At 40.4% G+C, this 115,343-nt stretch carries 123 protein-coding genes and 1 riboswitch (1 of these 124 only partly in view); of the genes, 45 read left to right on the top strand and 78 right to left on the bottom strand.

The window, feature by feature from the left end; genetic code table 11:
• The 4 genes from CW745_RS13495 to glnG all read left to right on the top strand — a co-directional run.
• On the top strand, positions 1-237 hold the 3' end of the coding sequence (locus tag CW745_RS13495) for a glutamine synthetase III (protein WP_101109216.1). It extends 1,935 nt beyond the left edge of the window; only the last 237 of its 2,172 coding nucleotides appear in the window; its start codon lies off the left edge, out of view; it ends in the stop codon at positions 235-237.
• A gap of 255 nt (positions 238-492) precedes the next feature.
• Positions 493-1,035 carry a DUF4124 domain-containing protein gene (locus CW745_RS13490; RefSeq protein ID WP_101109215.1) on the top strand — a complete coding sequence of 181 codons (543 nt, stop codon included), beginning with the start codon at positions 493-495 and terminating at the stop codon, positions 1,033-1,035.
• A gap of 7 nt (positions 1,036-1,042) precedes the next feature.
• A complete protein-coding gene (glnL, locus tag CW745_RS13485) occupies positions 1,043-2,113 on the top strand; it encodes a nitrogen regulation protein NR(II) (protein ID WP_101109214.1) in 1,071 nt (356 codons plus the stop codon).
• Positions 2,114-2,125: 12 nt separating this feature from the next.
• Complete coding sequence (glnG, locus tag CW745_RS13480; protein WP_101109213.1) at positions 2,126-3,529, top strand: nitrogen regulation protein NR(I); 1,404 nt, start codon at positions 2,126-2,128, stop codon at positions 3,527-3,529.
• Positions 3,530-3,563: 34 nt separating this feature from the next.
• Here glnG and CW745_RS13475 read toward each other — a convergent pair whose 3' ends face one another.
• The 4 genes from CW745_RS13475 to recG form a co-directional block, all read right to left on the bottom strand.
• Positions 3,564-4,775 carry a Bcr/CflA family multidrug efflux MFS transporter gene (locus CW745_RS13475; RefSeq protein ID WP_101109212.1) on the bottom strand — a complete coding sequence of 404 codons (1,212 nt, stop codon included), beginning with the start codon at positions 4,773-4,775 and terminating at the stop codon, positions 3,564-3,566.
• A 771-nt stretch (positions 4,776-5,546) separates the two neighbouring features.
• Entirely contained in the window at positions 5,547-6,581 is a 1,035-nt protein-coding gene (locus CW745_RS13470; RefSeq protein WP_101109211.1) for a CNNM domain-containing protein, read from the bottom strand.
• 55 nt (positions 6,582-6,636) lie between these two features.
• Positions 6,637-7,977, bottom strand: a complete 1,341-nt coding sequence (locus CW745_RS13465) for an AsmA family protein (protein ID WP_101109210.1) — start codon at positions 7,975-7,977, stop codon at positions 6,637-6,639.
• Complete coding sequence (gene recG, locus CW745_RS13460; protein ID WP_101109209.1) at positions 7,964-10,036, bottom strand: ATP-dependent DNA helicase RecG; 2,073 nt, start codon at positions 10,034-10,036, stop codon at positions 7,964-7,966. Before recG ends, CW745_RS13465 begins: the two co-directional genes overlap by 14 nt.
• Before the next feature lie 499 nt (positions 10,037-10,535).
• Here recG and CW745_RS13455 point away from each other — a divergent pair, with 499 nt between their 5' ends.
• From CW745_RS13455 to miaE, 3 genes are all read left to right on the top strand, one after another.
• Positions 10,536-11,525, top strand: a complete 990-nt coding sequence (locus CW745_RS13455; RefSeq protein WP_101109208.1) for an Imm49 family immunity protein — start codon at positions 10,536-10,538, stop codon at positions 11,523-11,525.
• A gap of 391 nt (positions 11,526-11,916) precedes the next feature.
• Entirely contained in the window at positions 11,917-12,777 is an 861-nt protein-coding gene (locus CW745_RS13450) for a phospholipase A (RefSeq protein WP_101109207.1), read from the top strand.
• Between the two features lie 81 nt (positions 12,778-12,858).
• The gene (miaE, locus tag CW745_RS13445; RefSeq protein ID WP_101109206.1) at positions 12,859-13,632 is read left to right on the top strand and encodes a tRNA isopentenyl-2-thiomethyl-A-37 hydroxylase MiaE; all 774 of its coding nucleotides are present in this window, start codon (positions 12,859-12,861) and stop codon (positions 13,630-13,632) included.
• A 71-nt stretch (positions 13,633-13,703) separates the two neighbouring features.
• Here miaE and CW745_RS13440 read toward each other — a convergent pair whose 3' ends face one another.
• The 4 genes from CW745_RS13440 to CW745_RS13425 form a co-directional block, all read right to left on the bottom strand.
• Positions 13,704-14,324, bottom strand: a complete 621-nt coding sequence (locus tag CW745_RS13440; protein WP_202973199.1) for a LysE family translocator — start codon at positions 14,322-14,324, stop codon at positions 13,704-13,706.
• A 170-nt stretch (positions 14,325-14,494) separates the two neighbouring features.
• Complete coding sequence (locus CW745_RS13435) at positions 14,495-15,568, bottom strand: acyltransferase family protein (protein WP_101109204.1); 1,074 nt, start codon at positions 15,566-15,568, stop codon at positions 14,495-14,497.
• Between the two features lie 165 nt (positions 15,569-15,733).
• Positions 15,734-17,515, bottom strand: coding sequence for a flotillin domain-containing protein (locus CW745_RS13430; protein ID WP_101109203.1), 1,782 nt, complete (start codon positions 17,513-17,515; stop codon positions 15,734-15,736).
• A gap of 61 nt (positions 17,516-17,576) precedes the next feature.
• The gene (locus CW745_RS13425) at positions 17,577-18,197 is read right to left on the bottom strand and encodes an OB-fold-containig protein (protein ID WP_101109202.1); all 621 of its coding nucleotides are present in this window, start codon (positions 18,195-18,197) and stop codon (positions 17,577-17,579) included.
• Between the two features lie 197 nt (positions 18,198-18,394).
• Between CW745_RS13425 and CW745_RS13420 the strand changes: the two genes are divergently transcribed.
• Positions 18,395-19,108, top strand: coding sequence for an ion transporter (locus CW745_RS13420; protein ID WP_101109248.1), 714 nt, complete (start codon positions 18,395-18,397; stop codon positions 19,106-19,108).
• A 54-nt stretch (positions 19,109-19,162) separates the two neighbouring features.
• Here the strand turns inward: CW745_RS13420 and CW745_RS13415 are convergent, their stop codons facing one another.
• On the bottom strand, positions 19,163-19,864 hold the full coding sequence (locus CW745_RS13415; RefSeq protein ID WP_101109201.1) for a hypothetical protein: 702 nt from the start codon (positions 19,862-19,864) through the stop codon (positions 19,163-19,165).
• A 213-nt stretch (positions 19,865-20,077) separates the two neighbouring features.
• Between CW745_RS13415 and CW745_RS13410 the strand changes: the two genes are divergently transcribed.
• Together CW745_RS13410 and CW745_RS13405 are read left to right on the top strand one after the other, a co-directional pair.
• Positions 20,078-21,004 carry an AraC family transcriptional regulator gene (locus CW745_RS13410; RefSeq protein WP_101109200.1) on the top strand — a complete coding sequence of 309 codons (927 nt, stop codon included), beginning with the start codon at positions 20,078-20,080 and terminating at the stop codon, positions 21,002-21,004.
• A 53-nt stretch (positions 21,005-21,057) separates the two neighbouring features.
• Positions 21,058-22,464 (top strand): MATE family efflux transporter, encoded by a 1,407-nt coding sequence (locus CW745_RS13405; RefSeq protein ID WP_101109199.1) that lies wholly within the window; start codon positions 21,058-21,060, stop codon positions 22,462-22,464.
• Here the strand turns inward: CW745_RS13405 and CW745_RS13400 are convergent.
• From CW745_RS13400 to CW745_RS13385, 4 genes are all read right to left on the bottom strand, one after another.
• Complete coding sequence (locus CW745_RS13400; protein WP_101109198.1) at positions 22,461-23,828, bottom strand: DUF3482 domain-containing protein; 1,368 nt, start codon at positions 23,826-23,828, stop codon at positions 22,461-22,463. The genes CW745_RS13405 and CW745_RS13400 overlap by 4 nt on opposite strands.
• Positions 23,821-25,278, bottom strand: coding sequence for a DUF2868 domain-containing protein (locus CW745_RS13395; protein ID WP_101109197.1), 1,458 nt, complete (start codon positions 25,276-25,278; stop codon positions 23,821-23,823). Before CW745_RS13395 ends, CW745_RS13400 begins: the two co-directional genes overlap by 8 nt.
• Before the next feature lie 9 nt (positions 25,279-25,287).
• Positions 25,288-25,980: a tRNA (guanosine(18)-2'-O)-methyltransferase TrmH gene (gene trmH / locus CW745_RS13390; RefSeq protein WP_101109196.1), complete on the bottom strand. Its 693-nt coding sequence runs from the start codon at positions 25,978-25,980 to the stop codon at positions 25,288-25,290.
• A gap of 94 nt (positions 25,981-26,074) precedes the next feature.
• The gene (locus CW745_RS13385) at positions 26,075-26,668 is read right to left on the bottom strand and encodes a superinfection exclusion B family protein (protein ID WP_101109195.1); all 594 of its coding nucleotides are present in this window, start codon (positions 26,666-26,668) and stop codon (positions 26,075-26,077) included.
• A gap of 83 nt (positions 26,669-26,751) precedes the next feature.
• Between CW745_RS13385 and oxyR the strand changes: the two genes are divergently transcribed.
• Positions 26,752-27,657 carry a DNA-binding transcriptional regulator OxyR gene (gene oxyR, locus CW745_RS13380; RefSeq protein WP_101109194.1) on the top strand — a complete coding sequence of 302 codons (906 nt, stop codon included), beginning with the start codon at positions 26,752-26,754 and terminating at the stop codon, positions 27,655-27,657.
• Positions 27,658-27,729: 72 nt separating this feature from the next.
• Here oxyR and rplQ read toward each other — a convergent pair whose 3' ends face one another.
• The 28 genes from rplQ to rpsJ all read right to left on the bottom strand — a co-directional run bounded on the left by rplQ (position 27,730) and on the right by rpsJ (position 41,300).
• Complete coding sequence (rplQ, locus tag CW745_RS13375) at positions 27,730-28,110, bottom strand: 50S ribosomal protein L17 (protein ID WP_101109193.1); 381 nt, start codon at positions 28,108-28,110, stop codon at positions 27,730-27,732.
• Between the two features lie 39 nt (positions 28,111-28,149).
• Positions 28,150-29,136 (bottom strand): DNA-directed RNA polymerase subunit alpha, encoded by a 987-nt coding sequence (gene rpoA / locus CW745_RS13370; RefSeq protein ID WP_101109192.1) that lies wholly within the window; start codon positions 29,134-29,136, stop codon positions 28,150-28,152.
• A 25-nt stretch (positions 29,137-29,161) separates the two neighbouring features.
• Positions 29,162-29,782 carry a 30S ribosomal protein S4 gene (gene rpsD, locus CW745_RS13365; protein WP_101109191.1) on the bottom strand — a complete coding sequence of 207 codons (621 nt, stop codon included), beginning with the start codon at positions 29,780-29,782 and terminating at the stop codon, positions 29,162-29,164.
• 33 nt (positions 29,783-29,815) lie between these two features.
• Positions 29,816-30,205 (bottom strand): 30S ribosomal protein S11, encoded by a 390-nt coding sequence (gene rpsK / locus CW745_RS13360; RefSeq protein WP_019613697.1) that lies wholly within the window; start codon positions 30,203-30,205, stop codon positions 29,816-29,818.
• A gap of 12 nt (positions 30,206-30,217) precedes the next feature.
• On the bottom strand, positions 30,218-30,574 hold the full coding sequence (rpsM, locus tag CW745_RS13355; RefSeq protein ID WP_101109190.1) for a 30S ribosomal protein S13: 357 nt from the start codon (positions 30,572-30,574) through the stop codon (positions 30,218-30,220).
• 127 nt (positions 30,575-30,701) lie between these two features.
• Positions 30,702-30,815 carry a 50S ribosomal protein L36 gene (rpmJ, locus tag CW745_RS13350; protein ID WP_005417265.1) on the bottom strand — a complete coding sequence of 38 codons (114 nt, stop codon included), beginning with the start codon at positions 30,813-30,815 and terminating at the stop codon, positions 30,702-30,704.
• 39 nt (positions 30,816-30,854) lie between these two features.
• A complete protein-coding gene (gene secY, locus CW745_RS13345; protein ID WP_101109189.1) occupies positions 30,855-32,183 on the bottom strand; it encodes a preprotein translocase subunit SecY in 1,329 nt (442 codons plus the stop codon).
• A 5-nt stretch (positions 32,184-32,188) separates the two neighbouring features.
• The gene (gene rplO / locus CW745_RS13340; protein WP_101109188.1) at positions 32,189-32,623 is read right to left on the bottom strand and encodes a 50S ribosomal protein L15; all 435 of its coding nucleotides are present in this window, start codon (positions 32,621-32,623) and stop codon (positions 32,189-32,191) included.
• 2 nt (positions 32,624-32,625) lie between these two features.
• Positions 32,626-32,808, bottom strand: a complete 183-nt coding sequence (gene rpmD / locus CW745_RS13335; RefSeq protein ID WP_101109187.1) for a 50S ribosomal protein L30 — start codon at positions 32,806-32,808, stop codon at positions 32,626-32,628.
• A gap of 6 nt (positions 32,809-32,814) precedes the next feature.
• A complete protein-coding gene (gene rpsE / locus CW745_RS13330) occupies positions 32,815-33,315 on the bottom strand; it encodes a 30S ribosomal protein S5 (protein WP_101109186.1) in 501 nt (166 codons plus the stop codon).
• 11 nt (positions 33,316-33,326) lie between these two features.
• Positions 33,327-33,677: a 50S ribosomal protein L18 gene (gene rplR / locus CW745_RS13325; RefSeq protein WP_101109185.1), complete on the bottom strand. Its 351-nt coding sequence runs from the start codon at positions 33,675-33,677 to the stop codon at positions 33,327-33,329.
• A 9-nt stretch (positions 33,678-33,686) separates the two neighbouring features.
• Positions 33,687-34,220: a 50S ribosomal protein L6 gene (gene rplF / locus CW745_RS13320; RefSeq protein ID WP_101109184.1), complete on the bottom strand. Its 534-nt coding sequence runs from the start codon at positions 34,218-34,220 to the stop codon at positions 33,687-33,689.
• Between the two features lie 10 nt (positions 34,221-34,230).
• A complete protein-coding gene (rpsH, locus tag CW745_RS13315) occupies positions 34,231-34,623 on the bottom strand; it encodes a 30S ribosomal protein S8 (protein WP_101109183.1) in 393 nt (130 codons plus the stop codon).
• 26 nt (positions 34,624-34,649) lie between these two features.
• Positions 34,650-34,955, bottom strand: a complete 306-nt coding sequence (gene rpsN, locus CW745_RS13310; protein WP_101109182.1) for a 30S ribosomal protein S14 — start codon at positions 34,953-34,955, stop codon at positions 34,650-34,652.
• A gap of 10 nt (positions 34,956-34,965) precedes the next feature.
• Positions 34,966-35,505 carry a 50S ribosomal protein L5 gene (rplE, locus tag CW745_RS13305; protein ID WP_101109181.1) on the bottom strand — a complete coding sequence of 180 codons (540 nt, stop codon included), beginning with the start codon at positions 35,503-35,505 and terminating at the stop codon, positions 34,966-34,968.
• 12 nt (positions 35,506-35,517) lie between these two features.
• Complete coding sequence (gene rplX / locus CW745_RS13300) at positions 35,518-35,832, bottom strand: 50S ribosomal protein L24 (RefSeq protein WP_101109180.1); 315 nt, start codon at positions 35,830-35,832, stop codon at positions 35,518-35,520.
• Between the two features lie 9 nt (positions 35,833-35,841).
• Positions 35,842-36,210: a 50S ribosomal protein L14 gene (gene rplN / locus CW745_RS13295; protein WP_101109179.1), complete on the bottom strand. Its 369-nt coding sequence runs from the start codon at positions 36,208-36,210 to the stop codon at positions 35,842-35,844.
• 178 nt (positions 36,211-36,388) lie between these two features.
• Entirely contained in the window at positions 36,389-36,640 is a 252-nt protein-coding gene (gene rpsQ / locus CW745_RS13290) for a 30S ribosomal protein S17 (protein WP_101109178.1), read from the bottom strand.
• Entirely contained in the window at positions 36,640-36,831 is a 192-nt protein-coding gene (gene rpmC, locus CW745_RS13285) for a 50S ribosomal protein L29 (RefSeq protein WP_101109177.1), read from the bottom strand. Before rpmC ends, rpsQ begins: the two co-directional genes overlap by 1 nt.
• Positions 36,831-37,241, bottom strand: a complete 411-nt coding sequence (rplP, locus tag CW745_RS13280; RefSeq protein ID WP_022940334.1) for a 50S ribosomal protein L16 — start codon at positions 37,239-37,241, stop codon at positions 36,831-36,833. The genes rpmC and rplP overlap by 1 nt, the downstream gene beginning before the upstream one ends.
• A gap of 12 nt (positions 37,242-37,253) precedes the next feature.
• On the bottom strand, positions 37,254-37,940 hold the full coding sequence (gene rpsC / locus CW745_RS13275) for a 30S ribosomal protein S3 (protein ID WP_101109176.1): 687 nt from the start codon (positions 37,938-37,940) through the stop codon (positions 37,254-37,256).
• A 3-nt stretch (positions 37,941-37,943) separates the two neighbouring features.
• The gene (gene rplV / locus CW745_RS13270) at positions 37,944-38,279 is read right to left on the bottom strand and encodes a 50S ribosomal protein L22 (protein ID WP_101109175.1); all 336 of its coding nucleotides are present in this window, start codon (positions 38,277-38,279) and stop codon (positions 37,944-37,946) included.
• Positions 38,280-38,287: 8 nt separating this feature from the next.
• Positions 38,288-38,563, bottom strand: a complete 276-nt coding sequence (gene rpsS, locus CW745_RS13265; RefSeq protein ID WP_101080515.1) for a 30S ribosomal protein S19 — start codon at positions 38,561-38,563, stop codon at positions 38,288-38,290.
• A 14-nt stretch (positions 38,564-38,577) separates the two neighbouring features.
• Complete coding sequence (gene rplB / locus CW745_RS13260; protein ID WP_101109174.1) at positions 38,578-39,405, bottom strand: 50S ribosomal protein L2; 828 nt, start codon at positions 39,403-39,405, stop codon at positions 38,578-38,580.
• A gap of 12 nt (positions 39,406-39,417) precedes the next feature.
• Positions 39,418-39,717, bottom strand: coding sequence for a 50S ribosomal protein L23 (gene rplW / locus CW745_RS13255; RefSeq protein WP_101109173.1), 300 nt, complete (start codon positions 39,715-39,717; stop codon positions 39,418-39,420).
• Positions 39,714-40,319 carry a 50S ribosomal protein L4 gene (gene rplD / locus CW745_RS13250; RefSeq protein WP_101109172.1) on the bottom strand — a complete coding sequence of 202 codons (606 nt, stop codon included), beginning with the start codon at positions 40,317-40,319 and terminating at the stop codon, positions 39,714-39,716. The genes rplW and rplD overlap by 4 nt, the downstream gene beginning before the upstream one ends.
• A gap of 14 nt (positions 40,320-40,333) precedes the next feature.
• A complete protein-coding gene (rplC, locus tag CW745_RS13245) occupies positions 40,334-40,972 on the bottom strand; it encodes a 50S ribosomal protein L3 (RefSeq protein ID WP_101109171.1) in 639 nt (212 codons plus the stop codon).
• Positions 40,973-40,988: 16 nt separating this feature from the next.
• Positions 40,989-41,300: a 30S ribosomal protein S10 gene (gene rpsJ, locus CW745_RS13240; RefSeq protein ID WP_011771756.1), complete on the bottom strand. Its 312-nt coding sequence runs from the start codon at positions 41,298-41,300 to the stop codon at positions 40,989-40,991.
• 296 nt (positions 41,301-41,596) lie between these two features.
• Between rpsJ and CW745_RS13235 the strand changes: the two genes are divergently transcribed.
• The 3 genes from CW745_RS13235 to CW745_RS16690 all read left to right on the top strand — a co-directional run bounded on the left by CW745_RS13235 (position 41,597) and on the right by CW745_RS16690 (position 44,487).
• Complete coding sequence (locus CW745_RS13235) at positions 41,597-43,528, top strand: GNAT family N-acetyltransferase (RefSeq protein WP_101109170.1); 1,932 nt, start codon at positions 41,597-41,599, stop codon at positions 43,526-43,528.
• 9 nt (positions 43,529-43,537) lie between these two features.
• Positions 43,538-44,230, top strand: coding sequence for a pseudouridine synthase (locus CW745_RS13230; protein ID WP_101109169.1), 693 nt, complete (start codon positions 43,538-43,540; stop codon positions 44,228-44,230).
• 98 nt (positions 44,231-44,328) lie between these two features.
• The gene (locus CW745_RS16690; RefSeq protein ID WP_193755607.1) at positions 44,329-44,487 is read left to right on the top strand and encodes a hypothetical protein; all 159 of its coding nucleotides are present in this window, start codon (positions 44,329-44,331) and stop codon (positions 44,485-44,487) included.
• 224 nt (positions 44,488-44,711) lie between these two features.
• Here the strand turns inward: CW745_RS16690 and CW745_RS13225 are convergent, their stop codons facing one another.
• Together CW745_RS13225 and CW745_RS13220 are read right to left on the bottom strand one after the other, a co-directional pair.
• Complete coding sequence (locus CW745_RS13225; RefSeq protein ID WP_101109168.1) at positions 44,712-45,062, bottom strand: periplasmic thioredoxin of cytochrome c-type biogenesis; 351 nt, start codon at positions 45,060-45,062, stop codon at positions 44,712-44,714.
• A 37-nt stretch (positions 45,063-45,099) separates the two neighbouring features.
• Positions 45,100-47,271, bottom strand: coding sequence for an alpha/beta fold hydrolase (locus tag CW745_RS13220; protein WP_101109167.1), 2,172 nt, complete (start codon positions 47,269-47,271; stop codon positions 45,100-45,102).
• 177 nt (positions 47,272-47,448) lie between these two features.
• On the opposite strand from CW745_RS13220, the gene CW745_RS13215 reads away from it, so the two are divergent.
• Complete coding sequence (locus CW745_RS13215) at positions 47,449-48,633, top strand: SAM-dependent methyltransferase (RefSeq protein WP_101109166.1); 1,185 nt, start codon at positions 47,449-47,451, stop codon at positions 48,631-48,633.
• A gap of 258 nt (positions 48,634-48,891) precedes the next feature.
• Here the strand turns inward: CW745_RS13215 and traF are convergent, their stop codons facing one another.
• A complete protein-coding gene (traF, locus tag CW745_RS13210) occupies positions 48,892-50,391 on the bottom strand; it encodes a conjugal transfer protein TraF (RefSeq protein WP_101109165.1) in 1,500 nt (499 codons plus the stop codon).
• Positions 50,392-50,548: 157 nt separating this feature from the next.
• Positions 50,549-51,163 carry a flavin reductase family protein gene (locus tag CW745_RS13205; protein ID WP_101109164.1) on the bottom strand — a complete coding sequence of 205 codons (615 nt, stop codon included), beginning with the start codon at positions 51,161-51,163 and terminating at the stop codon, positions 50,549-50,551.
• A gap of 169 nt (positions 51,164-51,332) precedes the next feature.
• On the opposite strand from CW745_RS13205, the gene CW745_RS13200 reads away from it, so the two are divergent.
• Positions 51,333-51,617, top strand: coding sequence for a Fis family transcriptional regulator (locus CW745_RS13200; RefSeq protein WP_101109163.1), 285 nt, complete (start codon positions 51,333-51,335; stop codon positions 51,615-51,617).
• Positions 51,618-51,703: 86 nt separating this feature from the next.
• Positions 51,704-53,077, top strand: coding sequence for an MATE family efflux transporter (locus tag CW745_RS13195; protein ID WP_101109162.1), 1,374 nt, complete (start codon positions 51,704-51,706; stop codon positions 53,075-53,077).
• A 37-nt stretch (positions 53,078-53,114) separates the two neighbouring features.
• Here the strand turns inward: CW745_RS13195 and CW745_RS13190 are convergent, their stop codons facing one another.
• On the bottom strand, positions 53,115-55,430 hold the full coding sequence (locus CW745_RS13190) for an FdhF/YdeP family oxidoreductase (RefSeq protein ID WP_101109161.1): 2,316 nt from the start codon (positions 55,428-55,430) through the stop codon (positions 53,115-53,117).
• A gap of 2 nt (positions 55,431-55,432) precedes the next feature.
• Positions 55,433-56,383, bottom strand: a complete 951-nt coding sequence (fdhD, locus tag CW745_RS13185) for a formate dehydrogenase accessory sulfurtransferase FdhD (RefSeq protein ID WP_101109160.1) — start codon at positions 56,381-56,383, stop codon at positions 55,433-55,435.
• Positions 56,384-56,912: 529 nt separating this feature from the next.
• Between fdhD and CW745_RS13180 the strand changes: the two genes are divergently transcribed.
• Complete coding sequence (locus CW745_RS13180) at positions 56,913-57,617, top strand: metal-dependent hydrolase (RefSeq protein WP_101109159.1); 705 nt, start codon at positions 56,913-56,915, stop codon at positions 57,615-57,617.
• Positions 57,618-57,675: 58 nt separating this feature from the next.
• Here CW745_RS13180 and CW745_RS13175 read toward each other — a convergent pair whose 3' ends face one another.
• Positions 57,676-58,179 (bottom strand): outer membrane beta-barrel protein, encoded by a 504-nt coding sequence (locus tag CW745_RS13175; RefSeq protein WP_101109158.1) that lies wholly within the window; start codon positions 58,177-58,179, stop codon positions 57,676-57,678.
• An 81-nt stretch (positions 58,180-58,260) separates the two neighbouring features.
• A complete protein-coding gene (locus CW745_RS13170; RefSeq protein WP_101109157.1) occupies positions 58,261-59,361 on the bottom strand; it encodes an alkene reductase in 1,101 nt (366 codons plus the stop codon).
• Between the two features lie 112 nt (positions 59,362-59,473).
• Here CW745_RS13170 and CW745_RS13165 point away from each other — a divergent pair, with 112 nt between their 5' ends.
• Complete coding sequence (locus CW745_RS13165) at positions 59,474-60,394, top strand: LysR family transcriptional regulator (RefSeq protein WP_101109156.1); 921 nt, start codon at positions 59,474-59,476, stop codon at positions 60,392-60,394.
• A 599-nt stretch (positions 60,395-60,993) separates the two neighbouring features.
• Positions 60,994-62,376 (top strand): SPFH domain-containing protein, encoded by a 1,383-nt coding sequence (locus CW745_RS13155; protein ID WP_101109154.1) that lies wholly within the window; start codon positions 60,994-60,996, stop codon positions 62,374-62,376.
• Between the two features lie 93 nt (positions 62,377-62,469).
• Here the strand turns inward: CW745_RS13155 and CW745_RS13150 are convergent, their stop codons facing one another.
• The 3 genes from CW745_RS13150 to CW745_RS13140 form a co-directional block, all read right to left on the bottom strand.
• Positions 62,470-63,333: a YicC/YloC family endoribonuclease gene (locus CW745_RS13150; protein WP_101109153.1), complete on the bottom strand. Its 864-nt coding sequence runs from the start codon at positions 63,331-63,333 to the stop codon at positions 62,470-62,472.
• Between the two features lie 297 nt (positions 63,334-63,630).
• Positions 63,631-64,461 carry an HDOD domain-containing protein gene (locus tag CW745_RS13145; RefSeq protein ID WP_101109152.1) on the bottom strand — a complete coding sequence of 277 codons (831 nt, stop codon included), beginning with the start codon at positions 64,459-64,461 and terminating at the stop codon, positions 63,631-63,633.
• Positions 64,462-64,717: 256 nt separating this feature from the next.
• Positions 64,718-67,060 carry a fatty acid cis/trans isomerase gene (locus CW745_RS13140; RefSeq protein WP_101109151.1) on the bottom strand — a complete coding sequence of 781 codons (2,343 nt, stop codon included), beginning with the start codon at positions 67,058-67,060 and terminating at the stop codon, positions 64,718-64,720.
• Between the two features lie 63 nt (positions 67,061-67,123).
• Between CW745_RS13140 and CW745_RS13135 the strand changes: the two genes are divergently transcribed.
• From CW745_RS13135 to dapB, 3 genes are read left to right on the top strand one after another with little or no spacing between them, the layout of a single operon-like run.
• Complete coding sequence (locus CW745_RS13135) at positions 67,124-67,339, top strand: DUF1289 domain-containing protein (protein WP_101109150.1); 216 nt, start codon at positions 67,124-67,126, stop codon at positions 67,337-67,339.
• A gap of 1 nt (position 67,340) precedes the next feature.
• Positions 67,341-67,679: a DUF2956 domain-containing protein gene (locus CW745_RS13130; RefSeq protein ID WP_101109149.1), complete on the top strand. Its 339-nt coding sequence runs from the start codon at positions 67,341-67,343 to the stop codon at positions 67,677-67,679.
• Positions 67,680-67,690: 11 nt separating this feature from the next.
• Entirely contained in the window at positions 67,691-68,422 is a 732-nt protein-coding gene (gene dapB / locus CW745_RS13125) for a 4-hydroxy-tetrahydrodipicolinate reductase (protein ID WP_101109148.1), read from the top strand.
• A gap of 47 nt (positions 68,423-68,469) precedes the next feature.
• Here the strand turns inward: dapB and CW745_RS13120 are convergent, their stop codons facing one another.
• The 8 genes from CW745_RS13120 to CW745_RS13085 all read right to left on the bottom strand — a co-directional run bounded on the left by CW745_RS13120 (position 68,470) and on the right by CW745_RS13085 (position 75,478).
• Positions 68,470-70,089: a methyl-accepting chemotaxis protein gene (locus CW745_RS13120; protein ID WP_101109147.1), complete on the bottom strand. Its 1,620-nt coding sequence runs from the start codon at positions 70,087-70,089 to the stop codon at positions 68,470-68,472.
• A 97-nt stretch (positions 70,090-70,186) separates the two neighbouring features.
• A complete protein-coding gene (locus CW745_RS13115; RefSeq protein WP_101109146.1) occupies positions 70,187-71,383 on the bottom strand; it encodes a hypothetical protein in 1,197 nt (398 codons plus the stop codon).
• Between the two features lie 17 nt (positions 71,384-71,400).
• Complete coding sequence (locus tag CW745_RS13110) at positions 71,401-72,306, bottom strand: cyanophycin synthetase (RefSeq protein WP_101109145.1); 906 nt, start codon at positions 72,304-72,306, stop codon at positions 71,401-71,403.
• A gap of 33 nt (positions 72,307-72,339) precedes the next feature.
• A complete protein-coding gene (locus CW745_RS13105) occupies positions 72,340-73,170 on the bottom strand; it encodes a hypothetical protein (RefSeq protein WP_101109144.1) in 831 nt (276 codons plus the stop codon).
• Positions 73,171-73,671 (bottom strand): hypothetical protein, encoded by a 501-nt coding sequence (locus tag CW745_RS13100; RefSeq protein WP_101109143.1) that lies wholly within the window; start codon positions 73,669-73,671, stop codon positions 73,171-73,173.
• Between the two features lie 2 nt (positions 73,672-73,673).
• Entirely contained in the window at positions 73,674-74,138 is a 465-nt protein-coding gene (locus CW745_RS13095; protein WP_202973198.1) for a YHS domain-containing (seleno)protein, read from the bottom strand.
• A gap of 193 nt (positions 74,139-74,331) precedes the next feature.
• Positions 74,332-74,880 (bottom strand): TetR/AcrR family transcriptional regulator, encoded by a 549-nt coding sequence (locus CW745_RS13090; RefSeq protein ID WP_101109142.1) that lies wholly within the window; start codon positions 74,878-74,880, stop codon positions 74,332-74,334.
• A gap of 76 nt (positions 74,881-74,956) precedes the next feature.
• Positions 74,957-75,478: a GNAT family N-acetyltransferase gene (locus tag CW745_RS13085; protein ID WP_101109141.1), complete on the bottom strand. Its 522-nt coding sequence runs from the start codon at positions 75,476-75,478 to the stop codon at positions 74,957-74,959.
• 58 nt (positions 75,479-75,536) lie between these two features.
• Between CW745_RS13085 and CW745_RS13080 the strand changes: the two genes are divergently transcribed.
• From CW745_RS13080 to CW745_RS13065, 4 genes are all read left to right on the top strand, one after another.
• Entirely contained in the window at positions 75,537-75,752 is a 216-nt protein-coding gene (locus tag CW745_RS13080; RefSeq protein ID WP_101109140.1) for a DUF3820 family protein, read from the top strand.
• Between the two features lie 95 nt (positions 75,753-75,847).
• Positions 75,848-76,546, top strand: coding sequence for a hypothetical protein (locus CW745_RS13075; protein ID WP_101109139.1), 699 nt, complete (start codon positions 75,848-75,850; stop codon positions 76,544-76,546).
• An 84-nt stretch (positions 76,547-76,630) separates the two neighbouring features.
• Positions 76,631-77,476, top strand: coding sequence for an ion transporter (locus tag CW745_RS13070; protein ID WP_101109138.1), 846 nt, complete (start codon positions 76,631-76,633; stop codon positions 77,474-77,476).
• A 116-nt stretch (positions 77,477-77,592) separates the two neighbouring features.
• Complete coding sequence (locus CW745_RS13065; protein ID WP_101109137.1) at positions 77,593-78,936, top strand: helix-turn-helix domain-containing protein; 1,344 nt, start codon at positions 77,593-77,595, stop codon at positions 78,934-78,936.
• Here the strand turns inward: CW745_RS13065 and CW745_RS13060 are convergent.
• The 5 genes from CW745_RS13060 to opgC all read right to left on the bottom strand — a co-directional run bounded on the left by CW745_RS13060 (position 78,933) and on the right by opgC (position 83,121).
• Positions 78,933-80,153, bottom strand: a complete 1,221-nt coding sequence (locus CW745_RS13060; RefSeq protein WP_101109136.1) for a hypothetical protein — start codon at positions 80,151-80,153, stop codon at positions 78,933-78,935. The genes CW745_RS13065 and CW745_RS13060 overlap by 4 nt on opposite strands.
• Entirely contained in the window at positions 80,150-81,013 is an 864-nt protein-coding gene (locus CW745_RS13055) for an ABC transporter ATP-binding protein (protein WP_101109135.1), read from the bottom strand. Before CW745_RS13055 ends, CW745_RS13060 begins: the two co-directional genes overlap by 4 nt.
• 6 nt (positions 81,014-81,019) lie before the next feature.
• Positions 81,020-81,391: a GntR family transcriptional regulator gene (locus CW745_RS13050; RefSeq protein WP_101109134.1), complete on the bottom strand. Its 372-nt coding sequence runs from the start codon at positions 81,389-81,391 to the stop codon at positions 81,020-81,022.
• A gap of 156 nt (positions 81,392-81,547) precedes the next feature.
• The gene (locus tag CW745_RS13045) at positions 81,548-81,994 is read right to left on the bottom strand and encodes a DUF2141 domain-containing protein (RefSeq protein WP_101109133.1); all 447 of its coding nucleotides are present in this window, start codon (positions 81,992-81,994) and stop codon (positions 81,548-81,550) included.
• A complete protein-coding gene (opgC, locus tag CW745_RS13040; protein ID WP_101109132.1) occupies positions 81,991-83,121 on the bottom strand; it encodes an OpgC domain-containing protein in 1,131 nt (376 codons plus the stop codon). The genes CW745_RS13045 and opgC overlap by 4 nt, the downstream gene beginning before the upstream one ends.
• A 191-nt stretch (positions 83,122-83,312) precedes the next feature.
• Between opgC and CW745_RS13035 the strand changes: the two genes are divergently transcribed.
• From CW745_RS13035 to CW745_RS13010, 6 genes are all read left to right on the top strand, one after another.
• Complete coding sequence (locus tag CW745_RS13035; RefSeq protein ID WP_153069765.1) at positions 83,313-84,077, top strand: NUDIX domain-containing protein; 765 nt, start codon at positions 83,313-83,315, stop codon at positions 84,075-84,077.
• 19 nt (positions 84,078-84,096) lie between these two features.
• Positions 84,097-84,657, top strand: coding sequence for a dienelactone hydrolase family protein (locus tag CW745_RS13030; RefSeq protein WP_101109130.1), 561 nt, complete (start codon positions 84,097-84,099; stop codon positions 84,655-84,657).
• Between the two features lie 31 nt (positions 84,658-84,688).
• A complete protein-coding gene (locus CW745_RS13025) occupies positions 84,689-85,375 on the top strand; it encodes an SDR family oxidoreductase (protein WP_101109129.1) in 687 nt (228 codons plus the stop codon).
• A 97-nt stretch (positions 85,376-85,472) separates the two neighbouring features.
• Positions 85,473-85,539, top strand: a riboswitch (Fluoride riboswitch).
• Between the two features lie 104 nt (positions 85,540-85,643).
• Positions 85,644-86,336 carry an iron-sulfur cluster assembly scaffold protein gene (locus CW745_RS13020; protein WP_101109128.1) on the top strand — a complete coding sequence of 231 codons (693 nt, stop codon included), beginning with the start codon at positions 85,644-85,646 and terminating at the stop codon, positions 86,334-86,336.
• Positions 86,337-86,352: 16 nt separating this feature from the next.
• A complete protein-coding gene (locus CW745_RS13015; RefSeq protein WP_101109127.1) occupies positions 86,353-87,324 on the top strand; it encodes a GGGtGRT protein in 972 nt (323 codons plus the stop codon).
• 84 nt (positions 87,325-87,408) lie between these two features.
• On the top strand, positions 87,409-87,915 hold the full coding sequence (locus tag CW745_RS13010) for a GNAT family N-acetyltransferase (RefSeq protein ID WP_101109126.1): 507 nt from the start codon (positions 87,409-87,411) through the stop codon (positions 87,913-87,915).
• 43 nt (positions 87,916-87,958) lie between these two features.
• Here the strand turns inward: CW745_RS13010 and CW745_RS13005 are convergent, their stop codons facing one another.
• The gene (locus CW745_RS13005) at positions 87,959-88,939 is read right to left on the bottom strand and encodes a rhodanese-related sulfurtransferase (RefSeq protein ID WP_101109125.1); all 981 of its coding nucleotides are present in this window, start codon (positions 88,937-88,939) and stop codon (positions 87,959-87,961) included.
• A gap of 730 nt (positions 88,940-89,669) precedes the next feature.
• Positions 89,670-90,593: a LysR family transcriptional regulator gene (locus CW745_RS13000; protein ID WP_101109124.1), complete on the bottom strand. Its 924-nt coding sequence runs from the start codon at positions 90,591-90,593 to the stop codon at positions 89,670-89,672.
• Between the two features lie 125 nt (positions 90,594-90,718).
• On the opposite strand from CW745_RS13000, the gene CW745_RS12995 reads away from it, so the two are divergent.
• A complete protein-coding gene (locus tag CW745_RS12995; RefSeq protein WP_101109123.1) occupies positions 90,719-91,342 on the top strand; it encodes a glutathione S-transferase in 624 nt (207 codons plus the stop codon).
• 24 nt (positions 91,343-91,366) lie between these two features.
• On the opposite strand, the gene CW745_RS12990 is transcribed toward CW745_RS12995, so the two are convergent.
• The 5 genes from CW745_RS12990 to CW745_RS12970 all read right to left on the bottom strand — a co-directional run bounded on the left by CW745_RS12990 (position 91,367) and on the right by CW745_RS12970 (position 95,394).
• Entirely contained in the window at positions 91,367-91,930 is a 564-nt protein-coding gene (locus CW745_RS12990) for a Sua5/YciO/YrdC/YwlC family protein (protein WP_343226084.1), read from the bottom strand.
• Positions 91,931-92,013: 83 nt separating this feature from the next.
• Positions 92,014-92,571, bottom strand: a complete 558-nt coding sequence (locus tag CW745_RS12985) for a type I DNA topoisomerase (RefSeq protein WP_101109121.1) — start codon at positions 92,569-92,571, stop codon at positions 92,014-92,016.
• A 1-nt stretch (position 92,572) separates the two neighbouring features.
• Positions 92,573-93,046, bottom strand: coding sequence for a DUF494 domain-containing protein (locus CW745_RS12980; protein WP_101109120.1), 474 nt, complete (start codon positions 93,044-93,046; stop codon positions 92,573-92,575).
• Between the two features lie 99 nt (positions 93,047-93,145).
• Positions 93,146-94,282, bottom strand: coding sequence for a DNA-processing protein DprA (gene dprA, locus CW745_RS12975; protein ID WP_238596820.1), 1,137 nt, complete (start codon positions 94,280-94,282; stop codon positions 93,146-93,148).
• Between the two features lie 29 nt (positions 94,283-94,311).
• Positions 94,312-95,394, bottom strand: coding sequence for a LysM domain-containing protein (locus CW745_RS12970; RefSeq protein ID WP_101109119.1), 1,083 nt, complete (start codon positions 95,392-95,394; stop codon positions 94,312-94,314).
• A 143-nt stretch (positions 95,395-95,537) separates the two neighbouring features.
• Here CW745_RS12970 and def point away from each other — a divergent pair, with 143 nt between their 5' ends.
• The 5 genes from def to CW745_RS12945 all read left to right on the top strand — a co-directional run bounded on the left by def (position 95,538) and on the right by CW745_RS12945 (position 101,268).
• Entirely contained in the window at positions 95,538-96,050 is a 513-nt protein-coding gene (def, locus tag CW745_RS12965) for a peptide deformylase (RefSeq protein WP_101109245.1), read from the top strand.
• A gap of 32 nt (positions 96,051-96,082) precedes the next feature.
• A complete protein-coding gene (fmt, locus tag CW745_RS12960; RefSeq protein ID WP_101109118.1) occupies positions 96,083-97,045 on the top strand; it encodes a methionyl-tRNA formyltransferase in 963 nt (320 codons plus the stop codon).
• Complete coding sequence (gene rsmB / locus CW745_RS12955; RefSeq protein WP_101109117.1) at positions 97,042-98,346, top strand: 16S rRNA (cytosine(967)-C(5))-methyltransferase RsmB; 1,305 nt, start codon at positions 97,042-97,044, stop codon at positions 98,344-98,346. The genes fmt and rsmB overlap by 4 nt, the downstream gene beginning before the upstream one ends.
• Positions 98,347-98,432: 86 nt before the next feature.
• Positions 98,433-99,809, top strand: coding sequence for a Trk system potassium transporter TrkA (trkA, locus tag CW745_RS12950; RefSeq protein ID WP_101109116.1), 1,377 nt, complete (start codon positions 98,433-98,435; stop codon positions 99,807-99,809).
• A 13-nt stretch (positions 99,810-99,822) separates the two neighbouring features.
• Positions 99,823-101,268 carry a TrkH family potassium uptake protein gene (locus CW745_RS12945; protein WP_101109115.1) on the top strand — a complete coding sequence of 482 codons (1,446 nt, stop codon included), beginning with the start codon at positions 99,823-99,825 and terminating at the stop codon, positions 101,266-101,268.
• Here the strand turns inward: CW745_RS12945 and CW745_RS12940 are convergent.
• Genes CW745_RS12940 through CW745_RS12930 form a run of 3 tightly spaced genes read right to left on the bottom strand, consistent with a single transcriptional unit; the run spans position 101,265 to position 103,334 of the window.
• Positions 101,265-101,753 (bottom strand): hypothetical protein, encoded by a 489-nt coding sequence (locus tag CW745_RS12940; RefSeq protein WP_101109114.1) that lies wholly within the window; start codon positions 101,751-101,753, stop codon positions 101,265-101,267. The genes CW745_RS12945 and CW745_RS12940 overlap by 4 nt on opposite strands.
• A 13-nt stretch (positions 101,754-101,766) precedes the next feature.
• On the bottom strand, positions 101,767-103,083 hold the full coding sequence (gene rmuC, locus CW745_RS12935; RefSeq protein ID WP_101109113.1) for a DNA recombination protein RmuC: 1,317 nt from the start codon (positions 103,081-103,083) through the stop codon (positions 101,767-101,769).
• Entirely contained in the window at positions 103,080-103,334 is a 255-nt protein-coding gene (locus CW745_RS12930) for a hypothetical protein (RefSeq protein ID WP_101109112.1), read from the bottom strand. Before CW745_RS12930 ends, rmuC begins: the two co-directional genes overlap by 4 nt.
• A 237-nt stretch (positions 103,335-103,571) precedes the next feature.
• On the opposite strand from CW745_RS12930, the gene glmS reads away from it, so the two are divergent.
• From glmS to CW745_RS12915, 3 genes are all read left to right on the top strand, one after another.
• On the top strand, positions 103,572-105,407 hold the full coding sequence (gene glmS / locus CW745_RS12925) for a glutamine--fructose-6-phosphate transaminase (isomerizing) (protein ID WP_101109111.1): 1,836 nt from the start codon (positions 103,572-103,574) through the stop codon (positions 105,405-105,407).
• A 168-nt stretch (positions 105,408-105,575) separates the two neighbouring features.
• Complete coding sequence (locus CW745_RS12920) at positions 105,576-106,895, top strand: GGDEF domain-containing protein (RefSeq protein ID WP_101109110.1); 1,320 nt, start codon at positions 105,576-105,578, stop codon at positions 106,893-106,895.
• Between the two features lie 542 nt (positions 106,896-107,437).
• Entirely contained in the window at positions 107,438-108,091 is a 654-nt protein-coding gene (locus CW745_RS12915) for a hypothetical protein (protein ID WP_101109109.1), read from the top strand.
• A 108-nt stretch (positions 108,092-108,199) separates the two neighbouring features.
• Here the strand turns inward: CW745_RS12915 and CW745_RS12910 are convergent, their stop codons facing one another.
• Positions 108,200-109,807, bottom strand: a complete 1,608-nt coding sequence (locus tag CW745_RS12910) for a methyl-accepting chemotaxis protein (protein ID WP_202973197.1) — start codon at positions 109,805-109,807, stop codon at positions 108,200-108,202.
• A 218-nt stretch (positions 109,808-110,025) separates the two neighbouring features.
• On the opposite strand from CW745_RS12910, the gene CW745_RS12905 reads away from it, so the two are divergent.
• Complete coding sequence (locus tag CW745_RS12905; protein ID WP_101109107.1) at positions 110,026-110,928, top strand: HDOD domain-containing protein; 903 nt, start codon at positions 110,026-110,028, stop codon at positions 110,926-110,928.
• On the opposite strand, the gene CW745_RS12900 is transcribed toward CW745_RS12905, so the two are convergent.
• Positions 110,894-111,571, bottom strand: a complete 678-nt coding sequence (locus tag CW745_RS12900) for an HAD family phosphatase (protein ID WP_101109106.1) — start codon at positions 111,569-111,571, stop codon at positions 110,894-110,896. The genes CW745_RS12905 and CW745_RS12900 overlap by 35 nt on opposite strands.
• A 235-nt stretch (positions 111,572-111,806) precedes the next feature.
• Here CW745_RS12900 and CW745_RS12895 point away from each other — a divergent pair, with 235 nt between their 5' ends.
• Positions 111,807-113,936 carry a protein-disulfide reductase DsbD domain-containing protein gene (locus tag CW745_RS12895; RefSeq protein WP_238596819.1) on the top strand — a complete coding sequence of 710 codons (2,130 nt, stop codon included), beginning with the start codon at positions 111,807-111,809 and terminating at the stop codon, positions 113,934-113,936.
• Between the two features lie 4 nt (positions 113,937-113,940).
• Positions 113,941-114,471: a protein disulfide oxidoreductase gene (locus CW745_RS12890; RefSeq protein WP_101109104.1), complete on the top strand. Its 531-nt coding sequence runs from the start codon at positions 113,941-113,943 to the stop codon at positions 114,469-114,471.
• Here the strand turns inward: CW745_RS12890 and CW745_RS12885 are convergent.
• Positions 114,457-115,296: a transporter substrate-binding domain-containing protein gene (locus tag CW745_RS12885; protein ID WP_101109103.1), complete on the bottom strand. Its 840-nt coding sequence runs from the start codon at positions 115,294-115,296 to the stop codon at positions 114,457-114,459. The genes CW745_RS12890 and CW745_RS12885 overlap by 15 nt on opposite strands.
• Positions 115,297-115,343: the final 47 nt, after the last annotated feature.

Below are 115,343 nucleotides of genomic sequence, written 5' to 3'. Positions count from 1 at the left end.
ACAGTACCAGCTGAACTAGCTGAACATATCAATGGCTTAATGGCAGCAGTGACAAAACTTGACGCTGAAATCGTTAAACATGACTTCGCTGATGCTGAAGCGCATATGCGTCATAGCGCAGATGTACTTTGTCCATTAATGGCTGAAGCACGTGATCACGCAGATGCTCTTGAGTTACTAGTAGCTGATGAATTATGGCCACTACCTAAATACCAAGAAATGTTATTTATTAAATAATTATTGTTAATGGTATTTCAGCAAGAGGTGAGCAACGTCTCGCCTCTTGCTTCTTACAACTCCCTGAAAAAGAAACAAAATTAGAAAGAAACACCTATAAATATAAAAAATAAGTCAACACCCTTTAGATGAATAATCATTATACCCGTTAGGATTAACATTTTTTGCAACGCTTGGTTTACATTAAGATTCTTTTATTGCCTTAACTAAATTCATGGCTCACAATTAAATCTCTTCTGTTTAAGGTTTAAAATTATGAAATTATCTGCATTATTTTTTTCAGCACTACTCTACTCACTCTCACCACTAGTAAGTGCAGCTGATACCAAGATTTATCATTGGGTTGATGAAAATGGAAAAATACATTTTTCTGATACCGCAGTGCCAGGCACTGAACAGATCGATGTGAAAAATAACAACTTATTATCCTCAGGCAAACAAGCGAGCGATGAGCCTGATGCTATTGCAAATGAACTTTCATTAGATGATGAAGACACACCAGTAGTAAATTATCAGGCAACCATTATCTCACCCGAAGATGATAAACCACTGCGCAGCAATGACGGTACTATCGACATACACGTTTCAACTGAGCCTGAAAAAGAAAACACCCATAAATTGCAATTATACCTTGATGGCAAAAAACTCGGATCACCACAAATCTCGCCGACTATTAGAGCAAAAAATATCGACCGTGGTACACACCAAGTACAAGTAGAAATGCTTGATAAGAATGGTAAAGTAGTTGCGAAAACACAAGTTGTTACAGTCCACTTACAGCGCGCAACGGTAAGATAATAGGCAGATGTTAAATACGCTTCCTGAAGGCTTTCCACTTGCTATTATTGAAGAGGCAAATACAGGCTTTGTTATTATTGATGAGTCGCTAAAACTTAGCTACGCCAACCCTGCCAGTGAGCTATTATTATCGCAAAGCTTTCAACGCCTTTATCAACAAACATTACAACAACTTGCCAACCATTATCATTTTAACCCGCAAAGTATTAAAAACGTCTTTAAAGATAAAGGGGCCTTTAATGAAAATGAGGTAACTCTTCTGGTCGACTCGCAACCTCTATTGATTAGCTTGAGTGCTACCTACCTCAGCTTTAACAATAATGCGTACGTCATTATCGAATTGCGCTGTATCGAACAACAGCGAAAATTAAGCCAAGTACATTATCAAGAGCACCAACAAAAGGCAGCACAGGATTTAGTCCGAGGGCTTGCCCATGAAATAAAAAACCCTCTCGGCGGGTTACGTGGAGCAGCTCAATTATTAGAAAGTGAGTTACCTTCGCCGGAGCTTAAAGAGTTTACACAAATTATTATTGACCAAGCTGACCGACTAAGTGCCTTGGTGAATCGTTTATTAGGCCCACAAAAAATGGGCGAACGAAAAATGGATAACATCCATTCAGTACTCGAAAAAGTGCGAAAATTAGTACGCCTAAACCTGCCTGATTTCATCGAAATAAAAGTCGATTATGATCCAAGTATTCCAGACTTTGAGATGCAATCAGACCAACTCCAACAAGCATTTTTAAATATCGTTCAAAATGCCGTGCAAGCACTCAGTCCAGAGATGAAACAAAACTCAAAAATCACATTACGCACGCGCACGGCACACCAAGTTACCATTAATGGATTACCGCAACGATTAGCGGTAGAAATAAAAATTATTGATAACGGTAATGGCATTCCAAACCACCTCAGAGATACCCTTTTCTACCCAATGGTCACCGGAAAAACTGACGGTACAGGGCTTGGATTATCTATTGCACAAGAATTAATAAAACAACACCATGGTCGTATTGAGTGCCACAGTATTTCAGGGCACACGGAATTCTCTATCTACCTACCGATGCAACTATAATTAGGAACAAAAATGAATGCTACTGCTTGGATCGTCGATGACGATCATGCTATCCGTTGGGTATTGGAACGCACCTTAAAAAGCAATGATATAAACCATGCTAGCTTTCCAGATGGTGAATGCCTTTGGAAACAGTTACAGATAGAGCAGCCAGAAGTGATTATTTCTGATGTGCGTATGCCCGGCATTGATGGATTAGAACTGATGGAGCAGATCCACCAGCGTTTTCCAAATATTCCGATCATCATCATGACAGCTCATAGCGACTTAGACAGCGCAGTGAATGCCTACCAAAGTGGCGCATTTGAATATTTACCAAAACCCTTTGATATTCATGAAGCAACAGAGCTTATTCAACGTGCAATAAATCACAGCTTAGAGCTTAAGCAAAGCAAGAAACCAACAGAACAACTGCTCTCAACACCAGAAATCATCGGTGAAGCCCCGGCAATGCAAGAGGTTTTTCGTGTTATTGGCCGACTATCTCGGTCTAGCATGAGCGTCTTAATTAACGGTCAATCAGGAACAGGTAAAGAGCTTGTCGCACAAGCCTTGCATAAACATAGCCCGCGTAAAGACAATACCTTTATTGCCCTTAACATGGCGGCAATCCCTCGCGAATTAATTGAAGCAGAATTGTTCGGCCATGAAAAAGGCGCCTTTACCGGTGCGGCCGCAAATCGACAAGGTCGCTTTGAACAAGCGGATGGTGGCACACTATTTTTAGATGAGATTGGTGATATGCCATTAGACGTACAAACCCGTTTATTACGTGTTTTAGCTGATGGTAAATTTTATCGTGTCGGCGGACATCAAGGCATAAAAGTGGATGTGCGTATTATTGCAGCCACCCACCAAGACTTAGAGAAAAAAGTACAATCAGGTGATTTTCGAGAAGATCTTTTCCATCGCTTAAATGTTATTCGCTTACAAATTCCCGCACTCAAAGAGCGCCGTGAAGATATCAGCCTATTAGCTCAATATTTTCTACATAACATCGCTGCAGAACTCAAGGTCGAAGCAAAACAATTAACTGAAGAAACTAAGCAATACCTCAGTCAACTACCATGGCCAGGTAATGTTCGTCAGCTGGAAAACAGTTGTCGTTGGCTAACAGTCATGGCCAGCGGTCAAGAAGTACATATCAATGACCTCCCGCCAGAGTTAAGTTCGCAAGAAACACAAAATATCGATAGCGAAACGCCACTATGGCAAAAAAACCTCGAGCTATGGGCCTCTACTGAATTAAAGCGTGGCGAAAAAGAAATATTAAGTAATGCTCTGCCTGAATTTGAAAAAATAATGCTAAAAACCGCATTAAAATTTACCGATGGTAAAAAACAGGAAGCAGCCAAACTACTCGGTTGGGGAAGGAACACGCTAACCCGTAAACTCAAAGAGTTTGGCATGTCTTAATTAATGTTAGCGTTAACCTAACGTTAGCATTTACTCAGACAATAGAGGCATTACTTTCCAATTTTGGCGTGCTTCTTAACAACAAACAGGTAAATGCTAAACTTGCACAACAACAGATAACCCCTACCATTGGCCAGCTCGATTTAGCCGGTAAGAAAGAGATAACCGCGGCAGCGACACCAGCTAGACCAAAACGTAATGTACCCGACAACGAAGAGGCAGTGCCTGCAATACTAGGGTAATCACTTAACAATATTGCCATTGAGTTACTACCCACTGTTGAGATAGCGCTGACATAAAGCATTATCGGTAACACCACACCCCATAAGCCGAAATTAAAAACTTGTCCAAGCAATAACAAGGTTGCACCAACTAATTGAATGGTTAAGCCTAGTTTCAGCATCCATTGCGAACCTTTAGCGCGAACCAGCCTCCCATTCAGTACAGTCATAACCATCATAGAAACAACATTCAAACCAAAAAGATAACCAACATGTTGAATATCAACACCATGTATCTCAACAAAAATAAATGAGCCCGCTGTTAAAAAAGCAAACATACCAGCAAAGGAAAGTGCACCCGTTAAAATTAATAACATCGCATTACGGCTTACGACCAAAGAGCGATAATTACGTAATACCGAACGCACTCTGAAGGGTTGACGCTTCTCCACTGCTAGGGTTTCAGGGATCTTAAAAGTGATTGCGACAATAACCAGTAATGCAATTAATGCAATGACCCAGAAAATCGAACGCCAACCAAACCAAACTGCCATATAACCGCCTAACAAAGGGGCAATCAATGGTGCAAGTGTCATGACCAACACAATAAATGACATGGTACGAGCAAACTCTTCTTTATCAAACATGTCACGTACAATCGCTTGAATAACAACGGCAGCAGCAGCACCTGCAAACCCTTGCCCAACTCGCATCCAAGTCAGCATCTCAATACTTGGGGAGATAGCACTTAATACCGATGCTAAGGTAAAGAGTAATGTTCCAATCAACAGTACCGGTTTACGTCCAAAACTATCAGCTAAAGGTCCATGCAATAATTGTCCGATCGCAAAGCCGAGCATATAAGCTGTTAACGTAATTTGAATATCACCGGCTGAGACAGAAAACTCTTGAGCAATTGCAGGCATTGCGGGAAGGTACATATCGATCGCAAAAGGGGTTAATGCAGAGATAGCACCAAGAATAATAATCAGTAAAAGACTGAGTTGTGTCGGTTTTGAACGCATGAATAACTCCTAGACTCTGCCAATCTAAGCAACATTTACCAAGATTGAAACAGGATTCACGTTATCAACGAGAGAAGCCATTAACGTGACCAAAGTCACATAGTATCACCATTAAATACAGTTTGGGTATTATTAGCATAATAAAATATCGCCACTTGTCGTCATGAAAAAACCAATATAGATAACCTCAGCTCTAGATAAGCAAAGCGATACAATACCGCTATTTCCGCGAATTTCACTGTTAATTCATCGACCAATAACCCTTTATTGCGACGATAATTTGCCTTGAAAACGCAAAATTAACGGCACTGTATTATCAAAGTAGCAACTTCATGATTTTAAAAGCATAACGATTCCATTAACCAGAATTGAGGTTAAGTATTCCGATAAAGATAACTCTTTTATACAGGCTAAAATAATTACTTTATTGGTTATACGTTTTTCATGTAGAACAACCGATTACTTCAAAAAACGTCGTATATTTATACATCACATCAGTGGTAGTTTGATGCTATGAACGACGGCTTAACTGCACCGACGAAGGAGCCAAAATAGCGCAATTAAGTTAGCGCTATTTGATTAGGTTTGTGCGAGGCAGGCGGAATGTGGCTTAATCATTCTAAGCTAATTTCGTCTAACGAATAGGAAACGTCTTTTCGTTTTGTATTGCATACTGTTTGACGTAGTCAGGTAGAGCAAGCTCAGAGCGTGTTGTCTTGAGCCCCTAGAGCAACATTTGTTGCAAAGATAAACTCGAAAGATCAAAAGCCCCTAACGTAACTTTTTACGTAGCCTATCTCTGTAACTCTCTTTGGCATACTTTTGTAAGTCCGCGATGCTATCACTTTCATCAACAATCTCTCGTCCGAGTAATGTTTCAAGTGCATCCTCTAAAGAGACAACTCCCGCTGTTTGGCCAAATTGATCCTCGACTAAAAACAGGTGTTCATGGCGTTTAATAAACAGATCTAATAGATGCAATACCGGAACATTACCTGAGATGCGATGGATAGGCATTTTTAATTCACCGAGTAATACCTCTCCTTTTCCTTGCCGTTCATATTCATATAACTGAGTTTTAAGGAGAACACCGGTAATATCATCAATACTCTCTTGGTAAACAGGAATACGGGTAAAGTTTTGCGTTTTCTCTGCACACAACGCCTCTTTCACTGTGCAATCTTCAGATAGTGCGTGCACCACTGTTCGAGGTGTTAATATATCCTCAGCTTTATAGTCACGTAAGGTAAAGATATTTTCTACTAAACGCTTTTCTTGTGGACCAATCGCCCCCTCTTTTTCACTGAGGGCGGTAAAAGCGAGTACCTCTTCGCGACTAATAGAATCTTTTTTATTACGGCTAAATAAACGTGTGACACGCGTTGATAACCACACTAAAGGGAATACCAATTTAATTAACACCAAAATGATGTAACCCGACGGCACAGCAAGAAACTTCCAAAAAGTCGCACCAATAGTTTTCGGGATAATTTCTGAAAAATAGAGAATGGCAAGGGTCAATAATAACGCAATTAATGTTTCCCACTGTTCTCCATAAATTCGTACCGCTTGTGAACCAACCCCCGCAGCCCCCATAGTATGAGCAAATGTATTAAGGATTAAAATGCTCGAGATAGATTGGTCTAGCTTAGATTTAACATTGCTTAACATTTTCGCATCACGAGGACGTTTCTTTTGTAGTTGTGCGATGTAGGTAGGCGTTATTGAAAGTAACACCGCTTCTAAAATTGAACACAAAAATGAAACACCAATTGCGATAATTAGATAGGTAATTAATAGCGTCATTGACCTTTAGGGCTCCTAAAATTGTTGAACGGTGCGAATATATTATCAAACGCTATTATCGATGTTCTGATAATAGTTGCTTTAATAATAACAAACCTTGATCCTCTTCGGTCAAGCTCCCCGCAACAGAAAAATCTTCAATCACACTTTGTTGCCAGTGCAATAAAGCAAAAGCTAGGCTAAAACTACCCGCTTGTTCGCTCAGCGTAGCAACACGTAACCAGTCACTATTCCTGATTAAGGGTACATGGTTCAATTGTAACTGTATACGATCCACTCGTAGCGGAAGCTCACTATTTTCACTGCGTATATTTACGTTAGTCAGTAATAACTGCTCCAATAGTAAGTTTTCCAGTGGCAAAGATATATCCGCTTCCGTGTTATCGACAGAAACCTCAGTACGATTATTCGCCCCAGAAATATCAGGAATAACCAATTGCATATCTTTTAGTTGTAATGATTCAACAGTGACTTGCTTGAGCTTGAACAAAGGTTTAGGAAAAAGAGTGATCGCTAACTCTGCCTCTGAGCGCATACTCATATGCCCAGAAAATGCCTCTAAAGTAAATTCTTTTAAGCGTAAGTATTGCTGCTTCAGCAATAATTCAAAATACATGTTATGGAAATTCATACTTGAGGTGCGGCTCTTTTCTGAGGGGAGATTAAATGTTACAGAACCGATCTCCCCCGTTAGCCTACCTTGTTGCTGAAATAGATTCGATTGTAAAGATAGTTGCCAATCATCGAGTTGCACTTGCTGCTCTGGAGATTCAAATAACAACGATTTTATTTGTAGCGACACATCAATTGATGAGGGTATGGTCTGCAATTGATGTTGCTGAATAATATGCACATCGCGAAACTCAACCTCTGCTTGTTTAAGTAGTAGATGTTGCTGCTGATGCACAACATCTGCGTTGAATTCGGTTATTTTCAGTGTGTCGATATGTAACTTTTCCCAAGATAATGATTGCGCACCAACAGCCACGACAGGCGAAGAGTTATTTTTTGCACTATTTACGACAACTTTATTTTTGGTTAGTGGTTGCTTAATATCTACTTCAACCCCCTTTAAATGCACCATGCTAATTTCTAGTTGACGTTGCCATAAATCTAATTTCTTAATATCGATATCAAGCTTATTAATGAGCACGACACGTTTATCTTGCTGATATAAGGAAACACCAGAGAACGACAAACGGTTGTCCTCTAACCACCTATTTTCAAAATTCTCAAAACGAACATCATAACCCGTTGATTGTTTAACTTGATCTGTTATCCATTGTGAAAAATCATTAACACTGAAAAAGTAGACAGAGCTACCTACTAGAAGAAAAAAAAGCAGGAATAGCAAACAGCTAGCCAGTAAAAAACGTTTAAATTTAAGCATGCGCATAATGCTGTTTTTCACCTAACCAACGTGTTGTTAGCGCGCTGATAAGCGTGGGGTGCTGGGCAATAATTTGCTCTGCTAATTGTAAAGAGTAAGGTACCAATGCTTGGTCGCGCAGTAGGTCAGCGATTTTAAATTGGGCGACTCCCGTTTGCTTTGTGCCTAAAACTTCACCTGGGCCTCGAATGAGTAAATCTTGCTCTGAGATATAAAAACCATCGTTGCTTTCGCGCAGAATTTGCAAACGCTTTTTAGCCGTTAATGACAATGGATTTTTATACAATAAAACACAGTGGCTAGCGACACTGCCACGGCCAACACGGCCACGTAACTGGTGCAGTTGTGAAAGCCCTAACCGCTCAGGGTTTTCGATAATCATTAAACTCGCATTAGGCACATCCACGCCGACTTCAATGACTGTCGTGGCAACTAACAAGTCTAACTCTCCTGCTTTAAAGGCATCCATCACATACTGTTTTTCATCGCCTTTCATGCGGCCATGCACCAATCCAATATGTAAATCAGGTAAACTGAGTTGCAAGCTATTCGCTGTATCTTCAGCGGCTTGGCATTCAAGCGCCTCTGACTCTTCGATTAAAGTACAAACCCAATAAACCTGTCGCCCCTCATTTTTACAGGACTCATAAACCCGTTTAATAATATCGTCACGTCGCGTATCAGCAAGGGCCACCGTTTGAATCGCGGTTCTGCCGGGCGGAAGTTCATCAATAATCGAAACTTTTAAATCGGCATAGGCGGTCATTGCTAACGTGCGTGGAATAGGGGTTGCTGTCATGGTCAGCTGATGAGGCGCAAAGGCTTCATCCACTCCTTTCTCTCTTAACGCTAAACGCTGATGAACACCAAAGCGATGTTGTTCATCAACAATAATCAATGCTAACTTATTAAAAATGACATTATCTGAAAACAGTGCATGGGTCCCCACTACCATTTTAGAGAGACCGAGTTGTATATTTTCAGTCTGTGAACGTTTTTCTTTCACTTTCATCTTGCCAGATAACATGCCAACACGAATATCCAATGGCTCAAACCACTTCTGGAAATTAATAAAATGCTGCTCTGCAAGTAACTCTGTCGGCGCCATTAACGCGACCTGATAACCAGCCTCAATAACACTTAATGCAGCCATCGCTGCCACTAACGTTTTACCAGAGCCAACATCACCTTGCACTAAGCGCATCATGGGATAGGGTTGCAATAAATCTTGCTCAATCTCCTGAGCGACTCTGCTCTGCGCATTGGTTGGCGAGAAACCAAGGTTGTTTAATAATGCTTTTTGTAAGTCCGATTGCGCATTAATGGTCATGGCAGGTTGTGTTTGTGCACTTGCACGCATGGCAAGTAAACTTAATTGTTGCGCGATTAACTCTTCAATAATTAACCGCTGTTGCGCTGGATGCGTTTTGTTTTCTAATTGTTCAATGTTGGCATCTGGCGGTGGCTGATGCAGATATAACAAGGCATCTTGTAAACTAATTGGATGGCTTAATAGCTGTGTAGGTAATAACTCATCAATGCTATTTTGCTTTAACATCTCCACGGCTTGGCTGGCTAACTTACGTAGACCGTTCTGTTTCAACCCTTCTGTCATTGGATAGATAGGGGTCAGGGTTTCCTGAGTTTGCGCACTTTCACGGGTCTGGATAAGTGTATATTCAGGGTGGGTAATTTCAAAGCCTTGGTAACCGCGTTTAAATTCACCAAAACATTTGATTAACTGCCCTTCACGAAAGCTATTTTTTTGTGAGGCGTTAAAGTGAAAGAAATTTAGCGTCACTCGCCCCGTTTCATCAGCTATCTGACACTTTAAAATACGACGCTTACCCATTTGTACATTGCTACTGATGATACGCCCTTGCACACTCACCTGCATGCCATCCTGTAACTCGCCAATAGGAATAATTGAGGCTCGGTCTTGATAATGCAGAGGCAGATGGAAAAGCAGGTCAGCAACGCTAAATAAGCCAAGCCTCTCTAAACGCTCTGCCATTTTAATACCCACACCATTTAACGCACTTAATGGGACTTTCTCTAATTTCATTATTGATCCTGATTCTGGGCTTGCGTATCTAATACAGGCAATCTACCTAACAACTTCATCACTCGACTACTTTACACTGTTTATAAAGGAACTATAAATGCGTTTACTACTATCTCTGGCTGTTTTTATGATGAGTTTTGCAACTTTTGCTGGACGGAGCTGATTGTTCCGCCCCTAAATGAAACTTTTTTCATTCTAAATGTATAATGAAAGACCTGACCTGAATTGCATTTAGCTTACACAAAATTGAAGAATTGGTTATTTCGTTAACTGTCTGACTCAGCGTACAATTAAGCTGAAAAATAGCGAAGAGCACACTATCGGGTAGTTGTATTTCTGTACCTTTCTAGCTAGCATCTTCCCCTTTATTATCATGCGTTAAGATACGCTAAGAAAAATAACCTCATTGATTATAAGATGGTAATACAAGAGATTAAAAACGACGGAACCTTAGGGACAACTTCCATCCGAGACTATCAACAGGGTAAAGGTAATTTAAATGGATATTAAACAGCATCATAATAAAGGCTTCTGGTTAAGTGAGAAACACTCACGAAGTCAGTACTTATTGAAGAATATCTCGGCTGATAATAGTCAACTGAGTAGCTTATTCACAGAAGAGAAAATCCAACATGCTGCGCCGCACTTACTCTCTGATTATTGGGGGTATTTTACTGATGCGGTGATGTTGGACTGGCCAAAGGCACATTGCATGTGGTTGTTATACCATGTCTGTGATTTTGGGCGCATGCATTTTCGCATGCACCTCAATCCAGAGACCACAGTGCCCGTCGAATTAGCGCAGCAGGTGCTGGTACTGCAACCACAACCGGTTGAACGCGGGCGGTTTTCCCCCGATGGAGTTTGGATGCATGCTGCCGTGGCTGCCACCTTATGTAAAGAGCCCTTTGTGGTTGATGAGCTACAAGCTTACCCAGCTGAGTTTTTAGATCATACCGCAGGAAGAGGCATTCCAGAGATGGATAAAGCTTTCTTTCATGTGTTTAAAGCGTTTTTTGCCGAGCAGGTGAGTGAAGAGCAGAAAAAACAGTGCTTAGCAGGGGCGATGCAATTTGCAGGGCGAGGGGTGATTGAGAAGCAGCTCAGTTTACAAGCGGAAATTTCTGTGCATTATTTACATTATCCGTTATTAAGCGTCATAACCAGTTGTTGGGGCTTACAACCAACCAGTTTAACCCGAGCCTGTGAATCGGCAATACAAGCAAGCTACGAATATTACGCAGACTTTGCCCCGCAGCCGGGTGACCCGAAAGGGGCCGAGTCGATTGACTTATTCGCTAACGAAGCGATGTTAATGCACTGGTTAACCGGAATATTAGCACTGCATTACCAACGTACGGGTGAAACCCCTGATTTTGAATCGCCTTATATTCCAAGCTGGTTAATTAAAGGCGAATTTCCTAGTCGCGAGGAAGTGTTATTTGAAAACCCACCCGAGTTTAGCTTACAAGGTATTGGCTTAGCCTAATAATAAAACAGTCATAAAGCTGTCAGCCTTAACTCGGGCTGACAGTTTCTTGCTAGATACACTGATCTTCACCGTTTAAATTTTTAACTCTCTTAAAGCAATCAGTCTACTTGGTGTGGCAACCTCATTTGCCTATATCCAGAGAAAGCTCGCTTCTCATAGCCAACTGGCTAACTTTTAATTGCTTTGCGATTGTATTTTGCTTCATGCCTATGTTCTTTAAGGCGTAAATCTGGCATCTTAGTTGATAAGTCAGTTATTTATAGGTTTTGATTGCTGCGTCTTTTGTCGAATAAAAGGCGATTAACATATATTCAACTGTGCTCTTTTCTAGTGATCCAAGTTATGCACCTGCTATTTGCAATCTAAGCTGTTTATAAAGGAACTATAAATGCGTTTACTACTATCTCTGGCTGTTTTTATGATGAGTTTTACAACTTTTGCTGCAGAGAGCGTCATTGATCAACGCCTAAAAAAGGAAAAAGCGATAAAAGATAACAAGTTTGCAATTATTCCTTATCAGCCCACCTACATACTACCTTTTGTTTTTAATGATAAAATAAGTAGTAACAGTAGTTACCCCCTCGGCGCTGATGGAGAAAATGAGTTTGAGCCTATCGAGATGCAGTTTCAAATTAGCTTCAAAATTCCCGTTTGGACTAACATTGCAGATTTACCACTCTCGCTAAATTTTGCTTATACACAACTCTCAATCTGGCAAGCCTATAACACTGAAAAGTCCTCACCATTTCGAGAAACAAATTATGAACCAGAAATTTTTGCTACTTGGCAGCAAGATGCATCATTAGGGCTTGGCTGGACATTCAAAATGGCTTCCATTGGTTTTACTCATCAATCAAATGGACGTAGTGAACCCCTTTCACGAAGCTGGAACCGACTTAACAGCTACTTTATAATTGAAAATAATAACTTAGCAGTTTCCATTAATCCTTGGTATCGTTTTTCAGAAGCAGCGAGTTCAGATAATAACCCTGATTTAACTGACTATTATGGCCATGGTAAAATACGACTCATTTATAAATACAATCAAAATACTTTTTCCTTGATGAGCAGAAATAATCTTGAAAGTGGTTTTAGTAAAGGCGCGGTAGAAGCAGCGTGGAGCTTTCCAATTCACGATAGAGTAAGAGGCTATTTCAAAGTGTTTAGTGGTTACGGAAATAGCATGATTGAGTATGACCATTATACTAATACCATTGGCTTAGGTATTTCCTTAACAGATTGGTTATAGCTTAAATTGCCAATTTGCTTACCCCTTATGCCCATGAAGTTGTTATAATAACGACCCAAATTCGACGATGAAGAGCCTATTGTGCAAACGTTACTTGCCCCCATTCAGCAATTTTTACACTGCGAAACACCCGATGCTTGGGTGCAAAAAGCGAAGCAGCCAGAAAACCTAAACGCGCTACTTGTGGATCATATGATTTGCGAGTTAAAAGCTGCTCAAACGGCCATGCTACTAATTCGTCGTTACGCAGTTGATAAAGAAACTGGCAAAGCATTGATGGATTGGTTGCAGCCCTATAAAGACTATGTTTTTCGTAAACAAGGCAACTTACAAAGCCTTGCAAACGCCAATGGCTTATCTAAAAATATCGAGATCAAGCAAGGTAGCCCCTATGCTCAAGAGTTAGTTGATAAGATGGTGTTATTGATTAAAGAAGAGCTGCACCATTTTTATCAAGTCGTTGAAATCATTGAACAGCGCGAGATTCAATTTGGTTTTATCGACTCTAGCCGTTATGCCAAAGCGTTGTTATCACATGTCAGCACATTTGAGCCGAATACACTCATCGATAAGTTAATTTGTGGTGCCTATATCGAAGCACGCTCCTGTGAACGCTTTGCAAAAATAGCACCCTTTCTTGACCAGCAACTGAATAAGTTTTACCTGTCGTTATTGCGCTCTGAAGCTCGACATTATCAGGATTACCTGACATTAGCAGAGCAAGTGGCTAACAATGGTAAAAGTAACAAAGATATTAGTGAGCGGATTACCTTTTTTGGACAAGCAGAAGCACAACTTATTCTTAGCGAAGATGAAGATTTTAAATTTCATAGCGGTGTGCCAAAGATGCTTTAATTCAAGGGAATGTTGGCGTCATTCCCTTTAGCCAACCTGCAACAAATCAAACAGTAATTTAAGCTGCGCGACTACCCCACCACTAACCATAACGCGACACCAAGCATCATCGTTCCTGCTATACGATTCATCAGTTGTACGTTATTTTTTTTCTCAAGTAACCGACGTAACGCGCGCCCGCCACTGGCATAGAGCAACAAACAGATCAGTTCTAAAACGAGAATGATGGCAATTAACACGCTGGCCTGAGGTAATAATGGTTGTTGAGTATTAATGAAAGGAGGCAATAAAGAGATCATAAAAACCCATCCCTTAGGGTTAGCAATCGCAGTCACAAAACCTTGTACTGCCAAGCTTAACGCAGAGACATTTTGTTGTGTCTCATTACCTAAATCAATTGCCATTTTACCTTTGCTACGCCACATCTGAACACCAAGATAACAAAGATAAGCACCACCACCATATTTTAATGCAACAAACAGACTCGGATAGGTTAGCAATAGTGTTGCTACCCCCAGAAGTGCGGCGAGGGCAACTAAGCCAACACCGATTAGCTCACCGACGATCATCCACAAACTACGTTTAATACCAATCGTCATACCCAGTGTTAATGAAAGGGTCATGCATAAGCCGGGGGTTACCGATACAGCAAAGAAGGTAACAAGAAACAATAACAGTAATGAGCTTTCCATGAGTCCCCTTATCTAATAGCAAAAGATGCATAAAGTCTGCATTGTAGACTACCCATAGATACACTGCACTCTGTTATTAAGGTTGAATTTCCTCGCCAGATTTAGCTCTGCATTATGCTGTTATCAGTAACAGCATATCTATTAATATACGCTTGATTTCAAAAGCCCTATTAAATAGCCGGCTTATTTCTTTTCGGAAATGGTAAATAACAATATTTTAAGTAAATCGTGTTTTTGATCGCCACTGCGATAATGACAGGCACGATGATCGCAATGATGACGGCGAAAATAGACTCGACTAAGGGTTGCCAATTTAATTCATTTTGCAATGTGTTAAGAATGACTGAATGGAACAGTAAAATGTATAACGAATTTTGGCCAATTATATTTAACAGCTTGCTCAATGGAGTAATGCGTTCAATTAATAGACTTAACTGAATAACCACATAGATACCACTAAAGGCTTGTATTGTGGTTGGTAAAAAACTGCCATAAAATCTTAAATTTAGATCTACGGTATGATTCCATAACAGATGAAAGGCGATAAAAATTGCCAGTGCCCCCATTGTGGCTATCAACTTAAATTGGCGAGACAAAAAGAGATCTCTAAACCAATACCCAGCAAGATAAAATACACTCGATATAAGTGCTAAATCGATACACCAAGGCAAACCAGGCATATTAAAATGTCGCCCATAAACAATAATCGGCTCAGAAAATAGTGAGGCCTTGATATTCCAGAAGGCGTTCAAATCATGACTGGCAAAAAAACCCAACAGCAGTAAAAAAGTGATTTTAGTCAATGCTGAGCTATCTTCTAACTTGATATAGCGGTTAATCAAAAAAGAGAGTAATGAGACAATAAATAGCGCAGGTAAAAACCATAGCGCAATCCAGTACCAAAGACCCGTCGCACCTATCGAATCGCCACTGGCAAAAAATATCCCAATAAGCATATTCCCTAAAGAAGCCCCTTTAAACCACCATGTATAAAGGGCAACGAGGCACAAAGTGATAAAATAGGGTTTCATAATGCGATCAAATTTATTAATAAAAAAGGCTTTGAAACTGCCTCTATTATGAAGAAAAACCCCTGATACTAAAAAGAAAAGTGGCATGTGCACTGAGAAAAGGACATTAAATAACTCGCCTTTATTGTGCAGGGTGATCCAACTATGACCGAGTACCACAGCAATAATCGCAATGCCTTTCGCGATTTCGATATGTTGTATTCTTTGTTTCATAATTACCTTCCGTGGTGATTATTTGTTAGCAAGTTGTGATCGTTGTTCCTTTGTTTGCAAAACACTTTACCCAACTCAAGCATTATATTTTCACTGCAAACACTGGCGATAAATAAAAAATCGGTTCACTAAGAAGCCGATTTAATCTATTCATCTATTTTATTATTAAACGCTTTGTTCAGTTGCCTCTGTATGGCTGCCATTAACAGCGCCATTAACAGAGCTATTAACAGGAGTTGTAACTGTATCTTTAATATCTAAGGCATCTGTCACTAAGCTATGATTACCGGTTAACAGGTCTTGTAATGTCCCCTCTTCAGCATTTACTAAACCCAACTCTCTGACCATCGCATCAACCATCGGAGCCTGTGCTCTATAATTTAACGCAGCGCCTGTAATTTGCTCCGCTAAACCAGCATTGGTATTGCTACCTGTGCTCACTGTTGCTCCAGCTGAGCCTGAACCGTAACCCTGCAATATTTTAATACCTTCAATGTTTTCTAATGGTTTCACAGAGTTCGCAACGACTTCAGGTAACACGTTTAAGATAGCCAATGATTTTTGCAGTTCAATCTGCTCATCACGCAAGCTATTTTCTGCTTCATATAAAACACGCTTACCTTCCGCTTCAACTGCGTAAACTTTTTCATCCGCTTCTGCTTTAAGTTTTTTCGCATCTGCATTGGCTTTAGCTTCAATTAATACCGCAGAAGCTTTATCTTCAGCAGCTTGTTTATCCGCTTCTGCTTGTACCGTAATACTGACCGCTTCACGCTCTGCCTCTTTACGTGCATCGATAACTTCAATCTCTTTACTACGGTTTGCCTGCGCTATCTCTTTAGCGGTAACAACGGCTTCCTCTTTTTCAACTTTATCTTTTTCTACATCGGCAGCTTTAGCGCGAGCAGCTGATTCTTCTTCCGATTTCTCAGCAATGGCAATGCGTTTATCTTGCTCTGATACTTCAATATCTCGTTGCTGTTGTATTTTAGCTTGCTCTAAGGTTTTAACTTTTTCAATCTCTTGCGATTCGATATGGCGTGATTTTTCAATTTCTGAAACTTCAACCGCACGTTGCTTGGCAATTTCAGCTTGGCGCTCTTCCTGCGAACGAAGCTCTCGTTGCTTGACAATCGCAGCTTGCTGTTCAACGCGTTTAAACTCTAACGCTTGCTCTTGTACTAGTTGTGCTTCTTCTGTCTCTTTTTTAATGGTCAGAGATAATTTTTCAGCTTCGAGGTTTCGTTGCTCAATTAAAATGCGACTCTCTTGTTCAATATCATTGGTTTCTTTACGCTTTAATTCAATAATTTGCGTTAGGCGAGCACGACCTTCAGCATCGAACGCATTGTTTTCATTAAAATATTTAAGCTCAGTTTGGTCAAAACCGGTTAATGATACCGACTCTAATTCCAGACCATTTTTTTCGAGATCATTAGCGACATTCTGTTGCACTTTTTGTACAAATTCAGCACGTTGCTCATGCATCTCGATCATGCTCATCTCTGCAGCTACGGCACGTAATACATCAACAAATTTTGATTCCATTAGTACCTTAAGCTCCTCAACACGCATGGTGCGAGTCCCTAAGGTTTGCGCGGCCATGGAGATCCCTTCTGAGTGTGGTGCAACACGCAGGTAAAAGTCAGATTTCACATCAACACGCATTCTATCTTTAGTAATCAATGCGTCTTTTTGCGTTTTTTCCACTTCAATACGCAATGTATTCATGTTCACAGGGATCGTTTCGTGAATAACAGGTAAAACAACAGCCCCGCCATCCTTTACTACTTTTTCCCCACCCATGCCGGTTCTTACAAAGGCAATCTCTTTGGTGGCGCGGGTATAGAGTTTGGCAAATATAATCGCAATCGTTAAAAAGGCAACAAAAGCGACCCCTGCCATGATTAAGATGAACTGCAAGTCTTGGTCTAAAATTGAATCCATTTCATTGTTTCCCTAAGTTAATTTAAAATTTGTATGTTCAAAAGTGTCAAACAGATTGTGCTCAAAGAGGTTTGAATTCAATTGCAATCCAACTACGTGATAGTTTTTCAATGAGCACCACCTGAGTCCCCTGCGTAAACTCTTGGTTCGCCTCTTCTGGCTCTACTAGCAGGTAATGTTTTTGATTAAACTCATCCTGTAATACGGCTTCTGCAGCACTACCTTTGCGTGCTTTACCAATAGTGATAGTGGCGATTTTTCCTGCAAACGAGTGTGATGAAATAGCGGATGTTTCATTTTTAGGCATGATGATAGCGATTTTTTTTCCTAATATACGGCAACTGAAGAGCGCAATAATCAAAACAATAGGAAAACTGATGAGACTTGGTAATGCGATGAGGTAATTAATCGATAATCCGGCAATGCCGAAACTAGTCAAAAATAACAATAACCAGACCAAAAAAGGTAAACGATGTAGATAAAGCCAACCAATCAGTGCATTTAAACCGCCAGAGGGAAGTTCGGTATCGATATCTAAATCAATAGGAATAATATCATCTAAGGCACTCGCAATACTTAAACCAACTAATAAGCCAACCCCTTCTAACAATGCGATGCAGATGACAAATAAGAGAGAGCATGAATAAAGTAAATTAAAATCTGCGCTGAAAAATGCGAGCATGTCGCCTCCTTACCAATCAAATAACCATCAAACAAAAAACAACTCTACATGACATAAGATGCCATTAAAAGCCTTATTCATAAAAATCATTATATAAATGTCAAATTAATTCACTTTTTACTGTTTTTATAAACTACCGAGGTAAGCTAGGATCAATATTTATTATTTTGATGATGGTTTTCATCGAGGCTACGACCATGATTTCTAAATCGAAGTTACATAAGCTTGTTCATTATAGCGATCACAGAGCGGGCAAAATATTTGCATTTACTATCCACATATTAATTCTTATTTCGCTGTTTAGTTTCTCTTTAGAGACGCTCCCTAATCTAACAGATACTCAATACCTGATATTACACATGGTCGAGACTGTTATTGTTATTTTATTTACTTGTGAATACTTACTTCGCCTATATATATCTAAAAATAAAACTTCATATATATTTAGTTTTTACGGTTTAATCGATCTTCTAGCTATTTTACCCTTTTATTTAACATCAGGAGTCGATTTACGTACGGTACGATTATTCCGTTTATTAAGAGTGCTTCGCATCTTCAAGTTACTTAAATACAGCAAAGCATTACAACGATTTCAACGTGCATTTATTTTAGTAAAGGAGGAGATGCTACTGTTTGGTTTTGTCGCCTTAATCACTTTGTATCTTGCGGCGGTAGGTATCTATTACTTTGAACATGCGGCTCAACCCGAGCAATTTCAATCTGTTTTCCATAGCTTATGGTGGGCGTTAATCACACTTACCACCGTAGGGTATGGCGATATGTACCCTATTACCGCTGGTGGAAAGCTATTTACATTCATTGTGTTAATTATCGGATTAGGTATTGTCGCAGTCCCGACAGGCTTAATAGCAACCGCACTTTCACAAACGCGCAAGGAAGAGCAATCATAATTTAAAATGCCGAACACAAAATCGGCATTAATATAAATATGTATGTGTCTGATATTAAGCGCGTTTCTTTCTATACAAAGAGAAACCGATTAATGCAATTGAGAAGAAGCCCAGTGACGCAGGGGCTGGGACATTGACGCTCACTAATGAGTCTAAGTCCCCAGTAAAACGATATATATCATCTGATAACGACTTCATGAAGACGATATTAAATGTACTTGCTCCATTTTCAGGAAAGGCAACATCCTCAGGTAAAGTTGTATCACTTAATAATATCCCGTCATAATCAAAAATATCCAAGCCAATACTTACCCACCAATCGTCAATAAAACCAGACTGACTTAATGAGAATCCATCAAATCCATCCATGTTATTGGCAAAAGCACTGCTATATTCAAAGTTCGGTAAACCTGCTGTTGTAGTTGCTTCATCACCTGCAATAGTGAGCGTCGATGCTAATGGAATTTGATCCCATGAAGCAAAAGCGCCATCATCATTACCCGCAACCACACTACTGTCGTAACCTATGGTGCCTGAAAACGTATCGCCGACAGCAAAATCTAAAACACCATAAAAAGCACTGTCCTGTATCGCACTATCAGTCCAGTCCATACAGAAACCAGCTAGATCGTAACCACTACATTCAGAAAAAGTGCCACTATTGAATGCACCGCTATATGAAATCTCTACTGGCAGTGCCTGAGAAACTGAAGATGAGGCAAGTAATACAGTTGCGATTGATAGTTTTTTAAACATATTATTTCCTTATTGAACAATTATTGTTCGTAATCCATTGAGATATAATGATTTTTAATTAAGCGTGCGGATTTTAATAGAAGATGAAGAAGAAAACATCCCAACTTGTTATTTACTTGATTAAAATTAAATAAACATTCATATTTCTATATTTTTTAATCAGTTTCATTACTCGAGCGCTGATTCGATTGTATAAGTTATGGATGGTAATCAATGCTATATAGGGATCAACAACGCGTACATGATGCGATTAATTATGTATTAGATAACATCACTGCATCGTTGAGCCTGAGTGAAGTCGCTCAGCAGGTACACCTTTCTGAATTTCATTTCCATCGTATCTTCAAAAGCATTACTAACGAGCCCTTTAATCAGTTTGTTCGTAGAAAGCGCCTTGAAAAAGCATTTCATTGCTTGCTCCGCTATCATCAACCGAGCATTACGCAGGTCAGTGAAAACTGTGGTTTTTCGTCACCCGCCAATTTTAGTAAAGCCTTTCAGGCTTATTTTGGTTTTTCTCCCTCTGAGCATCGCAAAGCCACGACTGGTATTAATAGCAAGAATGGAAAACTCTTTAGCAAGTTTGGAAAAGAGATATCACCGGCCACTCCCTATAATGGCACTCTCTCTGAGCAACAGAGTGAAAAAGTAAAATCAAACATTCAACGTATTGAAGTCGTGCAGCATGTAGAAACCCATTATTGTATCTTTGCTAGTACCAAGGGGTATGCGCTAGAGGGGATCAATGAAGCATGGGCAAATATGCGTGAATGGTTGGCACAACATAATATTCAAAGAGAAGCGCAAAAAACAGCAGCATTCTGCTTTGATAACATGTGGCTTGCGCCACAACAGGTGTGCCGTTATGAAGCTGCTTATATGACTGATGATGTTGAATGGGCCCAAAAAACCGGAATCTGCGTCAGAACACAACAAGCAGGTCGATATTTAACCATTGAATTTCAGGGTCAAAAGAGCCAAATGCAACAGCAGATGGATCAACTCTACCTATGGATTCTAAGTGATTGCTTGGTCAATACGCAGCTCAGTATCACTTATCAATATATTATTGAACGCTATATTAATATTGATTGTGATAACGATGTTTTTCATGTCGAAGTATTGATAAAAGTAAACTAAATTACTTCGTTGCTCAGAATTTATCACTGGATAGACATATAAAGGAATATAGGATGAGCAGTAACGAATTGGTATTAGAGATACAGAGCAATGAAGCCACCGCTAACAATAACAACCCGCACCCGCTATTAAGCAACCCAATTGCAGAGCAATTTATCAAGCTGGCACTGCCCATCATTATCGCGCTAATGATAAATGGCCTATATAGCTTTGTGGATGCGATTTTTATTACTCGAGGTGTTGGCATTAATGCCATGGCGTCAGTTTCGGCAGTGTTTCCAATCAATATGTTAGTCATTAGTATTAGCGCTATGCTCGGCAGTGGGATGGCAGCCATTATTTCACGCCATTTAGGTAGTGGAGATAAACAAACAGCTAATCAGGTATTTAGTAGTAGTTTACTGTTTGCTATCAGCGTCGGTGGTTTACTCAGCCTGTTGCTCTTTGTATCGCGCTTTTATATTTACAAACTCTTAGCACTGCCGGAACCGCTATTAGCCGATGCCGATGCGTACTTAGTCCCAATTCTACTCATTAGTATCATCAGCTTTGCCAGTGGCACGCTGACTGAAAGCTTTCGTGCAGCAGGTAAACCCCAAGATATGATGAAGGTGATGCTGCTAGGCTCCCTGCTTAATGTTGTTTTTGATGCCTTATTTATCTTTGTTTTTCAGTGGGGTGTTCCAGGTGCGGCATGGGCGACAGTGTTAGCAATGTTATGCTCATTTAGTCTCGCTGTTTACTTGCAGAACACAGGAGAAGATCGATTACATATTAGCACTAAACAACTGCGTTTTAATGTCAACATTCATAAACAAGTAGTGAGTTTAGGTTTTCCTGTCTTCCTTTCTCACAGTGGTTTTGCCTTCACAATGGCGGTCACTATTTTCGCCTTGACCAAATTCAGTGCGACAGAAGCGAGTCTATTAATAAGCGCACATGGCTTGGTCACTCGTAGCTTTATGTTGCTATTTTTACCCCTATTAGGCATGACCATTGCTTTACAAACATTAGCAGCTTTCAATTTTGGTGCGGGTTATATAACACGGGTAAAACAATCTCTCTTTACCGCTATTATTATCGGCACCCTCTGGACCAGCAGTGTCTCTCTTTTGTTGGTATTTAAACCACAATGGTTATTACAGCTGTTCACCAATGATCAACAACTGATAATGGCTGCCAGTCAAATTTCCTCGATCGTTTTTTTGGGCTTTGTTACCGCGGCGGCTGGCATGATGTGTAGTACTATTTTTCAAGCAATAGGGAAAGCTTTACCAGCGATGTTATTAGAGTCTGCACGTACTTATATTTTACTCTTACCGATGATATTGAGCTTGCCAAACCTGTTAGGCGTGCAAGGTATTTGGTGGTCCTTTCCGATAACCGATGTTATCGGGGTAACAATTGCGTTGTTATTTACTCGATATTACTTCAAAAATAAATTTTCGATCACCACTTAAATATTATCAACCAAGGTGGTTAATAACAGCTCACGCTTATTGGCTTCGTTTGAGGAATGTTTCTTGTTCAGTGATGACCACTGTGGATAAGCACGTAACTGTCGCAGATAACTTTTCCAGTTTTTAGGTAAGTTATCTGTACTTAACTCAAGGCTATTTGCCAGTGTGATTTTATCAAAGCTGGCATGGCCACGCTGCTGCAGTGAGTTTAAAAGCTGTAATTGACGCAACCAAAGTACCTGTAATGTTGCCTCGTCGACACAGAGATAACGCTTACCTTTTATTTTTGCTTCTATCTCATTGTAATAACGTTGCTTAACACTCCATAACGCACCAACAACGCCACCACTGAGTGCAGCAGCGCCGAGTGTAATACCACCAACAGCCACATCGATTGCAACACCAATGCCGGCACCTTTAGCAATATTTCCACCTAGTTTAATACCAAATGCCTGTAAATTATCACTGGAGAAAAGATCTAATTGCCACTCTCCTCCTTGAATAGATAACACTTCATTTTTCAAATCAGACTGACGAAATTGGTACAGTTGTAGAAGTTGTTTAACACAGGCACTCTCTTTTTTGCGCACCGCATTTTGCAGCGCTTGAGTTTGTGCTTCGATCTGTTGTTCATTGTTATCTGCGCTATAACGTGCGCTTGCAACATCAATAAACAGATTAGCGACAAGCTGTTTAGCGCTGTTAAAAGTCGATTGCCATTGTGCTTGTCGTGATTGAATGAGCTCATCGAGTAACTGCTCTTTATCGGCTAGCAACGTTTGCATTTTTTGATAAATTTTCACTTCATCGGAGAATTCAAAATGAACGTTATCGAAAGCAACAAATGCATGAAAGTTAAGGCGCGCGAGTTGTTCCTTCCAAAGAGGAATATTATCTTTACCCTGCACGGTAAAATTGAGCACAGGAATCACAGGCTTGGCGGCATAACTAAGTATTTTTAATTCATCCAGATATTTACCTAAAATAGGCTCTCTCAGATCAATCACATAAAAGATAAGATCGTTACTTAACAACGCACGTAAGACTTTCGCTTCTTGCTGTAACTCAGGGTAATGATCAACCTCTGCTAAAAAACGCTGTAAACGCTCAATCCCTTCATGACTCGTCGCCGGAAATTTTTCATTAAGGATATGTAGCAAAGCCATTGAGTCTTCTAAACCGGGGGTATCAAACAGCGCTAAACGTTGGCTTTCATCAATTAATAACGCACCACCTTCAACATGGCGCGTTGTGCCAGCTTGATCAGCCACTTCTCCGAATTCACTGTCACGCAATAAGGTACGCATTAACGATGTTTTTCCGGCATTTGCATGGCCAACGACGGCGACGGATAGATCACTCATGAGACTTCTCCTGCGCTTCAATATGTACGATGTTTTCTAGTCTAATAGCAACTTGATCCGCCAATTGATACCAGTCACTATCCCGCTGTTTATTACGCGTCTTATCAACAATAAGAAAGAGATAAAAAGATTTATTATTCATCTCGGTTAATTGATGTAGAAAACGCTTTATACCTCGGTCGGGAGCACGGTTCTGTGCGACATAAAGGCCTACGTTCAGCCTGTTATTTTTAGCAAGTTCAGTTAAACAAGATTGCTGACTAGCAAAATCACACACATTAGCCATCATTTGCAAACCACCCTCGTTCGCTTGTTCAAACTGAGACTGGGTAAAGTGCGACTGGGCAATAGTAAACTGTGCTTGAGACAATTCCAGCGCAAGTGGTTGAAAACAATCAGGCGCATTAGTCACTTTATTATCAGGCTTACTGGGCACCTTTTTTTCATGAGTATTAGGTGACTCTTGATCAGCATCGGTAATACCCAAGCTGGTTTTATTCGGTTTTAAAAATTGACGTAACTGTACATAGTAGGGAAGCGTTAGGTTCAATCTAAAATTCCCTTTGGCACGCCTTAGCTGATAATGCATTGCCACATACAAGATTAACCGTGGTAACAGTCCATACAGTAATAAACTGCTGATCAATAAACTAGACCAAGCTAAACGCCTGTTTTCAGCATCTAACAATTGCTCACTACCAATATGACTCTGTTGAATCTGGGCGATAGTGGGTACAGTAAAGCCCAGCTGGTCAGGTAAAAAAGCAAGAATTTGCGTCATCGATTGAAAGCTACTTGACGATAAAATACTCGTTTGCCAGATAAAGTCGACTTGATGCGTCGCCAGCATCACTACCGACATTAATGTCGCACCACAAAAATAACTCAACCATAATCGATGTGTTAAAGCTGATAATTTAAAGCGCCCTATTGCGTTAGCGAAATGAATATCAAAGTAACAACGAAACAATGACCAATAGCCCTCTTGCTCACTTATTTGTTTATTAAAGCGCCTGTCGAAGGATTTAGTCAGCGCCAAACACAGGCGAGCTAAACTACTGTTTTGTAGATGAGTGGGCCTTAAGAAGATAAAAAGCCAAAGAAAAAACATCAGCAGGTTAGGAATAAAAAAAAGTGCAAAGGCCCAAAAAAAGTTAATCGTGGCAGTTTGTTCAGAAAACAACATCTTTTGAACTGCGAGCGCACCTAAGATAAACAAGGCTAACGAAAGAAAGCGGATTATATTTTTACTTAAACGACTAAAATGAGAAAAAAGGGAAGAGATCTGCAACTGTTGATCCTGCGTTTTAGCACGCAGAAAGAGCTGCTCCTCAAAGCCAAGGTTGTTTTGACTTGCGGGTAATACGGTAGTATCAGACGCACTTTTTTCGACACTTTGTTCGAAAGTGCGCACGCCTTCAACTAATAAGCGGGACTTAAATTGACTCAATCAATTCCCCTATTTTTTACTACTACGAATCGCTTCCCACCAATCATCAGAGGCTTGTATTTGTCCCTCTTCATCAAGTGGCGGGTAAGGTAGGTTTTTCTGTTTGCACAATTTGGTAAAAATCGGATGACCACCTTCAAATAGAATACGGTGTGACTCATCTGCGGCTAAACGACATTCACCATTATACATACCCGCTTGTTCACGTTGGCGTTGTGCTTCATATAAAATGAGTGCAGAAGCGACAGAAACATTAAGTGACTGACACATACCTACCATCGGAATAATGACATCTTGATCTGCAAGTGCTAACGCTTCTTTACTGATACCGTGCTTCTCTTGACCTAATAAAACTGCGGTTGGCTTAGTGTAATCTACCTCACGGAAATCAATCGCAGACTCTGAAAGGTTCGTTGCAATAATCTGCATACCTTGATCACGTAAGGCTTGAATCGCTTCAGCTGTAGTATCATGAGAGTGGACATTCACCCAATTTTGACTGCCCGTTGCACTTTTGTTTCCAGCAAGGCGCATCGCTTTGTCTTCCCAAGTCGCATGTACATCACTGACGCCAACAGCATCAGCAGTACGCACAATTGCGGCTAAATTATGGGGTTTATGAACACGCTCTAAAAGTAAAGTCAGTTCAGGTTGGCGACGATTAAGCATGCTAGTGATGCGAGCAAAGCGTTCAGGTGACATAATAACTCTCAAGTAAAATCTATAAACAGCTATTATAAGGGAGAAAAGAAAAGAGGCATAGCGCCTCTTTCATTAATGAGTTTACCAGGTGTCATTAGTCACGTAAGGCAATGTAATTACTACGCGCATAATCAGGACGTGCAGCCTTTAACTGATTAGCTTCCTCTTCTGTCAATTTTCCGACAGGCAATCCAAGTACTTTATGCGTTAACTGTTCACGCGCATCAACCGCAATTGATAACTTGATAATACGTGCGCTTCCTTTGATCTCTTGTGTTTCATAGGCAGGTACTAAAACCCCTGACTGTAAAAGATTACTCACTGCTAGTTCACGCATTGGTAACGCTAATACATTTTTACGTTGAATAATAAACTCACGGAGTACTGCTTTCTCTTCAAAATCAAGGCGTCTAATCATCATGTTACGGCATGCTGCTTGGCTACGTTTACTATACTCTTGTTTAAAGTGGCTAAATAACCAAATAATGACACGTGTAATTAGAAATGAGCCTGTTACTAAGGCTAAAATAACAATATAAGGCATATAGTTTTCTGACAGCTCTGAAATCGGTGATAATTGAACAACTGACACAGGCACAATAAGCAGTGTCGCACAGGCAATACACATCCAAGCCATCGTCAGCGTGATGCCTTGCTGATCTTTTACACGTTGAAATAATTGCATCATAATAAGCTCCTTGCCAAAAAATTGTTGTTACAATGCCTATAAAGCAAAACCTATGCCAGAGTAATTAATATGGAAGAGATAAAATGAATTTTAGAGATTTAGAGTATTTAATTGCACTTGAAGAGTTAAAACATTTTCGCAAGGCGGCTGAAAAATGTTTTGTCAGCCAGCCAACATTAAGTGGTCAAATTAGAAAATTAGAAGATGAGCTTAATGTGCAATTAATGGAAAGATCATCACGTAAGGTTATTTTTACTCAAGCTGGGCTAGATATCGTCAGCAAAGCCAAAACAATTCTGTTAGAAGCGAAGTCATTAAAAGAGATAGCAAAGAGTCATAACGAGCCGATGCAAGGCACATTACATATTGGCTTAATTCCAACTGTAGCTCCTTACTTACTGCCCTTAATCATTCCCGCCATGAAGAAGCACTTTCCAGATTTAGAGCTGTATCTTCATGAAAATCAGACTGATGTTTTAATCAAGCAACTTGAAGAGGGTGAGCTGGATTGCTTGATGTTAGCACTATTACCGGGCATGGAAGCCTTACAACAGTACACACTTTATCACGAACCTTTAGAGCTAGCCCTTTCAGAAGCGCACCCTTGGGCTGATAAAGTTAATGTAGACATTGAACAGCTTTCAGGAGAGCACCTATTAATGCTTGAAGATGGTCATTGTTTACGCGATCAAGCAATGGGCTTTTGTTTTGCAGCAGGTGCAATTGAAGATAATAGTTTTAAAGCAACTAGTCTGGAAACATTACGCCATATGATAAGCGCCGATAACGGCCTGACGTTATTACCACAGTTAGCGATTCCAACTAATAGAAATCAAGCTGGCATAAAGTATATTCCGTTCCAACAACCAATTCCCAGCCGAACTATTGGCTTAGTATGTAGAAATAATAGTGTGCGTAAGGTCTGTTTTGAAGAGATGTCTAAACTTATCGCTACAACAGTAGAGACTCGGCTAAAACAGTATGAATAAGAGAAACAACAAACTATAGAAACAAAAAAGCCGAACTTAAGTTCGGCTTTTTATTGCAACTTAAAAGAAAGCTTACGCTTCTTCGTCAGCTACTACTGGACGGTCAACGAACTCGATGTAAGCCATAGGAGCTTTATCACCAGTACGGAAACCACATTTAATGATACGTGTGTAACCACCAGGGCGACCCTCGTAACGAGGACCCAATTCATTAAATAGTTTAGCTACAACCGCGTTATCACGCGTGCGAGCAAAAGCTAAACGACGGTTAGCAACGCTATCCGTTTTAGCTAGTGTAATTAAAGGTTCAACTACACGACGAAGTTCTTTTGCTTTAGGTAAAGTAGTCTTAATTACTTCATGTTCAACAATTGAACTTGCCATATTGCGAAACATAGCCTGACGATGGCTGCTGTTTCGGTTAAGTTGACGTCCACTGTGACGATGACGCATGACTTAATCCTTATTATTCGTTATTCGATGATTGGTATATTAATCTTCGATTAGGCTTGCTGGTGGCCAGTTTTCTAGGCGCATACCTAGAGATAGTCCACGTGAAGCAAGAACATCTTTGATCTCAGTTAATGACTTCTTACCTAAGTTAGGTGTTTTAAGAAGCTCAACTTCCGTACGTTGTACCAGATCACCGATATAGTGAATCGTTTCTGCTTTCAAACAGTTAGCAGAACGAACAGTTAACTCTAAATCATCTACTGGGCGCAAAAGAATCGGATCAAACTCAGGTTTGTCGTCTTCAACAACAGGTGTACTTGCTTCACGTAAATCAACAAATGCGTCTAATTGCTCAGCTAAAATTGTAGCTGCGCGACGAATTGCTTCTTCCGGATCAAGTGTACCATCTGTTTCCATATCGATAACAAGCTTGTCTAAATCAGTACGCTGTTCAACACGAGCAGATTCAACATTGTAAGCAATACGCTCAACAGGGCTGAATGTCGCGTCTACTAGTAGACGACCAATTGGACGCTCATCTTCTTCAGTATGGATACGTGATGAAGCTGGAACATAACCGCGACCTGATTCAATTTTAATACGCATGCTGATTTCAGCATTGCCCGTTAAATGACAGATCACATGTTCTGGGTTGACTATCTCTACATCACCATCATGGATGATGTCGCCTGCAGTAACAGGACCAGCGCCAGATTTAGTTAAACTAACTAGAACTTCGTTTTTACCTTCAAGTTTAACAGCTAGACCTTTCAGGTTAAGAAGAATCTCAAGGATATCCTCTTGCACGCCTTCTTTGGTGCTGTACTCATGTTGTACACCATCAATTTCAACTTCAGTTACCGCTGTGCCAGGCATAGACGATAATAAGATACGACGAAGTGCGTTACCTAGTGTGTGGCCGAAACCACGCTCAAGTGGCTCTAAAGTCACTTTAGCTCTAGTTGCGTTGACTTGTTCGATATCAACTAATCTTGGTTTTAGAAAATCAATTACAGAACCCTGCATTTGTGTCCTCTCTTAGCAGTTAACTTTACTTAGAGTAAAGTTCGATGATTAACTGTTCGTTAATCTCAGCAGATAAATCTGAACGTTCAGGTTGACGTTTAAATTCGCCTTCCATCTTCGTTGTATCAACTTCAACCCAACCAAGGGCTTCACGTTGACCAGCAATCTCAAGTGCAGCGCCAATACGTGCTTGCTTTTTAGCTTTTTCACGAATTGAGATCACATCGCCAGCTTTCACATTGAAAGAAGGGATATTAACAACTGTACCGTTAACCATAAGCGCTTTGTGGCTTACTAATTGACGTGCTTCAGCGCGAGTAGCACCAAAACCCATACGGTAAACAACATTGTCTAAACGGCCTTCAAGAAGTTGAAGTAAGTTTTCACCAGTGTTGCCCTGTAAACGAGCTGCTTCTTTGTAGTAGTTACGGAATTGCTTTTCTAGTACACCGTACATACGACGAACTTTTTGCTTTTCACGTAGTTGTAAACCGTAGTCAGATAGACGAGGTTTACGCGCACCATGTACACCAGGTGCGTTATCGATTTTACACTTAGAATCGATCGCACGAACACCAGATTTAAGGAATAAATCTGTGCCTTCGCGACGGCTAAGCTTAAGCTTAGGACCTAAATATCTTGCCATTGTTCTTTCTCCAATTGCCTTAGAAAGTTGCGATTAAACGCGACGTTTCTTCGGTGGACGACAACCATTATGTGGGATAGGTGTAACGTCAGTAATATTAGTTACACGGAAACCCGCCGCGTTTAGTGCGCGAATCGAAGATTCACGACCAGGTCCTGGTCCATTTACAAAAACTTCTACGTTTTTAAGACCGTACTCTTTCGCTGCTTCAGCAGCACGTTCAGCAGCAACCTGTGCAGCAAACGGAGTAGATTTACGAGAACCACGGAAACCAGAACCACCTGCAGTAGCCCAAGAAAGAGCATTACCTTGACGGTCTGTAATAGTTACGATTGTGTTGTTGAAAGACGCATGGATATGAGCCATACCATCAGCGACTTGCTTTTTAACGCGCTTGCGAGCACGAGTTGGAGTCTTAGCCATTATCTCTTACCCTTATTTCTTGATTGCTTTGCGCGGACCTTTACGAGTACGAGCATTCGTTTTAGAACGCTGTCCACGTACAGGCAAGCTGCGACGATGACGAAGACCACGGTAACAGCCAAGGTCCATAAGACGCTTGATGTTCATAGATACTTCACGACGTAAATCACCTTCAACGGTGAAATTAGCTACTTCAGTACGAATAGCTTCGATTTGTGATTCTTCCAGATCTTTTAGCTTAGTTGATTCAGCAAAACCAGTAGCAGCACAGATTTTTTGTGCGCTTGTTTTACCAATACCAAAGATTGCAGTCAGTGCAACTACAACATGCTTATGATCAGGAACGTTAATGCCAGCGATACGGGCCACTATGCACTCCTTAAAAGTTAACAGTTCATTTGCGAAAAGCCCGGTAGGATACTCTACAAATGATAATTTATCAAACAAAATAAAGCTTAGGTAGAAATCTACCTAAGCAATTGATCCAAAATCTGGATTAGCCTTGGCGTTGTTTATGCTTTGGCTCTACACAGATAACACGCACAACACCGTTGCGCTTGATAACTTTGCAGTTACGACAGATTTTTTTAACGGATGCACGAACTTTCATTGCAACACTCCGTAGTTAGTATAACTTTTCAAGATTTGGCTATTTGCCGTAATCTTTTAAGTTAGCTTTTTTCAAGACAGAATCATATTGATTAGACATCAAATGAGTCTGCACCTGTGCCATAAAGTCCATGATAACAACAACAATAATTAATAACGAAGTACCACCAAAGTAGAACTGCGTATTCATTGCAACCATCATAAACTCGGGAATCAAACAGATAAAGGTAATATATAACGCGCCAGCTAGTGTTAGGCGTGTCATCACTTTATCAATGTAACGTGATGTTTGTTCTCCGGGACGTATACCTGGAATAAAGGCACCGCTTTTCTTCAAGTTATCAGCTGTTTCACGTGGATTAAACGTAAGTGCTGTATAAAAGAAGCAAAAGAAGATAATAGCAGCTGCATATAACATCATATGCAACGGTTGCCCTGGCTGTAATGCCAAAGAAACGTCAGATAACCAACCTAAACCTTCAGTCTGACCAAACCAAGCAGCGATTGTACCAGGAAATAAGATAACACTCGAGGCAAAAATTGCAGGAATAACACCAGCCATATTTAATTTTAATGGCAAGTGAGTGCTTTGCGCAGCAAAAACCTTACGGCCTTGTTGGCGTTTTGCATAGTTAACGACGATTCGACGTTGACCACGCTCTACAAAAACTACAAAAGCAGTTGTTGCAAAAACGATAACAATTAATGCTAATAACACAAGAAGGTGAATCTCACCTTGACGTGCTTGCTCAGCTGTTTGCCCGATTGCACTTGGCAATCCAGCAATAATACCTACAAAGATAATGATAGAGATACCATTACCGATACCGCGTTCAGTAATTTGCTCACCTAGCCACATAAGGAACATTGTTCCTGTCACTAAACTTACAACTGCCGTGATATAAAATGCCATGCCTGGATTTTCAACCAGACCTGGCATCATCGTTGGCAAACCGGTTGCAATACCAATTGCTTGGAATGTACCTAAAACCAAAGTACCGTAACGTGTATATTGATTTATTTTACGACGACCTGACTCACCTTCTTTCTTTAGCTCAGCTAAAGGAGGATGAACAACAGTCATCAACTGGATAATAATAGAAGCCGAAATATACGGCATAATACCCAGCGCAAATATAGATGCACGTTCAAGTGCACCACCAGAGAACATGTTAAACATCTCAATGATGGTACCCTTCTGCTGATTAAATAGATCAGCTAGGACAGCGGCGTCAATACCAGGGATCGGAACAAAAGAGCCCATGCGGAACACTAATATAGCGCCTAAAACAAACAATAGTCTTGTTTTAAGCTCGCTTAAATTACTGCCCTGAACTGCTTTAGGGTCTAACCCTGGTTTCTTAGCCATTCCTATTATTCCTCGATTTTTCCGCCCGCAGCTTCAATTGCAGCACGAGCACCCTTCGTTACACGAAGACCCTTAACTGTAACTGAACGAGAGATCTCACCAGAAAGAACTACTTTTGCAAACTTAATAGTGTTTACAAGTAGACCAGCCTGCTTCAACGTTTCAATTGTTACAACATCGCCATCTACTTTAGCAATTTCGTTTAAACGAACTTCACCGCTAACTAGAGACTTACGAGATGTAAAACCGAATTTTGGTAAACGTTGTTTAAGAGGCATTTGACCGCCTTCAAAACCTGGACGTACTTTACCGCCTGAACGAGATTTCAAACCTTTATGACCACGGCCACAAGTTTTGCCTAATCCAGAGCCGATACCACGACCAACACGTTTAGCAACAGGCTTCGAACCAGCTGCTGGAGATAGAGTATTTAATTTCATAATTACCCCTCAACCTTAACCATGTAGTAAACTTTATTAACCATACCACGAACACATGGAGTATCTTCCAACTCTACTGTGTGACCGATGCGACGCAGGCCTAGACCTGTTAATGTTGCACGGTGCTTTGGTAAACGGCCAATTGCACTTTTGGTTTGAGTTACTTTAATTGTTTTAGTAGCCATGCTTAATTACCCCAGTAATTCATTAACACTTAGGCCACGCTTAGCTGCAATCTGCTCTGGAGAATTCATGCTCTCTAGTGCATCAAGCGTAGCGCGAACTACGTTAATTGGGTTAGTTGAGCCGTAAGCTTTAGCAAGTACGTTTTGTACGCCAACAACTTCTAATACGGCACGCATTGCACCACCTGCGATGATACCAGTACCTTCAGATGCTGGTTGCATGTACACTTTAGATCCAGAGTGACGACCCTTGATCGGATGTTGCAGAGTGTTACCTTTAAGTTGGATTTCGCTGATATTGCGACGTGCTTTTTCCATAGCTTTTTGAATAGCTGCTGGAACTTCACGTGCTTTACCATAACCGAAACCAACACGGCCACTACCATCACCAACTACTGTTAGTGCTGTGAAGCTAAAGATACGACCACCTTTAACTACTTTTGAAACACGGTTCACTGCGATTAGCTTTTCGTTCAGATCACCGGCTTGAGATTCTACTTTAGACATAATCTTTACCCTTAGAACTGAAGACCAGCTTCACGAGCTGCTTCAGCTAATGCTGCTACACGGCCGTGGTACTGGAAACCGCTACGGTCGAAAGAGATTTTAGTAATACCTTTCTCTACCGCGCGTTCTGCAACTAATTTACCAATTAGTTGAGCTGCTTCTTTGTTACCACCGTTGCTCACTTGAGCGCGCACTTCTTTTTCTAAAGTAGAAGCGCTTGCTACGACTAATGCGTCAGCTGTAATTACCTGCGCGTAAGTATGGCGAGGTGTACGGTTGATCACTAGACGAGTAGCACCAAGCTCTTGTAACTTCTTACGTGTGCGAGTAGCACGACGAAGACGAGATGATTTCTTATCCATGTTCTTACCTTACTTTTTCTTCGCTTCTTTACGACGCACGTTTTCATCAGCGTAACGAACACCTTTACCTTTATAAGGCTCTGGTGGACGGAATGCACGAATCTCAGCAGCTACTTGGCCAATCTCTTGTTTATCAGCACCTTCAAGAACGATTTCTGTTTGGCTTGGCGCCGTCGCAGTTACGCTTTTTGGAAGAGTGTAAACAACAGGGTGAGAGAAACCTAAAGTTAGGTTTACATCTTGACCTTTAACTTGTGCACGGTAACCAACACCTTGAAGAAGAAGTGTCTTCTTGAAGCCATCAGCTACACCTACAACCATGTTGTTAACGTTAGCACGTGCAGTACCTGCTTGTGCCCAACCGTCTTTGAAGCCTTCAGCTGGTGCGAATGAAACAACACCTTCTTCTAGCTTAACAACAACAGCATCATTAAGAGTACGAACTAATTCGCCTTTGTTACCTTTAACAGTAACTTCTTGACCGTTTACTTTAACTTCTACGCCAGCAGGAACAGTAATCGGTGCCTTAGCTATACGAGACATAGACTACTCCTTATGATACGTAACAGATGATTTCACCACCGATAGACGCTTTACGCGCTGCACGGTCAGTCATTACACCTTGAGAAGTTGAAACAATCGCTATACCTAAACCAGCCATAACTTTTGGTAAGTCAGACGCACCTTTGTAGATACGTAGGCCTGGACGAGAAACTCGTTTTAGGGTATCGATAACTTTTTTGCCTTCGAAGTACTTTAAAGTAACTTCTAGTTCAGGCTTTGTGTCACCAGCAACAGAGAAATCTGAGATATAACCTTCAGCTTTAAGCACAGTTGCAATTGCAACTTTTTGCTTAGAAGAAGGCATTTTTACAGATACTTTGCTTGCTGCTTGACCGTTACGAATACGCGTAAGCATATCCGAAATAGGATCTTGCATGCTCATAACTATTTACTCCGTGATTTAATTGATTACCAGCTGGCTTTCTTAAGGCCAGGGATTTCTCCGCGCATCATATGCTCACGAACCTTAATACGGCTCATGCCAAATTTACGAAGATAACCATGTGGACGACCTGTCACGTTACAACGGTTACGTTGACGTGCAGAGCTTGAATCACGAGGTAGCGTTTGAAGCGCTAGTACTGCATTCCAACGATCTTCATCGCTAGAGTTAACACCACTAATAATTGCTTTTAAGTTAGCGCGTTTTTCAGCGTACTTAGTAACAAGCTTCGCACGTTTTACTTCACGCGCTTTCATTGATTGTTTAGCCATTATTTACACCTTACTTACGGAATGGGAAGTTAAACGCAGTCAGTAGAGCACGTCCTTCTTCGTCAGTCTTAGCTGATGTAGTGATTGTGATATCTAAACCACGAATCTTATCAACTTTATCGTAATCAATTTCAGGGAAAATGATTTGCTCACGAACACCCATAGAGTAGTTACCACGGCCATCGAATGCTTTCGAATTTAAGCCACGGAAATCACGTACACGCGGGATAGCGATTGTTACCAAACGCTCAAAGAAATCCCACATACGTGCACCACGTAGTGTTACTTTACAACCAATCGGGTAGCCTTCACGAATTTTGAAGCCTGCCACAGAGCGGCGTGCTTTAGTGATCATTGGCTTTTGACCTGAGATTGCAGCCATATCTGACGCTGCGTGCTCTAGGACTTTTTTATCAGCCAGTGCTTCACCAACACCCATGTTAAGGGTGATTTTCTCTATTCGAGGGACTTGCATAACAGACGTGTAGCCGAATTGCTTTTGCAAATCAGACACCACGTTGTCTTTATAGAAATTATGCAGTTTCGCCATCGTAAACTCCAGTTACTTCACAAGTTCATTATTAGATTTGAAAAAACGTACTTTTTTGCCGTCTTCAAGTCTAAATCCAACACGATCCGCTTTACCCGTTTCCGAGTTAAGGATCGCAACATTTGATACTTCGATTGGTGCTTCCTGTTCAATAATACCGCCAGTTACGCCCGCTTGTGGGTTTGGCTTTTGGTGTTTCTTAACAGTGTTTACACCTTCAATAATTACTTTACCGTTCGCTAAAACTGTAGAAATTTTTCCAGTTTTACCTTTATCTTTACCGGCAATAACAATTACTTCATCGTCACGCTTTAATTTTGCTGCCATTTCGATTCCTTACAGTACTTCTGGCGCCAGTGAAACAATCTTCATAAAATTATCATTACGAAGTTCACGGGTTACAGGGCCAAAGATACGTGTACCGATTGGCTGGTTGCTTGCATTCAACATAACCGCAGCGTTGCGGTCAAAACGAATTACAGAACCATCGGGACGACGTACACCTTTTCTGGTACGCACAACCACAGCTGAATGAACATCACCTTTCTTCACTTTACCGCGAGGAATAGCTTCTTTTACAGAAACTTTGATAATGTCACCGATTGCTGCATAACGGCGATGCGAGCCACCAAGGACCTTAATACACATTACGCGTCGAGCGCCGGAATTATCGGCAACATCAAGCACACTTTGCATCTGGATCATTACAGTGCTCCGCTATTTATCTTATTAACTAAACTCTCTCGAGTTGCTTACCCATATCTTTAGGGTGCGGTAATATACCACCAACTTTTAGAGAAAGATAGTCCAAAAAAACGGCACTCATAAAAGAGCGCCGTTTATACATATGTAACTAGGTTTAAATCTAATAAAAAATATTAAATTAAGCTTTAGTTACGATTGAATCCAATGTCCAAGACTTAGTCTTAGATAGAGGACGACATTCGCTTACTAGCACAACATCGCCTTCATTACATTGGTTTGTTTCATCATGTGCATGTAGCTTAGTAGTACGCTTCATGAATTTACCGTATAACGGATGCTTCACTTTACGTTCAACGGCTACAACGATAGATTTATCCATCTTTGCACTGATTACTTTACCTTGAAGAGTACGAGTATTAGATTCGCTCATTACGCACCTGCCTTCTGATTTAATACTGTCTTAACACGGGCAATGTCACGACGCACTTGTTTAATTGAGTGCGGCTTTTCTAACTGACCAGTGTTTAACTGCATACGTAAGTTAAATTGCTCACGTAATAAGTTTAGAAGTTCAGCATTCAGCTCTTCAACACTTTTATCTTTAAGTTCGTTAGCTTTCATTACATCACCTTACGAGTTACAAAAGTTGTTGCTATTGGAAGTTTAGCAGCAGCTAAAGCAAATGCTTCACGTGCTAATGCTTCAGGAACACCTTCCATTTCATAAAGAACTTTACCTGGCTGAGTTTGAGCAACGTAGTACTCAACATTACCTTTACCTTTACCTTGACGAACTTCTAACGGCTTGCCTGTAATCGGTTTATCAGGAAATACTCGGATCCAGATTTTACCTTGACGTTTTACATGACGAGTCATTGCTCGACGTGCAGCTTCAATTTGGCGAGCAGTGATTCGACCACGGCCGACTGCTTTAAGACCAAATTCGCCAAAGCTTACTTCCGCGCCTTTCGAAAGACCACGGTTGCGGCCTTTGAACATTTTGCGGAATTTCATACGTTTTGGTTGCATCATTAGATATTACTCCTACTTGCGACCTTTGCGTTTTGGTTTAGAAGGTTGTTGTTCTTGTTGTAGTGGTAAACCACCTAGAACTTCACCTTTAAAGATCCAAACTTTAACGCCGATGATACCGTAAACAGTTAACGCTTCAGATGTTGAGTAATCGATATCTGCACGAAGAGTATGTAGAGGTACACGACCTTCACGATACCATTCAGCACGTGCGATTTCTGCACCACCTAAACGTCCACTAACTTGAACTTTAATACCTTTAGCGCCAAGACGCATAGCATTTTGAACCGCACGCTTCATAGCACGACGGAACATTACACGACGTTCTAACTGAGAAGAGATAGAATCTGCTACTAGTTTTGCGTCAAGTTCAGGTTTACGAACTTCTGAGATATTGATTTGAGCTGGAACACCTGCCATTTTAGCAATAGCTGTGCGTAGCTTCTCAACGTCTTCGCCTTTCTTACCAATTACAACACCAGGACGAGCTGTGTGAATAGTCACACGTACGCTTTTCGCTGGACGTTCGATGGTAATTTTAGACAAAGAAGCGTTTTTCAATTTCTCTGTTAAAAATTTACGGATTTCGTGATCACTAAATAAGTTATCTGCAAAATCTTTTGTGCCTGCATACCAAGTAGAGCTAAATGCTTTAGTGATACCTAGGCGAATACCGTTAGGATGAACTTTCTGTCCCATTGTTTAACCCCTGTCTGATACCACTACTGTGATATGGCAAGAACGCTTCATGATGCGATCGGCACGGCCTTTCGCACGCGGCATGATGCGCTTCATTGTTGGACCTTCATCAACACAAATTTTTGTGATAACTAGCTCATCAACATCAGCGCCTTCATTATGCTCAGCGTTTGCAATTGCAGAATCTACAACTTTTTTCACTAATACAGCTGCTTTCTTAGGGCTGTATGATAAAAGTTCTAGTGCTTTTTCTACTGGAAGACCACGTACTTGATCTGCCACCAAACGCGCTTTCTGAGCTGAAGAACGAGCGAATAAATGTTTAGCTAAAGCTTCCATAATGACCTCTATTTCTTCGCTTTCTTATCCGCGACATGGCCACGGTAAGTACGAGTTGGTGCAAATTCACCCAGTTTTTGGCCGACCATTTCGTCGGTTACAAATACTGGCACGTGTTGACGCCCGTTATGGACAGCGATGGTTAGACCAATCATATCTGGAATGATCATTGAACGGCGAGACCAAGTCTTAATTGGTTTTTTCTCTCCGCTTTCCATCGCTTTCTCTACCTTCTTCAGCAAGTGTAGGTCAATGAAGGGACCCTTCTTGAGAGAACGTGGCATGGCGATACCTCTGCTTATTTCTTATTACGACGACGAACAATGTACTGATCAGTACGTTTGTTCTTACGAGTTTTGTAGCCTTTAGTTGGCATACCCCAAGGAGAAACAGGATGACGACCACCACTTGTTTTACCTTCACCACCACCATGTGGGTGATCAACCGGGTTCATTACAACACCACGAACGGTAGGACGAACACCACGCCAACGCGTAGCACCAGCTTTACCTAATTGGCGTAGCATATGTTCTGCATTACCAACTTCACCGATTGTTGCACGACACTCAGTAGAGATTTTACGCATTTCACCACTACGTAAACGTAGAGTTACATAAGCGCCATCACGAGCTACGATTTGGCTGTATGCACCAGCTGAACGTGCAATTTGTGCACCTTTAGCAGGTTTCATTTCTACAGCGTGTACTGTTGTACCTACTGGGATGTTACGCATTGGCAAAGTGTTACCCACTTTGATAGGCGAATCGTCACCAGATTGGATCACATCACCAGCAGTTAGCCCTTTAGGAGCTAAGATGTAGCGACGCTCACCGTCAGCGTAAAGTACTAGTGCAATGTTTGCACTACGGTTTGGATCATATTCCAAACGCTCAACTTTTGCTGGGATACCGTCTTTATTACGCTTAAAGTCGATTAAACGATAGTGTTGTTTGTGACCACCACCGATATGACGAACCGTAATACGACCGCCATTATTACGACCACCAGATTTAGATTTAGACTCTAAAAGTGGTGCGTATGGCTTACCTTTGTGCAGTTCGTTATTTACCACTTTAACAACGTGGCGACGACCTGGCGAGGTAGGTTTACATTTTACAATAGCCATTAAATAATTCCTCTACTCAGCGCCAGCGAAATCGATGTCTGCACCTTCAGCCAGAGTAACGTATGCTTTTTTCCAGTCGCTACGGCGACCCATACGTTGACCTGTACGCTTGGTTTTACCCTTCACGTTTAGTGTGCGAACACCAGTCACTTCAACTTCAAATAGTTTCTGAACTGCTGCTTTAATTTCTGCTTTAGTTGCAGTACCTGCAACTTTGAATACCATTGTGTTATGGTTTTCAGCAGATAAAGTACCCTTTTCAGAGATATGTGGGGCTAGGATCACTTGTAATAAGCGTGCTTCACTAATCATGCTAAGCTCTCCTCAATCTTTTTAACTGCAGCTGCAGTTACCACTACTTTATCAAAAGCGATAAGACTTACTGGATCAATACCTTGTACATCACGAACGTCTACTTTGTATAGGTTACGTGCTGCTAAGAATAGATTCTCATCTAATTCTTCAGTAATGATTAGAACGTCTTTCAGCTCCATTTCGTTTAACTTAGCTTTTAGCTCTTTTGTTTTAGGAGCTTCAACGCTGAAGTTTTCTACAACGATTAGACGATCCTGACGAACTAATTCAGACAGAATGCTTCTCACTGCGCCACGGTACATTTTTTTGTTTACTTTTTGGCTGTGGTCCTGTGGACGCGCAGCAAAAGTAACACCACCACCAACCCAGATAGGGCTACGGATAGTACCAGCACGAGCTCGGCCAGTTCCTTTTTGACGCCATGGCTTCTTACCACCACCGCGAACATCAGAACGAGTCTTTTGAGCACGAGTTCCTTGACGAGCGCCAGCTGCATACGCAACGACTACCTGATGTACTAGGGCCTCGTTGAATTCGCGTCCAAAGGTAGCGTCAGAAACTTCAAGTGCACTTTGTGCATCTTTCAATACCAATTCCATTACTAATTCCTTGGTTATGCTTTAACAGCAGGTTTAATGAACACGTCGCCGTTTTTCGCACCAGGTACTGCACCTTTAATTAGCAGTAAGTTGCGTTCAACGTCAATGCGAACAACATCAAGATTCTGAGTCGTTACACGCTCAGCACCCATGTGACCAGACATTTTTTTGCCCTTGAAAACACGACCAGGAGTTTGACACATACCAATCGAACCGTTAGAACGATGTGATAGTGAGTTACCGTGAGTTGCGTCTTGCATAGAGAAGTTCCAACGCTTAATACCGCCTTGGAAACCTTTACCTTTTGACTGACCTGTTACATCTACTTTCGTAATATCATTGAAAAGCTCAACACTTAGCTCTGCGCCAACTACGATATCTGCACCTTCGTTTTCTTCGAGACGGAATTCCCAAAGACCACGGCCCGCTTCAACACCTGCTTTCGCAAAGTGACCAGCTTCTGGCTTAGTTACACGGCTAGCTTTCTTAGTGCCAGCTGTTACTTGGATAGCTTGGTAGCCATCTGTATCAAGTGTTTTAACTTGAGTAACGCGGTTAGGTGTACATTCAAGAACTGTAACTGGGATAGAAACACCATCTTCAGTGAAGATGCGAGTCATACCAATTTTACGACCTACTAGACCGATTGTCATTGTTGTAACTCCCTTTCTAACCCAAGCTGATTTGAACATCAACGCCAGCAGCTAGATCTAGCTTCATTAGTGCGTCAACAGTCTTTTCAGTTGGTTCTACGATATCAATCAAGCGCTTGTGAGTGCGGATCTCGTACTGGTCACGCGCATCTTTATTTACATGCGGTGATACTAGTATTGTGAAACGCTCTTTACGAGTTGGTAGTGGGATAGGACCACGTACCTGAGCACCTGTGCGCTTTGCAGTTTCAACGATTTCCGCCGTTGATTGATCGATCAGTTTATGATCAAAAGCTTTAAGGCGAATACGGATTCTTTGGTTCTGCATGGACCAAAACTCCAATAGTTAAAAATACGACATACAAATAAACACCTGACAACCTATCCAAGATAGATCTCAAGTGCATATTCAAACTTAGTTGCTTCCCAATCGGAAGCTTTTTGATAACCAAACACTAATAAACAGTAAGGTTATGGGCCTGTTGCCCGCCTGCTACATAAGCAAGTGGGGGCATCATACAGGAATAGTGATGCATGGCAAGCTTTTATTAGTGATTTGTTTAAAAAGCAAACAGAAAGATCTTCTGTTAAACTACTGCGCTTAAGTTAGTAAAAGGATCGCCAGTGTCAGACAGTCATCATCGCAATCATCGCCAACTTATTCGCTTTAAAGGCGAATTATCATGGTGCTATCAACAATGTATTAAAATCATTAATCAGCATGCTCGTCCCTACTTTTGGCTCGGAGATAGCCCAGAAAAGATCACTTCTACCTTATATAAGCAGATTCTCGGGCAAGAAACGTCGCTTTTGATTATCAATGCACATCAACACTTCGATGCGAACCTTTTTGCGGCCAGTGAAGGTACCTTGAGAGGTGGAGGTCTTTTACTGTTAATCTCACCATTTCACATTAACAGCCAAGATCACTTTTATCGTTACGTCGATCAACAACTAGATCAGGGTTCATTCCCGACTTTGATTCAGAGCCAAGAAGAGTTGGCGTTACCAACCACCACACTGCCCTCACCGCCAGCATTAATTTTGCATGAACAACAACAGGCAGTTGAAGCGATTATTAAAACCGTTACGGGTCATCGACGTCGACCATTGGTACTGACCGCTAATCGCGGTCGTGGTAAATCAGCGGCCCTAGGTATCGCAGCCAAACAACTCGTTGAGGCGGGCCTAACCCATATTTTAATATGTGCCCATAACAAAAATGCAACACTTACACTTTTTAAACATGCGGGAGAATCTAAACAGATTGGTTTTATAGCACCAGATCAACTACTGAATGAAAAACCCAATTGTGATCTATTGATTGTTGATGAAGCGGCTGCAATACCGGTCCCTATGTTAGAAGCTATCACCCTGCAATACTCACGATTAGTTTTTGCAACAACCCAACATGGTTATGAGGGTTCAGGAAGAGGTTTTGCCTTACGTTTTCAACAACGCTTGCAAACATTAGCACCTCAGGCTCGCTCACTGCATTTAGAGCAACCTATCCGCTGGTCAAAGAATGATCCTGTTGAACAATTCACGCTTAATAACCTTTGCATCAGCCAAAGCAAACAGACCACGCCACATTTTGACTGTTCGCAACCGATTCAATTTAATAGCATCACTGCATTACAGCTCAGTGAAAATCATGCTCTATTAACTGAACTATTTTCACTTTTAGTTACTGCTCACTATCAAACTAAACCAAGTGATTTAGAAAGGCTTCTAAACGACAAGCACCTTTCAGTTTTAACGTTAACGCAAAATAAACAGATATTGGCTGTCGCATTAGTTAATCATGAAGGTGACTTTGATGATGATCTTGCACGTCAAATTGCACAGGGAAAGCGTCGCCTCAAAGGTCATTTAGTGGCGCAATCACTGACCTTTCATTGCGCCAATGAAGAGGCAGCTACTCACAAATATGCACGTATTCAACGCATTGCTACCCATCCCGCCATACAACAGCAAGGATTAGGCAAGGAATTGATCAAGCAAATGTTCGATTGGGCAAACGACAATGACTTCGAGCACCTTTGTGCTTCCTTTGGCGCTAATACTGAGTTATTAACGTTTTGGCAAAGCCAAGGGTTCAGTATCTTAAAAATAGGCAATAGCAAAGACAAAAGCAGTGGTACTCACTCTTTTATTGTCAACTTACCAATATCAAAACGTGGTAAAGCCTTGCACCATTTATTACAAGCACAGTTCCAATCGCAACTAGTAAGCCAAATTCCGCGTCATCTTGCGCAGCTTGAAACAGACTTGGTATTAGCAGTATTAGCTGAACACCCCAAAAAATTAATCCATTCTCCATTAATAACAAGTTACTGCGAAGGCAACTTACCCTATGAATTTGCAGAGCATGCATTAATTGAGTTTATTATTCATTGTGACCTTTCACCACTAGCTAAACCCGAGCAAAGGCTTACAATACAAAAAATATTACAAAATCAGAGCTGGGCTGACATCAGTGCAAATAGCCAATATACCGGTAAAAAGCAGGCTCAATCTGCATTACGTAACGCAATCATCCAACTTATCAATTAGAAGAAGACCATGCGCTTAGACAAATACTTATGTGAATCGACTCCCTTAACTCGTAGCCAAGCTAAAAAAGTGATCAGCCAAGGACGCGTAAAAAGCGGTGATCAAGTAGTTCGTAGTTGCGCTTATAAAGCCACTGCAGATGAATCTATCTATTTAGATGACAACCTAATTTCAGTGCGTGGGCTGCGTTACATCATGATCAACAAACCAAAAGACTTTATCTGCTCTAATGTTGATGAACAGCTACCTAGTTTATTTAACTTGATTGATGCACAAAAGAAAGAACAACTCTTTATTGCTGGACGATTAGATGCAGACACAACTGGGCTTGCCTTAATTACTGATGATGGACAATGGTCTCATAAAGTCACTAGTCCGCGTAATAAATGCAAAAAGCGTTACCGTGTTGAATTGAATTCAGCGATCACCGAAGAAGCAATTGAACAACTAAAAGTAGGTGTACAGCTCAATAGTGAGCCACAACCTTGCTTACCGGCAACAGTGGAAGTTATTACAGAAACTGAAGTGATATTAACGATTAGCGAAGGAAAATACCACCAAGTGAAACGTATGTTTGCAGCGGTCGGTAATTTAGTGATTGAGTTACACCGTGAACAGATCGGCGACATCATCTTGGATGCTAATCTGGAGTTGGGCGAGTGGCGCTATTTAACAGAAAGCGAAGTTCAAAGCATCGGATAAGCGACCTTTTATTGTTCATAGATTAAACATATTACCTTCACCTAAGTGTCATAAAGCGCACCTAATATGCAAGCTTAAGTCATTTAAAGGAGAGCGTAATGAAAAGTGCAATACAACTGGTAGGACTAACTAGCGTACTGTTATTAATCGGTGCGATGATCACTTTTTCCTCGGCGCCTGAGGCGAAAGCAAAAGAGCAATTGCAATACGACTATTGGGAAATGCTGGGCCATTACCAACCAGCAAACAAAGAATAGATGTACAACGATTAAGTTAGATGATGAGCGCCCTGCTCGCCATCTAATACCAAATCCATTAAATAACTGATCATTTTTACTGGTTAAAAGGAGCTATCTCTGCGTTAAAAGTTTTGCAAATAGAACAACTATTTACTGTAACTTTCGCCTTGTGCTACATCCTTTTTCCTACGTAAAATTTAAACACTATATTAGTGGAATTGGTATAACAAACTCACAAGCGCCTAAGCTAACTGGCGCTTAAACTGCTCTGCTAATGCAGTTAATTGACTGGCAGAGATAACTTCGACGTTATCTGCATCAACCACCTTACCTTTGACCACTAAAATAGTACGTGGAAAACCATGCCCACCCAGTTGCTCGGTAAATGCTTGATGTTGCGCCGACAGGTAAATATTTTTTTCTTGCTGCACAACCATACTGTAACAAGGCATCGCCAAAGCATCACAGAGTAAAGGTAGGTTTTCGCCTTGATCAGTGCAGTCTGAACACCAAGCGGCAGTTAAATTTAATACAAAAGTTTCACCATTATTTATTAGTGTTTCAATAAGTGCTAGTTGTTTATCTTCAATCATTATTTACTCTTATGGTTTCAGCATGATCATCGCAGCATTAAAGCGATGCCACAAATTGATCGATTAATTGGAACGTTTCCTTACTCCCTTCATCCCTGACAATAACATGGTGCTGAAAGGGTAATAATTCAAGTGATTTATAAATTGAAGCCACGTTGGTAAAGATATCATTTGCCGATGAGCGCTCCACAACCGGATCTTGTTCAGACTGAATAATGAGTAAAGGGATATTAACCTGCGCTAGCCTTTCACGACACTGCCCCTGTAGAGCTAATAATTGCGAGAGTCCCGCGACATAAATTTTGTCATAGTTTGTTTCTGGGTATTGAGGCTGATTTTCAACATAGGGTAATTTACCCGCTTCTAACGACACCCCTTCTAGCAACCGATTCCACCTTTCTAACATCGGCGATAATTTTGACGTTTTCTGGCAAAGGCGTAATGCAGGATTAATCGCAATAACACCTATCAGTTTTGGCAAATCTAACGAAGCCTCCATTAATGCAAGTAACGCGCCGGCAGAAAATCCGGCTAGAATAACTTTATCATGGTAGTGGGAAAGTACAGCATAACCGCGTTTTACAGACTCTAACCAACATTGTAGTTTAACAGTTTGTAACTCAGAAGCATGAGTACCGTGACCTGCTAAGCGAACGATATAAACACCATAGCCCTGCTGATGAAGATGGTTAGCTAATTGCATTAACTCTCCCGGAGAAGCAAGAAAGCCATGCACTAACACAATGCCTTTTTTGCCGTTTTTACCCGCGAAGTGCTGAGGCTTGCCAACCTCGCGACTTTTAGTTTCACCTTCGATATAAGAACGCATTCTCTCCTGCTCAAAAATAGAGATATCACGTTCAATCACCGCACTCGCAACTTTAGATACTAATCTTTTAGGTGGCACCTTTACTAAGGTTTTGATGATTTTAACCCCCTGTTTCATGACCTCAAACTCATTAGCTAATACACTCGTTGTGTTATCAAGACGCATTCGATGGAAGGGGGATGGTGTTTGTATTCTTTCATGATTAACCAGCAACATGCCATCTTGTCGAAGTAAAATAGACTCGTCGCTAGCAAGCTTCATAATACTTTCATAGGGCGCATAATCAGCATCGGATACCATATTAATAATGCTATCTCGAATACTCCAATGCACATGGCGATGATTTTGTTTCTTAATACTTAAACAAGCGAGATAAACGATCTCTTTAAAGTTTTTTTCTGCAATACCCGGCATTGGTATATAACGTAGCGCAGTCGCCACAATATGGTCCATGTTAATCGATAATCGAGTGTAAACCCGTTGCATAAATTTTGAGGTAAGACGATGGCGCATCAGCTTCATCATCCAATCCATTTTTCGAGAAGCGGATAAAAAAGGTAACACGACAGAAAAAAAGCGACGATAAGGTTTAGTAAAACTACGTACATCAATGGGATTACCAAAGGAGATAGAGATATCACTCTCCTGCAACAGCAACTTACCCTCAACTAATAACTCCTCTTCTAACTTAGGTTCAAGGTCTTTCACTAATAATTGCACACCCGTTGAGAGTAAGTTTTTGCCGGGACGTAATGGGTAATAAGTGATATTAACTGGCACAATACACAGGTCTAATGTTGCTAGATCTGCGGGTCCATGTAATGAATAGGTTTCATGAAACTGATTAATCTGTTGAACATTATTACTCGCTATCGCACGTCGATATTGCTCTTTTAAAAAATAGGATTTTAGTGCCAGTATCGATGCACCGGTATGAGGAGCACTAATGCGATTTTCAAGTTGCAACTGCAGACGGCCATCATGCATCACTTTTTTATTTTTAATCATTGAGCCTTCCGGAAAGATCACCCAATTATGAGAACCCTTCATAAGCTCAGAGATTATCTTCGCATCACGGCCAGGCAGATCAACAGGATGCGCTCCCACCGATTCGAGATAACGCCCTAATTTTCCCTTGAATAAATTACTGTCTGCTAAGGAATGCGCCATTTGGCCATTATGTTTATAAAGAATATGTAACAGAAGACCCGTTTCAAAACGGGTAAAGTGGTTCACCACAAATAACGTCGGATTGGCACGCAACTTTTCTGTACCTTCAACGGAAACTGCAGAGCGACTAAGCTTTTTAATCGCACTTACAATAAGCCCTGCAAAACGAAAAGATCGATTAGCCTTTGCTAGTGTTTCCTCTTCTGGCATATCTATCCCCTCTTTTTTGTTTAAGTATAGGGGCGATTTGATAGAGTTGCTTATTTATCAACCTCTATTCAGTTACCTACGTAGCATTTTTATTAATCATAGATGAATAAGGATCTGCAAAACATTTGTCTGTAGAATAGTGGCTAACCTGCGCTTAAAATACCAAAAGAGACTGTTATGCCAATCATCAATACCGCTGAATTTGACCTGTTTTTGCAAACCTGCAATAACGCTTTTAGTCATCAACAACTTCACCGTATCGTACTATCAAAATACAAAGGTGATGAAATTGAGCTAAAACGTATTACAATTCGCCCAGTGGTGTTAAAAGAGCAACAACTTCTGTCCTTCTTATATGAGTATAAAACCAACCACGTCACTAAAAATTTAACGCTTAGTGAAGCAACAGATTTTTTTAGCACAGAATTAGGTACGCACTTTTTCAACGCACACTTATTATCAAATGAGTGGGAGATGCAATTGAGTGTTAGTAAAAAGGGTAAAGTGTTGGCTAAAAAATATGCCAATAAAAATAAAACCAGTCAGGAAAGTAATCACCACGATCGCAACAAAAATCGTTTTGTCGAACAAGACCGCCCCTATCTAAAAGAGCTCGGTGTGACGGATAACCGTGGCAACATCATTCCCGCTATGTCTCGTAAGTGGAAACAAATTAATAAATTTATTGAGGTATTATCACGTGCGATCGATAACACCGGCCTTGCTAATAACAATAAAGTACACATTGCTGATTTTGGTTCAGGTAAAGCTTATTTAACCTTTGCAGTACACGATTACTTTGTTGATAAACTGAATGTTGAAACAGCAGTAACTGGTGTCGAGTTACGTCAAAATTTGGTCGACTTATGCAATAACACAGCACAGAAACTAGCTTTGCAAGGCATTAAGTTTGAACAGGGGGATGTGCAACATTTCAAGGCACAAGGTATTAATATCATGATTGCCTTACATGCTTGTGATATCGCGACCGATTATGCCCTACACATGGGAATACGTACTGGTGCAGAAATTATTATGTGTTCACCTTGTTGCCATAAACAAATTCGCCCACAGATGAAAAGCCCAGAAATGCTTGCACCTTTATTACAACATGGTATTCATATGGGACAAGAAGCTGAAATGGTTACCGATGGATTACGCGCTCTATTACTTGAAGCTAATGGCTACGATACACAGGTATTTGAATTTATCTCTTTAGAGCACACCAGTAAGAATAAAATGATTTTAGCGCAAAAACGTAAACAGCCTCGTGATAACAGTGCGATCCTTGCACAAATTGCATCGATAAAAGCATTTTACGGTATTAAAGAGCAATGTTTAGAAACGTTATTAAAAAATTAATTTCGCTGGCTAATAACTCACTTAATGCCTACTTATAAGTTTAAACCGATTGCGCACCAGACGATAAACTGGTGCGATTAAAAACAGTAGCAGAAATAGCAGAAAGACCTAAACGTTACCAATACTCTCTATTGGGGGCTGTTTGGCGAAGCTAAATAGAGCAAAGGTAAAGTGGGTTATGCTGACCCCACAAGAGAGCATTTTATACAAAAAGAAACTCGACAGTACAATAGTCCTTAAGCGAAGCTATCAGTATTATTAAAAAGCGAAGTTCAATCCTAAATCCGCTCTCACTCCTCGTGGCAAATCAATATCATTAATGCTGGTTACCAATAAAGTCGAGGAGATATCTAAATTAATGAACTTTAAGAAAGTTGCTCCCAAATTTAAATAAGTTAACTCAGAGCCCGCAAGGTTATGCTTCGCCCCAGTACGCACATTTGAAAACCACCATAACGGCGGTTGATAGCCAGCACTCCATGCAAGCCACTGAAAACGTTGATGCAAAGGGTCTTGTGTTTCATTAATATCAGCGGATAAACCAGTAAACCAACGATAATCATGCGTAAAAAGCGACGCTTCAACTTTCAACTGACGATCTAACTTATAATGACTTTCCTGTTGTATTTGGCGCGCAATAGCACTATTTTGGTAACGGCTAGTATTGAGCTCAGGATAATCGAAAGTCGGCTCTGTGGTATTTACCAAGGTGCTACCAAGCGCATAATTATCAGCGTTCCAATACACACCAAGATCCAGCCCGAACTTACTGTCGTAATTAAATGCTAAATCATCGACATCTTGAAATAACGCTTTTGAATCCGTTAAGTCGCCCATTCGAACCGCAACCTGTGTTAAACCAATCCAGTTCATTTTAGGCTTAACACCCAAAAACAGCTCTCCAGAATCATTTTTTTCAATTGAACGACTATAAGTCATGCCAAATTCAACTATTTTGGCGGCTTTACTGATTAAGACACTGTCATTTTGAAAATTGGCTCGCACCTTACCAGTATTCGGATCAACGGTTAATGATAAGCCACCTGATAAATCATATTCAGCAATTTGATCGCCAGGCTGCAGATCCGACTCGTACAATGCTTTTAACTCTGCCAGCGCCTGTTGCTCATCAAAGTCAATATTGTCGGCAATCCCTACAAAACCAGTAGAGAGGGAGCTCTGTAAATTAAAAGCTAACGTGCCCCCAGCAATCTCTTTATTGATTAAAAAATTAATATTAGAATCAACATAGGTTTGTGCATAGCCTTCTGTTGTCACAAACACTAAAGCCCCGCCGACCACAGCAGCTTTTTTCTTCGCTTTTTTTATCAAAGCTTGTAGCTCAGGGTTTTCTAGGTCAATAATATCACCAAGTTCAAAACCAGGCTCACTTTCAGCACCCGCATCTCCCCCTCCATCGTTACTATCATCTGAAGGTTTGAAGTTTTCACTCAATTCATCGATGCGTTTAAAGAGATCATCAACACCACCATATTCAAGTCCAGCCCCTAAAGAAGCACTGCCAATAATGAGATCATCTGGGTCCATATGCTGACGATGAAAAGCGGCTGAAGCAGGGTTAATGACATTGATATAGTTGCCTTGATTATAAGTCACTGATCCATAGGTAGACTGCGGTCCAGTGGTATAATACTCACCGCCAGCCATTACTAGCGATGAGAACATTACTGCGCTTGAAAATAGAGTAGTAGATAGCAACTTTTTTGGTGCTAGTTTGTTAATCGTTAATATGTCCATATATTTTCCAACTAATTGATATTCGATACGTATATGTATCTTTTAATAAGAGATAAGTTATTTTCATCCGTAAAATAGGTCCGCTATTTACTGCGTTTGGTATAACTACGACTGCCTTGTTTTATTGTTATAAGCCATCAATTATCATTATGTGTTTTTAATCCGGTCGCTGTAATGAAAAAGGTTCGGCAATCGCAGCGTATTCACCACCGCCAAGTCTAGCCAACGGCGCAATTTTAGTTGCATCTATGGTTAAACGATCCTTCGCTGTTTTACTAACAATATGATCACTCATATATAAGTGCTTCACTTCGACAAAAATAAGCGTCTGCTGTGCATCTCCCAACTGCTTAGTTTCATACAATTCACAGGCAAAGGCGATATCACAATCGGTGAGTCGCGGTAGAGGGAAGTTTTCAAAGGGCGTTGTTGTTAAACCCGCATCCTGTAACTCTGAATCACCATGGTCTAGTGTTTTCGCTGTTTGCGTGACTAACTCAGCTTGCTCTGTGGAAGCGATATGGATAACCATCTGTTTAGTGTTCAAAATGTTGGTCAAGGTATCTTTATTGCCACCATTCGCCTTTTTACCAACCGATAACATCAATAGCGCAGGTTTACTGGAAACGGCGGTAAAGTAAGAAAATGGTGCAAGGTTATAACTACCATTAGATGAATCGGTCAGTGCCCACGCTATCGGTCTTGGAATAATTGTTTGCGTCATCAAATGATAACGTTGGTTTTCGGTATAGTCAGAAAAGTCTAGCTGCATCGGTTGCATCCTTAGCATTTATGTATTGAATGTTTGTTATAACAAAATTTATATTACAGAACAGATTTATTATTGCTAACTTGATGTTACTTGCACTTTTAATAATTCTGTATATATCACTTTATCCATGTAAAATCATAATCTTACTTATTAAAAGGCTGATATTAAGATGCGTAAAAACGATAAAAAATTAGACAACGCACTGCGTCAAACATTAACTGAAGTGTGTGAGTTTGCACTTGATCATTGCGAGGGTTATCAATGGATTAGTCATACAGTTAACTATAATAATTTCCCTCAATCTTTACGTATAACCTGCATGTTTAAAGACCAACAAAGTGCAGACAATGAAGCGCAACAGGGACAACTTTTGCAAATGATTGTTAACCGGCTCAATTCGCTGTCCATCCAATTAAAAAAACCGAAACAGCAAATTTGTTTTGAATCAGAGTAAAACGACTAAATCTTGATAATTAACAACCTTAACCATATAAAACATATTATAATACTTTTGTGTTTTATCCTGCTTAAGGTTTTCTGGTGTCTACTCAATCCTACGTAAAAAAGAATTTCTCACTGGCATGGCCATTGGCATTAAATGGCCTGTTAATGCAATCGATGTTGATGATCGATACCTTCGTTGTTTCGCCGTTAGGAGAAATACCTTTAGCGTCCATGGGTATCGCAACCACTATTATCGCGGCTATTCTCGGTATTCAAATGGCGCTCGCCAATGGAACACAACTGGTATTAAGTCGTGCGGTAGGCGCGGGAAATAACCTCTCATTAACCAAAGCATTTTGGTCTGGTTTACTGATTAACTGCTCAGCAGCACTGCTGTTCTGGGTTTTGTTAACACTTTTTGATCGCCCCCTTATTAATGCACTCACCGATAACGTTTTACTACATCAAGAGGTCAAAGATTACCTCGGAATTTGTAAATATATCGTGCTTTACACGGCGCTCACACAGGTGATGATTGCACTGTTTAATAGCTTAGGTAAAACTCAAATTCCCTTTAAAGGTTACCTAATAGAACTGCCTATTAATGCTGTAGTCTCTTATCTACTGATTCATGGTGTTGAATTTAGCGCGTCTCTTTCTTATGCTGGGATGGGCGTGCAAGGTGCAGCAGTGGGCAGTATTATCGCCATCATTCTACGCCTCTGCTACCTCGCATTGATCATGAAACTAAACCGTGAAATACAGCTACCCAAGCCCAAGTTTGATGGCATGATGTTACGTAATATTCAGCAACATTTTATTGAAATATTTCCAGTGGCCGCCAACGTTACCATCTTGCTCATTGGGGCAACTATCTATCAACTGCTGTACGCACAACTAGCACTACACGCCTATGTAGCGATTACATTAATGATGCCTTGGATACGTGCTGGCACGCAATTCATCGCAGCTTGGTCTCACTCTTCTGCAATCACGATAAGCCAAGCGATCGGCTCTCGCAAAATAGATGACCTGAGCAAAAACGTCGATACCAGTATTGATATTGCGGTCGGCATCTCTCTAATTGTCGCTGTGATATTTGCCGGCATCAGCGTAGTGATTGCTGATATTTATCCGGAGCTAGATGAGCAAACCTACCAAGCATTAGCCATCATTGCGCCTTTGTATATCTTTTTACCACTAGTGCGAGGTTACAATACCGTACACGGCAATATATTACGGGCATTGGGTAAGACCACCGCCGTGTTTAAAATAAATTTCACTGGGCAATGGCTCATCTCCATTCCTTTATGCGCTCTGATTATTATAGGTTTAGACGGTTCGGTGTTCTGGGCATTTGCAATACAGCCCTTTGAGGAGATTGTAAAAGCGTTACCCTTTAGGCAGCTTGCAAGAAAGTCATTGAAAGAGTTTGATCAGGAAAAAGCTCAGAAGCTGATGTACGATTAAATTAATCGCCCCACTATTGAGTGGGGCGATTGCGAACTCAAGTATGTTTGATATCCAAGGCATTTGTCTTTGGCGCTGCCACTGAGAGTATCACCGGAATCGCCTTCGAGATTGGGGTATCACTTAAATCCCCTTTTCCATCGATCGAGACCAAGGGATTCGTTTCAGGGAAATAAGCACCAATATTACCCTCAGGGATCTCATATTCCACCAGCTTAAAAGCAAATACTTTACGTTTGATACCATCTGGCCACAGCGCTTCAATATCCACTAACTGATTGGCTTGCATACCTAATGCTTCAATATCATTTTTATTAATAAACAAAACCTTACGCTCACCAAAAACACCTCGGTAACGATCATCAAAGCCATACACAGTGGTATTGTATTGATCATGCGAACGCATCGTTTGCAATACAAAAACGGGATCTTTGCTCAAGGCGCGTAAATTAGCAGGCAATAAATGCGTCGGTAATGGATAAGTGACAAACTGTGCTTTCTTCGAGGTTGTTTGCCATTGATATTGAGCAGCGCTATTGCCTAAATAAAAGCCCCCCGGTTGCTTTATCTTTTCATTCATATCGCTAAAGCCAGGAATCGTTTTTGCAATTAACTCCCTGATCCGATCGTAATCTTCAACGACCCAATGCCAATCAATCGGTTGTTTACCCAAAGTCGCCTGTGCGATACCTGCAATAATAGCCGGCTCTGAACGCATCTCAGCGGTATCACTTTCAACCACACCAGAGGAAGCATGCACCATGCTAAATGAGTCTTCCACGGTGATCGATTGCGGGCCATTAGCTTGAATATCAACATCAGTACGTCCCAAACAGGGCAATATCAATGCGTTTTTACCGGTGATCAAATGACTACGATTAAGCTTAGTGGCGATATTGACCGTTAAATCACAACTCGCTAATGCTTGCTCTGTTAATGCACTATCGGGGGTTGCTGCTGCAAAATTTCCACCTAACCCGATAAATACCTTACTGTCACCCGCCAACATCGCTTTAATCGCCTCTACGGTATTATGACCATGTGCGGTAGGGGCTTCAAAATCAAAGACCTGTGTTATTTTTTCAATTAAGTTAGCATGAGGCTTTTCATCAATTCCCATGGTGCGATCGCCCTGCACATTACTATGACCTCGCACGGGGCATAAACCCGCTCCTTTTTTACCTAGCTGACCAAACAGTAACTGTAGATTGGTGATCTCTTGAATCGTATCGACTGAGTGTTTATGTTGCGTGATCCCCATTGCCCAAGTAACAATGACGCGCTTCGATTGACGATAAATGCTTGCAGCCTGTTCTATTTCAGCCTGTGATAACCCCGACTGTTCAAATATTTCAGCCCATGGTGTCGCTTCAACGGCAGCTAAGTATTCCTGTAATCCTTGGGTATGTTGCTCAATAAAATCATGGTCAAAGATAGAAGCACGGCCAGCGCTAACCTCTTCCTGATCAAAAACAGAGAGTGTTTTCACGATGCCACGTACCGCAGCCATGTCGCCACCTAGTTTAGGCGTGAAATAACATTGGCTTATTTGTGTTGCACCATCGGTCAACATCTCTTTAGGAGATTGCGGGTTGGTAAAACGCTCCAGTCCACGCTCCTTTAAATTATTAAAGCTGACAATCGCAGCGCCACGCCGAGAAGCTTCACGCAATGTATCTAACATGCGCGGATGATTAGTCCCGGGGTTTTGTCCAAACAGGAAAATTGCATCGGCATGTTCAAAATCCGACATTTTTACCGTACCTTTACCCACACCAATCGCTTGCTTTAAAGCGATGCCACTTGCTTCATGGCACATGTTAGAGCAATCGGGAAAGTTATTACTACCAAACTTACGCACAAACAGCTGGTAGAGAAAGGCTGCTTCATTACTGGCACGCCCAGAGGTATAAAACTCCGCTTGATTCGGGTTATCAAGGGCATTTAAATGCTCTGCAATCAGATCAAAGGCTTGCTCCCAAGTTACCGCTTGATAACAATCTGTTTCAGGATCATATTGCATCGGATGGCTAAGTCGCCCCTGGTATTCGAGATAATAATCACTTTGCTCTTTTAACCAACTCACAGGATGTTGTTGAAAAAACTCAGGTGTGACACGTCGACTAGTTGCTTCCCAGTTCACCGCTTTAGCCCCATTTTCACAAAAGCGAAAACGACTCTTCTCTTCCGTCTCTCCCCATGCACATCCGGGGCAATCAAAACCTTTATCTTGATTCGTTTTTAATAGGTTACGAATATTACGTGTGACATTTTCACTTTTCACCAAATGTTTAGTCGTACTGAGCAGTGCGCCCCAGCCACCGGCTGATCCATCATATTTTTTGATTGTCATATCTACTCTCTATTATCTAATGCAGTGAGGTTTAAACGAAAAGCGCCATGGTAAATATTAAAACGACCATCACGACTAAAACCGATCAGTGTTAAGTTAAAACGTTTAGCCATATTAATGGCAAGATTCGAAGGAGCTCCAACGGCGGCTAATACCGTAATACCGGCAACCAATATTTTTTGTACTAACTCGAAACTAATGCGCCCACTTAGAAATACAATTTTCTGCTGCGCCACCATTGTTGAGTCACAGGCTAATTTTCCCAGTAGCTTATCAAGGGCATTATGGCGCCCAACATCTTCCGCACTAAGTAATAGCTTGCCTTGATTATCAAATAAAGCACAACCATGCACGCCTCCCGTTTGATGAAAGAGGTTTTGCGATTGATACAGCCGCTCACTCAAAGTATCAATAATAGGCATGGCTAACCAATGTGGCTGAGTATCGAGCTCGGCAATATTGCGCAGTTCTAAAGACTGCATTGAAGATTTACCACACACGCCACAACTTGAAAAAGAGGTCGTGTCACGCTTGATGCGATCCCAATCCAGATGCAAATCAGAGGAGAGGCTGACATGAATCTCATTAGTATTAATTTCAATATCCTCTATGTGCTCATTGATAGCGACAATCTGTTGCGCATGCTCAATGACCCCCTCCGCCAATAACAACCCTGTCACTAAACTCACATCTTCTCCGGGTGTACGCATGGTAACGAGAAAAATACGATCCTGCTCTTGCCCATGAATATCAGTATAAAGTAAGCGAATCTGTAGTGGCTCTTCAACAATCACCGAATCGATGCTCAGTGAAACTTTGTTATTTTGTACCTGCTGACGACTGCAACTCACCACCCCAACGCTATCGGAAGTGGGTGATATGGTAGCTAGGCGCTTTTCATCAGAGGCAAGGTTAATAATGGAACTAGCCCTCTCTACTGTCTGCATGCTCATCGGCGAATTCCATTTAATGTATTGGTGGATTGTTGTTGCAAAACGATAAGAAGCGTTACGGCAAACCAAATAGATAGCTGATCTATTTTACTGCTTAAAGTAACTTATCTCTTCGTTGAAAGTTTCGTTAACGGAACAACCATTAAAGCACGTTAATGTTCGGTAGAAGATTAACGAAGTTAGTCTCTCGATAGTGACATCAAATTTCGACTTAACTAAGCAACCATTATCGCTATTTAGCGCAACAAAAATGCTATATTCAGCACAAAAGCTATAAAAGACTCTCTTAGATATCTCACTTAAGTCAGTACGTTTATGGTTAAATAATGCGGTACCTCAATATATGATTGCAGGATTAACTCGTACAGCGTGTCTGTGAACATTTTTTAATTTTCCTTGATACTCGTGACTATTGCCAAGGTAACGTGCTCCCCCTCCTTTTAGAAAACACAGTGCGCTCAATCTGGATATTTAACCTATTTGCTATAATTGTTAGAATGCTTTCTCCAAACCTAAGACAAGAGAGCACATGGCAAACTTTAATACTCACCTTAATGTAGCCACAATTACCACCGGGTTAAGCGCTGCGACTTTATTATCCGCGCAACAGATAGACCTAAATACCGCTCTTTGGTTATGGTTTTTAGGCACTATAGGTGGACTATTACCCGACATTGATTCAGACAACTCGACATCGCTTGACACTATTTTCAATCTGTTTGCGTTCAGCGCGGTGCTCATCGTTATTCGTTATATGAGCTCCGAAGTCTCGCAAAATACGAGCTTAATGGAATTAATTATGATTCCATTGCTGGTGTATGGGGCAATGAGGTACTTGGTAAGGCCAATCTTCGAAAAAATTACCGTGCATCGTGGAAGCTGTCATTCATTAATATTTTTATTGCTGATGGCGTTACTAATCACACAACTAATTTGGCGAGTAGCCCCGTCTATATCAGTACAAGTATCGATAATCGCGTGGCTTTCTGGTGGTTTTGTTTTACTGGGAGGTATAATTCATCTTTTATTAGATGAATTATACAGTGTAGATTTAAGTAATATCAGCATCAAACGCTCTTTTGGTAGCGCGCTAAAAATAGCTGATTTTAATAATAAAACAATAACCTTTTTCAGTATTATCGCCATTGTTGCTTTGGTTTATTATGCGCCACCAAGTCAGCATGTGATTAATAAATTAAGTGACTGGTCACAACTCACTTTAATGCCATCATAGCCTATCTAATACAGCACTACCTAACGATGTAGAATCAAGTAGTGCTGTTCATTCAACATTAATTAAAGCGGTAATTAACACCAAGACTAACGCTGTTCTCATTAATGCGACGTTCGCCTCCTTTGAATCCCATCGCGTAGTTATAGTGTGTAACCACTTGGAAGTTTTTATTAATGTTATACCCTAAAGTCGCTCCTGCCATGGGTCCAAAACCCGACTCTTTTATTTTCCCATCGTCATATTTCATGTATTTAACTCCAATATCTGGTGTAATAAAGAAGTCTGATTGCATGATCGGAAAGTTTTTTCCATAAGCCAAACTATAGTTATCATAATCAGCACCCTCTCCAGTTAATGTAGAAGCCGTACTAACAATTGATCCCCATTTGTAGTGACCAGCACCTTGAAATTCAAGACCATCAACGTTCACATGGTGCCCGCCAACCTTGACATTTGCAAACTGATAGGATGCACCTAAAGCGGCATTAGAGTCGTCAGCAAATACAGGTGCCGCTAAAAAAATTGCGATTACTGGAAGTAAAATTTTGATTTTATGATTCATGTTCTTTCTCCAAAATTATTTAATATTTACACAATTAACAATCTAGGAATCCGTTCTTTCTTTCATCCGATAAGTGGCTATCTAAGCCACTGAAGTTATTGCAGGGTAATCAATATATCCTTTCTCGTGACCACCAAATAAAGTAGCCCCATCTAGGTCGGCAAGCACATTTTGATTCGCCAACCTAGACACCAAATCAGGATTAGCAATAAATGGTCGCCCAAAGGCGATTAAGTCGGCATAACCTTTACTTAACATCGCCTGTGCGCGTTCTTGTGTATAACTGCCAGCCACAATGATGGTATTACTAAACAGATCTCGTAGTTGAATGCGAAAACTCTCAGGAATAATAGGCGCATCTTCCCAATCAGCTTCTGATAAATGTAGGTAAGCGATATCACGTACCTGTAATTCCTGTGCAGCTTCAAGAATAGTAGGCACAATATCGGGGCAATCCATATCCTTAAACGTAATGAAAGGCGCGAGGCGTACACCAACTTTATCTGCACCTATCGCCTCAATAACCGCATCGACGACCTGCAGTAAAAAACGAATACGATTGGTGCGAGAGCCACCGTAATTATCCATACGCTGATTAGCATTAGTGCGCAAAAATTGATCGATTAAATAACCGTTACCACCATGTATTTCTACACCATTAAAGCCCGATTCGACTGCACGCTTCGCGGCATTCGCAAAATCTGCCACTACACGGTCAATATCTTGTTGTGTCATCGCACGTGGCTGAACACACTCAACCATATTGCCATGACCTTGTGCATCAGCAATCCATACCTTCGTCTCAACTGGAGCTAAAGCAGAAGGCGCAATTGGCAGTTCACCTTTCTGGAAAATAGGATGAGATACTCTTCCCACATGCCAGAGCTGGCAAAACATAATTGAGCCTTGCTCTTGTACTGCGCTGGTTACCTGTTTCCAACCAGCTACCTGTTCATCGGTATACACACCAGGAGTGAAAGAATAGCCTTGTGAATCATCTGAGATTTGTGTTGCTTCTGAGATAATCAACCCCGCTGTTGCACGTTGCTTATAATAGGTTGCCATCATTTTATTGGGAATATTTCCCGGTTGGCTTGACCGCGCTCGAGTCATTGGCGCCATCACAATGCGATTTTGCAAGGACATCTCTTTTAATGTACTTGGTTCAAATAATCTACTCATCTTTTTTACCTCCCCACCTTTATGATGGAGATAATTATATGCATTCGATTTACTTTTGATAATTGACTAAAATATAAAATCATTATTTGGCTGAGCTGAACAATAGGTGTGTATGGATAAATTTTCAGATATGGCGATGTTTATCGCTATTGTAAAATATCGGGGGCTAGCGATTGCTGGCCGTGAACTTGGACTATCACCTGCTACGGTTACCGCAAGGCTTCAGTCGCTAGAAGCGAGGTATGGTGTAAAATTACTTAATCGGAGTACAAGACATGTCTCTTTAACCGATGCAGGCGAGCTTTATCACAAAGCTTGCTTAGAAATTTTAGATAATGTTAATGAAACCGAAAACCTACTTCGTAGTGGCATTAAAGAGGTCAAAGGATCACTCAAAATTTCTGCCCCTAATGATATCGGCAAACAATATATTCTTCCTATTTTATCGGATTTCTGCAAAGACTATCCCAATGTTGTTCCCTACTTATACTTAAATGACCGCACTAGCAACATTGCCGAATCAGGCATGGATATAGTCATTCGATATGGGGAACTAACTGATAGTAGTTTGATTTCACGTCGCTTATCCCATAGCCAACGAGTTTTATGCGCTTCTCCTGCTTATCTAGTTGAAAATGGTACACCATTAACGCCAGAAGATTTAATGCATCATAATTGTTTAGCAATGCTACGCCACCATGAAGAGTTGAAAACTTGGTATTTTCAAGGAAAAGATAAAAAGGCCACAATATCAATCACTCCAAAACGTTTTTCTGATGATGGTGAAGTTATTAGACACTGGGCATTGGAAGGAGCTGGAATTGCATTAAAATCGATATTAGATGTGCAAGCAGATATCAATAACAACCGTTTAGTCACCCTCCTCGATGATTACATGAAAAATTTTAATGCCTCAACATCGAGCACTAATTTAAATGTCGTATATATCAGTAAGAAATATCAACCTAAACGAATTCGACTCTTTTTAGACTTTTTACATGAGCAATTTCCCCAAAGGGTAGCGTCGCATTGACCTATCTGAGAGTAAACAATACCGCATAATATTGATTATCAAGGCTTGTTGAAGAAAATGATAGTTAATCAACAAGATCGAGCAGATGCTTATGCGGATTGTAAAATTACCCTAGGGTCTGTTGATCTTTGCCGTTTAAATTTTGTTCAACACAACGCGTTTTGAGCAAGGCAGACGGGATGTGGCTTAGTCATTCTAAGCGAATTTCGTCTAACACAGGGCAAAGCGTGTTGTGTTGAACCCGAAGGGCAACATTTGTTGACCATTTTTACTGCGTTTTCGCCTATTGATGTGGAATAACCACACGGCATAGGCTCAGCCTTGTATAAATAGCCAACAAATTGTTGCAAAAATAAACTTGAAAGATCAACAGACCCTAGGCCATACCTGCAATATGAGTGAGAAAATTCCCCTCCAACAAAACCGATGGCACGCAAATATCATTGTTTAATAAAACCAATGTCATTATACTTATCCGTAATGTCAAAGGATCTGATATAGCGCATTACCTAAGTGTCGGAGACTTGTCACTCACACCATAACGCCACATTTCCTTTGTTAATTATTTATCATATTTTTTACAACAATGGAAAACGACAATGACCACTCCTTCAACAGAAATCCGCAGTGCTATTACTAGCGACAACTCAAAACGAATTGCAATAAAATCAGCGATTATTGCCATTCCCCTTCTTATATTAGGGTTTGTCTTATCTAAATCATTTTTCTATGCTGAACCCGGTTATATTTACCATGTTCGTACCGTCACAGGTAGCGAAGAAGTAGTCTCAGAAGTCGGCTACAAGTTTTATCCATTTGGGCGCTACAATGCTTGGAAGCGAGCAATGACAGTTCAGTCTATCAATGGCGCAACAGTCAATAGCATTAATGCAGAAAAAGATGCCAACGAAGCGGCCGCAACCTTACCTCCTATGAGCATTATGTTTCTGGATCAAGTTGATGCACATGCGGAAGCTACCGTGCGCTTTTCTATTCCAACAGACAAAGAATCATTTTTAAAGTTAGCGCATGAATATCGTTCCCCGGAAAACCTGTTACGAACCGCTTTAATGCCTTCATTTAAAGAAACTTTACAAGCTAATGCATCATTAATGAGCGCAGAAGAGTACTACGCTGGAGGACGTACAGAGTTCAACTCTGAATTTGAGAAACAAATGAACCAGGGTATTTTTTTAGTAAAACGTGAAGAAATAAGTGTTAAATCGAATAAAAGATCAAAAGCTTCTGCAAATGCTTCTTTAGGCCAAGAACAAGAAGAATATGGCGAAAATGAAAAAACAATTTTTGTTGTACGAAAAGTATTAGATAAAGATGGGCTACCAAGAATCAAAAACCAACGGTTCTTAGAATTTGGTATCACGGTGGTATCGGCCTTAATTACCGATATGAAGCCTAATACAAAGTTTATTAAACGTATGCAACTCAAACAACAAGCTTCTGCAGATCGCGCTATTGCTCGAGAGCAGCGCGTCCAAGAGGAAGAACAACGTTTATTAGCAATCGCACGTGGTGAGCGAGAAGTTGCACAGCGTCAAGCTAAAGCAAAAGTTGACCAAATCCAGAAAACAACTGAAGCAGAAACGGATAAACAACTTGCGATTACTAAAGCTGAAAAGTTGAAAGCAGAAGCTGCTATTTCTAAAGATACAGCGGCGATTAACTTAGAAAAAGCAAAAATTGAATCAGAAACGATTCGTACTTTATCGGATGCTGAAGCCTACAAGAAAAAAGTTATTTTACAGGCGGATAATGCCCTAGCGCAAAAACTAGACGCTGAAATCCAAATTCAGAAAATATGGGCAGAAGCCTTTGCTGTTCGTAAAGTGCCAACCACAGTATTTGGTGGCGGTGGTAGCTCATCCACTCCAGTGGGCAGTGACGCAGAGGTCAAAGCCTTTATGCAGATGCTAACGCTAGATGCAGCTAAACGCTTAAATTACAACCGTGAAATGAGCAAGTAATAGTTACCTAGTAACACGCTAAAGCTATTTAGCAGAAACTAAAAGGCCCGATTAAATTTAATCGGGCCTTTTAGTAGAAACACATTAATGGCGCTACTCTATATTCTGCACCTGCTCACGCATCTGTTCGATTAATACTTTACATTCCACAGCTACTGCAGTGATATCAGTGTTAATCACTTTGGAACCTAACGTATTAGCTTCACGGTTAAACTCTTGCATCATAAAATCTAAACGGCGACCTACAGCACCACCTTTTTTCAAGACATTTTGTGCTTCACCAACGTGTGATTCCAAACGATCTAACTCTTCAGCGACGTCGGATTTTTGTGCGAGTAGCACTAACTCTTGCTCAACGCGTGTGCTGTCTAAATCGACTTTTGCGTCTTCAAATTTCTTTAAAATACGTGCTTTTTGCCATGCTTGAACCTCGGGCATAAATCCACGTACTAAATTTACTTGATGGCTAATCGCGGTTAAACGTTGCTCTATCAAAGCTGAAAGATTCGCACCTTCTGCACTACGCACTTCAATAAATTCGGTTAAGGTTTCTTCAAACCCTGCTAATAATTCAATCGTAATCGCATCAACGTCTTGCTCTGGTGCTTGCATCACGCCAGGCCATTTCAGAATATCAACAGGGTTGATCGAGGCGTTACCCGCTTGTTCTGCAACCCACTGTGCATTTTTAATGAGCTGACTAGCCAGTACTTGGTTCATCTCTAAACCTTCTTTACTACTGTCTGCTCCTTCAAAACGAAGTCCACATTCAATTTTCCCGCGTTGTAGACGCTTTTTAAAGGAGTCTTTAAGTTTTACTTCTAAGCCACGAAATTGTTCAGGTAAACGGAAATAGGTCTCTAAATAACGCTGATTAACGGAGCGAATCTCCCAAACAGCGGTACCCCAATCGCCTTTTATCTGCTTACGTGCAAATGCAGTCATACTGTAAATCATAACATCTCCTCAATTTTTATTATTTACGCGCAGAGTATATCATTGAACGCATTGATAGAGTGGAATGATAGAAAAAAATAGCGACATCTATTTATTAGGTGCTTAGTCAGCGAAAGAAAAACTTTCCTTATTAACCAATTGGTTATAAATGTGTGCGAGAAGAGGAATTGGTAATAATGGCGATAAATGATTGGCATTCTATTTATGCACAAGTGCACTTTGCCTTTAAAAGCAAGAAGCGAAAAATGACGATTTAAAAGTGAATCGCCATTTTATTAATTTCGATTAAAGATAAATTTAAGCAGACATCAATTTGCCTAACTCTTTACCAGCTTCTATCATGCCTTCAAATTCTTCAACAAGCCCCTCTTTATGCAAATTCACATGTTCAATAAGGGCAGCAGGAAAACGATTGACGATCATTTCTGGTGGAAGGTTTGCATTCCATGCAAAACTAGCAAAAACAGATAAGCGAATTAAAACAGCCGCTTGCGATGGATTTTCGTAGGAAAGAGGATCTAACTGTTGTTCAATCGCATCACAGAAAATAGTAGAGAAGTCCCAATGTTTAGCGAGTTCAGCGCCTACTTGGCTATAGTCAAATCCGAACACTTCACGTTGTGCTGATAACCGAGGCTCTCCGGTCTCTATCGCCATCGCCACTAATGAGCATTCATCGGGTTTTAATATCTGCAATAGTAACTCACCAATATTATGCATCATCGCACAGGTAAAGGCGGTTTCTTCATTAACATTGGTGTGTTTCGCTAATGCTTTGGCGATACTGGCGGTGGCAAAGGTATCTTGCCAGAATTTATCCTTATCAAAACTTGGGGTATCTGGAAACACATTAGATAAGGTAGCAGCAACTACAATACTACGCACTTGATTGAAACCAAGGCGAATAACTGCTTGTGAGATAGACTCTACTTCTTTACCACGTCGGTAAGCAACTGAGTTTGCCATGCGGATCACTTTGGCGCTAATCGACTGATCCATACCAATTTTTTTAGCGATATCTTCAACACGAGCATCCTCATCACCAAAACTTTCCATCAGCTCTAGTAATAGAATAGGTAATACGGGCAGTTGTTTTACATCTTTAAACAGCTGTGAAAGTTCAAGCATTCACATTCCTTTTTTATTCTTTAATTAACCTTCATTAAATTAAGCCTGATTGGGCATAAAATCAATGCTTGCAGGGTGCTTTATTGAAGTAACGCAAATTCAACACTATTAATGCTTTTTTCCTGACAAAATTGTTTTAGTTTTGCTTAAATTTTCCACATCATGTTGATATGAAAAATAATGTCCCTCCACAATATTCGCGTTTCTTTTAAACACAATCAGTAGGCGACACGATGAAAAAAAGTCAAACGATGAATTACCTGTTTTGTAAACGGTTATAATCCAATAAACCGTAATCAACACCGGTATTTTGACGGTGTATTTGATGTAATTTATCACTCACAAACCAAAACTGAGGGTTACTTCTACGAACCACATAACGCGCAATCAATTGATCGAATTTATCACTATTCGTCGCACGTAAAAAGCGATTGATAAAATCGCGCTTATCCCTTTCTGCAACTCTAAAAATCAAGCTAGGATAGCTACCAATAATGCCAGGGTAAATTTCGGCCGTATCAAGGTGAGGGAGGCGTTGCTCTCCTTCGTTTAGTAGGCTAGCGATATTTTTATGGGCATTATTACGTAACAGACTATATACCCGATCGCCCTGTTTTTCTGATTCTATGAGTAGATAACTGATCTCCGGCAACTGTTGTACGATACTATTTTCCAATGAGTTTAAGCGCTTTAGAGGCAAGTCTTTCGGTGGAATGTTATATCTTAACGTACTACGATTTTGTTGCTCAGACGAGTAAGCATGTCGTTTTAAAATAGACATCAATTCCGTTTTTGCAAACGCTGTTTGATACTTAATACCGGTCGGCCGTGCATATAACAAGCTATGGTCGTTTAAGTAGCTACTAAGCTCTTGGGTTGAGTCTAAGTACCAACTTGCCATCACTGGTTTACGATCTTCATTCGGTAATAGCGAGACAAAATTCATCTCACTTTCAATACGCAAAAAGTCCATATATAGGCGTGTGGTCACTTGATGGCCAATATTACCAAACACATCAAACCCTGCCACTAGCAAATAATGGATACGTTCTAATACGGGATAATCAATAATCCATGCTGTTTTAGGTTGCTTACCTAACGATCCCTTTAAGACCGTTGCACTATCGAAATGACGAAAGACGGTAAGTGCAGCATTTTCATTACCAGACCATACTTCATCAAGATTAAGACCTTTTTGATAATCCATATAGCGGTCCACAAGCTGACTTTTAGCTTGTACATACTTTGTGTTTCGTTTTGCATAACCTAACCAATCCGTGACTGAAAAGCTTTGGCTAGATGCTTCAGAGGGCAGGCTTAAGTTAAGTGCCTGCCGGCGTAAGAACTGCTCTGCGACGGCTGAGTTGGTAAACCCAGGTTTGGCAAAAAACACCCAAAACTTATCATTAATTACATTTAATGCGATGCTACCACGACATACTGGACCTTTAATAAAACCGCTAATAGTGAAAAATGCTTCATCTAATAGAAATTGGTAACGCAGGTGAGAAGGGATAGCTTCATAAACAATAAATGGATTTGAACTGCTGTAATCAGGCAACGTATCAACATTGAAATACTGTTCAAAAAATAACGCATTCCAGCGTTTCTCTCTTTTTTCATTGAGCGCATAAGGCATGTGTGTTTTTTCTAGGATAGTACTACTCACTAGCCTTAAGCGATAAAAGAAAGGACCTTTGGGATCTTCATAGGGACGACGAGTTGCAATTTCATCGATAGGTTGTCCTGGTGGCGTGGTGGAGCGCACAAGTCTAAAAAAACGTGTTGGCTGTGATGCAGGAGTGGTAACGTCAGAAAAGTACAAATGAGCTAAAAAAAGATGCTCGTATAAATAACGATTTATTAATTGCGCTTTGACCGATGTCTGATTAAATTTTGTTTCCCAATGTATCAATAAATCTGCAAGTGTTGTAGATAATGGCTCGGGTTTTGACATTGGTGCACCTTGAGCAACCCAATTCTTAATACTAATAAACTCATCGGCAGTTAATGGTGGCAACCCATAGGGCATACCAAATAGAGGATACTCCTGTTGATAATCTGCGAGCGTATTTTCATTTACACATTGTGTTTCTCGATTGAGTTTAAAGTCAAACTGTTCAGGTAAGCGCCCTGCTTGAGGCAATGGATTATTCTGTTTTTGCTCAAGAAGCTGATACAAAAGGCTACCATCTAGATTTGCATCTGCCGTTTGATCACGTTCATTTAATACCGCCGAGAAGCCTTTTTTACGCCACTCTTCAGTGGTTTTAGCATCCAAAAATAAACGCGTGGGATCAGCCGCTAAAATACGCGTACCATGATAAACCTTGGCGGGTGATGCACCTCGGTCAATCCCTTCGGGAGAAGAGAGTTTTAATTGGCACGGCGCATCATAACAACCATGGCAAACCACACAGCGTTGCTCAATAATTGGAAAGACTTCATCACGGAACGTCGTTGCTAAGGGATGCTCTGCAGGTAACAGACGATCACGCGATTGTGCTGAACCGTAATCTGCATTAAGTTGTTCGGAAGCGTCAGAGCAAGCAAATAATAGGGTGCTAAAAATAGCGCATAAAAGAATTTTAAAATTCATGAATCCCTTCTCTAAAATTGTTAAACTACTGCAAAATTATAACGTCAATGTAAGGATTCAACCATGAAATTTAGCCCGTGTACAAGTCAATGTACAAGTGACGGCACTTTCTGCCAAGGATGTGGACGTACTCATATTGAAATTAAAGAGACACAAGCATTGGTCGCAAAATTGGTTGGCCACCTTGTAGATCACAATTACGATGATCCTGAGCGCTTTTTAAGCTTAATAAGTGAAAAAGCACTCAAACGTGCCAACATCATTTTACAAGATAAATAAGATGGCAAAACATAACGCGACTAATATCTCTAATGAAACCGTTGAAGAAGCGTTAGCTATTGCTAAAAAGACTCAAAAATCGGGTCAAAGCAAAGAGCAAACACGCTTAATCGCGCAAGGGATACAAAAAGGCATTGCTGAGTATAAAAAATCAGTAAAAGCCAAGCAACGCCAAGCTGATAAAGCTCAAAAGAAACTGCAAAAACAAAAACAGACAGCAGACACGTCACAACCCACAACGATTAATGTATCGCAAGAAGCGAAGCCAGCCAAACTCCCGTGGGTTTTATTGGTAGCAAGCTGGGGTATTTTTGCACTCTATTTTTTCTTCACTAGATAACAGGAATTAACATGGTTAAGGTAATTGTAAATGGCGCTAAAGGGCGTATGGGTAGCGAAGCAGTTAACGCAATTAATAATGATAGCGCACTAGAGTTAGTGGCAGAGTGTGATTTTGGTGATGACTTAAGCGCTTTAATTAAAAGCACTGGCGCGCAAGTGGTTGTTGATTTAACAGCCGCTTCTGCGGGCTTTTCAAACACACAACTTATCTTAAATGCAGGTGCTTGTCCGGTGATTGGCACAAGTGGCTTTCAAGTTGAACAAGTAAAAGAGTTACAAGCACTCGCAAGCGAGAAGCAGTTAGGTGGACTGATTGCGCCTAACTTTTCTATCGGTGCGGTATTGATGATGAAATTCTCTGCAGAAGCAGCGAAATACCTGCCAGATGCAGAGGTCATTGAAGCACATAGCCCACAAAAAGAGGAAAGCCCTTCTGGTACAGGTATCCGTACTGCAGAGCTTATCTCTGCAGCACGTACTAAAACGCCAGTTGAATGTAGCGATAAAGAGTTAATTGAAGGCGCACGTGGCGCTGAACTTAATGGTGTTAAATTACACTCAATTCGTTTACCGGGTGTTGTTGCACAGCAAACCGTGTTCTTTGGTGGATTAAGTGAAACGCTTAAAATTGAGCATAACTCTCAGCATCGTGAATCATTCATGCCAGGTATCTGTCTTGCCTGTAAAGAGGTCGTTAAGCGTAACGAGTTAGTTTACGGTTTAGAGTACTTGATGGATTAAATATCTAACCACTGGCACTAAGCCTAATTAGTACCAGTGGTAACACATTATTTCGCCTCAAGCTGAAATATAGCCAAAGCATCGTCAACCCGTTGCGCAGTTACGAGTAACTCATCACTCTTTATTTTTAAACTGTCACTAGCACGTTGATTCACTTCGGCAATGCCCATTATTTCAGTTGCATTATTTGCCACCATATCACTTTCTTGAGCTTGTTGAATCGTCAGTGTTGCTAACGACTGCAAACTCTGTCGTGATTCCATCGCCTCCTGTTGCATGCTTTGTAATGGTGCAATAAGTTCTTCAATTAATAAAACCCCTCGCTCTATACTTTTTTCACTTTCACTAATTTCTACTTCAACTTGATTGGTTTGCTTTTTCATTGTGCCGATCACTTCATCGATATTCATGGTCACTTCCGCTGTACGGCCAGCTAGCGTTCTAACTTCATCAGCGACGACAGCAAACCCTCTACCACTTTCACCCGCACGCGCGGCTTCTATTGAAGCGTTTAACGCCAATAAATTAGTTTGATCTGCAATTTCTCGAATATGGTTGATGGCAGCGGTCACTTGCACTGAGCTTTCACTTAAACGAGCAACCGAAGTCGCTGAGTCGTTCACAGATACAGCAATCTCTTTGATTGATTGCGTCGCCTGTGTAATTGCCTCAACTCCCTGCTCAGATAAAGACTGTGTTTTTACCGCTTGTGATTCAATCTGTTTTACATCTTCCGAGGTTTGACGAATTCCCTGAGATAAAGAAGCTATGCTGCTATTGATAGCATCAGACTTATTTAACTGCTCTGCCAAGTTAAGCTTCATCTCATCGGCTTGAGCAAGAATACCTGTTGCGCCACTGTGTACTGATTTAGCATCATCATCAATTTCACTGATCATCGCTTTTAATTGGTCGCGCATATGCAACATACCGGATAATAAACGGCCTAGTTCATTATTACTTCCCTTGGGGATATCTAATGAAAGATCGCCATTAGCAATGGCATTAACAGTGCTAACAGATTGATTCAGTGGCAGTGTAATACTACTAATAATTTTATAGGTCATTATCAAACCAATAAGTAACGCAAGCCCGCCCAATATCAACATAATGAACAAAGCGCTTTCAGTCATAGCTAATATTTCTGCTTGGCGATCGCGCATCGATTGTTGCTGACGTTGTTTAAAAATAGCCACCTCAGCAAGTAACGCATCTAAGGCATCGCGTGTTTTGCCAGCCATTAACTGTCGAGCCTGCTCTGGATCGCCAAACTCTATTTCATCAACAGTAGCAAAAAATTGATCATGGTAAGCTTTTCTATGCATTATTAATGTTTGTAGCGACGCTTTATCCTGCGAAGATATTAACAACCTATCTATATTTTCTAAGGCATCATCGATCTGTTTATTTTTTGCATCTATCTCTTTATAAATCGCAGTACGCTGTTGCTGATCTTGTAGTATAAAGAGTAATAACAGACGACCAGCAACACTCTCAGCTTGAATATTAATTTCTCCCGCTAATTCGGCGCGTAATACATCCCCTTCTACAATATGGCGCACTTGTGTCGCCATGCTGTTAAAACGTAGCCCGGTTAATAACAGTATGATTAACATAAAGACGAGGATAGTTGAGTGACTTAATATCAGTCGATATTTGATGGGCATAGCTATTCCTTATAAATATAACAATGACTTGCTTATACAGAATAGGACAGTTACTCAGAATAGGGACTGATTTTCATTAATGCACAATGATCTAACGTTAAGATGATTTCGAGCGTCTACTCTTGCCATACAACAAATAGGTAAGCACCAAGGGGATAACACAATAATAAACAGACTGAAGCTGTTCTAAAGGCGCATCACTTGAAAAGCCCCACAAACCAATCATGCCAAAAAATACAGCGATTATCGCTTGTGAATAATAACTTTTACATAAGATGTAGTAGATAGGTTGATCAGCACTAGCGATATCATAAAAGCGTTTGTTAAAAGCAAGGCGGAAAAAACTACTTAAAAAAGCGATCAGTAACATGCTGCTGTAAAGCATGATCGCTTCACTTTGTAAGTCTAGTTGAGCGCGCAACCACCAAGACAAGGCATAGCCAAAAATTGAAATAATGAAAATACGCTGGGCATTGATACTGTCTATAGTCTTCTTAAGTGCAAAAAAGATAATTGCCAGCATAATACTTAACAGCACAATTAATAAGCCTAAAGTAGTTAAGCTCTGCTGCGTCAACATATATAGCGTTAACACCCAAAAATAACTTTCAATAAACAAAAATAAACCATCTACGACAAAAATGCTTTTTGAATGGTGTGTGTCTTTAAAGGTCACTATTTGTGCAAAAGAAAATGCTCGAGGTTGAACAATAGAGCCTAGATTATCAACTTGATTTAGAAGCTTCTGCAGTAGATAAAAGCCAAATATAGAGCCACTAAATGAGAGGAGAATTAAGCCACTAATATAATCACTATCTAATAAGAAGCTACCAATTAAGATACCTAACTTAAGCGATATAACGACCAATATTTGAAAGTTACCAAACGTGTTACCGCTATTTTTACTTGTCGTGATCGCTTGAAAAAAAAGTCGCTGTGTTGACCAATAAAAGCATCCCGCAGCCCCATTAATTAAAGCGCCAAACGAAAGAATTAACCATTGTGTATCCCAAATGAGCAAGCCCACCAACATCATTTGTAATAAGAATGACAGTCCGATAATGGCTGACCAAGCCCGTCGTGCACGCAGTCGGTCCCAAATAGTGAGTGCGATTAGAAATCCCACAGCACTTAATGCAACAAACCAGGCAATGTCATTAATATTAAGCCCTTTATCCCATAAAATAACTGGAATAAAAATCGGCAAAAGGCCAAGTAAAAACGAATGAATAGCAGAGAAAAAGTAAAATGTTTTGTTAATAACAGGCATTTTTACAGGCATTAATAGCGACATAGTATAAATGAATCTCGTTAATAGATATCCGACTGACTAATTTCTAACTTATCTAAAGCATCAAAATGAGCGGATAAATCTTCAGCTTTTCCATAACGAGGGTAGTTATGCATTTTCAAATAGGGACGTGAATTAACCTCTAAAAATATCACTTTTTGGTCGCGATGATCTTGGTTAATACCGTTCTCCATAATAACATCGATACCCAAAATATTAGCATCAAACAAAGCCAATACTTGTTTAAACAACTTTTGATTCGCTTCGGGTAACGTCGTTTTCTCAATCACTTCAACCACCCCACCCGGTGCTAATGAAATACGATAAAACAGTGTTACATTTTCATCGACAGCAGGAATACTGGTTAGTGTATAACCTGATTTTTTTAAAAAGTAGGTTGTTTGTTTGCCTTTTTGTAATGGCGACATACAGGGATATAAACCCATTTTTTCACGAGTGTTGTTTTCAACATCAATAAGCTGTTCAATCGTGGACTGACCATCACCGATTACAAAAGGCGCATAACGTTCAAGCACCGACATGATCTGCCCATTTGCGACAACTACACGGTAGTTATGCCCCTGTAAATATTGCTCTACCACTGTAAATGGCCACCAGCACTTCGCAAAGAACATCGCTTTCCACAGCTGTTGGTAGTTATTAATTGGAAAGTGGCTACCACGAGAAAATCCACTCACATTAGGCTTGATGACCAGAGGAAAACCGTACTTTTTGGCAAATTTAACCGCCTTAAATGGATTGAAAAAAATCATCCCTTGTGCATGAGCGATACCACCCTGCTTGAATTTATCACGCGCTTGCTTTTTGCTGCGACAGCTTTTACGCACCTGCAAGCTATTGTAGTTACTACAACCATCCATAAAGGTTTTGCTAATCCATGCGTATATTATTTTTTTTAGTTTCATGTGGGTCACTTTTGGGCGGTAAAAAAAGATTACCTAGGTGGTTTTATTAATTGATTTCAAGCGCTTTGAAACCTGTAACTTTTTGAAGAAGACAGATTTACTGGGTTGTGTATCCGGAATACTTTTTGTTACTAAAACCAATTGCTTCATAGCGCTTCGAATAAAGTTTAGTTTTTTAACAACAGAGAGCTCTTTCACTAATAACAATAAGGGCATCGGTACATATAAGTTAACTTCAACAATATGAAACTTTCCGGCAATCAAATCTTCTAAGCTATCAGCGCGTAAACCGTATCGTGCAATACGATAGTCTCCTAGTTGCTTTAAATGCCCCCAAATTTTATCTAATTGTGGCTTCGTTAATCGTGGAGCGCAGTCTTGGTAATAACTATCTTTGTTATAAATTCCATTTACTGGAAATAACTCATCACTTCGATTACAAGTTTCTGTAATAGATAAAATGGCATATTGTTGCAAGTCATCCTGATTAGGAATCATGAACACTTCAAACTCTCTTTTTTCCGGCGCTGCTTGCTGAATAAGATAAAAGGGATGCCTTGCCGTGCGTTGCTTGCGCAATGTATTGAGCTGTAACAAATTATCAACTTTCACCACACCCTGAGAGTTCTGCCCCCATTCTGGTTTTACAAATACAGGATAGGCATTTGGATCGCGCGATTCGAGATCCATAAACTGCTCTAGCAACCACTGTTTCGGAATGCGTGTATCCATATCGAGTTTAGAAAACAAGTTTCGTTGTTCATTAAAATAGGGCGCATTAAGCTGGAAGTAACGCCAAGGCGCAACGCCCAAGCGAATACAATAAAAAATATAAGTAAAAATTAATGATAACCGAGTCAGCATCTAAGCTTCCCTTTTAAAGGTCATATAATTCACCACGGCCATCAGAGTGCCTAAAATAAGAATAGAGGTAGCAGCATAAAACAGTGAACCACCATCCCCCTGTCCCTCATGAATTACTTCAACACCTAATGGGGTAAATAGATGAAAAAAGACCGCTCCAGACATCACTACTGCAGCGAGTGCAAAGCCTAATGCATGAAGTGCATGACTACTTGGCGAGTTAGCTAGTAACCCTAATTTCTTCATGGCTAAAAACAGTGCTGGTGAAAGTAAAATTAATGATGTCAGTAACTCCACACCACCCACAGCGTAGGAGCCATAGTTCATGAATAATGCACCACCGCTATCACCAATATAGTCTTTCATCCATTGACCAATGGTGCCAAAAATATGCTGCGTATCAGGGTGTAAAGTAAATTTATAAGGCAATGAAAATAGGAACACTTTGCATATCCATAAAACAACTACCCAACTAACTATCGATGTTTTACTTAGCTTCATAATTATTCCTTTTCCATATTTGCCCAATTGGCATCGGCTTTCTTAATAAACTGTTCTTTATCTGCACGCCAAGTATCTAGTACTTTTTGATCGTAATTTAGGTATAGCTTGTCATTATAAATAGTCCAGAAAGGCGCGTTACCCGGTGCAGTTTTATTATTAGACATCGCCCAAGCACAGTACCCACCATATTGAGGAGCATACTTTTCAGGATTAGCGGTAAATTTATCGAGGTTGCTTTGCGATGCAAAATACCAATCAGCGCCCTTGTAAGCTAACTTATATTTTGAAGATCCCTCGACCGCTTCCTGCTGATCAAAATAAGCGGTGACATCATAGCCCGAGACGGCTTTATTATTGAAATATCCAGTATAAATGTGTTCTGTTGCCTGTGCAGATGCACTAAAAAAGGCCAATACAACCACTAGGGTATATAGACGTTTAATATTTAACTTTATCATGTTCATAGCATTTACCACTCTTTAATAGAAAATAATGTTAACAATTGTTTAACATTAGACCTCGGTAACACTAAAAATATTTCATTTAATTTTAAATAACCCTAAGGGCTGTTGATCTTTGCCGTTTAAATTTTCTTTACACAGCGCATTTTGAGCAAGAGCAAAGCATGCTTTTTTGCACACGAAAGACCAACGAATTCTAGATAACTTCAAGTGCACCGAAATAAAATGCCAATGCGCCCTTTAAGTCATCTTCATTATAGCTTTCAGAATCTTTAGATAATAAAGCCTGGCCATGAAGGAAATTTAATAACAGCAAGAAAGCTTGTTGCTGTTTTTGCGTTGGAAAATTAAGAGGAGAGATAACTTTATTGAAACGTTCATAAAAAACCGAAATTGGTCCATCAGAAGGCATATTAATTAAAGTTTCCAATAGCCCCGAATAATTATTTAATAGAGCCAAATAACTTTCACAAATTAATTGCAATGAAGTTTGCCAATCTTGGTCACGTTTGGGGAAATAGATACTGCCCATTAATGATGAAATGATCGCCTTTAATAAACTATTTTTATTATCAAAATAGTGATAAATTGCCATAGCATCAACATCTAGGGCACGCGCTAAGGCTCGTATACTGGGTACTTTTCCCTGTTCACGCATTAGAGTTTTAGCCACGTAAATAATCAGTTCTTCATTAAGTTGACGATCACGACTATTTGGCCTGCCTCGCTTTTTCTGTACCTGCATAGCGCTTTTTCCTTAGCCTGAACACATAATCTACAGCGTAGAATAGTTTCATCAAAAATAAAGCTACATTGTAGAATTAATCCAATAAGTCCTTTTTAAATAGCAGATCAGTTTGTATGTCTCCTCCCATATCAAAGGGATGCTCTCCTATTTGATAAAAACCCTGCGCCTTATAAAAGGCTAGTGCTGAGTAGTTCCCTTCCCATACACCTAACCAAAGCGAGTTTTTATCATGCTGTTTAGTCAACTCACAGGCAAACTGCATTAATACCTTACCTAATCCTTTACGCAAAAATGCCTGCCTAATATAGAAGCGCTCCACCTCTAAACTATTTGGTTCAACGTCATCCGTTTGCCCTTCACCGACATTCACTTTTAGAAAACCAGCGACTTGATCTTCGAAGTGAATAAAATAAAACTCACTGTTTATGTTATTTAATTCAGCAGATAACTTTTTTTCATTTAAGGCATCACTTAAATACTGTTGCATAAATTGCTCGCTATTACTCTCTGCAAAAGTATCACGATAAGTTTCAATAGATACTTCACGTAACAGGTTTAATTGCGAAACGGTGCATCTTTTAATATTTATTGTCATAGTTACTCATTCTTTTGCTAATATTATTCTTTATATTATAACTGAAGCGATATAACCATTGTTAGATGATCCAAAGGCATTGAGCGAAGCAATTAATCAGGTGATGCCTTTTGGCAAATACGCAGGACGAAAATTAATACATCTTCCTGAGCCTTATTTAGTTTGGTTTCACAGTAATGGCTTTCCTGAAGGTAAACTGGGCAAACAACTTGCACTGATGTACGAAGTTAAATTAAATGGTTTAGAGAAAATGCTAGCCCCATTAGTTACTTAAAATATGTGCTAAGTAACAAGTCGCGCGCTTTCACCTTGAAAGCAAGAGAAGTTACTTGTATAAAGTAAATCAAGTATAAATATAGGCAGGATAATATGAACAAGTTTTTAGTCACCGCATTATGCACAACTGCACTATTTGGCTGTAACTCTGAAGATTTAGCTGATGTAGAAACAAAAACAAAACTTGTTGATAACGGCATTGTTATCGATAGTGACAATGCTAAAAAAATTATTACTCTGTTAAAAGATCTCGACGCTTATACTCAACTGCCAGCAACACTTTCATATAATGAACAGCCACGCACAGCATCAAATACCACTAGCGAATGTATTATCTCCGGTAATATCAACATTGATACACAATCAGATAGTAATTCATCAATTAGCACTTTTAGCTACGATAACTGCAGTTATATTATCGGCCATTCAATTAACGGCACCTATACTACGGTAAGTGATTTTGAAGAGGATTTAAGCTCTCTTTCAATCACCACAAAAGGCAAGCTTGAAGAGCGTATCAATGAATTTGCAACTATGATGGAGATGAATATTGATATTTCTGGCAGCAAAGACAGATATGAAGTCGATTATCGTTTTGACTTTGTGTCTACACAGGATCAAATTGCAGGCGAATTTATTGTTTACACAAACCCAACACTTATTTGGGATGAAAATACAAACAGTTTAGTTGGTAGCGTGATGATCGAAGGTAAAGAGAATAACACCCTTGAATTGCTATATAACAGCAATGGTGTCGCTTACTACCTAAACGGCCAAGTATATACCCCTTAAACACCACAGACATATAATGTCTAGACAGCCCACCAAAATCATTTTATCCTACGCATATTAACAATTGTTACGCGTAGGGAAACCATGACAGAGTTCAATAAATCCATCGATAAAAAACTGGTCAGCACAGGCCACAATAAGTTACAACGTCGTTTTTATGAGATAAGAAACAATAAAATTTTCGAGTTTTTTGTTATCTCGATAATTATTTTTTCTGCACTGATGATCGGTGCAAACAGCTACGAAATATCGCCAACGACGATGCAAGTCTTGTCCATATTGGACGTGATGATAACTATCATTTTTCTGATCGAAATTGTTATCCGTTTTATTGGCGAACCAAATAAAAAGCGCTTCTTTCATAATTTCTGGAATATCTTCGATACCTTCATCGTCGTCGTCAGCCTTATCCCTATAGAAGATGGCGAAATGGCAATTCTAGGCCGTTTAGTACGTATATTCCGTGTATTACGCATGGTGAGTATCATTCCTGAGCTGCGCATATTAATCAACTCATTAGTCAAAGCCCTGCCTCAGCTTGGTTACGTTATGTTACTGATGTTTATCATCTTTTATATTTACGCAGCCGTGGGCACCACCTTTTTTGCTTCTATCAATCCGGAACTATGGGGTGATATCTCAATTAGTTTATTAACCCTATTTAGGGTGATGACCTTTGAGGATTGGACCGATGTGATGTACGAAAGCATGACCGTGTACCCATTGTCATGGACCTATTATCTAACTTTTATTTTCTTCACCGCCTTCGCATTCTTAAACATGGTGATTGGTATTGTCGTTAACGTGTTAGAGCAAGAGCGACAAATTGAAGCCGACCTAAAAAATCAGGTCTCTGAAGAGCCAACCATGCAAGACTTAAAGCAAGAGCTTGCAGAGATAAAAGCAATGCTTCAGCAACAACAAAAATAATTCCAACTAAAGCAGTAGTTTAACGCTACTGCTTTCACTTACAAATTAAATACTCAACACATTTCAAACTTAAAATATTTGCTAAACTCTATTTTTTATAAATTTTATAGATATTTATGCAACGGATTGAATGGGTAAAAAAACTCGCTGACTTTATTGAGGAGACACTACCAAGCATCTGTTCAATGGATCAACTGTCTACGTATATCAATATTTCCAAAGCACATATGCAACGTCAGTTTAAAATGGCAACGGGCTTGTCTATTGGTCACTACATCCGTAATCGTCGCCTAAGTCGGGCAGCCATTGAGATAGCTACAACTGACAAGCGTATTATTGATGTGGCAATGGATTATGACTTTGAATCACAGGAAGCTTTTGGGCGCGCTTTTCGCAAACTGTTTGGTATTACCCCTAAAAATTTAAAAAAGCACCCAGCTTTGGCGAATTACCTTTCCACACTGCCACTAACATTGAAATATTTGCAGCGATTCCCCGAAATACAAAAAGTGGTTCCACAAAAAGTAACCATGGAAGCGCTTCATTTAAATGGTCTACCACAGCGTTATAAAGCCTATCAACTTGAAACTAAAACACAGTTTACTCACTCAATTCTCGATATGTGGAATAGATTTGAACAGATAAGCGCAGATTGGCCAACGCAGGAGCGACGCTACTTTACCGTAGAGGGGCGAAACGCTTGTTCTTTTGAAAATGGTGAATTCACCATGATGGCGATGAGTACAGGAGAGGTAAACCCACACCCTGAATTAGTGTCATTAGATTTAAGCGCGCGTGATATGGTCTGCTTCGCCCTACCGAGTAGCGAAGATGCCACCGAGTTTTTAACCTATCTCTACTCGGCTTATCTGCCAGACAACAACCTGCACGTTAATCGAATGCCGATACTTTGGGAGTTGGTCAACAATAGTGAATTACATTGCTATATCAGCCTCGCACAATGGCAAGAAGGCACAACACCTAAGGCTTTACAAAAATTACACTCGACGTTATTTCAACTGCCTACAATTCAAGGTACCAGTGAGCATCAAGCGATTCCGCATACCCAGCACCAAACAGTGCAACGTCTCGAATATCTTTTTGAGTATTGGCAGGAACAGCTACCGACACTCAATTTAGAGGCAAATAACCAGGGTACACTATTATTACTCGGGGACGATTTAAACAAGCCCTTTACCCCCGAGTTTGATTTTCATAGCGCCCTGCTCAGCATTAGCGATCAATCTACAAGTTTCAGCTTAAGCAAAGCGAGTTACCTTGATGCCAGCTTAGTCGGCACACTGAGTGAAATAGCAGAAGCGATAGAGCATATAAAGTATTGGATGATGCCGGAACTGCCTTTTTACCCGGTACATGGCTACGAAATTATCCCCCATGTTAAGCGCCTTAATAGCTCAACCTATCAAGTGCGCTATTTATTACCCGTTAAAAAGCGTTAATCGCTGGGCGATTGCATTTGAATATAACCATACTCATCCCGAAACCAATTGGTCGCTGGGTAGCAATAGCTCCAGATTGCAAAAACGAACAACGCCATATTCACCCATAACAATGACTCAGCACTTTTGCTTAACATAATAAAACTCAGTGCATATAACGAAATGCTCATCAGCACATTCATCACCGGCGGAAGACGCAACAAACAATACAAAAGCGCCGTACTCAGTAGCACCATCATGATCAATGCAGAGAGCGAAATATCCACATCAATAAAATAGCCACTAATAACAATCAATAACGACGCAAGTAGTGAAAAATACCACACACAATGGAACATACCACGATAGGCAACTTTTTCGAATTGACGTTGTTGACCATTTAAAACAAACATCAATGCGGTAAATTTCTCTTTCTGTTTTAACCACTCAGGTAGCTGTGTAACAAAGAACAACCCAGACATATATAACATCTCCGTTTCTCCATAATAAGCCAACACTGATAACAGCAACACGACAAATATTTGTAGCAACACAGCCTGAGAAAAACTATAAGAAGATAAGGTAGAAAAGACCAATTTAGCCTGCCTAGGCACCATGAAAAGCAGGTTTAATGAAACGCATTGATTCGCTGTTGTTGGGTGATATTTTTTCTTCGGAACAAGCCAGATAAGCATCGATAAAATGACCATAGCCCATTGCCATAATGTTGAAATATAACTATTTATCCAATTAATGTCGGCATTTAAATATAAAAAGGGGAAGATATAATAGAAAGGCGTCAATATCGCTACAAAGGTCTTTTCTTGCTTCTCTGATGGCGCATGTTGCGATAAACGCCTTAAAGCAATATAACTACCAATATTCCATAGTATTAGGCTAAACAGTTGTGCAAGCCAAATATCAATACTATTACCCCAGGCAATCAATGCAGGGAATAGATAAAACACAAAAAATAAGCCAATGACGCTCATTTTTACTGTCTTATTATAATCAGGCATCAGCGCTAAGACCTGGCAGTAACGCCAGCGTATTAACAAAGGAAATAACAACCCGCCAGTGACACTAAGTTGCATAAAAAGATATAACAACGATAAGCCATTAACTGAATAATTGGGGTAAAACGGTAATACTAGATAAATCACCAACATCGCAAGTGAGAGCCATAAAAAAGCTAATGTTCGCGAAGTCGGCGTTAATATCGCAAAATATCGGTTCATGAATGCAACTCCAAAAAAAGATCATCAAGATTGATATGTTCAATCTGTATATTAGTGGCTCCTTTATCGGCTAAAAGTTGCTTAATATTTTGCCCGCCCTGATCTACCAATAGCTGATATTGCTCTCTATGATGACCGCTAGATAACACGCTTAATCCATCAAAGGTGAGTTTTTTATTCTCAGGAAAGTTAAATTTAACCCGTACCACTGACTCACGTACGCTCTCAATATCACCTGTTATCAATGCTTTGCCGTCTTTTAAAATCAGAACATCCGATGCAATACGCTCGAGATCTGATGTGATATGAGTTGAAAAAATAACGCTGGTTCCGTGATCACAATGGTTTTCAATGAGTTTTTCCAAAAATTGACGGCGTGATAATGGATCTAAACTGGCAACAGGTTCATCTAACACCAGTAATTTAGGCCGAAAAGACATCGCTAATACAATGCTAGTGAGCTGCTTCTGCCCCTCAGAAAGGGTTTTTATTTGCTGATGCTCAGGCAAATCAAATTCATTAATGAGTTCAGTCGCTAATGCATCATCCCAGTGCTGATAAAAAGGTTTGATGGTATTAATCGACTCTCGAATAGACAAGGCATCAAATCCCCAAAAACGTTGCGGTACATATCCGATCTGGCTTTTAAGAGGCTCAGGCCAACAGCCCGGTTCATGCCCTAATACTTTTACATCTGCATAGGGGCTCTTCTCTAATACTCCCATCAATACAGAAAGTAGTGTCGTTTTACCGGCTCCATTCTTACCTAACAAACCTAAAACACGCCCCTCTTCGAGAAAGAAATCCAGACTTTTTAAACTATTATTACTTAAATTGGTACACTCAATCATGCTCATCATATTTCCTTATTTCCAAGACTGCTGGATCAACGCTTGTAACTTTTCTAAATCTATTTTTAACTCTTTGGCCTGCTCGACTAATTGCTCGGTAAGAGGGAGCAACATGCAGAGCTTATCTTCTAAGGCACTTTGCTGGATCTCTGCAACACGCATTTTTTGCCCTCTTGGGCGCACCACTAACTCTTTAGCAAGCAATGCCTGATAACTCTTTGAAACCGTCATCGGATTAACCGCAAGACTTTTAGCAACATCCCGAACTGAAGGTAATTCATCACCCGCGATTAACTCCCCCGCGGCAATTAAACGCGAGATCTGTTCGGTAAGTTGCAGATAGATAGGCTCACCTGAATTGGGTTTAATGTGCAGTCGATGTATCATATAAAAACACTGTATTAATTCACTAATACACTTAGTTTATATTAAATAATCAAAAAAACAACTTTTAAATGTATATGCAATTAAAGAAGGAGAAGAGAATAAAATGAGAATGGAAGAGAAATCGCTGCGCATGGCAGATACGCAGCGATTAAAGGATTAGCCGTAGGTCATTAAATTAATGCTCACTTTAGTATCTTCGCTAATACCCACGCTGATATCTTGAAACGCAGGTGGTCCCATTAACACAGGGTTATTCGCGAAGCCTAAGGGCTCTAGTGGAACACCTGCTGGGCTAGTGTTAAGCGTGGGATCATCGTCTTTATTTTGATGTGCATAAATCGCATAACTCCCACTCTCCACCCCTTCAAAGATAATCGGTTGCATGGCCTGAGCTGGCGAAATTGTTTTACTAAATACACGCTCCTCTGCTTCATCGTAAACATATAAATAAACACTTTTATATTCGCTGTTTACTTGATGAAGCTCGACGGTTAATTGATGCAATTTACCATCATTCACTAACACCTCATTCACGGGCGGTTTAGCGGTTAACGATAGGCTCAAAATAAGCCCTAAAAGCAACACTATTGATAATATTTTCATTGATGATTCTCCTTTAATAGCACCGGCTGATTCGTTGTTTTAGCTCGGTGATGCAAACGGTGGTGTAAAATAGCGGGGAACACTAAGGTGCAGGTCAGTAATAAAATGACTGCTACATAGCTTTCACTATTTCTCAGTTGAAAAAGAAAGGGACCAGCGAGATAAACTAACACGCTATGCCAAGCAAAGACTTGCAATGAATGCTTACCGATAAACTGCAGGCTAATAATGTTAAAACTGTTAGGGAATTTTTTGATGATAAAAGCGAGCAGGTAAATAAATACCCCTAAATTCACTACACGCAGCCAGCCTAAATTTGGCTTATCCGCGTATTGATAAAGATGAAAACCCGCTGTCGAAATGATTCCTTGGTGAAGACTAAATAACACCAAAAGCAATAACCCAGCCCACCAAGCCAATTTCTTATTAGCAAACCAATTTATCGGCTGAACACGCTGAAAATAACCAATGATGACACCCACGGTGAACAGGAGTTGCCATGCAAAAATATCAAAATAGCCCAAGTTCACAGTTAATGATGGCGTTAACGCAGTTAAAGGCCGGGTTAACATCTGTTGTTCTACAAAAGAGCTTAGCAACCATAGACTGATGCTAATGAGCCCCACTAACCATAGTCGCCCTTGGTGGAGCTGTGCGATAACAAAGGGAAGGCATAACATCATCACAAAATAGAGTGGCAAGATATCAAAGTAGGTTGGGCGATTAATCAGCAATAGCGATAAAAAATAGGCGTTGACCGAATCGTTAAGCAAATTCGGCATATTGATGCGCCATAACGGCTCAGTTTCGGGAATGAAGTGCATAAATGTCAGCACAATGGCGATCACCGCGACTAAGCTAATTGCATGATATTGATAGATTTCGAAGGCGCGCGCAAACGCTTTTTCTTTGAGTTGTGGGTAACTGTATTTATCACTGCTATACACCAAACCAGCGAGCAATCCCGATATAAAAATAAACCCCTCTGCAGCGCCAAATTGACCGAAAGGCTGTAGGGTAAATAACTGTAAAGCGGTTTGCCCGCCACTCATCCAGATAAGATGATTGATGGTCATGAGAATTAACAACAATCCTCGTATTCCATCTAGTGCACTGATCCTATTCATTTTTTATCTCCTTGTTAAAAACCAACTTCAACAATAGAGCGATAAAAAAACGAGATCTGATTAAAAGTGCTATTTTTAAAAAATAGCGATAAAGACAAGAGCATTAAGCATAATCGGTAGCGCTGTTTTATATAGTGAGCATATAAGTTAAGGTGTGAATAGTGACCCCCTTATTTTACAAGGAAATAATTTTGCTTACCTATTCAATGGATGATTATAACGGCGTAGTAATCGAGAAACAGGCCCTACCCGATTCAGAAACCGAGTTTGTCGTGCAGTTCAACGACATGCTAAGTGACGTAAAAGCACAAGGAAAACAGCTAGTTTGGTTTACTTTATCGATTAAACAGGCTGCATTTATTCATCTCGCTACGCAGGCGGGTTTTGTATTTCACAACTGCTTAGAAGATGAAATTACCTTGATTTTACGTATTCAAAAAGAAGCCTACGCGCCTTTTGTGCCAACACATAGTATTGGTGCGGGTGCTTTGATTTTTAATCAGCAACAGCAGATATTAGTGATTCGTGAAAAGCTGGCAAGCAACCCAGGTTTTAAATTACCCGGAGGGCATATTGAGTTAGGTGAAAAAATATCAGAAGCGATTGTGCGAGAAGTGTTTGAAGAGACTGGGGTACACAGTGAATTTGTCGGATTACAAGGGTTCGGCTCCAAAAAATCCTTTCGCTTTGGAAAATCTAACATCTACTTTCTGTGCCGTTTAAATGCGTTAAGCGAGCAGATAAATATACAAGATATTGATGAAATTGCCGAAGCCAAATGGTGTGATGTGAGCGAGTTTGTCAACGACCAATATACCAGTGTGTTTGTTAGCGAAATCGTTAAAACACTTCAGCATCAACAAGGGTTCGAGTTAGTTGAACTACCAGAGAACAATAGCCCCTACAAAAAACATGAAGTCTATTTTGCCGGCGATATACGCAAGCATTTAACCTAGCGTTCAAATAGGACCCCTTATGCTCACTGTTTTTATTAGCGATATATTTGGTCAAAGCGAGGCACTGAAAAGTCTCGCGCAAGCCATCTCTGATGAGTTTATTATTATTGCCCCCTATTCAGGGCAATCGATAACATTTGCAAATGAGCAAGAAGCCTATCACTATTTCACTAAACAGATCGGTCTCGATGATTATGCACAACAGGTAAAAACGCAATTAGCGAAAATTAAGCAACCAATTAATATTATCGCATTTAGTGTCGGTGGTGCTGCACTGTGGCTCAATGCAGAACAACTTAAACAGTCACAAGTAAACCAAGTTGTCTGCTTTTATCCATCACAGATAAGGCACCATTTAACGATTCAACCGCAAGTGGCGATGACACTTGTATTACCTATCTGTGAGAAGCACTTTGATATCGATGAAATGGCAAAAAGGTTAGCCAAAACCAACTTGGTAACACTAGAAAAAAGCGTTTATCAACATGGCTTCATGAATCAGCTGTCAAATAACTTTAATCTACAAGGCTATAAAAAATATTGCCATATTTTGCAAAAAACGTTAGCCAAAAATGAATAACAACAGCAAACAATTTAAGGGAATAGATTATATGGAAACAGTTATCATCACTGGGGCTAACAGAGGTATTGGCCTAACACTAGCAACGCAATTTTTAGCACAGGGAATGCAAGTGATCGCCACCTGTCGCGATGTTGATAAAGCAACACAGTTACGTGCACTCAGCAGCAACGCTAATTTATCGATATTCGCGCTTGAAGTAACAGACGAAGTTTCGCTACAGAGATTCAAAAATACACTCGGTAACCAGCCTATTGATATCCTAATTAATAATGCCGGTATTATGGGTAGCGAACAGCAAAGTAGCGATGATATGGATTATGACGCGTGGTTAAATACTTTTAGTGTCAATACGCTTGCACCTTTGCGCTTATCAAACCTATTGAAAGGCAATTTAATTGCTTCAGATAACCCTAGAATTATTAGTATTTCCAGCTTAATGGCAAGTCTCACAGGAAAAGGTCAAGGTAGCTATGCTTACCGTAGCTCAAAGGCTGCATTAAACAAAGTAATGCAAGTAATGGCCTTAGAGTATCAAGCCGATAATATTACTGTCTGCCCGGTTCACCCCGGCTGGGTGAGAACAGATATGGGTGGCTCAGAAGCAGATATCAGTGTTGATGAAAGCGCGACAGGATTAGTTACATTGATTAACGCCTTAACACTCAAACAGTCAGGCCGATTTTGGCAATGGGATGGACAAGAATTAAACTGGTAGTGCTTAATGCTTATGCAAATTAGCCATAATAAACTCCTTTAATATGGCTAATTACTCTAATAAAGTGTTTGATTATCACCCTATTTGAGGACTATGATGTATTCACGGTGATGGGGTTCCACCGATTTAACCGCCAATCTACGGCTGATGACTCCTACAGAATTGAAGACAGGTATCTCTGTTCACTGATGCATTATTAGCATCATCGCGTTCTGTAGGAAATATTACGCCAGAAAACCTGTTTTCCTTAATATAGAAGGAAGACACCATGCAATACTCTTCAGCAATCAACTCAATGTGCCCTATTCAACGTGGCGATTTACATCCCTCTTCACCTATTCCTATCGAAGGAAGCATGATCAATCCAAAAGATGTCATCGCTATCTCTGGTTTAAGCCATGGCGTTGGTACCTGTGCACCTCAGCAAGGCGCGGCTAAACTCACTCTTAATGTAAAACAGGGCATCATCGAAGAAGCGCTTATCGAAACCATTGGTTGCTCTGGCATGACACAATCAGCAGCAATGGCGGCTGAAATCCTCACCGGTAAAACAATTTTAGAAGCGATGAATACTGATTTAGTTTGTGATGCGATTAATGTCGCGATGCGTGAATTATTTCTGCAATTTGCTTACGGCCGTACACAATCTGCTTTTTCAGAAGGGGGATTAGAAGTGGGCGCTGCAATGGATGATCTTGGGCAAACACAACGAAGCCAAGTAGGCACCAGTTATTCCACCAGTGCTAAAGGTGTGCGTTACTTAGAGATTGCAGAAGGTTATGTCACTCAGCTTGCGCTAGATGATCATCGTGAAGTCATTGGTTATCAATATGTCAATCTTGGCAAAATGATGAAGAGCATCAATCAAGGCATCGCCGCTGATATCGCCCTAAAAGAAGCCACAGGCACTTATGGTCGTTATGAAGAAGCAGAACATATCGTTAACCCACGTGAAGCGTAAGCAAGAGGACAAAACAATGAATAACTCAATCCAATCAGTATTAAATGAAATGAACCTTGATACCTTAGAAGCCGCTTACCAATATTGTTTACAAAATGGCATCGACTCAAAAGCGCTGGTGAACGAAACACAAACGATTGCTTTCGAAAACGCCGGAGAAGCTTACACATTAGGCACTGCATTAGCATTATTCCGAAATGCACATAATGCCGAAGAAGCAGCCAATATAATTGGCGAAGGGTTACAAGCTTTTACTAAACCGGGTAGCGTTGCATATGCACGTCAAGTTGGTCTTGGACACGGTGCACTCGCTGCACGTTTACTCAATGAAAAAAGCCAATGTTTTGCATTTCTTGCCGGACACGAATCATTCGCGGCAGCTGAAGGCGCAATCAAAATTGCACTTAACGTCAATAAATCTCGTCAAACGCCACTCAAAGTAATTTTAAATGGTTTAGGTAAAGATGCAGCTTACCTCATTTCACGCATTAATGGTTTTACTTACGTAAGAACGCAATTCGATTACGAAACGGGAGAGCTACATGAGGTCGAAAGACGCCGTTTTTCAAAAGGACTTCGTGGAGAAATATTATGTTATGGCGCAGATGATGTCCGAGAAGGTGTCGCGATTATGCAACGTGAAAAAGTCGATGTCAGCATTACCGGTAACTCAACCAATCCCACACGTTTTCAACATCCTGTGGCCGGCATTTATAAAGCCGAGTGTCACCGCGAAGGCAAAGCATACTTTTCAGTTGCATCCGGCGGTGGTACAGGCCGTACGTTACACCCAGATAACGTAGCAGCAGGCCCCGCTTCTTATGGTATGACAGACACAATGGGTCGCATGCATGCCGATGCGCAATTTGCAGGTAGCTCTTCTGTACCTGCACATGTAGCTATGATGGGCTTTATCGGCATGGGAAATAACCCTATGGTAGGTGCAACTGTCGCACTAGCAATAGAGGTTGATCAACATTTAAACTAAAAATAAGTGTGGCGGGGTTGCAATAGCTTCCCCATCAACCCCTTGTTAAACTACTGAATATTTTTCTAATATAAACACCAAACTATGATTAAAATTACTACTCAACGACTTATTTTACGCCCTTTTCAGCAAGATGATTTATCGGCACTGCATCGGCTCTTTAGCTGCCCTGAAGTGATGCGATTTTCACTCAACGGTCCCTATAGCGAAGAAAAAACATACGCTTTGATGAATCAATGCATTGAAAAATCACAGCAAAACCAAGCAAGCTTACTAGCGGTAATCGATAAAAAAAATCGACAACTTATTGGTTCTTGTGGTTTCTTTGCGCAAACGATTCAAGGTAATGACGAACTAGAGCTCGGTTACCGATTAATAAAGAGCGAATGGGGAAAAGGACTTGCGACAGAAGCGGCAACAGCCATGAAAAACTACGCTTTTTCTGAAATGAGATTAACCCGCTTAATTTCTATAATCGAAAAAGATAATCTTGCATCGCTGCGAGTTGCTGAAAAAAATGGTTTTAAGCTAGAAAAAGTAATGCGCTATGACGGTCGGATTGAAGTTGGAATCTATGCTGTTAATGCATGAAAAATGCCCTTCTTTTAAACCAAGAAAGGCATTCTGTAGGACGTTACTTAGCCATTCGCTGTTGTTCTTTGAACGCTTTTTTCTGCTCACGATTTTGCTCAAGCTGCGTTAACGCATCAGAACCAATATGGGCTTGTCCACGCTCTTTGGCTAAACGGATCTGCTTTTCTCGCTCACTAAAACGCTGCTTCTGCTCTTCGGTGATATTATCAAAACAGTGGTGACAGCTAATACCTTGCATATATTTCGGCGATTTTTTATCTTCTTCTGTTATCGGTAAACGACAACCATGACATTGATCGTATTGACCTTTTTCTAGCTGGTGGTTAACCGATACGCGATTGTCGAAAACAAAACACTCCCCCTTCCACATGGTCTCTTCTTCAGGTACCTCTTCAAGGTATTTCAATACACCACCTTCTAAGTGATAAACCTCATCGAAACCCTGCTCTTTTAAGTAAGCTGTAGATTTTTCACAACGGATACCACCCGTACAAAACATCGCAACTTTTTTATGCTTTTCTGGATCAAGATTTTCTTTCACATATTGTGGGAATTCACGAAAGTTAGTGGTGTTAGGATCAACCGCATTTTCAAAGGTACCAATGCTAATTTCGTAATCATTACGAGTATCAACCAATAACACCTCAGGATCGCTAATCAGTGCATTCCAATCCTTAGGTTTGACATAGCTACCAACAGTACGATTGGGATCAATCCCCTCAACGCCCATGGTAACAATCTCTTTTTTTAATTTTACTTTGGTGCGATAGAAAGGGTTAGTTTCATCAAAGGACTCTTTGGTGGTCAACCCCATAAAGCGTGGGTCTAGCTTTAGCCAACTAATAACGTTATCAATCCCTTCTCGGCTACCCGCGATAGTGCCATTAATACCTTCACTCGCCAGTAATAACGTTCCTTTTACTTCATTATTATTCATAATGTCGAGTAAAGGTTGTTGAATCTCTTTGTAATTTTCAAGTGCGACAAAGCGGTATAACGCGCACACAACTGTTGTAGACATAGTGTTTTCCTCTTAGCTAACTGAAACGTAAATCCAGCGCTGTCATAAATTTAAAGCACATACTAATTCGATTGGTATGAGTGGCGATTATACAAGTTAATAGGCTTTCTAAAATCAATTAATTAACAAATTAATTACAACTGAGCAGCATTATGTGTATGGAGAATAAAAATTTTGCACAAAAAAAAGGGCAACCGAAGTTGCCCTTTCTGAGTAGTCACGCTATCCAATCCTTGATAGTTGATGCTCCCTGCTTACATCCTGTTGACCATGCCTTATTCCAAGGCTTCCATTTCCCACATCCGTTGGGATCTTCCATTTTACTTCCGTGTTAGATAAACCATCCTGGTTATCCATCTTCCCCCAATCCTTAGGAGGTGTCCTTTAACTACATCCTGTAGTTTATCCATTTAGTCATCCTGACCAGGCAAACAATCCTTATTTACCTTATAACTTCCTGTTCAAGTAGTTAACTTGATCACCTTACATCCTGTAAAGCTATCTCGTTGCTACGTAAAAAATAATAACGGCAAAACAACCTAAGAAAATATTTTTTTGTGTAAAGATATCTCAGCCTAAGTAACAAAAATGTATTATTCATTACTTTACAATCACTTAACTATAACCATTGAAATTTATAAGCTTAAAAACATGCTCTCATGAGTACGATTTCTTGAAGTCTCAATGGCGATATTCGCACAACAATCTTTAAGCCCCCTGCACCTTACTATTAAGTTTTATTGCTATTAGTAAACAACGTTGTCATATCTGCAGAAAACTGCTCAAACAAGAATTCGACAAAACAGCTGACTTTTTTAGGTAGGTAACGACGATGTGGGTAAATAGCAAACATGCCAAAGCTAAGCGTCTTGTATTCAGGCAATACTTGCACTAATTCGCCGTTATTTAGCGACTGTTGCACAATAAATTGAGGCACTAAGGCAACACCTGCGCCAGCAATCGCTAACGCACGTACAGAGCGAGGACTATTAACAGAGACATTAGAATTGATTGTAATGGTCTCGGTATGACCATTTTTATCAGTAAAGGGCCACTGTTTGGCGATAGCAAAATTACTATCAACAATACAATTAAGCGTTAGTAGATCAGCAACACGCTGTGGCTTGCCGTGTGTTTTAATGAATTCGGGAGAGGCGCATAAGAGCAGTGGAAAGTGATTAATTTGTCGTGCAATAAGCGTCGAATCATCCACACCGCCAATGCGAATCAACACATCAACTCCTTCTTCTAACATATCAATTTTACGATCTGTCAATAACACTTCTGCTTTTAAATCAGGATATTGTTTTAAAAAAAGAGGTAGCTTAGGCGATAACAGGGTGTCACCAAAGGTCACCGATGTACTGATACGGAGTAAACCGCGAGGATTTGTTTGCTCTCCTGTGACGGTATCAACCAGTTGCTCATATTTGCTAGTCAGCGATAACGCACCTTGATAATAACTTTGGCCCGCTTCTGTTAATGATAATTTGCGTGTCGAACGATTAAAAAGGCGTATACCAAGTTGTTTTTCCACCTCTCCAACATATTTACTAACTAACGCTTTAGACATATCTAAACGTATCGCAGCAGCGGTAAATGATCCTGTTTCGACCACCGCAATCACGGTTTTAAATCCATCTAATGTGTCCATCTCACCACTCCATTGTCAATAATATGTTGATAATAATTCCACATTACCCCTATTTATCAATATAGCAATAAAGCCGATACTATTTTCATCAACTAACAAACAATTAATCAGTAAGGAGCTTCACTATGCCAAACATTAAATTATACCGCCATCCACTTTCAGGCCACTCTCATCGTGTTGAACTATTTATCTCTTTATTAGGGTTAGAAGCACAGCTGATTGAGGTTGATCTTAAAAATGGTGAGCATAAACAACCTGCATTTTTAGCTAAAAATAGCGCAGGACAAGTCCCTGTGATCGAAGATGCTGATAACTCTCTGGCGGATTCTAATGCGATTTTAGTTTATCTCGCTAAAAAATATGATCACCGCGAACAATGGTTACCAAGCGATGATTTACAACAAGCACAGGTGCAACGTTTTTTATCGCTGTCGGCAGGAAGATTAGTGTCTGGTCCTGCAAGCGCACGCTTAGTAAATGTATTTGGCGCACCTTTAAACCATGAAATAGCGATAACGATCTCACATGCACTGTTAGGCGAGTTAGATAATCATTTAGCAGGAAAGGATTGGTTAGTCGGTCAACAGGCAAGCATTGCAGATATCGCCAATTATACCTATATCAAACATGCACCAGAAGGCGATATTTCTTTAGCACAATACAAAAACATTCAAAATTGGTTAACACGTATTGAGGCGTTACCCGGCTTCATTGCCATGCAGCCAACAAGCGTTGGTTTAGCTGCATAGTCTTATTATCAATACCCACAGGCCTTAGCGTAACCTTTCACCAGTGATCGCATGGTGAATTTGTGAAGGGTTATCAAGGCCAGATACCGCAGCTTCGACGGTATGCGCTAATAATGGGTTATCCACAAACATCGCCTTTACCTGCTCGGCATCGGTACAGGCTTCTAAACCCGACAGGTTGGCACTGGTTGAAATAATCGGTTTTGCAAATTCTGTGCATAGTTGTTGCACAACGGGGTGATCACTCACTCTTACTGCAACACTGTCAAAATCACCACTAACTAACTTAGATAATGTTTTTTGAACAGGCACCACCCATGTGAAAGGGCCTGGCCATGTGTTTTCGATTTTTTCTAGTTGCAGTGCGGTCAGCGAGGAAAAGTCTGCATAGTTTTGTAATTGCTCAATATTAGCAGCAATCAAAATCAGCCCTTTATGAGCCGGTCGCTGTTTCAGATCGAGAATACTTTGAATAGCACTATCACAATCAGGATCACAGCCTAATCCAAAAACGGATTCTGTGGGATAAGCGATAACAGCTTCTGAACGCAGGGCAGCAAGGGCAGTTGAGAGATCAAGTTTAGCCAAAATAAAGTGTTCCATTACAAATTGGTTGCTTTCAAGGCTCACGACATCGGATTAATCCAAACACAAGCCTAAACGTAACAGAATTATATCGGCTTGCTTCGGTAACCACACCCTTTTTTTGGACATATTATGCGAAAAGTCGCTGCTGTTTTTCGTTCCACTAAGATAGGCCAATGGCAGTCTGGGCAAAACTCATTCACCGGTTTATCGTTAACAGCATATTTACAGGCGGGGTAATTATCACAGGCGTAAAAGGTTTTTCCAAAACGAGATTGGCGCTGAATAAGATGCCCTTTTTTACAAGAAGGGCATGTAACCTTCTCTGAGATCTCTTCTTTTTCATTGGAGTCTGAAAGCTGTGCAGTGTGTTCACAGGTAGGGTAATCACTACAACCAATGAATAAACCGTAACGCCCCTGCTTTAATACCAATTCAGCGCTACAAAGTGGACAACTAGTGCCCACTAATACTTTTTTTATCTCACTTTTTTCATGTAATGGACGTAAGTAACCACACTCAGGATAACGCGTACAACCAAGAAAAGCGCCTTTCTTACCGTTACGAATATGTAATTCAGCCCCACAATCAGGACAAAGATCTACAATTTTTGAATGTGATGTTACTAAGTCATCTTTACTCATATTAGTGAATTAACCCATCTTCTAGGTCCATTAGCATGGACTCTAACTGCATAAACTCATCTTCACTGCTTGGATCGTTAAATAGCACCATTAATATTAACCATTTCAGATCATGTAAGCCTAATTCATTCATTTCTAATAACATTGCACAGTCAATCACAGTTTCCCGAGTGTGTGCATTTAAAATTTTAGCTTGCTCTAAATAGGAGATATACCCCTGACAGGCACTGTTTAAACGTTGTTGCTCAGCCTCACCGTAGATACGATGTGATGTGGCTTTAGCCTGCTGTACGACAGTATCTTGAGATTGTTCATGTAAGCTAGATAAATGATCAAGCCATGCTAATGCTTTCGAGATATCTGTACGCTGAAATCCCTCTTCTAATAACTCTTCAGTGATCTCCTGCGCATCGACCTCTACATTCTGGTCAACCTGCATATAGCTTTCAAATAGATAAATAATCACTTCAAACATTTTTCTTTTTACCTTAGGCTCGATTGGAAAAATAAACTTGAAAGATCAACAGCTTCCTAAATATCTGCCTGATCATCCTTAATATCGCTGTGATTTTAGTTAACAGCGAGTATAACCGTCAGCGGTAACCTTGATTCTACCAGTTATCTCTAACTCTATTAACTGATTTTGCACATTGATCAAGTCAATACCTGAACGCTCAAGTATCTGTTCAAGTGTGGTGAGATGAAAGTCGATAAATTGTATTAAAGGATGTTGCTCTTCTTGGATATTAGTAGCGCTTTCTTTATCGAGACAAGAAACGGTTGATAAATAACAAATCTCCTCCGTAATATCGCTAATATTAACAACCAGTTTTGCCCCCTGCTGAATAAGATGATGACAACCGCATGCTTGGCTATTATCGATGGAACCAGGCAGCGCAAAGATCTCTCTATTTTGCTCACTAGCGTAACGTGCTGTGATTAACGAGCCACTTCGTTGTGATGCCTCAACCACCAGCACGCCCAAAGATAATCCAGAAATAATACGATTACGCCTTGGAAAGTGACTCGGTATAGCCGGACTATTTGGCCAAAATTCCGACACCAATAAACCATGTTCAATGATTTGACCCGCTAATTTTAAATGTCGTTTAGGATAAATATTATTCAGCCCTGTGCCTAGCACGGCGATTGTTTTTCCACCCGCATCAAGTGCACCTTGGTGAGAGTAACCATCGATCCCTAGCGCAAGGCCACTAGTGACAGTAAGACCAGAATCCACCAAGTCACGTGCAAACTGATATGCTTTTTCCTGCCCATAAGGCGTACAGTTACGACTTCCTACTAAAGCAATTTGTGGGGTTGCTAACAACTGGCTATCGCCCTGTATATAGAGAAGTAAAGGAGGATTGCTGATCTCTTTTAATCTTGCTGGATAACGCGAGTCATCAAAACAGATAATATCGCGTTGTTGGTCGATATCGATCCAAGATAGGTTTTCTTCGATCTGTATTAAATTAGGGTGTAATAATGCATTGATTTGCGTTTCTTTCAAACGGTAACTTTTTAAGGTTGCAACAGGCAGTGTTAATAGTTCGTGGAGAGAGTGTTTGGTGAGTAATTTAAAAATAGTACGTTTTTGTAACGCTGGAATAGCATCGAGCACCATCCAGCGTTTAATCTGCTCTGTGGTTGTAGGTAAAATGTCATCTAAGTCAAAAAGATTTTGTTGAATAGAGACCTTCCTTGCCACAGCCAAAACTGTGGCGAGTTAATTGATGGTTAAAATTCTAGCCCTTTGATTTTGTATTTAGCCCCCATTGCATCAGAGCTGCGCATTACGATAGCAATACTTACTTTTTCATACACTTTAAAGACCATTAATTCACCCAAGCGTTCTGCAGGAATAATAATATCCGCTTCACCCATCTGCTCAAAACGACTGGCATCATCTTTATATTCGATTTTTTTATCGTTCACTATCACACCAGGTCCTGAGCGCATAATAGAAAACATCGAGCCTATTTGAATTTTATCGCGTTTACCTTTATCGATAACCACAACATCCCACTTACCAATGGCAACGGCATTATTAAGAGCGGCTAAAATATGCCCTTCTACGCTAGCAGGAACCGGTTGTGGTAAAAAGTATGCAGGTAACGTTTCATACTCTGGAATAGGCAAAATAACATCGCCCTGACGCGCTTCTCGCTTACTTTTCAAGAAATCAAGTGGTGTCACTTGCTCTGTTTTAGTTACATTTGGATTTTTAGATACTTCAGCATGACCAATAAAGGTTAACTCTTTACCTAAAAACTCGTCGGTAACCGGATCATGAAAATCATCAGATAATCGGTAAATACCGTATAACTTGGTTTTATCATATTGACCCTCACCATAAAATACATCCCCCTCAAAGAAACGAGGTGTACCAATTGCATCACCTAACAAACGAGGTGCTTCTTTTAATAATTCAGGCTCAACAATATGGTCTTTTGAAAGAAACGCTGAGATAGCAGAAAGTGGGATTGTTGGAATTGGTACCCCTTTCTCTTCTAAGCGAGGCTCTGGAGACAATTTTTTCAATTGCTTACGAGTTAACTGAGGCTCTCCATCGATCCAGATAAGTGTTAAGACATCGCCTGGGTAGATTAAGTGTGGGTTTTCAACTTGGCTATTTGCTTGCCATAAACGAGGCCACAACCAAGGAGTATTTAAAAAGTGCGCTGAAATGTCCCACAGAGTATCTCCTTTCACAACCGTATAGGTTTCAGGGTGATCCTCTCTTAGTGTCAGCGTATCTGCAAAAGCTGCAAAAGAAAGCGCTGCGCCTAATAAGAATGAGGTAACTCGTTTAAATTTCATAACAATCCTTGTTTGGTAAGTAAAACTATATCTGTATAAGGAGTGAGTATCCCTATAACCTCACGATGCTTTGTTGCATGTTCAAGCTCCATGGGTATAGAATTAGTGTTCTTTTAACATTAACTATAGAGCAAGATAATATCATGGCTTTACTCGAAGTATTACATTTTCCCGATCAACGTCTTAGAACCGTTGCTAAAGCTGTTGAGCAGATCACACCAGAGATCAAAACTATCGCGTCAAACATGATTGAAACCATGTATGACGAAAACGGTGTCGGTCTTGCTGCAACGCAGGTTAACATTCATTCGCGCATTGTTGTTATTGATGTATCAGAAGAACGCAATCAACCAATGGTGCTAATTAACCCTGAAATTATAGAACAATCTGGTGAAGAAGAATCACAAGAAGGTTGCCTTTCTGTTCCTGATACTCATGCCGATGTTAAACGAAACGAGTTTGTAACATTGCAATATCTTGATCTTGATGGGAATTCACAAACAATTGAAGCAGATGGTTTGCTAGCGGTTTGTATCCAACACGAATTAGATCACCTTAAGGGTAAGCTGTTTATCGATTACCTTTCTCCTTTCAAGCAAAAACGTATTAAAGCGAAACTTGAAAAGATACAGCGTCAAAACGCTAAATTCTCATAAAATCGCAGTAATCAGATAGGTAATATATTTTAGTGGAAAAATTAAACATTGTTTTTGCAGGGACACCTGACTTTGCAGCAAAACATTTAAGCGCACTGATTGAGTCTCAATTTAACGTCGTTGCTGTTTACACGCAGCCTGATCGACCAGCAGGTCGCGGTAAAAAATTAACTGCAAGTGCGGTAAAACAACTGGCCGTTGAGCACGATCTACCGGTCTATCAACCGGAAAACTTTAAATCTGAAGAGAGTGTTGCAACACTAGCGTCACTGAATGCAGATTTAATGATCGTCGTCGCTTATGGTTTAATTTTACCCACTAACGTATTAAACACCCCACGTTTAGGTTGCCTCAACGTACATGGCTCACTATTACCAAGGTGGCGTGGTGCCGCCCCTATTCAACGTTCTATCTGGGCGGGTGATAAAGAGACAGGTGTCACCATCATGCAGATGAATGAGGGGTTAGACACCGGTGATATGCTTAGTAAAGTTGTTTGCCCAATTGCAAGCCACGAAACCAGTAGCACGCTTTACGAAAAATTAGCGATTCAAGCACCACAAGTATTAGTGGAGACCATCGAAAAATTAGCAAATAACGAGCTAACTGCAGAAGTACAAGATGAAACACTGGCTAACTATGCGAAAAAACTCAGTAAAGCAGAAGCACTAATCGATTGGTCACAGGATGCGGTGTTTATTGATCGTTGCGTACGTGCCTTTAACCCGTGGCCAATGAGTTACTTTGAACTAGCAGGAAAACCAATAAAAGTTCATCAAGTTAGTATTATTGAAGAAACCTCAAGTCAGCCAATTGGCACCATTATTAGTGCCGATAAAAATGGCATTCAAGTAGCAACGGGTAACGGCATTCTTAACCTGCAAGTGCTACAACTTGCCGGTAAAAAAGCGATGCCGGTACAAGATATCTTAAACTCCCGTAAAGAATTATTTGCGCCCGGAACCGCGTTAAATGCTCAAGGTGTGCAAGGATGAATATACGCGCATTAGCAGCTAAAGTGCTCAATCAAGTGGTCGAACAAGGACAGTCTCTTTCACAAGCATTGCCCAGTGCACAGCAAGACTTAAATCCAAAAGACAAAGCACTCTTACAAATGCTTTGTTATGGTGTTTTACGCACCCTGCCAAGGATCGATTTCTTTTGTCGCTCATTGATGCAAAAACCATTAAAAGGCAAACAGCGAGAGTTGCACTTTTTAATTTTAGTGGGCTTTTATCAGCTACTCTACACACGCATCCCTAGTCACGCGGCCGTTGGCGAAACCGTAAACGGTGCTAAAGCATTAAAAAAGCAAGCACTAAAAGGGATGATTAATGGTGTGTTACGTAATTTTTTACGTGAGCAGGAAGGTTTAATTGAAAAAGCGGATCAGCAAGATACATTAAAGTATTGTCATCCAAGCTGGTTAGTTAAGCGTTTACAACAGGCGTATGGTGAGCAACAAGCCGCAACCATTATGACTGAAAATAACCAACAGGCACCAATGTGGTTGCGAGTAAATCAAACACACCACAATCGTGAGCAATACCAACAATTGTTAAGCGAAGCCACACTACCAAGTATTGTCGCTAGCGATACTGAAAACAGTAATGCACTGCGCCTTGAGAAAGCCACCGATGTTTATAAATTACCAGGTTTTACTGAGGGTTGGGTATCGGTACAAGATGGCGCAGCGCAATTAGCGGCACATTACTTAGGCGCACAAGCCGATGAATTAATTCTTGATGCCTGTGCAGCACCGGGTGGTAAAACGGTACACGCATTAGAACTACAACCCGCGATCAAACAGATGGTAGCCGTTGACGCAGATGCCAACCGTTTAACGCGTGTCGAAGAGAATTTAGCGCGTTTAAACCTTAAAGCAACGGTGATTCATGGCGATGCTTCACAACCAGATACTTGGTGGCAAGGCGAACAGTTTGATCGCATTTTATGTGATGCGCCCTGCAGTGCAACAGGTGTTATCCGTCGTCATCCAGACATTCGTTGGTTACGCCGTGACAGTGATATTGCCGAGTTAGTGGCGCTACAAAAAAGCATTCTAAGCGCATTATGGAAGAAGCTAAAACCGGGTGGTGTTTTACTGTATGCAACCTGTTCCATTTTACCCGATGAAAATGAGCAACAAGTACAACGCTTTTTAGAAAGTCAAAGTGATGCCACATTAATTCCATTGTCAGAACAATATAATAGCGTTGAACACGGTCGCCAATTATTACCGAATGAAGATGCAATGGATGGCTTCTATTATGCAAAACTTCAAAAAGCGAAATAAAACACTGCGCCATTTACCCCATAAATAGCGCCAATATGGAGCACTCTATTGAATAAGTGCTCCCTATCCAAGGATTATAAGCAACGATGAAAATTATCATATTAGGTGCAGGACAAGTTGGCGCATCACTGGCTGAAAACTTAGTAGGTGAAAATAACGATATCACCGTTGTTGATTCTTCTCATGAACAGCTACAAGACCTTCAAGATAGGTTTGATTTACGTGTCGTTCAAGGTAATGCGTCTAGTCCACGTACATTAGGGGAAGCAGGCGCAGCTGATGCTGATATGTTAATCGCAGTGACTAATTCTGATGAAATAAACATCGTTGCCTGTCAAATCGCCTTTACCCTCTTTAATGTGCCTAAAAAAATTGCGCGAATCCGCTCACAAAGCATGGTGATGTTTGAAGAGGAGCTTTTTAATACTGATGCATTCCCTATCGATCATATTATTGCCCCAGAAAAATTGGTCAGTGATTATATCTATCAATTAATTGAGCATCCCGGTGCATTACAAGTCGCACACTTTGCTGAAGGTCGTGTGGGTTTGGTCGCAATCAAGGCCTATTACGGTGGTTCGTTAGTAGGTAATGCAATTTCAACACTGAAAGAACATATGCCTAATATCGAAGCTCGCGTAGCGGCTATTTTTAGGCGAGGCAAAGCAATTCGTCCACAAGGCACGACCATTATTGAAGCCGACGATGAGGTATTCTTCATTACCGCGAGTCAGCATATTAAAGCGATAATGAGTGAAATGCAGAAATTAGAGCACCCATACAAGCGTATTATGATTGTTGGGGGAGGCTATATCGGCGAGAGTCTTGCTAAGCGTTTAGAAAAAGAAAACTCCGTTAAACTGATTGAAAAGAATTTAAAACGTGCTGAATACCTATCTGAAACGCTGTCCAATACCATTGTTTTTTGTGGTGGCTCCTCCGATCAAGAGCTATTAGCTGAAGAACATATTGATCAAATAGATCTGTTTATCACCGTCACCAATGATGATGAAGCGAACATTATGTCTGCAATGCTAGCCAAACGTATGGGCGCACGTAAAGCGATGGTTCTTATTCAGCGCACCGCATACGTTGACTTAGTGCAGGGTAATATATTAGATATCGCTATATCACCGCAACAAGCAACAATCTCAGCGCTACTTACCCATGTCCGTAAAGCCGACCTTAAACACGTATACTCATTGCGTGAAGGGGTAGCCGAAGCAATTGAGATCATTGCTCGTGGTGACAGCATGACATCTAAGGTCGTAGGCAAACAGCTAAATCAATTAAAATTACCACCCGGTACAAGTATCGGTGCCATTGTCCGTAACAATGAAGTACTCATTGCACACGATGATACGGTGGTAGAAAGTGATGACCACGTGATTTTATTTTTGGTTAATAAAAAATACATTAGTGATATTGAAAAGCTATTCCAGCCTAGCCCATTCTTCCTGTAGTTTGGTGCTATAAATGGTTTATCGCCCGCTCTTTTTTATCACCGGTCTGGTGCTATCTAAAATGGCAGTGTTCATGTATTTCCCAATGGCACTGGCTTTTTATCAAGACAGCTTAGGTGGAGTTGAGTTCCTTTCTGCAATCGCAATCACCCATATTGCTTCTTTTATTTTTATCTTCCTCGGTGGTGAAAAACAACGCTCAAGACTCGGTGTACGAGAGATGTTTTTGCTCACCACTGGCGTGTGGGTACTAGCAAGCTTATTTGCGGCACTCCCCTTTGTGTTTATTGAACATATTAGTTACAGCGATGCTTTTTTTGAGACGATGTCTGGTATTACCACTACTGGTAGTACCGTATTACATGGGTTAGATAACATGCACCCTAGCATTCTTCTCTGGCGCTCAATCTTACAATGGTTAGGAGGTGTTGGGTTTATCGTAATGGGGGTAGCTATTTTGCCCTTCTTAAACGTCGGCGGGATGCGCCTTTTCCAAACTGAATCTTCCGACTGGTCAGATAAAGCTGAGTCTAAAACACGACGTGTTGCGATGGATATTTTAATCGTCTATCTATTTTTAAGTATCTGTTGCTTTATCGGTTACCTGCTCTCAGGAATGAGTAGCTTCGATGCGCTAAATCATGCGATGACCACTATATCTACGGGCGGATACTCTACCTCTGATGGCTCAATGGGTAATTTTTCACAGGGGGCACACTGGAACGCCATCCTATTTATGTTTTTAGGAGGCCTGCCATTTCTACTTTTTATCCGCGCCATCAATCGACGCAATGCTTTACTCTTGCTAAAGGATGCTCAAATTCAAGGCTTTATAAAGTTGGTTGTGTTTTGTACATTCTGTTTAACGCTACACCTCACCTATAGTGGTCAATTTGGTTGGCTCGATGCTATTCGCTTAAGCTTATTTAACGTCATGTCTGTTGTCACAACGACAGGTTTTGGTTTAGATGACTTTATTAGTTGGGGCGATTTTAGCGTGATGATCTTCTTTGGTTTGCTGTTTGCGGGTGCTTGTTCAGGCTCAACCACTGGCGGTATTAAAATTTTCCGCTTTCAAATAGCCTTTAGCTTATTAAAGCGTCAACTTATGTTGCTGATGCATCCACATGGCATCTTTCCACAAAAGTATAACAATCGTGTCGTCAGTGATGATATTTTGCGCTCGTTAATTGCCTTTGTACTTGCATATGTAGCCACTATTTTAGTGGCCTCTTTACTGCTCACTTTATGTGGCTCAAGCGCGATGACATCGTTAACCGCAGCGATTACTGCAGTCTCTAATGTCGGACCGGGTCTTGTCTCTGAAATAGGCCCTGCTGGGAATTTTGCACATTTTTCAGACCTATCCAAATGGATACTATCATTATGTATGCTAATGGGCCGTTTGGAGATATTGACAGTGGTGGTGATGTTAACTCGCCATTTCTGGCGACGTTAGTGCTTGTAAGCTCCAAAATGAGCGCTCGGATCAGGCCGATGAGCTAACATATACTCATAAGTTTTTGCGTTCAGTGTACGGCTGTTTTTAACACGCAAACAGATCTCCTGCCACATCGCTTTAGGTATCTCTAAGTTCTGATTTATGCGCCACTTCATTGAAGTTAACTCTCCATCTTTTCGATGTTGAAAAGTCACCACTGGGTAACTATAACGCTTACCGCTCTCTGTCACTTTGACCTCATGGGTAAATGAAATCCCCTTAAAACCGGTATTGGAGCGCTTAGATTTGATATTATTACGCGCATATTTGAGTTGTTGTTTGAGTAACTGGCGCTCTTTATCTTGTGCAAGTTGTAACGCCTTTGAGTCGGTATAGGTTGAATATGAAAAATATGCTTGTTTCGACTTACCATTAACACTAACCGAAACACGTACACCTGACCATCCGCTGGAAAGCTCTCCGGGTTTATAGATTCGAATCATATTACCTCTCTTATCACTTTTCTCCCTTTGCTAATTCAACAAGTTGCTCTGGGAGTGGTTTATTCACAGTGACCCCCATCGTTTTCAGGGATTCTGCTTGCGCAATTAAATTACCGCGACCTTCACTGAATTGCTTCAAAGCATGGTCATAACTATCCTGGGCCTTGCCCAGCTGAGTACCCACTTCAAGTAAGTTATTACTAAATAAGCGTAGCTTATCGTATAACTTACTGGCTTGATTTGAGATCAAACGACCATTTTTTTCCTGTAAATCAAAGCGCCATAGGTTTTCTATAGTACGAAGGGCAATCATTAAATTAGTTGGGCTCGCAAGAAGAATGTTATTATCTAATGCGAGTTTCACTAATTCGGGATCGTGCTCAATGGCGACAATAAATGCAGGTTCCACGGCAACGAATAACAGTACATAATCTAAGCTATTTGCACCAATCAAATTTTGGTAATCTTTTTTGGCTAGCCCTTTGATATGCTGGCGCACCGATAATGCATGTGCCTTAAGCGCTTCTTGCTGCTCATTCACATCATCACTGTTAAAATAACGCTCATAGGCCACCAGCGATACTTTAGAATCAATGATAATATTTTTATTTTGTGGTAAATGAACGACTACATCAGGTAAAAAGCGTTGCCCTGATTCGCTCTTATAATGCCCCTGTGTTTCATATTCGTGCCCTTCACGTAGTCCCGAGTTTTCTAGAATACGTTGCAAGACCACTTCTCCCCAATTACCCATCTGTTTATTATCTCCCTTCAAGGCATTGGTTAGGTTATTGGTTTCCTGTTGCATCATCTGATTAAGCTGTGCCAATTTATTAATTTCAGCCTGTAAATTATAGCGCTCTTTGCTTTCACTCATATAACACGCATTCACTTGTTGCTTAAACCCCTCTAACTGTACTTTAAAAGGGGCTAATAACTGCGTTAAATTATCTTCATTAAGTGCCTTAAACTGCGCCGATTTATCATTGAAAATACGTTGCGAAAGCAGTTCAAATTGTGCACTCAACTTTTCTTCACTGGCTAATTGATCACGCAACCGTTGCTCTCCTGCCTGCAAACGTACTTCCGATTCCCGCAATCTTGCTGTTAATTTATTCTGTTGAGATTGTAAGCTTTCAACCAACAATTTTGATGCTTCTAATTCTGTCGAGCGACTTTCCAGTAGTGATTGTTGAAAGTTACTTTCTTGTTGGTGAAGCAACTGTGTTGTTGTTAACTGGCTTTTAGTGCGTAGGTACAAAGCACAAGAGAGCAATAGCAAGACGACCAGTGTCGCTAAAATTGATAATTCGATGGGGGTAAGGTTCATGAATACTGTAACTTTTTAAGATATTCAGTCACAAATTTATTACTTCGATTCCATAAAAGCAGGTAAGCCAAGTAGATAGCGAATACCAACCATTTATGTATGTTTTTTCCTTTATCTAAATCTGCAAAAGTAAAGTTTGCATCATAACGACTCATTAACATGACATACGCAATCATAATAAGTGGGATCACAAATACCGATGATAGTTTCCACAGTAAAATTAGTAATTGGCTAAGTTGGGTAATAAACATCGAATTCTCCACAAAAGGTTACTGTTATTTTAAACAGTTATTTCTCATTTAGCGACCCTCTTTAAAAATTATGTGCCATGCATCTCAGTATCATTTTCTAAAAATCAGAAAAAACATGCAAAAAATATTTTATTTTGCGTGTTTATTTACCTAAAAATGCACTATCCTGCATTAATATATATTTTTATGCAGGTTTATCTTTGATTTGAACACTTAACTATATGAGGCAGAATTACTATGTGTGGAATTGTTGGCGCTGTAGCGCAAAGAGATGTATCAGATATTTTACTTGAGGGATTAAAGCGACTTGAGTACCGCGGTTATGATTCCGCAGGCGTTGCTATCGTTAATAGCGATAACGAACTGATTCGATTACGACGTTTAGGGAAAGTCAATGCGCTCTCAGAGGGCCTTTCAGCAGCCCCCATTGCCGGTGGAACAGGGATTGCTCATACCCGCTGGGCAACTCATGGTGAGCCTTCTGAGATTAACGCTCACCCACATATGTCCGGTAATGATATTGCAATTGTCCATAATGGCATTATTGAAAATTACGAAAGTTTACGCGACACCCTACGTAACCGTGGGTATCAGTTTACATCACAAACCGATACCGAAGTCATTGGCCACTTACTGGAGTGGGAGTTACGTCAGTCGGAAAATTTACAGGAAGCACTACAAAAAACCGCACAACAACTTCAAGGCGCCTACGGTACAGTCGCAATGGATCGTCGCGATCCAAGTCGCTTAGTCGTCGCGCGCTCAGGAAGCCCGCTTGTTATTGGTTTAGGAATTGGCGAAAACTTTATTGCCTCTGACCAGTTAGCATTATTAAATGTAACTCGTCGCTTTATGTTTTTAGAAGAGGGTGACGTGGCTGAGATAACACGCCATAGCGTAACAGTATTCGATATTAACGGAGATCAAGTCTCCCGCGAAATTCATGAATCACAAATTGAGCATGATGCAGGTGACAAAGGGAAATACCGCCACTTTATGCAAAAAGAAATTTTTGAACAACCAAGTGCATTAACCAATGTGATGGAAGGACGCCTCAGTAAAAACAGCGTATTAGTTGAGAGTATTGGAACAGGGGCGAAAGAGATTTTATCGAAAGTAGAGCATATACAAATCATCGCCTGTGGTACATCTTACAACTCCGGCATGACTGCTCGTTATTGGTTTGAAGCATTGGCGGGAGTAAGTTGTGACGTAGAGATAGCATCAGAGTTTCGTTATCGAGAATTTGTTGTGCGCCCCAATAGTTTATTGCTTACCCTATCGCAATCGGGTGAAACAGCGGATACCTTAGCTGCATTACGTTTAGCCAAACAAAAAGGTTACATGTCAGCAATGACTATTTGTAATGTTTCAGGTTCCTCTTTAGTGCGCGAATCGGACCTCGCCTTTATGACTCGTGCAGGTACAGAAATTGGTGTTGCTTCTACCAAAGCCTTCACCACTCAACTAGCAGCAATGCTAATGCTGGTAACTGCAATAGGTAAAGAACAGGGTAAGATAAACAGACAACAGGAGGAAAATATTGTTAAAGCGCTACACAGCTTACCTTCTGACATATCAAAAGCACTGACTTTTGATAGCGAAATTGAACAACTAGCCATCGATTTTGCAGATAAGCAACACACTCTATTTCTTGGGCGCGGTGAATATTACCCAATTGCCATGGAAGCATCATTAAAACTAAAAGAGATCTCTTATATTCATGCTGAAGCTTATGCAGCAGGTGAACTAAAGCATGGCCCGCTAGCACTTGTGGATGCAGATATGCCAGTCGTCGTTATCGCGCCAAGCAATGATCTGTTGGAAAAACTCAAATCCAATGTAGAGGAGGTACGCGCACGTGGTGGGCTCTTGTATGTATTTGCGGATGAAAATTCTGGTTTTGAGGCCTGCGATGGCATGAAAATCATCTCTCTACCTCATGTAGACGATATTATCGCGCCAATCTTTTACACGATACCAATGCAACTACTTTCTTATCACGTTGCATTAATCAAAGGAACAGATGTTGACCAACCACGAAACCTAGCCAAGGCAGTTACCGTCGAATAGGCATGCTGTCAAAGCCCCTATTCAGTATCAAAATAGGGGCTAAAATAAACAATATAAATATAAAATCTACCTAACTCATACTTATGCTATCAAAGCGTTGAATTTGATTGCTTAGCACTTTAATCTATACCTTTATTTTGATCTTTATGCTAGATAAAAGGCCTGCAAATGAATTCCAGCCTGAGAACTATTTCTCTACTGATACTAATTAGTGCGACAATTATAGCTCTTTTCGCCTATGAAAATGGGATTTACAAGACGTATAGCGTTGATCTTACTCGTCAAGAGCAGATGGGATTAAATACCGATCTATCACAAGGCGGGCAAACAACTGCTGATATTACTTACACTGACGAAGGTATTATGCTTAAGTGTAATATTAGTCTGGAATACCAGTGGCCATATTGCGAGTTAAAATTACATTTAGCTGAACGAGAAGATCAAGGTGCATTCAACTATGCAAAAGGAGTGGACCTTTCCGCATATACAGAGGTCTTTCTTAATATCAGTACAATGGGTGAAGCAAACGATCAAATACGTTTTTATATTCGTAACTACAACCCGCTCTACACCAACCTATACACCGATGGAAACTCCTTAAAAATAAACGAAGTGGAGTACTCCCCAAATGATTATCCGAACGGAAAATTCATACCTATCAAAGACTTCAATGTTGTTTCATGGTGGCTACAGGCTCGTGATATTCCGCTAGAATTACGTGGTGTAGAAATTAGCAATAGTCCACTACTAACGGTTGCTTCTGGCGGGCTAGTTGATGAAGGGGAGATAACTATTCTCGTAAAAGAAGTTACCTTTCGTTACAACCTAATTAGTAAAGAAAATATTCTATTTTCAATTATTGCAATGTGGTTTGGTAGCGCAGTTATCGCACTATTAGTTCAACTTAAATCTTTCCGTTCACGCCTCCGCCAATCTAAAAGCCAACAACTAAAACAGAATGAAGTGATGGCTGCATTACAACTAGAAAAACAAGAGCTAGAAAAATTAGCCAAGCGTGATGCTCTGACAGGATTAAGAAACCGAGTAGGCTTAAGTAAGTACCTGATTGAATGTGAAGAGAAAGCACACGCACAGCGTATCCCATTTAGCCTTATTTTTATTGATATTGATTTTTTCAAACGTATTAATGATGAGCATGGTCACTCTGTCGGAGATGATCTTCTAATTCAATTCGGGCGCACCATTAATGAAAATATTCGTCAAAAAGATAAGTTTGCCCGCTGGGGAGGCGAAGAGTTTATTATTCTATGTATGGACACTAAACGAGATAAAGCCATCAATCTAGCTCAAAAACTATGTAAGCTAATCGCTGAAAAGCCATTATTAGCAGGCATTAATACAACGGCGAGCTTTGGCGTAGCTGAGTTACATCGACATGAGTCTACAGCTTCATTTTTAGAGCGCGCAGACAACGCACTATATAGGGCTAAAACTAACGGACGCAACCAAGTACAAGCAGCCGATTAACTTTCAGAAGGCGAGCAGCTCTCGCCTTCATCTGTTTATCTTTACAAGCAACTCATTACCCATCAATAAAATATTCACCATCTCAGATATTCAAACCTAATAATTCCAATCTAATTAAATCTGTTAACTCAATTTTGCCCAGGAAAAGTGACTTAACTCAAGGCGGAATTTGAGGTAAACGTTTGTTCTATTTAAATAGTTTTTAACGACGAGATCGGCTTCTTTAGCCAGTGAAATAGATCTGCTATTTATTTCTAGAAAAGGGATGAGTGTTGTGTGGGAAGCTAAAATAGGCTAAAAAATCAAGTCGATGATAGCCTTTGGCTAAAAACCTGCCCGAAGGATTTAGGCAGGTTTCTAGCTAACCAAAGCAGTTAACAAGATGCTGTGCAAGGCACCCAATCAACAAAAAAGATAGTAACAAAACAAAAAACCAAATGCAAATGATAATTAATACTATTTGGGAGATTTATACTATCGGTTGATGTGAGAAAAGTAACAAGGGTAAACTCCCTGCATCCTTCATCAAGAGCAAATATATAATGAACAGTTATACAGCCATCGAAATACCTTTTAACTTTCGCAACACCTGTTGGTTTTGTGGTGAGCCTGATGATAAAAATATCTGCTTTCCGAGAAAAGAATATGAAAGCAATATCGTTACTCATAAAGCAATTTTTTTGCCGAGCTGTAAAGAGTGTGCATCTATTGTAAAACGTACCGCGTTTACTTCAGTTTTTGCTTACCGTGATGCGATTAAACAAGCACTCGTTAAAAAACACCAAAAAGTATTAAGCATTGGCTCGAATTGGACTGAGCAAGAGCTTCTCGAGTCTGAGCTCGAAGGCAGTGCCTTTGAAGGCTTTAAACGCAGTGCTTGGCCAATGTTTAAAATGATGCAAGCACGCATCAACTATCAAGGTTGGCCAGTGGTCATTAATAACGATCAATTAATTGCTGAGTTAGACAATGAACAGTTTGAGTTTGACGGCATTCATTATCCTTGCTTAAACGATGCGGTTACCCATGCTGTTAAAACTTTTTTTTTAGATGAGGAGTTATTTACACGTGTATTAAGCGTTTTAGGTAAAAATAAATTTTCACAAGCAATTCGCCTATGTCGCTTATATCCAAAACTTACTAGTAAACAAAGAGAGGAAGTATTTTTAGAAATACTCGATAGTATTGGCTTGTAATCGCAATGACAAAGTAGTTAACCTCAGTTCTGGTAATGGAAGAGCCACCCAAAAGCCTATTAAAAAAGGAGGCTAAGCCTCCTTAATAGTTCACCATAACAGCGATGTTTATACTTTAAACTGCGCAACCAACTTATCAAGCTTACTACATTGTGTACCTAATGCTTTACATGCTTTTTCTGCATCTGAAACAATACCAACAACCTGATGACTATTTTCAGCAATGCGTTGGACATTCACATTAACATCTTCACTAACCTGACTCTGTTGCGTTGCAGCGGTAGCAATCTGAATGTTCATATCATTAATAACACTGATTGCTCCTGCAATTGCATCTAAAGAGTTACCAGCAATATCTGCTTGCTGTACTGTTTCTTGGCCATTGGTTTGTGAAGAGGTCATCACTTTAACAGCGTGCTGTGCACCATTTTGCAACTTCTCAATCATGCTCTGAATCTCACCAGTGCTATCTTGCGTTTTACTCGCAAGAGAGCGCACTTCGTCAGCAACCACAGCAAAACCGCGTCCCTGCTCACCAGCACGGGCAGCCTCAATAGCTGCATTTAACGCTAACAGGTTTGTTTGGTCTGCAATGCCACGAATAACATCTAAAATCGAGCTGATATCTTTTACATCATTTTCAAGCGTATTAATAACATCGCCAGCCTGTGCTATCTCAGTTGAAAGCGATTGAATTGAAACCACTGTTTCACCTAACACCAATTTAGCATTATTTGCTTCATCACTTGCACTTTGTGAGGCACTAGCGGCTTCATTAGCATGACTACTGACAGTATCACTGGTTGCACTCATTTCATGGACAGCTGTCGCTACAGCATCACTTTCCTGTTGTTGCTCACTCGCACCAGCAGAAATAGACTGGGTTACATTGCCAATATTATCCATCTCATTACGTACTTGCTGTGAAGCTTCAACAACCTCTGAAATAGTACGATGAATTTTTTCCATGAAATCATTAAAGGCACGAGCAAGCCTGCCGATTTCATCTTCTGTTTCAACCTGAACACGTGCCGTTAAATCGCCATCGCCTTGAGAAATATCCTTCATTGCGCGACTCAAGCGTTGAATAGGCGCAATAATTAAGCCTGATAAAAACCATGTTAATATGACGGATAGAATAACTGCTATCAACCCACCTAATTCCATAATAATCGTGGTTCGTTTAACGTAATTTTGTTTCTCTTGTTGGAGCTTATTTTCCGCTTGCTCAATACGCTCAGAAAGCGTTTTAATGCCATCTCTTATTTCATCAAAAAGGGATTTAAGTTGTAATTGATGTTTTACGTAATAAGACTCATAGCCATTTGATAGCTCGAAAAAACCTTCATACAAATTTAATGAGGCTTGCAAATCATCACGTAGCTTTTGCATGACAGCATTGTTTTGAGGGGCAATAAACCCTGAGTCGATTAATCTCTGCGGAGCATTTAAGCGAGCGCCTATTTTTTCTAATTCATCAGCGAACTCGGTTTTATAGTAACGAATTAAATTAGGATCGCCATCTGCTAAAACGATGGCAGTGGTATAGGACATAATCTGATAAAGATCGCGATAACCATCATTCAGTTGCGATAAAACAGGTTTTACTTGCTCATTTTGCAATCTATCTGAATCTTCCAAATCGTTAAAGGCTAACCAAACATTCACTAAAATGGCGACAAACAAAATAGACACTAATGACACCGGCAAAGCCATTTTGGCTCTTAAACTTATTTTTGATAACACATCACACCCCACAGATAAAAAATAGATAATTATATATCGACAAATCATAGAGATACTTGAATATTATTGCCAATATCATTGCTCACAGTTAATCAAAATAACTTCATTTTCTCAGCAATATACATCAAAAAAACAATAAAACACTGAGTTTGTATTACACTCATAATTTATTTTCAAGGATACATTACGTGCAACGAAAACTTTCCAGTGCTTTTTATGATGCGATGTTTGGTCCAGAGCAACTCAGTACTGAAATCAACCCTGTTGAGCAAAAAGCATTAGAGAATGTTAGGTTTATTCTTAACGATAGTGAGCAATTAAGCGCTCGAATCCCACCATTACCAGCAGTATTATTAGAACTTATCGATACATTAAAAAATGACAACGCAAAGTTTTTAGATATTGCATTAGTGATTGAAAAAGATCCTTCACTTGCTATTGAAGTGTTGAAAGTAGCCAATTCAGCACTCTATTTCACGGGTGAAGGCGAAGTGACCTCTTTGCCCAAAGCGGTTTCATTAATTGGGGTTAAAGCGATAGCCAGTATTTCAACCACCATCTTATTAGAAAAAATTCGCCCGGTAGCCCCTATCTATTACAAAATGTTTGGTAAACAGATCTGGATACACTCAATGCAATGTGCTTTTTTATGCCGGGAGTTGGCAAAAGCTGAAAATGAAGATGAGTTTGATGCCTACTTTTTAGGATTGATTCATGATGTGGGCAAAATCATTATTTTTAATTGCCTATGTGAAGCCTTGCGTACCGAGCCCCCTGGTAGCACACCGGGTACACGCACCTTCAAGGAGTTGATGTCTGAAATGTCAGCAGACATCTCTTTTTTTATTGCTCAGGAATGGGGCCTACCAGTACTTTATTGCGATGCCCTGCAAGCACATCACAATATTCATGAATCAGCACTGGCGACACTTTTATATAAAAGTAATCTGCTAAGTGAAACCTACCTTCTGACGAAGAAGAAGGGGTTAGACGAAAAAATTATTGATAACCTTTTAACAAAGATGTCTATCGATAAACAAATATGGCTAGACTTTATTAAGCTATGCCCTGAGATAGAACGCCATGTTTAGTTAACTGCTGTGGCACCATCGTTAATGAATCAAGGACATTATGCCCCAAAGCTAATACCTCAGAGCAAGGGGCAACTAAATCAGGAATTTGAAATACCTGCATTTTAGCCGACACCGCTGCACGTACACCATTGTTAGAGTCTTCAAAGGCTAAACATCGTGCAGGCAACACCTTTAAACGATCGGCAGCTAACAAAAATATTTCAGGATGAGGTTTGCCATGCTGCACTTCACACCCTGTCGAAAGGCTATCGAAAAAATCATATATTCCAGCGAGTTTTAGTTTAGTGATCGCTAATTCACGATGTGTGGATGTTGCTACTGCCATCGGGATTTTTTCAGACTTTAACCAATTTAATAAAGCCAAAACCCCTTTTTTTACTGGGATTGCCTGTGTATTAACAACGGGGTGATATCTATCCATCCAAGCTTTACGCAATATTTGATAATCAATTTTATCGCCATATCCAGCGGTTAAAATATTTTCTATCCCCTGTGCATTACAACCAATAATAGATAGGTAGGTATCTTCTAGAAAAGGAAGTGATAATGCCTCACAACTCTCACGAAAAGCTTGTTGGCAAACTCTTTCAGTATCTAATAACAGGCCATCCATATCAAAAATAGCCGCTTGGTAATTCATCACACTCTCCCAATTAAAACGCAATAATACCGTTAACTGATATGAAACAAAAGCACTCTAAAGATTCACTTTATTTTATTTTAATAAACAGAAACTGCGATCTGGGCACGCTATTAAAGGCATAGAGTGAACTTTATAGGCATTCTCGACTCTGATGAAAAACAGATAATTCATTGAAATTTTTCTGTAAAATAACCTGTCTTACTAATCGACACATACGATTTGGAGCATTACCTTGAAAACCCTATCCAGTTATAAACCTCTATTAGCATTGCTACTGATATTCTGTAGTTGGCCATTATTCAGCGCAGATTTTATTCAAACCAATAGTGGCTGGTTAACTAGCCCAATGCATAAACCCGTTTCAGTACAAGCACAAATGACCGGACAGGTTGATCCTGATGCTAAAACAGCAGAGTTGCTATTAGATATTAATCTCGAGGGTGATTGGAAAACCTATTGGCGATCGCCGGGAGAAGGAGGGGTCGCTCCTACTTTTATGTGGCAAAATGAGTCTAAAAACATTAAAAATATCAACTGGTTTTGGCCAGCCCCACAACGTTATCCAGTTCTAGGTGTTGATACATTAGGCTATAAACACCAAGTTCATCTTCCTTTAAGCCTCGAATTAAAGGATTTAAACCAACCGACCCTATTAAAAGGGCGATTGACCCTTGCATCATGCACAACAATTTGTGTGCTGAGCGATTACGATATTGAACTCGCATTTACGACAACAGATTTAGTCGTTGATCAAACAGTCGCCTTTAATTATGCACAGGCAATGGGCGCAGTACCAATACTGATCGACGAAGAGCAAATTAATGCAGGCCAAGAAAGCGCATCAATTACAGCTATTACCCCTTATTGGAACCAGACTAAACAACAGCTCATCGTACAGGTAAAAAACCAATTTAACTGGCAACAACCAGATGTATTTGTCGACTTACAAAACCCTGATTTAGATGGCATCTTCTTTTCCACACCAAAAGTTGAAGTACAAGGAAAAACCTTAAACGCAACGTTTGATGTTTCAAGTTGGGCTGGCGAAGTTAATCTAACAAAGACCCAAATTCATACTACGGTTGTTGACAATAATATTGTTGCTGAGTTAATTGCGATGAGTAGTGATCAACCGCTTGCAACTCAATCGACCACCAATAATCTATTATCTATGTTTTTAATCGCCTTACTGGGGGGGGTAATTCTTAATATCATGCCTTGTGTTTTACCTGTTTTGGGAATGAAATTAAGCTCCATATTAGGGGCACATGGCATTCAAAAGTCTCACATTCGCAAACAATTCTTAGCCTCTTCATTGGGAATTCTCACCTCATTTTGGTTACTTGCACTATTTTTGCTCACATTAAAGCTGTCTGGTGAAGCATTGGGATGGGGGATCCAATTTCAAAATCCATATTTCATCGCCACCATGGTAGCAATCACAGCCCTGTTTGCAGCTAATATGTTAGGACTTTTTGAGATTCAACTGCCCTCTAGCATGCAAACCTGGTTAGCCACAAAAGGTGATCAATCCTATCTCGGTCATTATTTACAGGGCATGTTTGCCACATTACTGGCGACGCCTTGTAGCGCACCTTTTCTTGGCACAGCGGTTGCGTTTGCTTTAGGCGCGTCAACGATTGAATTGTTTGCTATTTTTAGTGCTTTAGGATTAGGCATGGCATTACCTTGGTTGCTAATAGCGCTATTTCCATCGATTGCACAGCTATTGCCTAAGCCAGGTAAATGGATGGGTACCGTTAAACTTATTTTTGCCTTAATGATTTTAGCCACCAGCTTATGGTTAATAAGCTTACTGAGTAGTTTTATCGGCTTAACTAATGTTATTGTGCTCACCCTTATTTTACTGGTGTTATTATTTGTTTTAATTGCTAAAAAACATGGTAAAAAAACATTACTTATTAGCCTCGCAGCACTTCTCATCTTTGGTGCTATTGGCTTATTAATCAGTAGCCTTACCGCTAAACATTGGGCAACACCATTAGCAACAGATTTGCAATGGCAACCGCTCGATACTGCACGACTCAAACAACATGTTGAAGCTGGTAAAACCGTGTTCGTCGATGTTACCGCAGATTGGTGTGTGACCTGTAAAGCAAACAAAATCGGCGTGATACTGCAAGATCCAATATACAGCGCACTGCAAGCAGATAATGTAATTCTAATGAAAGGAGATTGGACGGTTCGCTCCGATAACGTTACTGACTATCTTCAATCCTATGGACGTTATGGCGTACCTTTTAATATCGTTTATGGCCCAACAACACCACTAGGCATTGAGCTCTCCACCATTTTAAGTAGCGATGCCGTACTCGACGCACTGGCGCAATCACAGGAGTAATAACATGCACCAAGAAACACCACTAAAACCCCAAAAGCGACGCAAAGGATGGCTCGGCTGGCTTAAAGAAATACTCATATTTACCATCATTGTGGTAATAGTTGGCTGGGGAGCCGATCTCTGGCGCAGTAAATCGATGGCATCAGGAAAAGCGCCCACCCTTGTGACTGAGTCGGTATTAGGTGACAAGATAGACTTAATAGCGATGAGCACAGAGAAGCCAGTTATGGTCTATTTCTGGGCAACATGGTGCTCTATTTGCAGTGCGGTTTCACCCTCTGTTGATTTTCTCTCTGGGCAATATCAAGTAGTCAGTGTTGCACTTACGTCTGGTGAAAAGCAGCGTATTAAGCAATACCTAAATGCTAAAGATTATAATTTTAACGTGGTAAATGATCCCAAAGGTGAAATTAGCCGTGATTGGGGAGTCAGTGTAACGCCGACTATTTTTATTATTGATAAAGGCGAAATAAGCTCAGTAACAACTGGGTTTACTTCGCCAATGGGCATGTGGTTGCGTCTATTTTTTGCTTAGCAGCTCTTCTATATTAACGCCATAATATTGAAGAAATAGATTATTCGTATACCCCTCTTTTTTAAGCTCCATTAATGCCTGTTGGAAACGATAGGCAGTTGAACGTTCAGCGACTCGTTTAGGAAAGTTGTTATAATCAAGCTCTTTACTTGGATCATAATCCGGATTTGCTTCCTCTTTTAAATGTGGGGAAGCACGCGAGAAGCCAACGGTTAATTCAGTTAAACCACCGCAACAATTAAGATGAAACTTTAACTCTTTTGCTCTGGGGTGATCTTTTAAATAATAAGAAAGCGTGCCTATTTCATCTTCATAAAAGTCCGCATTTTTATTTAGAATATAATCAATGGCACTTTCAAAACTCAGTTCGGGTGGTGTTTTTATGGTAACGCCATACTCATTTGCATCAACCGATGTACCACCATAGGCGCGTAAAATACTTTTCCCTTTTAAATCATAGAAACTGTTTATTTCTGGTACCTCTACTCGTGTTAAACCGATATCAGCAGAAGGCAGACCATTTGCAAAAAAGAGAATATATAGGGAACGTTCTTCACGGAAGCTAAGTCCTGGATAAAAATCTAACGTGCCACGACCAAGGTCGCGCAAAATACGTTTTTTAGGTTGACGCGATACTTCTAGTTGGCAACCAATGCGTTTCGCGGCCTTAGTATATAGATCTAAATATAATCCTTTGTTACTGGGCTGTGCTTCGATATTGGGTAATCGAGCCGTGGTCCGGTAGCCCATCTTCAATGTACAAGCTTGGCTTGGTAGGATGAAAAAAGAAAAACATAGCGTGGAGAATAATATTAGTAGCTTCATACTCACCTCAATTTATCTATTGCGTGATAAATCTTAGTGCATAAATA

The sequence above is a fragment of the Psychromonas sp. psych-6C06 genome (genome assembly GCF_002835465.1).
Lineage (GTDB): Bacteria > Pseudomonadota > Gammaproteobacteria > Enterobacterales > Psychromonadaceae > Psychromonas.
The sequence above is the reverse complement of the archived record's forward strand: the minus strand, read 5'-3'. Positions and strand labels throughout refer to the sequence as shown.

What these genes read in the sequence shown, in the direction of transcription:
- CW745_RS13490 (WP_101109215.1), top strand. Translation starts at nt 493, where the DNA reads ATGAAATTATCTGCATTATTTTTTTCAGCACTACTCTACTCACTCTCA.
- glnL (WP_101109214.1), top strand. Translation starts at nt 1,043, where the DNA reads ATGTTAAATACGCTTCCTGAAGGCTTTCCACTTGCTATTATTGAAGAG.
- glnG (WP_101109213.1), top strand. Translation starts at nt 2,126, where the DNA reads ATGAATGCTACTGCTTGGATCGTCGATGACGATCATGCTATCCGTTGG.
- CW745_RS13475 (WP_101109212.1), bottom strand. Translation starts at nt 4,775, where the DNA reads ATGCGTTCAAAACCGACACAACTCAGTCTTTTACTGATTATTATTCTT.
- CW745_RS13470 (WP_101109211.1), bottom strand. Translation starts at nt 6,581, where the DNA reads ATGACGCTATTAATTACCTATCTAATTATCGCAATTGGTGTTTCATTT.
- CW745_RS13465 (WP_101109210.1), bottom strand. Translation starts at nt 7,977, where the DNA reads ATGCGCATGCTTAAATTTAAACGTTTTTTACTGGCTAGCTGTTTGCTA.
- recG (WP_101109209.1), bottom strand. Translation starts at nt 10,036, where the DNA reads ATGAAATTAGAGAAAGTCCCATTAAGTGCGTTAAATGGTGTGGGTATT.
- CW745_RS13455 (WP_101109208.1), top strand. Translation starts at nt 10,536, where the DNA reads ATGGATATTAAACAGCATCATAATAAAGGCTTCTGGTTAAGTGAGAAA.
- CW745_RS13450 (WP_101109207.1), top strand. Translation starts at nt 11,917, where the DNA reads ATGCGTTTACTACTATCTCTGGCTGTTTTTATGATGAGTTTTACAACT.
- CW745_RS13440 (WP_202973199.1), bottom strand. Translation starts at nt 14,324, where the DNA reads ATGGAAAGCTCATTACTGTTATTGTTTCTTGTTACCTTCTTTGCTGTA.
- CW745_RS13435 (WP_101109204.1), bottom strand. Translation starts at nt 15,568, where the DNA reads ATGAAACAAAGAATACAACATATCGAAATCGCGAAAGGCATTGCGATT.
- CW745_RS13430 (WP_101109203.1), bottom strand. Translation starts at nt 17,515, where the DNA reads ATGGATTCAATTTTAGACCAAGACTTGCAGTTCATCTTAATCATGGCA.
- CW745_RS13425 (WP_101109202.1), bottom strand. Translation starts at nt 18,197, where the DNA reads ATGCTCGCATTTTTCAGCGCAGATTTTAATTTACTTTATTCATGCTCT.
- CW745_RS13420 (WP_101109248.1), top strand. Translation starts at nt 18,395, where the DNA reads ATGATTTCTAAATCGAAGTTACATAAGCTTGTTCATTATAGCGATCAC.
- CW745_RS13415 (WP_101109201.1), bottom strand. Translation starts at nt 19,864, where the DNA reads ATGTTTAAAAAACTATCAATCGCAACTGTATTACTTGCCTCATCTTCA.
- CW745_RS13410 (WP_101109200.1), top strand. Translation starts at nt 20,078, where the DNA reads ATGCTATATAGGGATCAACAACGCGTACATGATGCGATTAATTATGTA.
- CW745_RS13405 (WP_101109199.1), top strand. Translation starts at nt 21,058, where the DNA reads ATGAGCAGTAACGAATTGGTATTAGAGATACAGAGCAATGAAGCCACC.
- CW745_RS13400 (WP_101109198.1), bottom strand. Translation starts at nt 23,828, where the DNA reads ATGAGTGATCTATCCGTCGCCGTCGTTGGCCATGCAAATGCCGGAAAA.
- trmH (WP_101109196.1), bottom strand. Translation starts at nt 25,980, where the DNA reads ATGTCACCTGAACGCTTTGCTCGCATCACTAGCATGCTTAATCGTCGC.
- CW745_RS13385 (WP_101109195.1), bottom strand. Translation starts at nt 26,668, where the DNA reads ATGATGCAATTATTTCAACGTGTAAAAGATCAGCAAGGCATCACGCTG.
- oxyR (WP_101109194.1), top strand. Translation starts at nt 26,752, where the DNA reads ATGAATTTTAGAGATTTAGAGTATTTAATTGCACTTGAAGAGTTAAAA.
- rplQ (WP_101109193.1), bottom strand. Translation starts at nt 28,110, where the DNA reads ATGCGTCATCGTCACAGTGGACGTCAACTTAACCGAAACAGCAGCCAT.
- rpoA (WP_101109192.1), bottom strand. Translation starts at nt 29,136, where the DNA reads ATGCAGGGTTCTGTAATTGATTTTCTAAAACCAAGATTAGTTGATATC.
- rpsD (WP_101109191.1), bottom strand. Translation starts at nt 29,782, where the DNA reads ATGGCAAGATATTTAGGTCCTAAGCTTAAGCTTAGCCGTCGCGAAGGC.
- rpsK (WP_019613697.1), bottom strand. Translation starts at nt 30,205, where the DNA reads ATGGCTAAGACTCCAACTCGTGCTCGCAAGCGCGTTAAAAAGCAAGTC.
- rpmJ (WP_005417265.1), bottom strand. Translation starts at nt 30,815, where the DNA reads ATGAAAGTTCGTGCATCCGTTAAAAAAATCTGTCGTAACTGCAAAGTT.
- secY (WP_101109189.1), bottom strand. Translation starts at nt 32,183, where the DNA reads ATGGCTAAGAAACCAGGGTTAGACCCTAAAGCAGTTCAGGGCAGTAAT.
- rplO (WP_101109188.1), bottom strand. Translation starts at nt 32,623, where the DNA reads ATGAAATTAAATACTCTATCTCCAGCAGCTGGTTCGAAGCCTGTTGCT.
- rpmD (WP_101109187.1), bottom strand. Translation starts at nt 32,808, where the DNA reads ATGGCTACTAAAACAATTAAAGTAACTCAAACCAAAAGTGCAATTGGC.
- rpsE (WP_101109186.1), bottom strand. Translation starts at nt 33,315, where the DNA reads ATGTCTAAAGTAGAATCTCAAGCCGGTGATCTGAACGAAAAGCTAATC.
- rplR (WP_101109185.1), bottom strand. Translation starts at nt 33,677, where the DNA reads ATGGATAAGAAATCATCTCGTCTTCGTCGTGCTACTCGCACACGTAAG.
- rplF (WP_101109184.1), bottom strand. Translation starts at nt 34,220, where the DNA reads ATGTCTCGTATAGCTAAGGCACCGATTACTGTTCCTGCTGGCGTAGAA.
- rpsH (WP_101109183.1), bottom strand. Translation starts at nt 34,623, where the DNA reads ATGAGCATGCAAGATCCTATTTCGGATATGCTTACGCGTATTCGTAAC.
- rpsN (WP_101109182.1), bottom strand. Translation starts at nt 34,955, where the DNA reads ATGGCTAAACAATCAATGAAAGCGCGTGAAGTAAAACGTGCGAAGCTT.
- rplE (WP_101109181.1), bottom strand. Translation starts at nt 35,505, where the DNA reads ATGGCGAAACTGCATAATTTCTATAAAGACAACGTGGTGTCTGATTTG.
- rplX (WP_101109180.1), bottom strand. Translation starts at nt 35,832, where the DNA reads ATGGCAGCAAAATTAAAGCGTGACGATGAAGTAATTGTTATTGCCGGT.
- rplN (WP_101109179.1), bottom strand. Translation starts at nt 36,210, where the DNA reads ATGATCCAGATGCAAAGTGTGCTTGATGTTGCCGATAATTCCGGCGCT.
- rpsQ (WP_101109178.1), bottom strand. Translation starts at nt 36,640, where the DNA reads ATGAGCGAATCTAATACTCGTACTCTTCAAGGTAAAGTAATCAGTGCA.
- rpmC (WP_101109177.1), bottom strand. Translation starts at nt 36,831, where the DNA reads ATGAAAGCTAACGAACTTAAAGATAAAAGTGTTGAAGAGCTGAATGCT.
- rplP (WP_022940334.1), bottom strand. Translation starts at nt 37,241, where the DNA reads ATGATGCAACCAAAACGTATGAAATTCCGCAAAATGTTCAAAGGCCGC.
- rpsC (WP_101109176.1), bottom strand. Translation starts at nt 37,940, where the DNA reads ATGGGACAGAAAGTTCATCCTAACGGTATTCGCCTAGGTATCACTAAA.
- rplV (WP_101109175.1), bottom strand. Translation starts at nt 38,279, where the DNA reads ATGGAAGCTTTAGCTAAACATTTATTCGCTCGTTCTTCAGCTCAGAAA.
- rpsS (WP_101080515.1), bottom strand. Translation starts at nt 38,563, where the DNA reads ATGCCACGTTCTCTCAAGAAGGGTCCCTTCATTGACCTACACTTGCTG.
- rplB (WP_101109174.1), bottom strand. Translation starts at nt 39,405, where the DNA reads ATGGCTATTGTAAAATGTAAACCTACCTCGCCAGGTCGTCGCCACGTT.
- rplW (WP_101109173.1), bottom strand. Translation starts at nt 39,717, where the DNA reads ATGATTAGTGAAGCACGCTTATTACAAGTGATCCTAGCCCCACATATC.
- rplD (WP_101109172.1), bottom strand. Translation starts at nt 40,319, where the DNA reads ATGGAATTGGTATTGAAAGATGCACAAAGTGCACTTGAAGTTTCTGAC.
- rplC (WP_101109171.1), bottom strand. Translation starts at nt 40,972, where the DNA reads ATGACAATCGGTCTAGTAGGTCGTAAAATTGGTATGACTCGCATCTTC.
- rpsJ (WP_011771756.1), bottom strand. Translation starts at nt 41,300, where the DNA reads ATGCAGAACCAAAGAATCCGTATTCGCCTTAAAGCTTTTGATCATAAA.
- CW745_RS13230 (WP_101109169.1), top strand. Translation starts at nt 43,538, where the DNA reads ATGCGCTTAGACAAATACTTATGTGAATCGACTCCCTTAACTCGTAGC.
- CW745_RS16690 (WP_193755607.1), top strand. Translation starts at nt 44,329, where the DNA reads ATGAAAAGTGCAATACAACTGGTAGGACTAACTAGCGTACTGTTATTA.
- CW745_RS13225 (WP_101109168.1), bottom strand. Translation starts at nt 45,062, where the DNA reads ATGATTGAAGATAAACAACTAGCACTTATTGAAACACTAATAAATAAT.
- CW745_RS13220 (WP_101109167.1), bottom strand. Translation starts at nt 47,271, where the DNA reads ATGCCAGAAGAGGAAACACTAGCAAAGGCTAATCGATCTTTTCGTTTT.
- CW745_RS13215 (WP_101109166.1), top strand. Translation starts at nt 47,449, where the DNA reads ATGCCAATCATCAATACCGCTGAATTTGACCTGTTTTTGCAAACCTGC.
- traF (WP_101109165.1), bottom strand. Translation starts at nt 50,391, where the DNA reads ATGGACATATTAACGATTAACAAACTAGCACCAAAAAAGTTGCTATCT.
- CW745_RS13205 (WP_101109164.1), bottom strand. Translation starts at nt 51,163, where the DNA reads ATGCAGCTAGACTTTTCTGACTATACCGAAAACCAACGTTATCATTTG.
- CW745_RS13200 (WP_101109163.1), top strand. Translation starts at nt 51,333, where the DNA reads ATGCGTAAAAACGATAAAAAATTAGACAACGCACTGCGTCAAACATTA.
- CW745_RS13190 (WP_101109161.1), bottom strand. Translation starts at nt 55,430, where the DNA reads ATGACAATCAAAAAATATGATGGATCAGCCGGTGGCTGGGGCGCACTG.
- fdhD (WP_101109160.1), bottom strand. Translation starts at nt 56,383, where the DNA reads ATGAGCATGCAGACAGTAGAGAGGGCTAGTTCCATTATTAACCTTGCC.
- CW745_RS13180 (WP_101109159.1), top strand. Translation starts at nt 56,913, where the DNA reads ATGGCAAACTTTAATACTCACCTTAATGTAGCCACAATTACCACCGGG.
- CW745_RS13175 (WP_101109158.1), bottom strand. Translation starts at nt 58,179, where the DNA reads ATGAATCATAAAATCAAAATTTTACTTCCAGTAATCGCAATTTTTTTA.
- CW745_RS13170 (WP_101109157.1), bottom strand. Translation starts at nt 59,361, where the DNA reads ATGAGTAGATTATTTGAACCAAGTACATTAAAAGAGATGTCCTTGCAA.
- CW745_RS13165 (WP_101109156.1), top strand. Translation starts at nt 59,474, where the DNA reads ATGGATAAATTTTCAGATATGGCGATGTTTATCGCTATTGTAAAATAT.
- CW745_RS13155 (WP_101109154.1), top strand. Translation starts at nt 60,994, where the DNA reads ATGACCACTCCTTCAACAGAAATCCGCAGTGCTATTACTAGCGACAAC.
- CW745_RS13150 (WP_101109153.1), bottom strand. Translation starts at nt 63,333, where the DNA reads ATGATTTACAGTATGACTGCATTTGCACGTAAGCAGATAAAAGGCGAT.
- CW745_RS13145 (WP_101109152.1), bottom strand. Translation starts at nt 64,461, where the DNA reads ATGCTTGAACTTTCACAGCTGTTTAAAGATGTAAAACAACTGCCCGTA.
- CW745_RS13140 (WP_101109151.1), bottom strand. Translation starts at nt 67,060, where the DNA reads ATGAATTTTAAAATTCTTTTATGCGCTATTTTTAGCACCCTATTATTT.
- CW745_RS13135 (WP_101109150.1), top strand. Translation starts at nt 67,124, where the DNA reads ATGAAATTTAGCCCGTGTACAAGTCAATGTACAAGTGACGGCACTTTC.
- CW745_RS13130 (WP_101109149.1), top strand. Translation starts at nt 67,341, where the DNA reads ATGGCAAAACATAACGCGACTAATATCTCTAATGAAACCGTTGAAGAA.
- dapB (WP_101109148.1), top strand. Translation starts at nt 67,691, where the DNA reads ATGGTTAAGGTAATTGTAAATGGCGCTAAAGGGCGTATGGGTAGCGAA.
- CW745_RS13120 (WP_101109147.1), bottom strand. Translation starts at nt 70,089, where the DNA reads ATGCCCATCAAATATCGACTGATATTAAGTCACTCAACTATCCTCGTC.
- CW745_RS13115 (WP_101109146.1), bottom strand. Translation starts at nt 71,383, where the DNA reads ATGTCGCTATTAATGCCTGTAAAAATGCCTGTTATTAACAAAACATTT.
- CW745_RS13110 (WP_101109145.1), bottom strand. Translation starts at nt 72,306, where the DNA reads ATGAAACTAAAAAAAATAATATACGCATGGATTAGCAAAACCTTTATG.
- CW745_RS13105 (WP_101109144.1), bottom strand. Translation starts at nt 73,170, where the DNA reads ATGCTGACTCGGTTATCATTAATTTTTACTTATATTTTTTATTGTATT.
- CW745_RS13100 (WP_101109143.1), bottom strand. Translation starts at nt 73,671, where the DNA reads ATGAAGCTAAGTAAAACATCGATAGTTAGTTGGGTAGTTGTTTTATGG.
- CW745_RS13095 (WP_202973198.1), bottom strand. Translation starts at nt 74,138, where the DNA reads ATGAACATGATAAAGTTAAATATTAAACGTCTATATACCCTAGTGGTT.
- CW745_RS13090 (WP_101109142.1), bottom strand. Translation starts at nt 74,880, where the DNA reads ATGCAGGTACAGAAAAAGCGAGGCAGGCCAAATAGTCGTGATCGTCAA.
- CW745_RS13085 (WP_101109141.1), bottom strand. Translation starts at nt 75,478, where the DNA reads ATGACAATAAATATTAAAAGATGCACCGTTTCGCAATTAAACCTGTTA.
- CW745_RS13075 (WP_101109139.1), top strand. Translation starts at nt 75,848, where the DNA reads ATGAACAAGTTTTTAGTCACCGCATTATGCACAACTGCACTATTTGGC.
- CW745_RS13070 (WP_101109138.1), top strand. Translation starts at nt 76,631, where the DNA reads ATGACAGAGTTCAATAAATCCATCGATAAAAAACTGGTCAGCACAGGC.
- CW745_RS13065 (WP_101109137.1), top strand. Translation starts at nt 77,593, where the DNA reads ATGCAACGGATTGAATGGGTAAAAAAACTCGCTGACTTTATTGAGGAG.
- CW745_RS13060 (WP_101109136.1), bottom strand. Translation starts at nt 80,153, where the DNA reads ATGAACCGATATTTTGCGATATTAACGCCGACTTCGCGAACATTAGCT.
- CW745_RS13055 (WP_101109135.1), bottom strand. Translation starts at nt 81,013, where the DNA reads ATGATGAGCATGATTGAGTGTACCAATTTAAGTAATAATAGTTTAAAA.
- CW745_RS13050 (WP_101109134.1), bottom strand. Translation starts at nt 81,391, where the DNA reads ATGATACATCGACTGCACATTAAACCCAATTCAGGTGAGCCTATCTAT.
- CW745_RS13045 (WP_101109133.1), bottom strand. Translation starts at nt 81,994, where the DNA reads ATGAAAATATTATCAATAGTGTTGCTTTTAGGGCTTATTTTGAGCCTA.
- opgC (WP_101109132.1), bottom strand. Translation starts at nt 83,121, where the DNA reads ATGAATAGGATCAGTGCACTAGATGGAATACGAGGATTGTTGTTAATT.
- CW745_RS13030 (WP_101109130.1), top strand. Translation starts at nt 84,097, where the DNA reads ATGCTCACTGTTTTTATTAGCGATATATTTGGTCAAAGCGAGGCACTG.
- CW745_RS13025 (WP_101109129.1), top strand. Translation starts at nt 84,689, where the DNA reads ATGGAAACAGTTATCATCACTGGGGCTAACAGAGGTATTGGCCTAACA.
- CW745_RS13020 (WP_101109128.1), top strand. Translation starts at nt 85,644, where the DNA reads ATGCAATACTCTTCAGCAATCAACTCAATGTGCCCTATTCAACGTGGC.
- CW745_RS13015 (WP_101109127.1), top strand. Translation starts at nt 86,353, where the DNA reads ATGAATAACTCAATCCAATCAGTATTAAATGAAATGAACCTTGATACC.
- CW745_RS13010 (WP_101109126.1), top strand. Translation starts at nt 87,409, where the DNA reads ATGATTAAAATTACTACTCAACGACTTATTTTACGCCCTTTTCAGCAA.
- CW745_RS13005 (WP_101109125.1), bottom strand. Translation starts at nt 88,939, where the DNA reads ATGTCTACAACAGTTGTGTGCGCGTTATACCGCTTTGTCGCACTTGAA.
- CW745_RS13000 (WP_101109124.1), bottom strand. Translation starts at nt 90,593, where the DNA reads ATGGACACATTAGATGGATTTAAAACCGTGATTGCGGTGGTCGAAACA.
- CW745_RS12995 (WP_101109123.1), top strand. Translation starts at nt 90,719, where the DNA reads ATGCCAAACATTAAATTATACCGCCATCCACTTTCAGGCCACTCTCAT.
- CW745_RS12985 (WP_101109121.1), bottom strand. Translation starts at nt 92,571, where the DNA reads ATGAGTAAAGATGACTTAGTAACATCACATTCAAAAATTGTAGATCTT.
- CW745_RS12980 (WP_101109120.1), bottom strand. Translation starts at nt 93,046, where the DNA reads ATGTTTGAAGTGATTATTTATCTATTTGAAAGCTATATGCAGGTTGAC.
- CW745_RS12970 (WP_101109119.1), bottom strand. Translation starts at nt 95,394, where the DNA reads ATGAAATTTAAACGAGTTACCTCATTCTTATTAGGCGCAGCGCTTTCT.
- def (WP_101109245.1), top strand. Translation starts at nt 95,538, where the DNA reads ATGGCTTTACTCGAAGTATTACATTTTCCCGATCAACGTCTTAGAACC.
- rsmB (WP_101109117.1), top strand. Translation starts at nt 97,042, where the DNA reads ATGAATATACGCGCATTAGCAGCTAAAGTGCTCAATCAAGTGGTCGAA.
- trkA (WP_101109116.1), top strand. Translation starts at nt 98,433, where the DNA reads ATGAAAATTATCATATTAGGTGCAGGACAAGTTGGCGCATCACTGGCT.
- CW745_RS12945 (WP_101109115.1), top strand. Translation starts at nt 99,823, where the DNA reads ATGGTTTATCGCCCGCTCTTTTTTATCACCGGTCTGGTGCTATCTAAA.
- CW745_RS12940 (WP_101109114.1), bottom strand. Translation starts at nt 101,753, where the DNA reads ATGATTCGAATCTATAAACCCGGAGAGCTTTCCAGCGGATGGTCAGGT.
- rmuC (WP_101109113.1), bottom strand. Translation starts at nt 103,083, where the DNA reads ATGAACCTTACCCCCATCGAATTATCAATTTTAGCGACACTGGTCGTC.
- CW745_RS12930 (WP_101109112.1), bottom strand. Translation starts at nt 103,334, where the DNA reads ATGTTTATTACCCAACTTAGCCAATTACTAATTTTACTGTGGAAACTA.
- glmS (WP_101109111.1), top strand. Translation starts at nt 103,572, where the DNA reads ATGTGTGGAATTGTTGGCGCTGTAGCGCAAAGAGATGTATCAGATATT.
- CW745_RS12920 (WP_101109110.1), top strand. Translation starts at nt 105,576, where the DNA reads ATGAATTCCAGCCTGAGAACTATTTCTCTACTGATACTAATTAGTGCG.
- CW745_RS12915 (WP_101109109.1), top strand. Translation starts at nt 107,438, where the DNA reads ATGAACAGTTATACAGCCATCGAAATACCTTTTAACTTTCGCAACACC.
- CW745_RS12910 (WP_202973197.1), bottom strand. Translation starts at nt 109,807, where the DNA reads ATGGCTTTGCCGGTGTCATTAGTGTCTATTTTGTTTGTCGCCATTTTA.
- CW745_RS12900 (WP_101109106.1), bottom strand. Translation starts at nt 111,571, where the DNA reads ATGAATTACCAAGCGGCTATTTTTGATATGGATGGCCTGTTATTAGAT.
- CW745_RS12890 (WP_101109104.1), top strand. Translation starts at nt 113,941, where the DNA reads ATGCACCAAGAAACACCACTAAAACCCCAAAAGCGACGCAAAGGATGG.
- CW745_RS12885 (WP_101109103.1), bottom strand. Translation starts at nt 115,296, where the DNA reads ATGAAGCTACTAATATTATTCTCCACGCTATGTTTTTCTTTTTTCATC.